We start from the raw sequence: 107,738 nt of genomic DNA on the forward strand, positions 1-107,738 counted from the left end.
CCTGCTCGACATGTTGGGGGTCGCCTACCTCGTCGTGGTCGCCCCGGCCGTCGCCCTCATGCTCTACGCCGGGTACGAGGGATTCACCGACCCGACGGCCGGCCAGAAACACCTCAAGTACGGGATGTTTCTGGCGATCCTCTCGTTCGTCGTCGGGCGGGCGACGTTCGCCGTCTCGGTGTGAACGGGCCGGTCTGCAGCCGGTCGGATTATAAAAAAGATTTTAACAACTGCCGGAACTAATCGGAGTATACTGCGCGAACCTGTGGTGGTTCGTGGTTTACCGGTGGTGACTCTCGAAGGAATGTACGACCTCGGAACAACGTTCGGGAACGCGACGCTGGCGCCCGGTTCGAACCTCCTGGTCTCGGGCCCGCCGCTCTCCGGCAAGCGTCGCATGGCGCTGGAGATCCTGGCCCACGGTTCGGAGCAGGGCGAAGGCGTCATCGTCGTCACCACCCGCGACAGCGCGAGCCGAATCCTCAACGACTACGAGGCGCTCGTCTCCGACCCCGAGTCCGTCGACATCGGCATCGTCGACTGCGTCACCAAACACCAGGGGCGAAGCGCGCGCGACACCGACATCGTGAAGTACGCGTCGTCGCCCGAGGACATGACCGGAGTCGGGATAAAGTTCTCCGAGTTCGTCGAAGAGTTCCACACCGAACGGGGCATCGAGAACGTCCGCGTGCTGGTCGACTCGCTCTCGACGCTACTGATGTACTCGGACGTCCAGACGGTGTTCCGGTTCATGCACGTGTTCACGAGCCGTATCGAGAACGCCGACGCGCTGGGCCTACACATCATCGAGTCGACGGCCCACGACGAGGAGACGCTGAACACGCTCCACCAGCTGTTCGACCACGCCGTCACCGTCGAAGAGGACGGGTCGCTGTCGACTACTATCCCGGACGCCGTGGTCGGTCGGATCGACGACTGACGCGTCGGCAGCCTTTTGATCGTCTCGTCCCAATTTTCGGCCATGCCAGTCGACTCCGACGACCGACTCCGCGAGATCCTCGACGCCGACACCATCGCCGTCGTCGGCCTGTCGAGCACGCCCGGCAAAGCCGCCCACGACATCCCGGCGTACATGCGTGAGCAGGGCTACGACGTGATCCCGGTCAATCCGTACGCCGACGAGATATTCGGTCGCGAACCGTACGACTCGCTGGCCGACGTCGAGGAGTCGGTCGACATCGTCGACGTGTTCCGCCCGAGCGACGAAGTGCCCGACATCGTCGAGGAGGCCCTCGCCAGGGAGGACGTGGAGACGGTCTGGCTCCAGCTCGGGATCACGAACGAGGAAGCGGGCGAACGAGTCGAAGACGCCGACAGGAACTTCGTCCAGGACAGGTGTCTCAAGGTCGAACACCAGCGGCTGGTCGACTGATCCGGAACGCGATCGCGTCGGTCTGTCGCGGCCGCTGTGGAGAAACGACACCGCAGATCCGTTCGCCGCTCGTCGATCCGCCGCGTCGGCGTCTCAGTTTCCGGTTCCGCTCCCCGCTTGGTCGCCACTGCTGTCGTCGGGGGTGTCAGCCGATTCGTCTCCCGCTTCCTCGCCGCCGGTAGTGGTGCCGTCGTCACCGCCGCCGTCGACCACCTCGCCCCCGTCTTCGCTTTCACCCTCGGCCTCGCCCGTTGCGTCCGCCTCGGGCTCGGGGAGTCGCTCGTCGATGAGCGCGTCGGTGTCGATGTCCTGCTGCTCGGCCAGCGCCTCGACGATGACGCGCTGTTCGGCGAGTTCGCGGTCGATCCCCTCGATCTGGTCGCTCGTGCTCTCGACGCGCTCGCGGACGTCCTGAACCTGTTCGATGACCTTGTTCAGTCGCTCGTAGAGCTTCTCAGCGATGTCAGCGACGCGGCTGATCTTCTTGGCGGTGTCGCCGAATGGCATGCACCCGGCTTCGGTGTCCCGCGTTGTCGGCTTTTCGACTCGTCGGCCGACCCGAGCGTCCGACTCCGTCGACCGGCCGACGGCGATAGCAGGGCCGAAACCACCGTCGTTAAAACCGCAGCGTCCGCAGAGACCGCCATGAAGCAGACGCGGCTCGCGCCGCTGGTCGGCGTCGTCGGATGCGTGCTCGTGCTCGTGTCGCTCGCCGTCCCGTACGGGCTGGTGCGGACCGCTCCCGCGACCGCCATCGGGACCTACTACGGCGAGGGCGCGTTGAACCCGCTCGTCGGCGGGATGTTCGCGCTCGTGACGGCCATCGTGCTGGCCGCGGGCCGCGACGAGCGGACGGACCCACCGCTGGCCGCCGGGGTCGGCATCGCTCTCGGCGGATTCACCTTCGTCGTGACGGCGCTGTGGGCCGTGACGGTCCCCCAGCAGGTGGTCTTCGACATGGACGCGCCGGCGATCATCACCTACCACCGGTGGGCGAGCGCCGCCGTCGCGCTCGTGATCCCGGTCGCGAGCCTCTGGTGGTCGCGGACGCTTGGGCTTCTCTGAACCGGGCGGACCGCGTTGCCGTCGCGGAATCGACGGACCGCGTGACGGCGCCGACCCGAAAGGCCCTTATGGGGGACGGCGGTACTTCTGAGTGGACTAGGCCGGGCAGCTAGGCCCTGCTCGTCACCCGCGGTATGGCCTTCAGCGGGGGCCGAATCCCGGGTGCGTCCGGTCCGCCGGGCGTGGGCCCCGTGAGCCAACATGGAAGCCTCGTCCTGCGGGGACGGCGGTCCGCGGCTTCGCGTCTGCAGGGACGCGCGGCCGCGGTTGATCGAGGGCACTCCGTCAGGCGCGGAAGCGAGCAGCGGACCCTCGGACACCCGTCGCTCGCAGGGTCGCGGGGTGGAGGAGGCAAACGGGATTCCCCGCGTCCGAACGACCGGGCAATCCCGGGCGTCCGACCATTCATACGGCCACCATCTTTTTCGCCCAGGGGTATCCTCGCGCTCTCCGAGCGCTGCGGGTACCCCTGCGCCAAAAACATGGGTGAAAAAGCCGGACGACTCGGTCGCTTCGCTCCCTCGCGTCCGGTGAACCGGCGCCTACGGCGCCGGATGCTGGTGGCAGACCAGCCTTTCCCCGGGTCGGCCGACGGGACGGCCTTCCGGCCACCGCGACCACGTCACAGCGACTGCGACTGCTCCACACGACGACCGCTGACGGCCTTATCCCCGCCGAGCGCGTAGTCTCTCGTATGCCCACAGTCCGGACCAACGACGTCGAGACGTACTACGAGCGCCGCGGAGAGGGGCCTCCAGTCGTGTTTATCCACGGCGCCATCGTCGACCACTCCCAGTGGGATCCGCAACTCGACGCGCTCAGCGACGAGTACGAGACCATCGCCTACGACGTCCGCGGCCACGGCCGAACCGGGGGTTCGCCCCGTGGGCGCTACTCCGTCGACCTGTTCGCCGACGACCTCGGTGCGCTGCTCGACGCGCTCGACGTCGAGCGAGCGGCCATCTGCGGGCTCTCGACCGGCGGCTGCATCGCCCAGGTGTTCGCCGCGCGCCACCCCGACCGGGTGGCCGGGCTGGTGCTGGCGGACACGTTCGGACCGGAGCTCCTCTCCCGAAGCGAGTGGCTCCAGCGGTCGGCGATGCTCCGAGCGACTGTCCTGCCCGTCCGTCTGGTCGGCTACGAGCGCGTCGAGCGGGCAATGGTCTGGCTGCAAGAACGGTTCTCCGGCGAGGGGGTCAGCGGCGACTACGAGCAGATAGAGCGTATCCGAGAGTCGGGACCGAAGATGGCGACCGACGAGTTCGCGAAGGTGATCCGCGCTGTCGCGGCGTTCCACCGGACCGAAGTCGATTTCTCGACTATCACCGCGCCGACGCTCGTCCTCTACGGCGAGAACGAGGCGCCGTTCATGCGCCGGCAGGCGACGAAGCTCGCCGTCGAAATCGACGGATCGACGGTCGAGGCGGTACCAGGTGGCGGGCACGCCTCGAACCTCGACAACCCCCATTTCTTCACCGACGCGATTCGGGAGTTGTTGGAAGAGGTCTACTCGACGGATCCGGTCGAAGCGGCGGACGGCGGCGAAGAGTAGGCAGACCCGGTTCTGGGAGCGCCGACACAACGACCGCGACGTCTGCTACCGCGGACGGACACGCTCAGAGAAAGCACTTACCGGCACGCCACCGACATATCGCCGATGAACGGTCCGAGGGGGGGACTGATCCTCTTGGTGGTCTTCGGCGTCGCGCTCGTCGGTTACGGGGTGTTCGTCGGCGACCAGGGATCGCAGTACCTCGGCGTCGAGGGCCCGAAAGACGAGTCGGGGTTAGCGACCGAGACGGCAGTGATCGAGTACGACGAACTCGACCCACGTACCCAGGACGCCTTCCGGAAGTCCTTCGAAACCGACGAGATGACGCGAATCGCAGACTCTCCGAACTTCGAGTCCGGGTCGGCGATCCGCTACGAGGGCGCGTACTACCCGACGTACGTGATAGTCAGCGACGCCGGACAGACGACGATGGTGACGTCGATCATCGCGGGCGTTCTCTGTTTCCTCGCCGCCCCCGTTGGATGGCGCATGCTTGGCCTCAAGCCGATCCGGTGACCGGTCGCTGTCTCGCCGTCCACTGGTAGCCGTGGCCGGGAGCGCGTGTCGCCGCTCCGCGGCGACCGTGCGACCCGGGGAAGGGCAGGGCTGCCAGTGTGGCGACTGAGCGTTCGGCGAGCGGAGCGAGCCGATTCACTTCTCGCGAGGGAGCGAAGCGACCGAGCGAGAAGGGAGTTTTTCCCCAAGTTTTTGCGGACGGGGGTTCCCGCAGGGAGCGCGAGGCCGAGCGGAGCGAGGCCTCGAAGCGCCCGAGGAAACCCCCGTCCGTAAAAAGTGGGTGCGGTGCTGTTTTTAGTCGTCGCCCGCCGTCGGCTCGACGACCCCGTCGACGTTCGAGAGTTCGATGCCGCCGTGCAGATCTCGCTGGGGGTACGGGATGTTGATGCCGGCGTCGTCGAACCGCTCCTTCACGGCGGTGACGTACTCGCCCTGGATGCGGACGAAGTCTGAACGACTGGGATTGTCGATCCAGAAGCGCGACTGGAGGCCGACGTAGGAGTCGGCGAGTTCGGTGAGCCGGACAGAGGGTTCGGGGTCGCTCATGATCCCCTCGTGCGCGTCGGCCTCGTCGAGGATGATCTCGGTGGCCTCGTCGATGTCGTCCTCGTAGCCGATACCGAAGACGAACTTCATCCGGAGCTGTTCGTTGGCGACGGGGTTCTTGATGACGTCGTCGGTGAGATTCGAGTTGGGGACGGTCAGCAGCTCGTTGTCGAAGGTGCGGACGCGGGTGACGCGGAGGCTGATGTCCTCGACGACGCCGGCGTGGTCGTCCCACTCGATCCAGTCGCCGATGCGGAACGGCTTGTCGGTGAAGATGAACACGCCGGAGACGAAGTTCTTGAGGACGTCCTGCATGGCGAACCCGATGGCGAGCGTGGCGGCCGCGCCGATGGTCGCCAGGGCGGTGAGGATGTTGCCGTAGCCAGCGAAGGCGAAGGCGGCGCCGATCGCGACGAAGACGATGAGGATGCCCGTGAGTTTCTGCAGGGGTCGGCGCGCGTGCGTATCGAGTTCGCGCGCGCTCAGCAGGCGGTTGACCAGCGGCATGACGAAGATCCGACCGAGCAGGTAGATGGCGACGAACGCGACGATGAAGGTAATGGCGGACCCGACGGCGCCGGCCAGCGGCGCGTCGAGGCCGACGACTTCGATGAGGAAATCCGCCACGGGGCCGGGCGGTTCGCCTTCGACGGGCTCTTGCTGGAGCGGCGCGGCCGGCCCGACGCCCAGTGCGCCCCTGGTCATCGCTCGAACACCGCGGTGTGGCCCCGACTGCGGACCACCTGAGCGTTGACCCTGTCGGCCAACTCCTCAGCGAGTTCCTCGGTGGTGGTGCCGCCCCGGGCCGCGCGGAGGAACTTCGCCTTGACGAACTCGCTGTCCTGCAGTTGGTCGTTGAGTTCGTCTTCGATGGGGTCGAGGCCGTTCTTCCCGACCCAGACCGTCACGTCGAGTTCGTGGATCCGCTGTGCGCGTGATGAGTCACTCATGTCTCTACTACTTGGAGTGAAGCCGCTCAAAGGTTACGGGTGCTGACGGCGGAAATTTGGCCGTCGACTCGGGCTCCAGCGGGCGTCAGTCGTACGGATACCGGGCTTGCGCCCCGCAGTCGCAGGTGACGACGACGTGGCCGTCCTGCAGGCGGACGCGGGCGTTCCGGCCGGGGCGGAGGTACGCGTCACAGCTGTCGCAGGTGAAGCGGGTGAACTCGCGTGGGAGGCCGAGCCGATTGCGCTCGGCGATGCGGCGCGCGCGGCGGACGTAGCGACGGGCGCGGTCCTCTCGGCCCGCGAGCGTGGCCTCCTCGGCGAGTTCGCGCAGGCGCTCGATGCGCTCGCGAGCGACGGTCTCGGTGTCCATCCGGTCGTTGGTACGTCCCGCCGACCGGCAGGTATACTTTGCGTTCGTGAGCGGAACCGGGTCCGCGAACGCGGCTGTCAGCGCGGGGCGGTCGAGATGGCAACGCATTAAGGCCCGGTTAGCATACGATGGCTCCATGGACCTGCCGAGGGTGGCTGCGTTCACGGACACCTACCTGCCGACACACAACGGCGTCACCTACACCGTCCAGACGTGGCGGGACCGCTGGCACCGCCGCGGCGGCCGGATGGACGTGGTCTACCCCGACGGCGACCACCCGGCCGGCGAGGGCGAGTACCCCGTCAGTAGCCTCCCGTTCCCGTTCTACGAGGGCTTCCGCGTCGGCGTCCCGGGCGTCCCGGAGGCGGTCGACAGCGCGGAGGTCGTCCACGCCCACTCACCGTTCAGCCTCGGCCTGGCGGGCATGCGACTCGCGCGGAAACACGACCTGCCGATGGTCGCCTCGTACCACACCCCGACGAGCGAGTACGCCGAGTACCTCGCGTTCACTCGACCGATCGAGCGGGCCGTCGAGCGCAGCGCCGAGGAGTACGAACGGCGCTTCCTCGATCGGACCGACATCGTCGTCGCGCCGAGCGAGCGCACCGCCGAGCACGTCCGCGACACCGTCGGCACCGTGACCGACGTCGAAGTCGTCTCGAACGGCGTCGACACCGATTTCTTCCGCCCGGTCGAAACCGAGCGCTTCCGCCGGCGCCACGACATTCCGGACGGACCGCTCGTCGGCTACACCGGTCGGCACGGGTACGAGAAGAACCTCGAAGCCATCGTCGAAGCGACGGAGGGGCTGGACGTGACGCTCGTATTTAGCGGCGACGGCCCGGCTCGCGCCGACCTGGAACGCGCGGCCGCCGAGGCGGACGTGGACGCGCACTTCCTGGGCTGGGTCGACCGCGAGGAGCTCCCCTCGTTCTACTCGGCGCTCGACGTCTTCGCGTTCCCGAGCCCCGTCGAGACCCAGGGGATCGCCGCGCTGGAAGCCAACGCCTGCGGGACCCCCGTCGCGGGGGTCGCCAGCGCGGCGCTCGCCGACACCATCGACCAGGGGGAGACCGGCTACAAGGCGCCGCCGAACGACGTGAGCGCCTTCCGGGACGTCATCGAGCGGACGCTCGCCGAGCGCGACCGCCTCGGCGAGGAGTGTCTCGCTCGCCGGGAGTCGATCAGCGTCGAACGCTCGGTCGACCGCCTCGCCGACGTCTACGAACAGGTGCTGTAGCGTCAGTCCTCCTTCGTCTCCGCCTGGTCCATCCCCGCGCCGATAGCGACCCCGATCGCGATACCCATCCCCATCCCGAGCGCCAAATTGTCGAAGGCGACTCCGAACGAGGCGCCGAGCGCGACCCCGATCGCTATCCCCACACCCATGTTCGAGGCGTCGTAGTTGCCGCCGTCGTCCGTCTCTGTCGCGCCGTCGACGTCGTCGTCTGCCGCTGGTCCACCGTCCATCAGGGACGTAACGACGCGGGGACCGATAACTGTCGCTGTCCGTGGACGTCGCGTCGCGGAAAATCGGCGCAGGCGTTCAGGTCGTGTCGGCTTCGGGGTTGTTCTCTCGACGGTAACTGCCGACCATCTTCCACAGCGTCTTGTCGACGTCGCCGTCCGAACACTCTGTCTCGATCTGTCGGTAGAGCTCTTCCGAGACGGTGATCTCCGGCATCACGTCTACGTTGGGGGCAGATACTGAAAAGCCTCCTGTGAGTCGGGAACGAGTAAATTTTGGAGGGCACGGGCAGCTCGCCGCGCTGTCGTCCCGCGAGTTCGCGAGCCCGTGAGTCAGCGACCGCGCGGTCAGTTCTCGGGGCGGGGGAACGCGGTGAACACCTTCGAGACGACGTCGAAGGGGTCGTATATCGACTGGTGGCACTGGCAGTAGACCGCGTTTTCGGCGCCGTCGACCGTCGCGGACTGCTTGAATCCCGAGGGGACACAGCAGAGGTGCGTGCACTTGTTGAGCCACGCGATGAACCCCCGGTCGGTGCTCGCGGCGAGCCACTCGTCGTCTTCGGCGAGCCGTTCGATCTCCGGGCTCCGGATGACCTGGACGGGGAGCGACGAGTCGGTCTCGACCGACCGCCAGGTGGCCGCGGCGGGCTTGCCCAGGCCGTCGTCGCCGACGCCGTTGCCCCACTCCTCGTAGTCCGCGAAGTCGTCGACGGTGAGCTTCGCTCCCGCTTCGAGTTCCGACTGCCACTCGTAGGCGCCGCCGTCGTCCACTCGGAAGAAGTTGTCCGCCTCGCTGTCCGGCCCGACCTTCGGGTGAGTCTGGATACCGCAGTACTGGAACCACTTGTTCGAGTACTCCACGCCGCCGAGCGTGGCTTTCGCGACCCCTTCCTCCACCGCACCGCCGTCGATTGCCGTGGGCCAGAGGCCCTTGAGGGCGCCGTCCTCGACGGTGATCGGGATCTGCGACATCCCCCGGTCCGCCGGGCCGTCCGTGTTCCTGATGACCTTCGCCCTGACGCTCCCACCGCCGACCCCGGTGCGATTCGTCGGCACGGTCGTCAGCCCGGACCCCGCGACGCCCAGCGAGCCCATCGCGGCGCTCCCGACGATCCCCTTGACGAACCGACGGCGACTCGACGGCGCGGGATACTTGTCCTCGTCCATATCGTCGCCTGCGCCACCGCGACGGATAAAGTATAATATATATTATGTGTAATCGCGGACCGCGGCTGTACCGTTCCACGGCGCGTGGATCGGTGCATCGACTGTGAACCGCGGAAATTCGAACGCCTGCCGGGGAGGGAGGCCGGCGATGGTGTCACCGTACCGAACTGATTAAGGTCGGCCCCCACGAAGTCGGGGGTTATGAACGGTGATTCCCTGGTCACCTACGTGGCGCGCTCGGAACTGCGCTCGGCGGTGCTTCGCGCCGTCGAGCGCGACGCGCGCTCCACCGCGGCCCTCCGCGACGACCTGGACGTGAGCCGCTCGGGCGTCTACAAGACGCTTGACGAACTCGCCGACAGCGGGCTCGTCCGCCAGTCCGACGGGTGGGAACTCACGGCCCGCGGACGTCTCGTCGCCGACGAGCTGGCGCGCCAGCGGACCGTCGACGACCTGCTAGACGACGAGTTCTGGGAAGCGCACGACGTCTCGGTCCTCCCCCGGCGCTTCAGACAGCGCCTCGCTGGCGCGGGCGAGTGGGAGCTCTACCGCAACCCCGCTCGCAACCCCCAGTACCTCGAACGCTGGGCAGTCGAGCTGTTCCGGGAGGCGAACTGGCTCCGCGTCGGCGCGCAGGTGTACTACCCGCGCTTCGCGCAGATGGTGGACGAACTCGCGGACCGCGGGGTCCTCGACGCCCAGGTCATCGTCGACGACCGCCTCGTCGACGAGGCCATCGAGCGCTACGCCGACGGCGACGCGCCCTCGTGCATCGACGAGCGCGTCGCCGACCTCCCCTTCTCTTTCACCGTCACCGCCGACCTCGTCGCGCTCTCGCTCCCGACCCGCGACGGCGTCTCGGACCTGGACGCCGTCCTCGTCGGCTCGGGCGACGGCGCCGTCGAACTCGGTCGGGACATCCACGACCACTACTGGGACCGCGCGGTCCCCGTCGAGGACTACCTCGCGACTGTCTGAGGCCTGCGGTCCCGTCGAGTCAGGCGGTTTCCTCGGTCGTGCTGCGTCGCTCGTATTCGATCACGTCGAGATCCTCGCCGAGTGTGAGATCGAGGGCGTCACCGCCGACTTCGATCGTCGTCTCGACGCGGAGGGGGTCCTCGGAAAGTATCTCGCCGGGCGCATCGAACAGCGCGTTACGTTCCCAGACCGGGGTGGCCCGGACGTCGATTCCGGCATCGTGGAACAGAGAGACGACTGCCGGGTGATCGATTACCGCCGCTCCGACGGCCGATTGGACGGTTCCGCCGCACTCGCGGCACGCATAGACGACGTTGAGGAACCCGTCGAAGCCGTCGACGTCCGGTCCGTCCATCTCATCGACGGACGCGTCTATCCGCCCGTGACAGTACGGGCAGAACCCGCGGTTGATCCGCTCGATCTCGCTGAGAAGGTGTTTGTTATACACCTCCGGGAGATCTTCGTCGTCGCGACGGGCGGCGAGGATGGGCGGCGCCGTCATGTCCGTGATCGTCACGTCGCAGTCGACGCACGCCACGTCCATCTGCCCGTTCGCGTACCCGGCCTCGATCGTCCCGTCGCAGATCGGGCAGTCACCGACTGGCCGCGGTTCGACCGCGGTCTCGTCGTCGGTGTAGACGCCCGAGACGACCGCGCCCACGAGTCGCGATCCGGCGTGCGTCGGCTTGTATCCTCCCTCGGTCTTCCGCACGAACCGCGGTCGTAACTCTTTGAGGTGGTAGTTGAACTGACCGGAGTCCCACACGCCTGCGGCTTCCCTGATGTCCGCAAACGACGCCGCGCCGTCGCCCTCCGAGGCCTTCGTCAAGTCCCAGACGGCCCTGAGAATCGAAAAGCGCGTCTCGTTCGCGACGGCGCTGAAAACCTCGTCCGGGTTCGCCCGTCCGTCCGATCCGTCGCTCATGGGATGGGTATCTGCGAGGTGAATCTTGAAAGTAGCGTCCGAGAGAGTCTACGCTAGCGCGCTACCGGCGCGGATGATCGCCTTCTCGCCGAACGCCGGGCCGACGAACTGGAGCCCGACGGGGAGCCCGTCGTCGGTCTCGCCGGCAGGGACGGAGATCGCCGGCACGTTCGCCAGGTTGACCGGCGTCGTGTTCGCGTCGGCGAGATACATCGTCAACGGGTCCTCCAGGCTCTCGCCCAGCTCCATCGGCGGGACCGGCATCGTCGGGGAGGCGAGGACGTCGGCGTCGCCCAGCGCGTCGTTGATGTCGCGCTTGATCCAGGCGCGGGCGTCCTGGGCCTTCTTGTAGTACTTGTCGTGGTATCCCGCGGAGAGCGCGTAGGTGCCGAGGAGGACGCGCGATTTGACCTCTTCGCCGAAGCCCTCCTCGCGGGCCTTCGCGAACGTCTCGTTCCAGTTGCCGTCGTAGCCGCCCGACTGGCCGTAGCGGACGCCGTCGAAGCGGGCGAGGTTCGAGGAGGCCTCGCTCATGGCGGTTACGTAGTAGGCCTCGACCGCGTAGCGCAGGCACTCCAGGTCCACGTCGTGGTAGGTCGCACCTCGCGATTCGAGGTCGTCGATGGCGTCCCAGAACACCTCGGTGACGCGCTCGTCGGCGCCGTCGAGCAGTTCCATCGGGATACCGATGTCCAGCCCGTCGACGTCGCCGTCGGCGGCCGCGGCGAAGTCGTAGGCGCTTTCATCGCGCTCCTCCGTCGCGTCGCGAGTCGTCGCGTCCCGCTCGTCCGGGCCGGCGATGACCTCCAGCAGTTCGGCTGCCTCCTCGACGGTGGGTGCGATGGGGCCGACCTGCTCCAGCGAGTTGGCGTAGGCGACGATCCCGTATCGAGAGACCAGGCCGTAAGTCGGCTTAATGCCGACGACGCCGCAGAACGCGGCGGGCGCCCGGACCGAGCCGCCGGTGTCGGTGCCGAGGGCCATGTCCGCGTCGCCCGCGGCGACGACCGCCGCCGAGCCGCCCGAAGACCCGCCGGGGACGTGCCCCTCGGCGACCGGGTTCTCGGTGGGCCCGAAGGCCGAGGTCTCCGTCGTCGTCCCCATCCCGAACTCGTCCATGTTGGTCTTACCGGGGATGGTCGCGCCGGCTTCCTTGATCCGCTCGACGACCGTCGCGTCGTACGGCGGGACGTAGTCGTCGAGCATCGCCGAGCCGCAGGTCGTCCGGACGCCCTCGGTGGAGATATTGTCCTTGACCGCGACGGTCGTCCCCGCGAGCGGCCCGTCGTCTGCGCCGTCGATTCGCTCCGCCGTGATGTAGCCGTTGTAGTCCGTGCTCATGCGTCTGAAGCCTCCGTCCTGAGTCGCGCGCTGTCGATAGTTCCGGAACGATCCGCCGTCACGAGACGTTCGGTCCCTTGAAGTAGCCGTCCTCGGATTCCGGCGCGTTCCGCAGCGCCTCCTCCTGGGAGAGGCACTCGCGCACCTCGTCGGGGCGCATCACGTTCGCGAGCTCCTCCTCCTCGTCGACCTCGGGCACCTCGTCGAGGGTCTCGAAGTACTCGAGGATGTCCGCGAACTTCTCGGTGAACCGGTCGACCTCTTCGTCGTCGAGGTCGATGCGCGCGAGGTCGGCGACGTGGCGCACCTCCTCCGGGTCGACGACGCTCTCCGTGTCGCTCATGGCCGAGGCGAGGCGTGGCCCGGCGGTAAGGGTTTCGATACCCCCTCCGGCCCGCTACGCCCGATCGCTCGAACCACCGAATGCGACCCCCCGATTCGGCCCGCCGAGTCGCGGTAGGACTATTTGGAGAATAACCGCGCTCAAAGACGCTCTAACCACCAACAACCGGGCTTTCACACCCTCGATATCGGGCCCGTCGCCGACACAGAACCGATACATTAACTATGGTCGAGAATAGACTTAAGAGGTTAGTCTATTTTTGGAAAAGATTTAAGTCGTTTGGACCGCAACAAATAATCCGGTGAGACGGTTTTGGCGGGGACACCCCCGCATAGTTTGCAACCAATGACCGACACCTCAATCAGACGATACACGAGCGAGCGTGAAGAGGAACGCGAGCGAGAGGACGACGAGACTGAGACGCTCGTCTGTCCGGAATGCGGGGGGAATCTCGCTTCCGACGCGGAGCACGGCGAGACGGTCTGCGAGGACTGCGGCCTCGTGGTCGAGGAGGACGAGATCGACCCCGGTCCGGAGTGGCGCGCGTTCGACGCGAGCGAGAAGGACGAGAAATCGCGCGTCGGCGCGCCGACGACGAACATGATGCACGACAAGGGCCTCTCGACGAACATCGGCTGGCAGGACAAGGACGCCTACGGTAACTCCCTGTCCTCGCGCCAGCGCGAGAAGATGCAGCGCCTGCGCACCTGGAACGAGCGGTTCCGAACACGCGACTCCAAGGAGCGAAATCTCAAGCAGGCACTCGGCGAAATCGACCGGATGGCCTCGGCCCTCGGCCTGCCCGAAAACGTCCGCGAGACCGCGTCGGTCATCTACCGCCGCGCCCTCGACGAAGACCTGCTGCCCGGCCGCTCCATCGAGGGCGTCGCCACATCTGCGCTGTACGCCGCCGCTCGGCAGGCAGGCACTCCGCGCAGCCTCGACGAGATCGCCGCGGTCTCCCGCGTCGGCAAGGACGAGATCGCCCGGACGTACCGCTACGTCGTCCGCGAGCTGAGCCTCGAGATCCAGCCCGCTGACCCCGAGAGCTACGTGCCCCGGTTCGTCTCGGACCTCGACCTCCCCGAGGAGGTCGAACGCCGCGCCCGACAGCTCCTGAGTACGGCCAAAGAGCAGGGCGTCCACTCCGGCAAGTCGCCCGTCGGCCTCGCGGCCGCCGCCGTCTACGCCGCGTCGCTGCTCGCCAACGAGAAGGTCACCCAGAGCGAGGTCAGCGAAGTCGCCAACATCTCCGAGGTCACCATCCGCAATCGCTACCACGAGCTCCTCGAAGCCGAAGAGGAGTTCACCGCCCCCTGACGCCGTTTTCCCGCGACTCGTTTTCGCAAGCCCGAAGCCACCGGTGGCCCTCGCGCCGCTATGGAGACGACTCGACACTACACCGCGACGGTCTACGTCGTCAGCGATGGCGCCGTCGCGCTCCACGTCCACGACGGCCTCGACAGGTGGCTCCCGCCCGGCGGCCACGTCGACCGCGACGAACTCCCTCACGAGGCAGGACTCCGCGAAGTCCGCGAGGAGACCGGGCTCGACCCCGAACTGGTCGCCGACGTCGACGACGTCGAGTCCGCGACAATCGACCCGCTTCCCAAGCCCCAGCACTTCCAGCTCGCCGACGTGAACGTCCACGGCGATTTCGTGGGCCACCAGCACGTCGACATGGTCTACTACGCCCGCGCCGACACCCGCGAGATCGACCCGAGCGACGGGGAACAGCCGGCGGAGGACTGGCGCTGGTTCGCCGCCGCGGACCTCGACGAGTCCGTCGACGGACTGGACCCGGACGTGGTCGACATCGGTCGGCGAGCCATCGACCTGGTGAGCGAGAACTAGCTCCCGCCTCTCCGAGGTCGGCCGACGACGTCAGTCGGTGACGGTGATCCGTTCCCTGGAGACCACCGTCTCGGACTCTGTGTGGCGGATCTCCACCTCGACGGTCTGGCCCGGTCGGAGATCGACGCGCCGCTCCTCGATCCGGACGGCGATCTCGGCGCCGGCGTCGAACTGCGCACCGCTGCCGTTCCGCGCGGCGACGACGCCGTCGATCCCGCCGCGTCCACGGGTGAAGACGTGGTTGCCGGTGTAGTCGTCCTGCGTGAGCCGCTCCGTGGGGAGCCCGTGCAAGCGGGCGCGCTTGTCGTGGTCGGGCAGCTCCACGACTAGATCCAGGTCCGAGACGGCGACGGTGTCGCCGCTCTCGTGTCGGATACGGAGCCACTGGGCGTTCTCACCGTCCGCCTGAACGGGGTCGGCGTTCGTCGAGAGGATCGGCCCCCCGTCCGACAGGAAGCCACTCGTCTGCATCAACAGGCCGCCGGTGACGGCGATCATCAAGACGGTGAGGCCGAATCCGATCGCGGCCATCCCCTCCGTGGATATCGCGCGATCGGCGGCGCGGAGCGTTGGTCCTCTCATCTCCCGAAGTGCACTCTCCCTGCCGGTAACGCACCGCCCCTCTTAGGTCCTGTTGTGAACGAGATTACAGAATCGGATGAGGGCGCGGTCGTGAGCCCACGGACGACCGCCGCTCGGCGGCCAGTTGCCGGTCAGACCAGCGACTCGACGTAGCGGTCGACGTGGTCGTCCATCCGTCGCTTGTACCCCGCCTGTCGGGCGAGCCGGTCGAGTTCGCGCGAGACGAGGCTCCCGTACTGGACCGCTTTTTTCTCGCGAAACGCGACGGGGTCGGGCACCCACTCCCGGACCGCGAGGCGGAGCGCCCACTTGCGCTCGCCGCGCTCGGTCACGAGCATCCGTCCCGGCAGGGCGAGCGCCGCCGCGACGACTCGGTCGTGGAGCAGCGGTGCGACCGGTTCGACGCCCGCGCCGCGTAGCGTCAGCACGTCGCGTTCGAGCTGGTCGGGGAGCGTCTCGACCACCTCGCGGCGAGCGCCCCGGACCGTGTCTGCCGCCACGCGCTCGTCCTCCGGCGCTCGGGCTACCTTCGCGTACCCGCCGAACAGTTCGTCGGCGCCCTGTCCCACGGCGAGCCGGTCGAACCCGTCCGCGGCCGCTCGCTCGGCGACGAGAAAGAGCGAGAGCGCGATGCTCACGTCCATCGCGTTGGTCCGGCCGGTCGCCGCGACGATCTCGGGGACGGCGCGCTCGATGTCCTCGTGCGAGAGTTCGACGATTCGCAGGTCTCGTCCGAGTTTCGACGCGGCAGTCCGGGCCGCCGCGACGTCGTGACTCTCGGGAAAGCCCGCGACGTACAGCGGCGCGTCGAGACGGGCCGCCAGCGCGGCGGAGTCGACGCCGCCGGAGAAGGCGACGGCCAGCCCCTCCGTCGCGGTGTCGTCGACCGCCGACCGGACGGCGCCGCGAACCCTACGGACGGCCGCGCGGTCGTCGGGCTCGGGATCTGGGTCGGGGAGCGACCAGACCCGCTCGTCGCCGGCGGTCGAGCGGGCGTGACCGGCCGGGACGGTCTCGGGGACCGCCAGATCGTTCGGATCGAAGCTCCACGCCGTCGGGTCCGTCGCCTCGGTGAACACCGGCTGGCGGCCGAGCGCGTCACGTACGATGCGGCCGTCCACGGCCCCCGCGAATCCGACCGTTCCGGGCAGCGGGTCGCCGTCGGCGCTCGCTCGCCGGACGATGTCGGCGGACGCGCCGCGGACGCGGTCGTTCGCGGCGTCGAACGAGCGGCCGGCCGCCGACCCCGCCGCGTCGGTCATCGGAACAGCCCGTCGAACGCGAGCCGGACCCGCCGGCGGGTGTTGCCGGCGGCCTGCCGGAGGCTCACCAGCCAGGGCGTCCGCCGCGTCTGGAGGGTCGTTCGTCCGTCACTGACGGCCCGGCAGATACCGTCTGCGGTTCGCTCGTCGGTGTCGACGAGGGTCACCGCCCGGCCGACCATGTCGCTGACGTGGGCGTCGCTGCCGGCGGTGATCGGGAGGCCGTAGCGCTCGGCGAACCGGCGGGCCTGGCGGTTGGAGTAGCCGGTCACCAGCCGGGAGTTGTACACCTCGATGGCGTCCGCCTCGCGCAGTTCGGCCTTCGAGATGTTGGCGAGGACGCCGCTGCGCATCTCCTGGAAGGGGTGCGGGACGACCGCGATCCCGCCCTGGTCCCGGATCCGGGCGATCGTCTCCGAGAAAGGCAGCCCGGGATCGACCGATTCGGTCACGTTCAGCCCGAGAACGTGGCCGGCGGCGCTCGATATCTCGATCCCGGGGATGCCGACGAGACCGTACGCCGGCGCGCGGTCGAGGAGCGCCTCGTTCGCGGACACCTCGTCGTGGTCGGTGACCGCCAGCGCGTCGAGACCGACCGCGGCCGCGCGTTCGAGCAGCATGTCCACGGAGTCGCGGCCGTCGTAGGAGGCGGCCGAGTGCGCGTGGAGTTCGACCGATAACACGACCGGGGATTGGACGGGTATCGGCAAAAGCGCCTCGGTCCGGGAGACAGCGGGCCTACGTCCGGTCCCGCCGCGAGCCATGCGGTCCACCCACGCCACCGCGATCCCGGTGACGACCCGATTCCGTATCGCGGATAGAGATTTATCCGGGCGATCCCCCGGTCAGTCGGCGGCGTTCGGAGAGCGCGCCTCGCCGCCCACGCCGCGCTCCTCGGGCGTCAGGTAACACTGCGGGTCCGGCCCGAACGGGTCGTCGCCGTTCGCCAGCGCCCGCAACCGCGAGGCGCCGCGGCAGACGTCCTGATACTGGCACTCGGCGCACCTGCCGGTCAGGTGGTCTTCGCGCTCGCGCAGCGCCCGCAGCAGCGGATTGGACTCGTCGGTCCAGATGTCGCCGAACGGTCGGTCGCGGACGTTCCCCAGAGAGTACCCCTGCCAGAACTGCGTCAGGTGGACGTTGCCCTGGTAGTCCACGTCCGCGATGCGCTCGCCCGTGGGATCGCCGCCGTTGGCCCGCAGGTACTGGTAGACGCGCTCGGCCTGTTCGGGGCCGAACTCCCGTCGCGCGTACTCGACGAGATACGCCGCGTCGGCGTAGTTGCCCACCAGCAGCGTCTCGATCTCGTGGCCGCGGTCGTGGTACTCGCGGGTCAACTCGCAGACCCGGCGGACGGCGTCTCGCCGTTCGTCTGGCGTCAGATCCACGTCCTGAATGTCGGCACCGCGGCCGCCGTAGTCGAGGTGGTAGAAACAGAAGCGGTCGACGCCGTGATCGGCCAGGAGACCGACCACGTCCTCCAGGTCGTCGGCGTTGTGTCGAGTGATCGTGTACCGGAGCCCGGTCTTGAGCCCCGCGGCCTGGGAGGCCTGGATCCCCTCCAGCGCCCGCTCGAAGGCGCCGTCCTGCCCGCGGAAGGCGTCGTTGCGCTCGGGCATCCCGTCGACGGAGACGCCGGCGTACTTCAGGCCGGCGTCGCGCAGGTTCGCCGCTCGCTCCTCGGTCAGGAGCGTCCCGTTGGTCGAGAGCACGGGCCGGAGTCCCGCGTCGGCGGCGTGGGCGACGAGTTCGGTCAGGTCGTCGCGGGCCAGGGGTTCGCCCCCGGAGAACAGCACCACGGGCGCACCGAAGTCGGCGAGTTCGTCGAGGAACTGCTTGCCTTCCGCCGTGGTCATCTCGCCTGGTGCCGGCTCGGTCTCGGCCGCGGCGTAGCAGTGGTCGCAGTAGAGGTTGCACTGCTTCGTGCAGTTCCAGACGACGACGGGCCGGCGCTGCTTGCGCTCGCGGATCTGCTCCTTCGAGGACTCGTCGGCCGCGTCGTACCGGAGCCCGTCGCCCTCGGCGTCGAGGTCACAGAGGAGCTTGCTGACCGATATCACGCCCGGTCACCCCCGCGATCCGCCGTATCGCGGTCCTCGACTCTGTCACCGAGCGCGACGCCGTCGGCGGTGAACCGCCGGGTCTCGTCTGCGGGGCAGAGCCAGAGCGCCTCCGCGGTCCAGCCGAACAGCTGTGCGGCCTGTTCGCGGGCGACGTCGGCCGAGGGCGCGCTGACGCTGCCGGCGTGACGAAGCGACTCGCCCGGCTCTTCGCAGACGAACAGCTCCCACTCGCGAGTCACGTCGCCCCGCGGGGCGTCGACGGACGCGTCGAGGGCGGACGCGCCGGAATCGGGCGCGGAGGTCGGATCGGCATCGGGGTCGGACATACGCGATGAGACGGTGTCGCCCTTCATACCCGCAACCGGGATTTTCAGTCGCTGGGAACGCGACCGACCGCTTAGGTGGTGCGGTCCGAACTCGACGACGATGAACGAATCACTCGCCGGGCGAGCGGCCGACGGAGGCGAACCGCTGGAGTGGCAGCGAGCGGCCGCGAACGGCGGCGGATCACGGAGGTGGCGCTGATGCGACCGCCCGTCGACACCGCCGAACGCCCGCTCGTCCTCATCTGGGAGGTGACCCAGGCCTGCGAGTTGACCTGCGACCACTGCCGGGCCGACGCCCAGCCCGCCCGCCACCCCGACGAACTCTCGACGGCGGAGGGCAAGCGACTGCTCGACCAGACCGCGGCGTTCGGCGACGGCCAGCTCGTCGTCCTCTCGGGCGGGGACCCGATGAAACGGCCGGATCTCGTCGAACTGGTCGATTACGGGACCGATCGCGGACTCGCCATCTCGCTGACCCCGAGCGGTACCGAGCAACTGGACGCCGCGGCCATCGAGTCGCTGGCCGACGCCGGGCTCAAGCGGATGGCCCTCAGCCTCGATGGCGCCGACGCGGAGAGTCACGACGCCTTCCGCGGCGAGTCGGGGAGTTTTGACGCGACGATACGGGCGGCGCGGCAGGCGCAGGAGGCGGGCATCCCGCTGCAGATCAACACGACGGTCTGCGCCGAAACAGTCGAGGAATTACCCGCGATCCGCGACCGCGTCGCCAACCTCGGGGCCGTGCTCTGGAGCGTCTTCTTCCTCGTCCCGATCGGTCGCGGTCGCTTGCTCGACCCGATCCCTCCCGAGCGGGCAGAGCGCGTCATGGAGTGGCTGGCCGACGTGGCAGACGAGGCGCCGTTCGGCCTGAAGACGACGGAAGCGCCTCACTACCGCCGGGTCCGCAGGCAAGCCGCCGCCGAGGCGGGCGCGGACGGCGATGGCGGCCCGAACGCCGGGGAGAACCGTCGCTCGAGCGTCGTCGCCGGCGACGGGTTCGCGTTCGTGAGCCACACCGGCGAGGTCTACCCCTCGGGGTTCCTGCCGGAGTCGGCGGGGACGGTCCCAGAGGACGACGTCGTCGAGGTGTACCGCGAGTCGGACCTGTTCCGGTCGCTCCGCGACCGTGACGCCCTCCGCGGGAAGTGCGGCGCCTGCCCGTTCCGGCAGGTCTGCGGCGGCAGTCGATCGAGAGCCTACGCCCACACCGGCGATCCGCTGGCGAGCGATCCGCTCTGCGGGTACGTCCCCCCGGGATACGACGGACCGCTCCCCTGGGACGACGCAGACGAAGCAGTCCGAGCGGACGGGCGCCCCTGACGGCAGTGGGCCTCGGCCGAACATGTCCAAAACGTGTGAATTGTCCGAGGCGTCGCGAGCGCGCCCTCTCGCCGTCTCGCGGCGGTGCGCGGCCACCGCGTGTCGGTGCGGTTATAACGATGGTCGGGTAAGTGACGGGTAGAAATGGTCCGTGATCCGTTCGCGGACGACGAGGCGCCGGACCTTCAGGACGTCCTGGACGCGCTGGACGACCCGGACTGTCGGGCGATCGTCACGGCGCTGAGCGAACCGATGACGGCCAGCGAGATCTCCGAGGAGAGCGACATCCCGCTGTCCACGACCTACCGGAAGATCGACCGCCTGGAGGAGGCCCAGCTGCTGTTCGAGGGGACCGAGATCCGCCCGGACGGGCAACACGCCAGCATCTACGAGGTCGACTTCGAGGAAGTCGTCATCTCTTTGACCGAGGATCGCGACTTCGAAACCGAAATCGCCCGGCAGCCCCGGACGCCGGACCAGCGTCTGGAGTCGCTCTGGTCGGAGGTGCGCAAAGAAACATGAGCCCACACACAACGCCAGCGACCGCGGTTCTCGTCGCACTGAAAACGATCACGCTCCTACTGGGCGGCCTGATCACGTACTTCTCGTACAAGGCCTACTCCCGGAGCGGTGCCAGGCCGCTGTGGTACCTCGCCGTCGGGTTCGGGATCGTCACAGCGGGGACGTTGATGGCGGGGTTCGTCGACCAGCTCCTGCGGTTCTCGCTGGTCGGTACCGATCTGCTCCCGTTCGCCGGCGACGACGGGAGCGCCATGGCGGTCACCGACATCGCGCTCGTCCTCGAGAGCGCGCTGACCGCCGTCGGCTTCGCTGTCATCGTCTACTCGCTGTACTCGGAGTGATTCTCGCCGTCGTTCGGGTTCGTTCCCACGGGCTGGGAACGGGTGTCGGGGTATAACCTGCGGAGGCCGGTACGGACGCGTAGAGCGTGACCACCCGTGTTCGACACCACCGTCGCCCTCGCACTGACCAAAGCGGCCACCCTGCTGTTCGGCGCGATCCTGACCGGGCTGGCCTGGCGCGCGTACCGCCGGACGAGCGACCCCGCCCTCCGCGCCCTCTCGGTCGGGATCGGCCTCGTGACCGTCGGCGCCATCCTCGGCGGAACGCTCCACAGAGTCGTCCGCATCGACCTCGTCGTCGCCGCCAGCGTCCAAAGCGCGTTCACCGCCGGCGGCTTCGCTGTGTTGACCTACTCGCTGTACGCCGGCGACGAACCCGACGTGGCCGGCGCCGGGGAGACCCGACTCGACGCTGGCGAGGAGCGCTGATGCGACGGCGGCGAGGAACCTCGATCCGACGCCGTCGTTTCTCCGAGCGCGATCTCGATGATTCGCCGAATAGCCGACCTAACCCAGCGGTTTCCGTATCGATCTCCCGGTGCCGGTTCGGGACGGCGATCGCTGGCGTATATCTCATACCGCTATATCGAACCAGTCTCTCGACGGCTTCGGATTCGATCCGCCCGCTGTGTCGCTGCGGGTACGCAACCCGGTCGGATGCCCCGCTTTCGAACCCCTTTTGGGGCGGTTCCACCAAGTAGGTCGGTAGATGGAACAGAACGGAGAGCCGTCGCTATTGTGTCTCCGCGCCCGCGGACAGCCCCGGTCGACCGGCGCTCGCCACCGGCTCGACGAGCCCAGTGCCAGGGGCCCTTAGAAGCTCGATGGCGGGGGAGCGTTCCGGATTTCTCGGCGGCGTAACCGACCGACTCCGCGGCGCGGCGGGCGGGCAATCGCTGGTCATCGGGGCCGTCATCGCCAGCACGTTCTTCATCGGGTTCGGCGGCGGCGTGATCTACCCGATCCTGCCGAACCTCGGGACGATCCTCGGCATCTCCCCGTTTCTCGTCGGTCTGATCCTCAGCGCGAACCGGTTCTCGCGGCTGTTCGCGAACGCGCCGGCCGGCAGTCTGGTCGACCGGATCGGCACGCGCACGCCGTTCGTCGTCGGCATGTTCGTCCAGGGGTTCGCGACCTTCGGGTACGTCCTCGCGATGATAGCGCCGGTCCCCGAGGCGTGGTTCATGGGCGCTCGTATCCTCTGGGGCGTCGGGAGCGCGCTCGTCTTCGCGACGGCGTACACCATCGCCGCCGACGTGAGCACCGGCGAATCGCGCGGGGCGAACATGGGGCTCATCCGCGGGGGCGTCCTCTTCGGGTTCCCGACAGGCGTGGTGATCGGCGGCGTCGTGAGCGAGATCTCCGGGACGGTCACCGCGTTCGTGGTGGCCACCGCCTTCGCCTTCTTCGCCAGCGTCGTCGCCTACATGACGGTGCCCGAGACGCACGTCGACGGCGAGGTCGACCGGTCGGTCAAACCGTGGGACATCAACACCGGCCTCCCCGCGCTCACCGTCGGGATGGTCAACTTCTCGGTCCTGTTCGTCTACATCGGCGCGCTGTTCGCGACGCTCGTCCTCTTTCTCGGACGGAACGACCTCAGCGTCCTGGGATTCGACGCCCAGGGCTCGTCGGGCATCTTCATGGGCGTCACCGTCGTCGCCGCCGGCGTGTCGATGTACCTCGGCGGGTACGTGAGCGACCGGCGGCAGTCCCGCGTCCCGACCCTGCTCGTCTTCCTCGGCGCCACGTCGCTCGGGTTCGTCCTCCTCGCTGCCGCGGACTCCGTGGCGACCCTGGTCGTCGCCTGCCTGTGCATCGGCACCGGGCAAGGCGGGACGAGCGGTCCGCTGATGGCCCTTCTGGGCGATCTCGTCCCCGACGACGAGATGGGCCGCGCCGTCGGGACGAACAACGTCTTCGGCGACATCGGCGGCGGGTTCGGGCCGATCGTCACGCTCCCGCTCGTGGAGACCCTCGGCTTCTGGCCGATCTACCTCGCCTGCGCCGCCCTGCCGGCGATCGCGGCGCTGATCCTCCTGGTCGGCGTCCGCCGAGAGACCGGCCAGTTCGTCCCGCGCGTCGGATCGTGACGGCGAGACAGGCGCGCCGAAATCGTAATCGGCGAGACGGTCGTGCCAGAAATACGCGAGAGAGAATCGACGAGATCGCGAGTCCAGATCAGTACGCGTAGACGACGGCCTCGAAGGGGCGGAACTCCGCACCGACAGGGTCGGTCGGGGCCTCGGCGTAGTTGCCGATCAGGACCTCGGCGTCGGGCCCGGCGACGGCGTCGCCCTCGAAGGCGGCGTCAGAGTCGAAGGTCGCCGGTTCGGCCGACCAGTTGCAGACGACCAGCCGGCGCTCGTGGTCGAGTTGGCGGGTGTACGCGTAGATCTGTTCGTCCTCGGGGGCGAGCAGGTCGTAGTCGCCGTACACCAGCGCGAGGTCGTCGCGGCGCAACTCGATGAGTCGGCGGTAGTGGTGCCACACCGACTCGGAGTCGGCGACGGCGTCCTCGACGTTGACGTCGGTGTAGTTGTCGTTGAGCGCGAGCCACGGGTCGCCCTCGGAGAAGTCGGCGCGGTCGGCGGCGGCCCACTGCATCGGGGTCCGGGCGTGGTCCCGGCTACGGTAGTTGACGGCAGTGCGCACCTCCTCGAAGGAGTCGACCGCGCCCGCGTCGATGAGGTCCTCGACGATGCCGACGGTCATCGCGTCGTCGATCTCCTCCAGGCTCTCGAACTCGGTGTTCGTCATGCCGATCTCCTGGCCCTGGTAGAGGTACGGCGTGCCGCGCATCGTGAGGAGGAAGGTGCCGACGAGCTTGGCCGACTCGCGGCGGTAGGCCTCGTCGCCGAACCGGGAGACGATCCGGGGGTGGTCGTGGTTCCCGAGGAACAGCGCCTCCCAGGTCTCGCGGGCGACCTCGCGCTGGTTGCGCGTCATCAGCTCCTTGAACTCGGGGAGGCTCCACTCGCCCCAGTCGTCGCCGGTCCAGTCGCCACCCTGGTCGACGCCGAGGTGGTCGAAGTGGAACACCATGTCGAGGCAGTCGCCGCGCTCGATGTACTCGCGGGCGTCCGCGGCGGAGGCGCCGCCCATCTCGCCGGCGGTCATCGCCTCGTCGGGGATGACCGCGCCGAGTTCGTCGAGGTACTCGCCGAGGCGCGGGCCGAGCGTGTAGTGTTCCGAGCCGAGCGGCCCCGGTTCGTCCGGGTCGCCGTCGGGGTACCCCTCGGGCTTCGAGAGGTGACTGATAGCGTCCATGCGGAAGCCGTCGATGCCGCGGTCGAGCCACCAGGTGACCACGTCGGTGACCGCCTCGCGCACGGCGGGGTTGCGCCAGTTGAGATCCGGCTGGTTCTCGTTGAAGACGTGGAGGTACCACGCTTCGCGCTCGTCGTCGTATGACCACGCCGGCCCGCCGAACAGCGACTCCCAGTTGTTCGGCGGTTCGTCCGGCTCGCCGTCGACCCAGTGGTAGTAGTCGGCGTACTCGCCCTCCTCGCGGCGTGAGCGCTGGAACCACTCGTGTTCGTTCGACGTGTGGTTGACGACCAGGTCCATGATGAGCTTCATGTCGCGGTCGTGGAGCTCGTCGCGCAGGCGCTCCCAGTCGCTCATGTCGCCGAACTCGTCCATGATGGCGCAGTAGTCGCGGATGTCGTAGCCGTTGTCGTGGTTGGGGGAGTCGTAGACCGGACAGAGCCAGACGACGTCGACCCCGAGGTCGTCGAGGCGGTGGACGCGCTCGGTGATGCCGGGGATGTCCCCGACGCCGTCGCCGTCGCTGTCGTTGAAGCTCCGCGGGTAGATCTGGTACACGACTGCCTCTTTCCACCAGTCGCGGTCGATTCGGCTCTCGTCGATGGGCATCGTCTGTGTCATTGGTCGGTGCTGGTCGCTGCGGGGTCGTCGGTCGCGTCGGTCGTCGCGGTCGGCGTCAGGTAGACGCGCGCTTCCCACGGGCCGAGATCGAACGAGCGGCCCGGGATCGCCGGGACATCGTCGTTTGCGAGCGCGAGTTCCAGGCCGTCAACGGCGACGCTGTCGGGGACGTCGAACGCCGTCGGCTCGTCGTCGAAGTTGAGGACGACCAGCGCGCGCTCGGTCGCGCCCTCGCCCGCGCCGTCGTCGCCCTCGCGGTCGAGCGTCCGCGTGTACGCGAACAGGGACTGGTGGTCGGGAGCGAGCAGTTCGAAGTCGCCGTGGACGAGGAGGTCGCGGTCCCGCAGGGCGATCAGCTCGCGGTAGTAGCGGAATACCGAGTGGGGGTCGGCGCGCGCTCGCTCGACGTTGACCTCGGTGTAGTTGGGGTTCACGTCGATCCAGGGATCCCCGTCGGTGAACCCGGCGTGCTCGTCGTCGGTCCACTGCATCGGGGTCCGGGCGTTGTCGCGGCCCACGGCCTCGACGGCCCCCCGGACGTCTGCGTACTCCTCGGCGGCAGTGTTGGGGTTCGCGATGGCCGCGTCGACGTAGTTCAGCGCCTCCACGTCGCGCAGGTCCTCGCGAGTCTCGAACGGCGCGTTCGTCATCCCGAGCTCTTCGCCCTGGTAGACGAACGGCGTCCCGCCGAGGGTGTGGGTGAGCGTCCCCAGCAGTTTCGCGGACTTGCGGCGGTACTCGCCGTCCGACCCGAAGCGCGAGACCATGCGCGGCTGGTCGTGATTGTTCAGGTACAGCGAGTTCCAGCCATCGCCTTCGAGGCCGTTCTGCCACTTCGCCATGATCTCTTTGAATTCGACGAGGTCCGGGTTGCGCGCGTCCCACTTGTGTTCGTCGTGGTCGAAGGTGACGTGCTCGAACTGGAACACCATCGAGAGCCCGTCGCCGTCCGCGCCGACGTACTGGCGGGCCTCGTCGACGGTGACACCCGGCGTCTCGCCCACGGCGAGGACCGACTCGTCGTCGAGCACCTCGTCGACCATCTCGGAGATGTGCTCGTGCACGCGCGGGCCGTTCATGAAGTGCTCTCCGCCACCGTCGGGGTAGCCCTCGGCCTTGGAGATCATGTTGATCACGTCCATGCGGAAGCCGTCGATGCCCTTCTCGAGCCACCAGCGCATCATGTCGTAGACGGCCTCGCGCACGGCCGGGTTCGTCCAGTTCAGGTCCGGTTGGGCCTCGTCGAAGAGGTGGAGGTACCACGCCTCGCGCTCGTCGTCGTAGCTCCAGGCCGGGCCGCCGAAGACGGACTCCCAGTCGTTCGGCGGTTCGTCGGGCGAGCCCTCGACCCAGTGGTAGTAGTCGGCGTACTCGCCCTCCTCGCGGCGTGAGCGCTGGAACCACTCGTGACGGTCGGAGGTGTGGTTGACAACGAGGTCCATGATCAGGCGAATGTCGCGGTCGTGGAGTTCGTCGCGCAGGCGCTCCCAGTCGGCCATGTCGCCGTAGGCGTCGTCGATGGATCGGTAGTCGCTGATGTCGTAGCCGTTGTCGGCCTGCGGTGACTCGTAGACGGGGTTGAGCCAGACGGCGTCGACCCCGAGGTCTTCGAGGTAGTCGACGCGGTCGATCAGGCCCCGCAGGTCGCCGACGCCGTCGCCGTCGCTGTCGGCGAAGCTCTTCGGGTACACCTGGTAGACCACGGCTTCTTTCCACCAGACCGGGTCGTCTCCGCGGCTCATCGCGAACCACCGACTGTCGGCGTCACCGAGACCGATCGTCGCCCGGCTGACGGGTTTCGATCCCACTGCAGTCTGGCGATTTCCTTCACCCCTCGAATCGCTTGCTTGCTGGTCATGGGTGGTGTCTGGAAGTCCGACGTGGACTTCGCTCGTCAGTATCGAGAGGAACGACCCACTTAATTCTGGCGAGGATTTTGAAGAACGGATTCAACCACAATTTTTATTGCATGGTCCTTCATGATCCTGAACGAGCGATGTCTGATAATCAGCAACACGATCCGGACCGGACGCCGGTGTCGCGCCGCAAGATGGTGCAGCTGCTCGGTGCGGCTGGCGTGACGGCGGGGCTGGCGGGCTGTGGTGGACAGTCGGCAGTAGAAACCGAGACGCCGGCCGACGGCGGCGACGGCGGCGACGGCGGCGGCGACGGTGGAAGCGACACGGACTCGGGGACGCCGACGCAGACGGCGACGCCGGTCCAGGTCGACAGCGAGACCCAGCGCCAGATCCAGGAGCTCGCCTCGATCACGAACCAGACGCTCCCGATGCTGCCGCTGCAGGAGAAGCTGGCCCAGTCGTACCAGACGACCGACGACTGGAACGTCCCGTCGAAGGACAGCGACAAGCTCCAGCTCTACTGGCCGACCGAGTGGCTCCCCCGCTCGGGCGACTGGACGATGAAGGAAGGGTCCGACGACGAGCGCCTGACCTTCGCGCAGTGGGCCAACCCGAACGACTCCCAGTACAACCCCTGGAACGGGAAGAACTTCCCGGAGGCCAGGCGGCTGCTGTTCGACCGGTTCATGAAGAAGAACCTGGCCACGCAGGAGACCGAAGGGTACCTGATCCAGGACTGGACGCTCGACGGCACCTCCCTGACGCTGAACGTCCGCGAGGGCCAGACCTGGCACAACGGTGACGCCGTCACCGCGACGGACGTGGCCAACCAGATCAAACTCGACATCTACAACGGCGGGAGCCTCGGGAACTTCGTCGCGCCCGAGGACATGGGCAACGTCTCCGACCGCGTGACGGTCGCCGACGAGACGACCGTCGAGATGACGCTGGCGTCGGAGACCAACGAGAGCGTCCTCCTCGCGTATCTCCAGCCGAAGTACCTCGTCGCCCACGACGGTACCTACAGCGAGTTCGTCACCGCGCTCGACGAAGCGGGCTCCGAGGACGAGCGCAGTTCCGCGCTCGGCGAACTCACGAGCGACACCACGCCGGAACCCGTCGGCAACGGTCCCTTCCAGTACGAGGACGCCGACACCCAGCGGACGCTGCTGACCAAGTACGAGGACCATCCCGACGCGGACAACGTCAGCGTCCCGGAGGTCGAGTACCTCTACAAGCCCAAGAACCAGGGCCGGTGGAACTCCCTCATCAACGGTGAGACCGACGGGTCGGCGACGCTGTTCATGCCCCAGAACAAGCTCCGACAGCTCCCCGACTCGGTGCAGGTCAGCCTGATCCCGCGACACTACGGCGCCGGGTTCGCGTTCAACTTCAAGAAGGAACCCCTCGACGACGTGCGGGTGCGCAAGGCCATCGCGCACGTGATCAACCGCGAAGCGGTCGCGAAGAACTCCGGCGCAGGCACGAACTCGAAGGTCGCCGTCACCTACCCGAGCGGCCTCACCGGGGAGTTCAGCGGCCAGGTCGAGTCCTGGCTGGAGGGCGTGACCGACCAGTTCGAGACCTACGGCCGCGGCGCCAACCAGACCGATGAGGCCGCCGCCCTGCTGGAGGACGCTGGCTACCAGAAGCAGAACGGGACCTGGCAGAAGGACGGCGAACCGCTCCAGCTCCCGGTCAAGTGCACGGCGGCGTTCTCCGACTGGGCGACGGCCATGGAGACGGCCGTCTCGCAGCTCCAGGACTTCGGCATCGAGGCCGAACCCATCGCGAAGGAGAACTCCTCGTACTGGTCGGAGTACAGCAACGGCGACTTCACCATCGCGATGCAGGGGTGGGCCTCTTACAACCAGTCGTACCCGTACTTCCACTTCCAGTGGCTGTTCGACAGCTGGGACGCGAAAAACGCCTGGAACGTCCCCAGCGATTTCGAGGCCTCCGTCCTGCACGAGGAGCTCCGTGACGGCGACACCGTCACTCCGGCCGACCTCGTCGCGGACCTGTCGACCACTACCGAATAAGTCGGTTCGGTCGATCATCATCAATCATGAGTTACTTACTGAAGCGGATCGGACAATCGGTTCTCACCGTCTTCGTCGTGGTGTCCGCCAGCTTCGGCCTCGTCCGGCTGTTGCCGGGGGGTCCGATGGACTACCTGCGGGCACAGATGATCCAGCAAGGCGGGAGCGACATGTCGATGGCCGAGATCAACCGTCGCATCGCGGCACAGACCAACATCGCGGTGGACAAGCCGATACACCAGCAGTACGTCGAGTACATGGCCGCGATCCTGCAGGGCGACTTCGGCCAGTCGGTCTGGTACGAGGAGCCGGTCGCCAGCATCATCGGTCCCGCCATCCCGTGGACGGTCTTCCTGACCGCCTCGGCGCTGTTCCTCGCCTTCACCGTCGGGGTCTCGCTCGGTGCCCTGATGGCCTACCGAGAGGGATCGAAGTTCGACGTGGGGTCGACGGGCGTCGGCCTCGTCCTCAACTCCACGCCGGGATACGTCGTCGCGCTGCTACTTGTGGCGTACCTGGGCTACCGCTACCAGGTGTTCCCGACCGGCGGCCGGTACGCCTCCGAACTCACGCCCGGGTTCAACGTTCCGTTCCTGGTGAGCGTCCTGAAACACGGGGCGATGCCCATCTTCTCGATGGCCGTCGTCGGCTTCGGCGGGTGGGCGCTGTCGATGCGGGGCAACTCCATCCGCGTCCTCGGCGAGGACTACCTGCGGGTCGCGCGCCTGCGCGGCCTGTCGACGCGACGCATCGCCCTGCGGTACGTCGCGCGCAACGCCATCCTGCCGATGTACACCGGCCTGATGATCGCCATCGGGACCGTCTTCGGCGGGGCGGTCATCATCGAGAACATCTTCGCGTACCCGGGCGTGGGGTTCTACCTCATCCAGGCCATCAACGCCCGGGACTACCCGCTGATGATGGGCGGGTTCATCCTCATCACCGTCGCCATGGTCATCGGCATCACCATCGCCGACCTGACCTACGGGATCCTCGACCCGCGCGCCAAGGGAGGTGCCTCGCGTGAGTCCTACTGATAGCGAGCCGCGAAGCGGCTCGGAAACGGGAGCGGAGAGCGAAGCGAGCCGCGAGCGAGACCCCGACGAGCCGGAAGACCCCGCCCTCGACGCCGTCGCGGGCAACGACGACGCCATCGACCCCGACGCGGTCACCGGCGTCGACGAGTCGATCACTGGCGACGGCCGCGAGCCCGGGTCGTCGGCCGTCTCGGGCCACGGTCGGAAAGGCCGGGTCGCCGCGGACGGCGGGACCCGCTCGACAGGCGACGTCTCGGAGTTCGAGCAGATGGCGGACATCTCGCTGACGCCCCAGGAGCGCCGCCGCCAGTGGATCGACGAGAAGGTGCTGGCGCCGGCCCGGATCGTCTGGAGCGACTGGCGCGCCCGCTTCGGCGTCATCGTCGTCATGTTCTACCTGTTCGTGGGTCTCGTCGGTCCGCGACTGGTCGCGGCACCTTCGCCGAACCAGGGGCCGCTGCTGGTCGGGGCGTTCCGCACGCTGGAGTACCCCCTCGGGACGACCTCATCGGGCCACGACCTCCTCTCGCAGGTCGTCTACGCGACGCCGTCGATGCTGGTCATGATCACCGCTGGTGCCGTGTTCACGGTCGTCCTCGGGACGGCCACCGGCACGCTCGCCGGCTACAAGGGCGGGCGCGTCGACACCGTCCTGATGACTATCACCGACGTGATGATGACCATCCCGGGGCTGCCGCTGACCATCGTACTGGCGGCGGTGTTTCAGATCGACGGGAATCCGGTGGTCATCGGCATCCTGATCACCGTCAACGCCTGGGCGGGACTGGCGCGGGCCATCCGCTCGCAGGTGCTGACGCTGCGGGACGCCGAGTACGTCGAGGCCTCCCGCATCATGGGCATCGGAACGCCGAAGATCATCGGAAGCGACATCATCCCGAACCTGATGCCGTACGTCACGATGAACTTCGTCCGACAGGCCCGCGCGGTCATCTTCGGGTCGGTCGGGCTGTACTTCCTCGGCGTACTCCCGTACAAAGACGTCAACTGGGGCGTCATGATGAACAGGGCCGTCAACCGCGCGGGGGCGACCTCCTCGCCGGCCGCGTTCCACTGGCTGCTCGTACCGATGCTGACGATCATCGTCCTCGCGCTCGGCCTGACCCTGCTCGCGCAGGGGGCCGACCGCGTGTTCAACCCGCGCGTGCGGGCTCGACACGCCAAGACCGTCGAGGGCGGGGACGAGGACGACGACGACAGCGGCCCGGGCGGCGCGACGTCCGCGGCCACGGGAGGTATCTGACATGGCGAGCACACGCGACGACACGGCGAGTACCGGCGACGGCAGTCGCGGCCGCGACCAGACCGCGACGGCCACCGACGACCCCATCGTCGAGGTCCGCGACGTGAGCGTCACCTACGACCTCCAGGCCCGCGAGGCGATGGTCCTGGACGAGGTGAGCCTCGACCTCCGACGCGAGGAGATCCTCGGCTGTGTCGGCGAATCGGGATCGGGCAAGTCCATGCTCGCGAACGCGATGATGGACGCCGTCGAGGAGCCCGGGATCACGACCGGGAGCGTCCGCTACTACCCCGAGCAGGGCGGCGAGCCCGTCGAGGTGCTGGACCTCGAGGGCGACGACCTCAAGCAGTTCCGGTGGGAGGAGATCTCGATGGTCTTCCAGGGAGCGCTGTCGTCGTTCAACCCCACGATGACCATCGGCGGGCACTTCGAGGAGACGCTCGACGCCCACGACTACGACGTCGACGAGGGCATGGAGCGGGCGAAACAGCTCCTCTCGGACCTGTATCTCGACCCCGAGCGGGTCCTCAACTCCTACGCCCACGAACTGTCCGGTGGGATGAGCCAGCGGGCGCTGATCGCCCTCTCGCTCATTCTCGAACCGGACGTGCTCCTGATGGACGAGCCGACGGCCGCGCTGGATCTCCTGATGCAGCGATCGATCCTCTCGCTGCTCGACGACATCAAGGAGAAGTACGAGCTGTCGATCCTGTTCATCACGCACGACCTCCCCCTGGTGGCAGGGTTGGCGGATCGGCTGGCCATCCTCTACGCGTTCGAACTGGCGGAGGTCGGGCCGAGCGAACAGATCGTTCGCGACTCCCAGCATCCCTACACGCGGGCGTTGCTGAAGGCGGTCCCCAACCTCGACGCGCCGCTGTCGACGATGACGCCGATCGAGGGGACGGCGCCGAACCCGGCCCACGTCCCGACCGGGTGTCACTACGCGCCGCGCTGTCCGCTCGCCGACGAGCGCTGCCACGAGGAGAAACCCGGCTGGTACGACGCCGGCCCGGACCAGCGCTCGGCGTGTTTCCACTACGAGCGGGCCGACGAAGCGGTCCCCTTCGACGTCGAGGAGGTGCTGGCCTCGGTCGACGACGCGGCCGACTCGACGGTCGATCCGACCGAGGACGCCGATTCCGACGGCTTCTCCGACGTGGGAGGGACCGCGGAGCGCAGCGGAACGGCTGCGACGGCGCCCGGCGACCAAGCGGTCGTCTCGCTGGACGACGTCGAGATCCACTTCGAGGAAGAACAGGGAATCGTCGAGGGGCTGTTCGACGAGCCCGACTCGGTCCGGGCGGTCGACGGCGTGTCGATCGACATTCCGGAGAACGACGTCCTCGCGCTGGTCGGCGAGTCCGGCTGCGGGAAGACGACCCTGGGCAAGGCGATCATCGGCGTCCAGCGACCGACCGGCGGATCGGTCAAATACCGCGGCCAGGACATCTGGGACGCGAAAGACGGCGTCGGAGGCCCCGCCATCGAGTACGGCGACATCCGCCGGGCGCTCCAGATCATCCACCAGGATCCCGGCGCCTCGCTCAATCCGAACCAGAAAGTCGTCACCTCGCTGGAGGCGCCGCTGAAGCGCTGGAACTCGGATCTGTCCACCGAGGACCGCCGTGCGCGCATCTACGCGCTGCTCAAGCGCGTGGGGATGCAACCGCCGGAGGACTACGCCAACCGCTTCCCGCACCAGCTGAGCGGCGGGGAGCAACAGCGCGTCGCCCTCGTGCGGGCGCTGCTGATGAACCCGGACGTGATCCTCGCGGACGAGGCCGTCTCCGCGCTCGACGTGAGCCTGCGGGTGGAGACGATGGACCTGCTACTCGAACTGCAAGCGCAGTTCAACACCTCTTTCGTCTTCATCTCGCACACGCTGTCCAACGCCAGGTACCTGGCGGAGAAGGCCGACGGCCGCATCGGGATCATGTACCTCGGCGAGCTGGTCGAGATCGGCCCGCCCGAGGAGGTCCTCAACGACCCGCAACACCCCTACACGAAGGTCCTGCGGTGGGCGACGGCGAACCTCGACCCGAGCGACGAGGAGATGCGGGACCCGCCGGTGCGGTCGATCGACATCCCCGACCCGGTGAACCCGCCCTCGGGCTGTCGCTTCCACACCCGCTGTCCGGAGGCCCGCGAGGTCTGCACCCGCGAGGCGCCGGCCCTCGGCGAGAACGAGTCGACGCCCGGTGCGCGCGCCGTGGCCTGCCACCGCTCGGACCCCGACCACGAGTACTGGAACAGCGCGACTCTCGACGGCGTCGACGCCGAGGAGACGCCGACGCTGGACGACTGATCCTCCGCTTTCCATGCATGGACCCACCTCGGCCCCACCGCGCTCGCTCGCCATGACTCAGCCCGCGCCCGGTCGGGGGACCGAGGCCGGGGCCATGAAGTACGCACCCGAGGATGACGCCACACGGAGGACGACTACGTGACCAACGTCTGGCGCATGTTCTTCACCACGAGCGCCGTGCTACTGGGATTTCTCCTGCTGTCGGTCCCGTTCGTCGAGCCCGGCTCGGCCACGTTCGTGGTCTCGGTCGCGAGCTTCGTCATGCTCGCGATCATGTTCGTCGCGTCGGGAGCGTTCATCTACGTCGACTGGGACCCCTTCGATGACCTGCTGTGACCCTCGACCGCTACGGGCGCGGAGTCGGAGAAGCCGGGGGAGTCGCGGGGACGCAGAAGAGCCGCGAGCCGAGACGGAACCGAAATCGCGACGGAAACGACCATACGTGAGACGAGATAACAGACAGATACCATGACAGAACAGCACGCCGACGACCAGGCGCTCAGGGACGAACTGAACGTGTTCGGCTTCTCGGACACGGAGATCGACACCTACCTGGCGGTCCTGGAACACGGCGAGACGACGGTCCGGACCATCTCGGACGAGGCGGACGTGACCCAGCGGGCCGTGTACAACATCGCCGAGCGACTCGAAGACCGGGACCTCGTGACAGTCAACGGGCACGCGTCCCCGACGACGATCCGCGCGCACCCGCCGAGAGAGGCGATCGACTCGCTGTCCGGCCGGCTGGAGTCGATCGCCCCGTCGCTGGAAGACCGGTTCAACGAGACCCAGCCGCAGGCCCCCGAGATACAGATCATCAAATCGCGGGAGACGGCCGTCAAGCGGCTCCGAGAGGGTATCTCCGAGGCCGAGCACGAGGTGCTGGTGGCCGTCCCCGAACACGCCTTCGAGGACATCGAGCCGGAGCTACGGGCCGCTGTCGACCGCGACGTGCTCGTCTTCCTGCTCATCGGCGGGATCGAGGACCTGCACGGCGACGACCGGAGGTTGGACGACACCGCGACCATCGTCCGGGCCTGGTCCGAGAGCCTCCCCTTCATGTACGCGGCCGACGACCGAGCGGCGATGATCGGCCACTCCGGCGTCATCTCCGGGACGCACGTCGACGAGGGCGCCGTCACTGTCAAACAGGACAATCTCGCAGGGTCCATCGTCGGCCTGTACCTCGGGGCGTACTGGCCGGCGGCGACGGAGCTGCACGTCTGCGACCCCGAGCCGCTGCCCCGGACGTTCGATTGGTTCCGCCACTCCGTCCTCCAGGCGGTGCTCCACCGGCGGGACGGGACCGAACTCGAAGCCGTCGTGACGACCGACGGCGGCGAAGAGATCGCCGGCCGGGTCAGTCAGGTCCGGCAGGCGTTCGTCGAGCCCGCGACCAACGACTACACGCTGGAGACCAGCCTCTACCTCGAAACGGAGGACGGCGAGGTGAGCATCGGCGGCCCCGGCTCGTTCATCGAGGAGTACGAGGGCGACATCGTGACGCTGCGACGGACCGACGGGTAGGACAGCCGTCGTTCCGTCGGAACCCACCGAGGCGGCCGAAGACGTTCGGCGGAAGGCTGTGGCCCGTCGCCGCGCTACGTTCTCGTATGTCCACGGGACTGAACGTCGACGCGGTCGTCGAGGAGACCGGCGCACCGGCCGACGCGCCGCGGGAGACGCTCGACGTCCGGAGCCTCGGTCCGCCCAAGCCACTCGCGAACACGCTCGAACTGCTGCCTGACCTCGACGACGAGACCGTCCTCGTCCAGTTGAACGACCGCGCCCCGCAACACCTCTACCCGAAGCTCGACGACCGCGGCTACGAGTACGCCACCGTCGAGCGCGACGACGTCACGGTCACGACCATCTGGCGGGCATGACCGGCGCGCCGACGAGCGACTCGACCCCCAGCGACGCGACGACGAGCAACCGCGCGGTCGGCGACTCGGCGGACGGCGAGCGTACGGACGCCGAGCCGGTCGACACGGACGTCGCCGCGGCTCGCATTCGCGACCGCGCCGCCGAGATCCGCGAGCGGGAGGTCGAAACGGCGCTGGCGAAACTCGACGCGCGCGGCGACCTCTCCGAGGACGACCGAGAGGCCGTCGAAGCCCTCGCCGACCGGCTCGTCGCCCGACTGATCGCGGTGCCGGCGGAGGGACTGCAGGCCGCCGCGGACGACGAAGCGGACGACGAGAGCGGTCGCGCCGCCGAGACGGCGCTAGAGCTGTTCGGATAGGCGCTCTGTTACGGCTGTACTCCGAGCGGACTCAGTATTCCGGTTACGAGGATGCTATGGGGTGATCGATCGTAGTAATCAGCAACACTTTATTAGTTGCCGACAATTCCGATACATCGATGGACCGGCGTCGCTACCTGGCTGCGTTCGCTGCCGTTGTCGGTGCAGGCTGTGCGTCCACGGATACGACGCCCGGTCACGACTCGGAGAATTCGTCCACAGAGACGACGCCTGACCGGCGCTCGGACGAGCCTCCGTCTGATTTTCCGACCGACCACGGATTATGGAGATGCCAACTCCCGGACCGGTTCGCTCTCACTGCAACCAGCGACGCGTTGTACGTCGCGAAGGATGCGGCGCTGGTTTGCCTTTCCCCAGCCGGGGAGACCAGATGGGCGACCGACTCCGACACTGACTCGTACGCCATCGCGGAACCACACGATCTCACTGTCGCCGGATCGACAGTATACTACACGGCGCGTGCGTCGACCAAGACCGGCGAAGTCGGGGCGTACGATACGGCGTCCGGGCAACAGCGGTGGGCAACGACTCTCGGTGAAGTCCCGGATTCGCTGATCGGGGTGACCGAAGACACCGTGTTCGCCAGCCAGAGCTACGACGACCCGGGCGAAGCACCGGTATTCGCCTTCGATGCCGAGACGGGCGACGAACAGTGGCGGACGAAGACGGGGATGGATATGGGGTCGGCGGTCGCAGACGGCCTTTGTCTGGTCTACTCGGTCGTGGACGGGCTGACTGCCCTCGATACTGCGACTGGCGAGGTGCAGTGGGAACAGGCCCTCGGAGGCGAGTACGGAGCCCGGTTACGCGTGATTGACGACACGCTCTGTCTGTTTCTGGCCGGGACGGTACACGGCTACGAGCTCCAAGACGGGACACACCGCTGGGAGCAGTCTCTGCCAGGTAACGAGCGGTTCGTCCAGCGACCACCGTTGAGTGCCACAGAGGCCGCGGACCTCTACATCGCCGACGATCAGGCGAGTCTGACGGCGCTTACTGCGGCGACCGGTGAAAAGCAGTGGACCGTCGCGACGAGCGAGGACGACGAAGGTTACGAGGGCTTGTGTCTCGGGACGGAAACGCTGTTCTATCACTCCGGGACTGTGCTCGCCAGCTACGATCTCGTGGACGGGACCCGACGCTGGAGGTACCCGTTCGAATCAGAATACGACATCTCTGGGCCGTTTGTCGCCGATGGCACCGTGTTTCTCATCACACTGGAGACAGAAGGGGAACCGTCGGTAAGAGCGTTCGACGCCGAGAGTGGTCGACTGCACTGGCGCAGGCGTCTCAGCACGGGAGAGTCGTTCCCACCGCGGATCAGTGGTGTATTCGACGAATATGCCGCCCTCAGAACCGATACGGGGCTGATAGGTTTCCCAGTAAGTCCATCGACTCCCTAACGAGACGACCACCGCCGTCGGCGGTGCAAAACTCTACTGCCACGAAAGTATCCTCGCGCCCGTCAGCGCTCGGCGAGGACGAGCAGGGCGACGCTGTCCTCGCGGGCCTCCGGGGAGATGTCCTGGTCGCCGGAGAAGCGGGCGACGTCGCCCGCGACTAACTCGACCGTCTCGTCGCCGAGCGTCATCGCCACTTCGCCGTCGAGGACGTGGCAGACGATTTCGCGGTCGGGGTGCCGGTGGGGCGGGACGCGGTCGCCGGCGTCCAGCGCGAGCCGGACCGTCCTGGGTTCTCCCTCGAAGAGGACGCCGCGCCCGTCGCCCTCCACGTCGGACAGGTGGACGCGTTCGGTCGCGCCCCGGGCGTCGTCGCTCATTCCTTGGGGAGGTCGGCGACGAACTCGTCGGTGTCCCGGCGCTCGACGGCGTAGTTGTCGGCGTCGAAGTCCTCGACCTCGGCCTGGAACTCGTAGAACAGGGGTTTGGGCTCGTGGTCGTTGACGATCCGGAGCGTCTCGCCGCTATCGAGGTCCTCGAAGGCCTCGTGGATCATCGGGTGGCGCTCCGGCGGCGGCACGTCGCGGATGTCGAGAGTCGTCGCTGGCATACACTCCGTCGTAGGTCGCCCGCCGGCCTGTCGGTTCTCACGAACATGTTCGGCAGTCGCGGAGTGCGAGCGGTGTCACGTCCCGTTCGGCGTCAGATTGAGGGGGCGAGGGGCCGCAGGTACGCGGGATGTCGGCGACGCTCTCGCGGTGGTCCCGCGCGCTCGTCGCGGCCAGCGTCTGCTGGCTGGTCGTCTGGCAGGCGGCGGCGCTCGCGGGGTTCCCCAGGCGGACGACGGTGACGCTCGGCCTCTACGGGTTCGTTCTCCACGTCGTCTTCGGGAAGGCCTACTCGCTGGTCCCCTCGTACTTCGACCGGGCGCTCGCCTGGCCGCACGCGCCGGCGGCCACCCTGCCGCTCGCCGTGGTCGGAACCGCGGGCCTCGCCCTGGAACCGGTCGACGGTGTCCCCGCGGTCGTCGGGACCGTCGGCGCGTGGTCGTGGGCGCTTGGCGTCGCCGTCTTCCTCGGAACGCTTGCCTGGACGCTCCGGGGCAACCTCTCGGGCGCCGAGACCGGGACGGGTGACCACAACGCCGACCGCCAGCGGGTCGACCGCGCCGCGAACCTGTTCGTCCCCGTCGTGTTCGCCTACCTCGCCGTCGGGTCGTGGGAGACGCTCGCCGCCCGCGCCGCTGTCTCACCGCTCCTCGACGGCTATCCGCCGCGGGCGACGCACCTGCTGGCCGCCGGCGGGGCCGCGCTCCTCGTGTTCGCCGTCGGGTTCCGCCTCCTCCCGCGGTTCCTCGTCGCTGGGCTCCCTGATTGGGCCCCCTGGATCGTCTTGCCCGCGGGCGCGCTCGGACCGGCACTGCTCGCCGCGGGGCTCCCGGCGGGCCCGGTGTTCCGAGCCGGCGCCGTCGTCGAGGCGGTCGCCGTGATCGGATTCGCCGTCGCCTACGCCCACCTGTACCGGTCGAGCGACCGCCGACGCGTGGGGTTCTACGGCCCGCTCGTCGGCGCGGGGTTCGGGGTGTTCGCCGTCGGCCTCGGTCTCTCGTTCGCGTTCGGTCCCGTCGATCCGGCGCTCGTCGCCGCGCACTACCGGCTGAACCTGCTCGGCTTCCTCGGCCTGACGGTCGTCGGCGTGACCTTCCAGTTCTACCCGCCGACGGTCGGGCGGTTCCCCGGCGCCGGCGACGACCTCGCGCTCGCGGCGCTGGCCGCGATGTCGGGAGGGCTCGTCGTCGAGGTCGTCGGCGCGGTCGTCTCGGCGCCGCTCGCGGTCCGAGGCGGTCGCGTGCTGGCGCTCCTGGGCGCGATCGCCTACGCCTACCTCGTTCTCGGCGTGTTCCGACAGCGGGCAAGAGACTGAGTCCGCGAGCCCCCGCGGTCGGGAATCGAGGTATCCGGCAGGAACCCGGCACATAAAGGGTCCGAACACGTTCCCGCCAAAACCCAGGGACGGGGCGGCCGAACCCCCCGTCACATGGCTGATATCGCGACGCTCACGCTGTCCGGGCTGACCGCCCTGCTCCTTCTCGGCGTGTTCACCTGGGTCCTCCGGGTGGAAGACTGGCGCTCGTACACCCCGACTGCCGGCGAGGCCGGCGCCGGCGGTGGCTACGGCACGGGCGCGGACCACGGGCACAAACCGAGCGGCATCGTCCGCTGGCTGACAACCGTCGACCACAAGGACATCGGGATCATGTACGGCGCGTTCGCCGTCCTCTCGTTCGCCTGGGGCGGCGTCGCCGTCATGCTGATGCGCCTCGAGCTGGTCACACCGACGTCGAACATCGTCGACAGCGCGCTGTACAACGGCCTGCTGACCAGCCACGGGATCACGATGCTGTTCCTGTTCGGGACGCCGATCTTGGCGGCGTTCTCGAACTACTTCGTGCCGCTGCTCATCGGTGCCGACGACATGGCGTTCCCGCGGATCAACGCCATCGCGTTCTGGCTGTTGCCGCCAGGCGCACTGCTCATCTGGGGCGGCTTCTTCCTGCCGAGCCTCGCGCCCGCCCAGACGTCGTGGACGATGTACACCCCGCTCTCGATCGAGCAGGCGAACCCCGCCATCGACCTGATGCTACTGGGGCTCCACCTCACCGGGGTCTCCGCGACGATGGGCGCGATAAACTTCGTCGCGACCATCGTCACCGAACGCGACGACGAGGTGACCTGGGCGAACCTCGACATCTTCTCGTGGACCGTCCTCACCCAGTCCGGGCAGATCATCTTCGCGTTCCCGCTTTTGGGCAGCGCCATCGTCATGCTCCTGCTCGACCGTAACCTCGGCACGACGTTCTTCCTCGCTGATGGCGGTGGTCCGATGCTCTGGCAGCACCTGTTCTGGTTCTTCGGCCACCCCGAGGTGTACATCCTCGTGCTCCCGCCGATGGGACTGGTCAGCTACATCCTCCCCAAGTTCACGGGCCGGAAGCTGTTCGGGTTCAAGTTCGTCGTCTACTCGACGCTGGCGCTGGGCGTCCTGAGCTTCGGCGTCTGGGCGCACCACATGTTCGCGACCGGGATGGACCCGCGCCTCCGTGCGGGGTTCATGGCCGTCACCATCTCTATCGCGATTCCGAGCGCGGTCAAGACGTTCAACTGGATCGCGACGATGTGGAACGGTCGGCTCCGGCTCACCACGCCCTTCCTCTTCTGCGTCGGGTTCATCGCGAACTTCATTATCGGCGGCGTGACCGGGGTGTTCGAGGCGTCGATCCCCGTCGACATGCTCCTGCACGACACTTATCACGTCGTCGCCCACTTCCACTACGTCATCATGGGCGCCATCGCCTTCGCCGTTTTCGCGGGCATCTACTACTGGTTCCCCATCTACACGGGGCGGATGTACCAGCGCACGCTGGCGAAGTGGCACTTCTGGCTGACGATGGTCGGGACGAACCTGACCTTCTTCCCGATGGTCCTGCTCGGCTACGCCGGGATGCCCCGACGCTACGCGACCTACGACCTCGCCGTCGGGCCGGAACTGCTGTTCACGCTCCTGCACCGCTCGGCGACCCTGGGCGCGCTCCTGCTCGCGGTCGGCCAGATCATCTTCGTCTGGAACCTGGTCCAGTCCTGGCTCGAGGGGCCGAAGGTCCGGGACGGCGACCCGTGGGACCTGAAGGAGACCGGCCAGCACGGTCGCGAGTGGGCCTGGTTCGAACGACAGCAGGAGAGCGCGCTCACCACCGACGGCGGTGAGAAAGGGGAGACCGACGAGGCGGCAGCAGCCGAGAGCGGCGACGACTGACCGGCGAAGCTCCGTCTCTCGCGTTCCGGACGTACTGCAGTACAGCTCGCAGAGTGACCGATCGCGGCGGCGCGCGCTACGGAGTTTCATCCGTCTCGTGAGCGAAGCGACCCGCGGGCGAGCGCGCCGAGGGGTTCCAGTGCTCACCGCCGACTCGCAGTCACGCTTCCACTCGGAGTCGGAACCTTGTTTACCGGACTCGGCGAGAGACGGATATGAACTTCTTCGACCGGTTGGCCGACCGCATCGCGACGGCCGACAGCGTGGTCTCGGTCGGACTCGACCCCGACCCGTCCAGGATCCCCGAACACCTGCAGGAGTACGACCTGCCTCGCTGGGCGTTCAACCGCCGGATCATCGACGCGACCCACGAGCACGCCGCCGCGTTCAAGCCCAACGCCGCCTTCTACGAGGACCCCGACGGCTGGAAGGCGCTCCGCGAGACCGTCGCCTACGCCCACGGGAAGGACGTGCCCGTCCTGCTGGACGCCAAGCGCGCCGACATCGGCAACACCGCTCGCCGGTACGCCGACCTGCTCGACGACGACGGCATGAACGTCGACGCGATCACCGTCAACCCCTATCTCGGCCGTGACTCGCTGGAGCCGTTCCTCTCGCGGGCTGACAAGGGCGTGTTCGTCCTCTGTCGGACCTCCAACCAGGGCGGGGCGGACCTGCAGGACCTCGAACTCGAATCAGGTGAACCGCTCTACGAACGCGTCGCCGCGCTGGCCGACCTCTGGAACGGCAACGAGAACGTCGGCCTCGTCGTCGGTGCGACGGCGCCTGAGGAACTCGAAGAGGTCCGCGAGATCGTCCCCGACATCCCGTTCCTCGTCCCCGGCGTCGGCGCGCAGGGCGGCGACGCCGAGGCCGCCGTCGAGCACGGTCTCGCCGAGGACGTCGGTCTCGTCAACTCCTCTCGGGGGATCATCTTCGCGGGGGAGAACCAGGGCGAGGCGTTCGCTGACGCCGCTGGACAGGCCGCGAAGCGACTGAAGAAGCGACTGAATCGGTACCGGTAGCGACGGTCCGGCTCGCCCCAGTCTTCCAGCGACCACCGCGTTCGATAGTCAGTACTCGTAGGTGTCGACGCCGTCGGGCAGGTCGTCGTCGGACGTGCCCGTCGGGTCGGAGGGGTCGCCGCCCCGGATCTCCGCGACGCACTCGCTACAGACGCCGAGTTCGGCGTCGAAGTGGCGGTCACAGACCAGGTTCCCGCAGCGGTCACAGGTGTGGTCTACCGCGGGCTGCTGGCAGACCTCACAGAGCCCGGAAACGCTCATGTTCGAGATTGGGTCCCGACGCGTTTAGGGGTTTGGCCGGCCGACGAGGGCGGCGGCAATCTGCCGTCTACGGGGTCGCCGTCCGAGACGTTTAGGGGGGTCCGCCCCGAAGGGCTGAGCGTGTACGGTCCTCGTCTCGTCTCCGCGCTCGCGGCCGTCTTCGCGGCCACGGCGGTCCTGTTCGCGATCTTCGGGCTCACCGCCAACGTCGGCTTCTTCGCGGTCGCGGCGCTGTTCGGCGCGGTCGCGTACTTCATGTGGTACCACGCGTCCGGGCGGTTCGCCCAGCGGCTCTACCGCAGCGTCGAACAGCGAGCCGAGCCCGGGTCTCAGCGGGGAGGCTTCGGCGCCGGCCCCCGTGAAGACTGGGAACCGCCGCGCGACGAGGGGTCGCGGCGCCGCGCCCGCGCCGCCGCGGGGGGACAGCGAGCCCGGCGGGAACAGCGAGGCGGTCGCCGAAGGCGCGGGCGCGGACCGGGCCAGCAACGTCGCCAGCGCGCCGCGGCCGCCGCACAGCGCGGCGGCCCGACCGCGGCCGAGGCCTACGACACGCTCGACCTGGAACCCGGTGCCGACGACGACGCGGTGAAGGCGGCCTACCGCGAGAAGGTCAAGGAGGTCCACCCCGACGCGGCGTCCGGCGACGAGGAGCGGTTCAAGGAAGTCAACGCCGCCTACGAGCGACTGACCGACGACTGACCGCGGACCTGCGATCGGCGGCTCTCTCAGGCCTGCCGCGACCGAATACTGTTTTGCCCTCGCCGACCGAGAACGGACCAGTGACTCCGCCACTCGCCGTCGACATCGACGGGACCCTCACCGACGAGCATCGCGCAGTCTACCCGCCCGTTCTCACCGTGTTGCGCGAGTGGGACGCGCCGGTGGTCGTCGCTACCGGGAAGGCGCTGCCGTACCCGGTCGCGCTCTGCGAGTTCGCCGGTATCGAGCGAACGGTCGTCGCCGAGAACGGCGGCGTCGCGTTCGTCCACGCGACCGACGACCTGCTCTTCGTCGGCGACCGCGAGGCCGCCCAGCGGGTCGTCGACGAGTACCTCGCCGCCGGCCACGAACTCGGCTGGGGCTCGCACGACCTGATCAACCGCTGGCGCGAGACCGAGGTGGCCGTCAGCCGCGAAGCGCCGCTGGAACCCCTCCAGCGCGTCGCCGCCGACCACGGCCTCGAAGTCGTCGACACCGGCTTCGCCTACCACGTCAAATCGCCCGACGTGAGCAAGGGTCGGGCGCTGGAGGCCGTGGCGGAGCGACTCGGCCGCGACCCCGAGGAGTTCGTCGCCGTCGGCGACTCGATCAACGACGTGTCGACCTTCGAAGTCGCAGGGAGATCGTACGCGGTCGCGAACGCCGACGAACCGGCCCGCGAGACGGCCGACGTCGTGGTCGACGGCGAGTACGGCGAGGGCTTCCTTGACGCGGTCGAACTGATACGCGGGTGAACCGGGGACGGCGAAAGGGGACCCGGGGGCGGACTGCGGCGATTCTTCGGTAGCTCCGGGTCGGAGGCGCGCTCACGAGCACTCCGGACAGATACGGAGCGCTCGGGAGCGCTACGGACGTGAATCGGCGCCGTACCCGGAGAAGGCTTTTGTACCGTCCCCCGTTACCGACCCTCATGAGCCCCGACCGGGCCGTCCTCGAACGCGCCATCGAGCGCGGTGAGCGCGAGGGCGGCAGCGTCGAGTTCAAAGAGCGGCTCACCAAAGACCTCCACCTCGCCGACGGCCGTCGCGAGAGCCTGGCGGCGCAGTTGCGCCACCGCGTCCTCTCCGGCGACGGCGAGGCGACCTACGTGGTCGGCGTGACCGACGACGGCGGCATCGCCGGCATCGCGCCCGACGAGTTCACCGAGTCGATGGACGTGCTGAGCCTGCTGGCCGAGGAAGCCGACGCCCACATCGAGAACGTCGAGACGTGGGGCGTCGACGCCGAGGGTCACGCCAAGCGGAAGGATAACGGCGCCCCGTCCGAGACTCCGGAGCGCACCGACCGCGACGCGCCCGCCGAGGGGATCGTCGGCGTCGCCATCGTCCGCGAGGGCGCCGTCCTCGAAGACGACGAGCACATCGTCGTCGGGACGGCGGGCCACGTCGACCACGGCAAGTCCACGCTCGTGGGATCGCTCGTGACCGGCCAGCCCGACGACGGGGAGGGCGGCACGCGCTCGTACCTGGACGTCCAGCCCCACGAGGTCGAGCGCGGCCTCTCCGCGGACCTCTCGTACGGCGTCTACGGCTTCGACGACGACGGCCCGGTCCGGATGGACAACCCCGACCGCAAGTCCGACCGGGCGCGGGTCGTCGAGGAGGCCGACCGGCTCGTCTCGTTCGTCGACACCGTCGGCCACGAGCCCTGGCTGCGGACGACGATCCGCGGCCTCGTCGGCCAGAAGCTCGACTACGGCCTGCTGACCGTCGCCGCCGACGACGGCCCGACGAAGACGACGCGCGAACACCTCGGCATCCTGCTCGCCACCGACCTCCCGACGATGGTCGTGATCACGAAAGCCGACATCGTCGACGACGAGCGGTTGGGCGAGGTCGAACGCGAGGTCGAGCGCCAGCTCCGCGAGGTCGGCAAGACGCCGCTGTCGGTCGACCGCCACGGCGTCGCCGCGGCCGTCGAGGAGATCGACGACACCGTCGTCCCGGTGCTCGCCACCAGCGCCGTCACGATGGACGGGATGGACGACCTCGACGAGATCCTCGAACGCCTGCCCAAGACCGCCGGTCCCGAGGACGACGAGTTCACGATGTACGTCGACCGCTCGTACAAGGTGACCGGCGTCGGCGCGGTGGCTTCCGGCACCATCCGTTCGGGACAGGTCGAGGCCGGCGACGAACTCCTCCTCGGCCCGATGCAGGACGGCAGTTTCCGCGAGGTCGAGGTCCGGTCCATCGAGATGCACTACCACCGCGTCGACCAGGCTCGCGCGGGCCGCATCGTCGGCATCGCCCTCAAGGGGGTCCGCGAGGCCGACGTCGAGCGCGGGATGGTCCTGCTCCCCCGCGAGGCCGACCCCGAACCCGTCCGCGAGTTCGAGGCAGAGGTGATGGTGCTGAACCACCCTACCCGCATCGGCGAGGGGTACGAACCGGTCGTCCACCTCGAAACCGTCAGCGAGGCCGCCGCCTTCTCCCCCGACGAGGGGCGACTCCTCCCGGGCGACTCGGGGACGACGCGCGTCCGGTTCAAGTTCCGCCCGTACATGGTGGAGGAAGGCCAGCGGTTCGTCTTCCGCGAGGGTCAGTCGAAGGGCGTCGGGAAGGTAACGGACGTCGACGTCGCGGACTGACCGCTTGCTCACGCGGACGTAGTCGAGAACATAATCGGGGCAATGGACGGCTACGGCTTCGGTATCGGAACGGTACTCCGGGAAATATCGTCCAAACGACCGGCCGAGTTCCTACTCCGACGCTACCGGTCGAACAGCCGGTCGGTAACTTTGGCGGGGACTGCCGTGACCTGCACACGCGCATGGGGCGTGATCAAGCGCGACGCGCATCCCGTGCGAACGAGTAAACCCATGAATCAGCAAAATCAGCGCGGACGACAGGGACAGTACAAGCAGCCGAACCAGCAGCCGACGCGACAGATGAGTCAACAGCAGCCCCAGCAGATGAGCCAGCAGCAGCCCCAGCAGCCGACACAGCAGATGGGCCAGCAAAGTCAGCAGCGGCCCCAACAGCAGCTGGGCCAGCAGCCCCAGACACAGCAGCTGGGTCAGCAGCCCCAGACACAGCAGCTGGGTCAGCAGCAGCCCCAGGCCCAGCAGATGAGCCGACAGCCCCAGGCCCAGCCGTCCTTCCAGCAGCCACAGTCTCAGCAGCAGACCGCCAGTCAGCCGTCGTTCCAGCAGCAGCCCCAATCCCAGCAGATGGAACAGCAGCCCCAGGCCCAGCAGATGAGTCAGCAGCCCCAGCAACAGGGGTCCATCTCGGCGCAGCAGCAGCAGCCGAGCGGCCAGCAGGCCAGGTCCCCGAGCCAGCAGGGCCGCGGCGCCGAAGAGGGCCCCCAGGACCGGCGCCACTCCCAGCAGTTCCGCCAGCGCATGCACGAACTCGCCGAACAGCGACCGCGCGACCCCCAGACCGGCCAGTTCCTGCCACAGAGTCAGCAGGGCCAGCAGAGCCAGCAGCCGTCGGGCGGCCAACAGTCCCAGCAGCCGTCGGGCGGACAGCAGAGTGATTCGGGCGGACAGATGTTCGCCCAGCGGAGTCAGCAGGACCAGCAGGGACAGCGGTCCCAGCAGCAGAACTGGCAGTAATCCCGGCGAGATGTCCGTACCCCCTTCCACGCGGTCGCGGCGCTGATCCGACCCCGTTTTCTTTCCCAACCACCGAGCGAGTGGAGAGCCGCGCCGGCGGCGGACGACACAGGGAGAACGGAGGAACCGAGCAGCACGCCGACGCGGTCGCGGCGCGTCAGGACTCCATCTTCTGGACGATCTGGGTCGCCGCGTCGCGCGCCTCGTTCTCGTCGGCGACGCTGTCGACGGGGATCAGCACGCTCTGGGCGGTCCAGTCGTCGTTGCCGTGTTCGTCGCCGGTGCGGACCTCGGCGCCGGAGACGACCGAACCGGCGACGTTCTCCGCCCAGTCGGGGGTGCGGATCTCGTCGAAGTCGTCGGGGTCGCGGTAGCGGACGTGGTAGTAGTTCTCGCTCCGTTCGACGCTCTCGATGGATGCTGATCCGGACATACGCGAGCCTTCCCGTTCCCCCGCCGAGAGTCGTGTGCCGGCACACGAAGGGATCGGGAGCGATCCGCTCACCGACGGATCAGGTCGACCGCGAGAGTCCGTGCAACAGCTTCGACTCCGCCTTCCGGAGGTGCTCGGCGGCGGTGCTGGGCGCACAGTCCAGCGCGTCGGCGACCGCCTCGTGACCCGCCTCGCGCGGGACGTCGTAGTATCCCAGGTCGAGCGCGGCGTCCACGGCCGCGCGCTGGCGGTCGGTCAGGCGTGCCTCGACCGCCGGCGCCGCGGAGCCCAGTCCGCCGACTTCCTCGACCGTGACCTCGACCGGGTCGGAGATCGCCGTGACAGCGGCCTGAAGTTCGTCGTCCGGGCCGAACAGCGAGATGGTGACCGAACCGTCCTCGTGATAGACGATCGGCGGAACGATGACGACCGTCCCGGTCGTGAGCGATCCGAACAGCTCCCGGACCGACGCCGTCGTGTCGTCCCTGATGTACACGTAGAAGGCGTCGTCGGTCGCCGGTTCGAGGTCGTAGTCGAGTACCTCCGGAACGTCCGCGATGGCCGCCTCGAAGGCATCGGCGTCGCCTCGCACGTAGTGGAGGATCCCGAGGTCCCCGCCGTTGTTGTTCCACTGGAGCGCGAGGGCGCGCTCGACGAACGGGGCGTTCGTCACGATGCCGTAGACCGGGTGGATCTCCCCCTCGCGGCCGTTTGCCGTGACGCGCACCCGGACGTGCTGCATATTCGAGCGATCCCCCGCTTCTGTCTTAAACCCCCCGAGCGGATCCGGCAGATTCGATACGGCGGCTCGACCGCTACACTCGTCCATGGGACGAACGCTCCTGACCGGCGCGACGGGGACGCTCGGTCGAGAACTTCAACCGCGGCTGGTAGAGGCCGACGAGACGGTCCGCGCGGCGAGTCGGTCGCCGCCGGACGAAGCCGCCGCGGCTTCGGAACGGCCCGACGCGATCGAGTGGGTGGAACTCGACCTCGCGGACGGGACGGGGCTCGACGACGCGCTCGGCGGCGTCGACGTGGTCGTCCACGCCGCGACGGCGCCGCAGGGCGACGCCGAGGCCGTCGACGTGCGCGGGACCGAGCGGCTCCTCGACGCGGCCGAATCGGTCGGAGTCGACCACGTCGTCTACCCCTCAATCGTCGGTATCGACGACGTCCCGTACTCGTACTACCAGCGCAAACTCGCAGCCGAGGCGGCGGTCCAGGCGAGCGACGTGCCCGCGACGATCCTCCGGGCGACGCAGTTCCACCAGTTCGTCGACGAACTGCTCGGGCTGGTCGCGCGCCTGCCGGTCTGGCCGTTGCCGACGACGTTTCGGGTTCAACCGATCGACGCGCGGGAGGTCGCCGCCGAACTCGTCGACTGCGCGACCGGCGATCCGCAGGGGCGAGCGCAGCCGGTCGGCGGCCCCGGAGTCCGGACGCTCGGGGAGTTAGCGACGAGCTATCGCGAGGCGCGCGGTCTCAGGCGACCGATCCTCCGCCTGCCGTTTCCCGGGGCTGTGGCGAGTGCGCTCCGCAACGGGGCGGCGACCTGCCCGGACCGGGCAGTCGGGGCGATGACGTGGGAGGAGTGGCTCGCAGAGCGATACGGCGCGGCCGCCGGGTCGGGCCGGGTCGACACCGCCTCGTCGTGACCGCACCGACGACCAGCTACGTCACCGGTGTCAGGCCCACGGTTCGTCGACGAGGTCGTGGAGCGAGTCGACGACGTGGTGCGGTTCCGGCTCCGGGTCGACGAGTTCGCCGTCGGCGATCCAGACCGAACGCAGTCCCGCAGCGTGGGCACCGGTCACGTCCGACGCCAGCGAGTTGCCGACGTGGACCGCCCGCTCGGTCTCGACGCCGAGTTCCTCCAGGGCGATGTGAAACGGTTCCGGGTCGGGCTTGTACGGGGCGTCGTGACCCCCGTGGACGATCACCTCGAAGCGGTCCTCGATGCCGAGACCCGAGAGCTTCTGGGACTGCATCCACGGGTCGCCGTTGGTGACCATGCCGACCCGGTAGGTCTCGGTCAGCGCCTCCAGCGCGCGCTCGGCCCCGTCGAGGAAGGCGACGTTGGTCTGGTCGCGCTCGTCGGTGTAGATGTCGGCGATCGCCTCGCCGACGGTCTCGTCGTGGCCCGATTCGGCCGCGAACGTGCCGAACGCCGCCCGCCGCGTGTCGCGGATGTCGTCGCCGGAACCGGCTTCGGAGAACTCGCCCAGGCGCTCGATGTACTCCTCGGCGTCGAAGAAGGGCTCGACTCCCACCCGTTCGAACGCGATCGCGAGGATGTCGTCGGCGCTCCGCTCGTACGCACAGAGCGTGTCGTCCAGGTCGAACAGCACCGCTTCGACGGAGTCGGTCATTGCCGGATAGTTGCCACTGCCGCGGCAAAAGCGAGTCGCTTCCTGTCGGCAGAGACAGCTGTTTCGGGCGACGGCGCCCAGACCGCGAACTCACTCGCTCTCGGACAGCCCGGCGACGAGCGCGTCGACCGCTCGCTTGACGGCCGCGCCGGACTCGACGCGGACGGCGCCGTCCTCCGAGACCGAGAGTCCCGTGTCGCGGTCCGCCGCCGGCCTTTCGTCGCGCTCGAACGTCGAGATATCGTCGCGGGCCGCCTCCGCGACCGCGTCGGCACGGCGGTCCATCGTCAGGGTCGCGGCGTCCGGATAGATACGGACGGTCCCGGCCCGCTCGTCGCGGAATTCGACCCCGTAGGCGACGGTCCCGTCGGGGGACGGCTCGGCGTCGGGGTCGGCGTCGACGACGGCCACGTCGCCGAGCGCGCCGCGGTCGCGGCCGGACAGCTCCGAGGAGAGCAGTTGCGCGATGCGTTTGCCGTCGGTGACGCGGTCCTCGACCATCACTCGCCCCCCAGTTCGGTCGCGGCGCGGTCGGCCAGGTCCCCGATCTCGACGCCCTCGCGGCGGGCGTAGACGACGGCGGCGGCCTCGACGGTGACGCCGAGGTCCGCCTGAAGGCTGTTGACGTCGGCGACGGCCGTCTGCTTGTCGACCCCGGCTTCGACGAGCGCGTCGAGCGCCCGCTCGAAGTTCGAGCGCTGGCGCAACACGTCGTCGTCGGGGACGAAGTCGTCGGGGACCGACACCTCGCGCGGGCCGAACGTCGGGACGACGTCGTCGTCCTCGCGGTCGAGTAGCCCCTCCGTGACGGCCACGTCGACGAGGCGCTTTGCCTGCTCGGGCGAGAACCAGTCGCGGTCGAGCGAGAGCGCGACGACGAACTCGCTCTCCGAGAGGCGCTCTCGGCCCTTGGCGCGGAACGGGACGGCCACGGCGCGGCGCAGACTCATCGTCACTCGATGGGTGGGCGCCGGCACGTAACGTTGCCGGTCGGCGGTCGCCCCGTCACGGACAGGGTCGCGAGGGTTCCACGCGGCGGGCCCGACCGGGAGTCGAGAGGTTCAAGTACACGCTGTGACACTGCACACGTATGAAGTTCCAGGGACGCTCCACTCGCAAGCGCACCGGCGGCCGCCGCCGGAACTTCCGCAAGAAGAAAAAGCACGAACTCGGCGACCAGCCGACCGAGACCCGCCTCGGCGAGCCGCGGATCAAGACCGTCGACGCCCGCGGCAACACCGAGAAGGTCCGCGCGATCACGGCCGACACCGCCAGCGTCGCCACCGACGACGGCACCGTCGCCGCCGCGATCGAGGACGTCGAGGAGAACCCCTCGAACCCCAACTACGTCCGCCGAAACATCGTCACGAAAGGCGCCATCATCCAGACCAGCGAGGGACGCGCCCGCGTCACCTCCCGCCCCGGCCAGGACGGCCAGATCAACGCCGTCCTCGTCGAATAACGCCGCTAAAACCTGCGGTTTCTCCCCGTTCTCCGCGTCGCCAGCGGCGCCGCCCGTTCGGACCGCGGCGAGTGGCCGCGCCGTCTATATACCGCTCGGTGGCCGTCGGGACCAGTCAGTACCGCTCTTAGCGAGCCTTTTGTCGGTGTGCGAACGAGTCGTCGGTGGCGTGCGGCGCGACCGCCACCCGACGACGAACCCCAGCGCATCACCGAGCACCCCCGCCCCGATCGATGCGCTCGTCGCACGCCGCACCTGCGAACTGCCACCTCGCTCCGGGGACTCCATCACCCCGGTTTACGTCACGGACTCGGCGCCGCCTTCTGGAGCGCGCTCTCCGCGATGTTCCCGCCGTAGTCGGCGGTCCGCGACAGCGAGTCGACGACGAGGCCGAGCGACTGCGCGAGTTCGGGCTCGTCGAGGCCGCGAATGACGTCGTCGACGTCGCGAGCCCGGTCGTCGATGTCCGGCAGGTCGGCGCGGGCCTCCGTCGCGAGTTCGACGGCCCGGTCCGGATCGTCTTCGAGCAGCGCGTCCATCGCGGTCTGGGGGACGGTGACCGCCGCGTTCTGGAGTTCGCTCAGCGTCTCGGCGACCGACTCGTTGACCGCCCCGACCTCCAGGGAGATGGTCGCGATCTTCGTCGCGTGGTCGGCGATGCGTTCGAGCTGTCGGGCGCTGGACTGGTAGTCGAAGACGGTCTCCCGGGGGAAGCCGATCTCCGTCGCCGCCGCGGGGTTGCGGAGCACCGTCCGGAACACCCGCGAGACCATGTACCACAGCCGGTCCACGTCGTCGTCGCGCTCGATCACGTCGTGGGCCAGTTCGTCGTCGTTCTCCAGCAGCGCGGTCACCGCGTCCGAGAGCATGGTCAGCGAGACCAGCCGCATCCGCGTGATCGCGTTGTGGACCGACAGCTCGGAGGAGTCGAGCAGGTCTTGGAGGACGACGCGCTCGCCCGTCTCCTCGATGACTTCGAGGCCGACGAGCCCCTGGGTCGCCTCCCGGATCGTCCGCCGCTGGCCCGCCGTCACCCGCGAGGCCTCGAAATTGATGACGTCGAACCCGCTGACGTACATCGTCATCACCGCTCTGGTGAGCCGGTCGCCCTCCAGCCCGTCGATGTCGATCGACCCCTCCTCGCGCTCGTTCTCGCTCTTCGGCGAGAGCAGGAGGACGTCCTCCTCGGAGTGAAACTCCACGACGCTGCCCGCGCTCACGTCGTTCTCCGTCGCCCAGTCCTTCGGCAGTGATACCGTGTACGTCGAACCACCCGTCACCTGGACCTTGCGGGTCTCCATAGCGGGGTGGTGTGGATACGACGCAATAAATCAACCCCTTTCTATATATTTACATCTACATACCAGTATATTGCGGCATATATCACCACCGAGGCCGGGCGCTCTTCCGCGATTCGACGGGGATCCGACTCCCGGAACCCGACTTTGCGAACCTATATATCCGTCTATGGTCGCGATTTCGACCTTGAGCGGCGGTGAGGCCGAGGTTTCCGGTGGACGGGCGGTCGGGATCTCCAGCCGAGCTGTCCCTCCCGCCGATGCCGACCGCTTACTTCCGCACTGTCGCGTCATCCGGGCGTCTCGCAACGGGAACACCGCGATCGACAGCGGGACCGGATACCGGCCGCACGCGTGAATCTGACGCGTAAGCGAGGCCTACCGATCGTCGGTCGGTCTGGTTCGGGTAGGCATGAGTATGTACGACTATATAGTCATAATAGTAGAGTATTTAGTTAATCTGGGGCCACCCTTCGAGTAATGCGGGACACACCTGTAACCCGCCGACAGATGCTGGTCGGCGCGGCGGGTATCGCCGCGTCGCTGGGTGGCTGTATCAGTACGAGTCCGCGACCCCCCGGGCAGGCCGGTGCCGGCGCCGGAGGCGGCGGCGGGGGTTCGGACCTGGAATCGATCAAGGCCGGTGGGTCGTCGACGCTGTTCCCGATGGTCCAGCGCGCCGCGTCGTACTGGGCGTCGAACTACCCGCCGACCGACCGCGAGTACTGGGGTCCCAGCCAGTACGACATCGAGACCGACGAGCGGCTGGCCGACTACTGGGCCAGCAAGTACGGGTTCGAAGCCGACGGCGACGTGTCGCCACCGTTCGAGGTGAGCGTCGGTCTCAGTCACTCCGGAACCGGGCTGGAGAAGCTCCGGGACCAGCAGATCGACATCGGAAACGCGAGCGCATCCGCCGCCGCCGAGTTCCCCGACGCCTCCGAGGAGGAGCTATCGAACTTCACGGAGCACGTCATCGCGGTCGACGCCCAGCCGATCGTCGTCAGCACGGAGATCTACAACGCTGGCGTGACGAAGCTCACGGCCGAGCAGGTCCGGGCCATCTACACCGGCGAGATCACCCAGTGGAGTGAGATCGACAGGTACGACGGTCCGGACAAGGAGATTCAGGCCGTCGGTCGGGCCGAGGGGTCGGGAACCGACACCGCCTTCCGGACGAACATGCTCGGTGGTGCAGACGCGTCGATGGACGGCGTCGACGCGCGGAAGGGGCAGAACCAGCAGGTCAAGACCACCGTCTCGAACTCCAACAACGCCATCGCGTACATGGCGCTGGCGTTCACCGACGACTCGGTGCCCGCAATCGAGCTCGAGTTCGACGGGACCACCTACACGCCGGGCGAGAACCTCTCGGACCCCTCGTACCCGCTCGCGCGCGACCTGCACTGTTACACCTGGGAGGGCACCTCGAAGAAGGAGGCCGCGTTCCTCCGGATGATCCTCAGCGACTTCGGCCAGCAGAACTTCGTCGAGCCCGAGGGCTACTCGAAGCTCACCGACGAGCGCCAGCAGAAGGAGTTAGACAAGCTGCCGGAGCCCGAAGCATGAGCGTGGCGACGCGAATCGAGCGGCTGGACGGAGAGACCCGGATCGTCGGCGGTGTGGGGGCCGTGCTCGTCGTCCTGACGGTCCTCTCCTTTCTCGCCGCGCCCGCGTTGACGGGCTACCTCGCGCTCGCGTTCGCCGCGTTCGTCGTGGTGAGCTATCTCCTCGCGGAGGAGAGCACCGCCCGGTTCCTCCTGTTCACGACGACCATCTCGACCGTCCTCATCCTCGCGTTCATCACCGTCTACCTGCTGATCAACGCGTTCCCGGTCGCCCGGGAGATGGGGTTGTACCTGCTCGCCGGCTCCGACCCGTTCTGGGACCCGCACGCGAACGTCTACTCGCTCGTCCCGATGATGTGGGGGACGCTCGTGACGACCGTCATCGCGACGATGGTCGCGGCGCCGCTCGGCGTCGCCGGCGCCGTCTTCATCAGCGAGATCGCGCCCGGCTGGGCGCGCGAGATCGTGAAACCGGCCGTGGAGATGCTGGCGGGCATCCCCTCGATCGTCTACGGGTTCATCGGCTACACGCTGATCAACCGGTTCATGCAGCAGGAACTGAGCCTGCCCGACTACGGGAGCCTGTTCGTGACCGGCCTCGTCATCGGCATCATGGCGCTGCCGACGGTCGTCTCGGTCGCCGAGGACGCCATCGCGAGCGTCCCCGAGGCGATGAAAAACGGCGCCGGCGCGCTCGGCGCCACGGACTGGCAGACGACCACGAGCGTGACGCTCCCCGCCGCCTTCTCCGGAATCTCCGCTGCCGTCCTGCTCGGCGTCGGCCGCGCCGTCGGCGAGACCATGGCCGCGACGGTGATCCTCGGGAACGTCACGAACCTGCCGGACCCCCTCATCGACGTGTTCGGCAACACCATCACGCTGACGAGCCTCATCGCCAGCCAGTACGGCGCCGCGAGCGGACTCCAGTTCTCCGCGCTGTTCGCCGCCGGCGTCGTCCTGTTCGTCACCGTCATGGGCTTCAGCATCGGCTCGCAGCTCATCGAGCGGCGGATGCGCCAGCGCCTGGGAGGTGAGCAATGAGTTTCGACACCGACACGGAACGGGCGGGCACGCTCGTCTCGGGCGAGTCCTCGACGCGCGAACTGGTCAGCGGCGGCCTGGTCGCGCTGTCGTTCGTCTCGTTCGCCGTCGGCCTGCTCGCGCTCTTCCAGTACCTGCCCGCCGACGCCGCCGTCGCGGGGACCACCGTCTCCACGCTGCTGGGCGGCGCGTTGACCCTCGTCGGCACGGGCGTCGTCGCGCTCGGCGCGGCCTCGTACGGCGGCTTGTTCGAGACGAAACCGGGACACACCGGCGGACTCGCCTCGGCCGTCTTCGTCGGGGCGCTCTGGTTCGCGGTCGGCGGCCTCGTCGGCGCGCAGACGCTCGGGCTCTCGACCGCCTGGCCGCTCGTCGCGCTGGTGGCCGGGGCCATGGGCGCCGCCGTCGCGCTCGTCGCCCGCGAGGATCTCGGCGTCACGCTCTCCGCGGGCCTGTTCGTGCTCCTCTCCGGTCTCGTGGTGGTCACTGGCCTGGTCGGGCCCGGCTGGCGCTGGAACCCCGAGAACTTCTCCGTCGTCCTGACCGGCGTGGTCGGCGTCCCGGTCGTCGCGCTGTTCGCCGGCCTCGTCGGCGGGTGGACGGCCGCCCGCGTCTACGGCGGTTTCGGGCCGCAGGGCCGACAGACCGGCGCGTACGTCCTCGTCGGGACGAACGCCGCCGGCATGCTCGCGTTGCTGGTCTCGATCGTCGCGTTCATCGCCGTCCGCGGGTTCGGGCCGATGACCGAGGGCATCAAGTACGGCCTCTTCTGGGGCCCCTGGACGTGGTTCAACCCGCCGCTGGTCGACACGTGGGTGATCGTCGAGGGTCCCATCGTCTGGTTCTACTGGCCGTTCGTCATGGAGGGCCACAGCATGACCACGCCGATAAACGGCATCCTCCCGGCTATCGCTGGCACGGTCTGGCTGGTCGTCGGGTCGGTCCTCATCGCCGTGCCGCTCGGCGTGGGCGCGGCGGTCTTCCTCACGGAGTACGCCGAACAGGGCCGGTTCACCTCGCTCGTCGAGATATCGACCAACGGCCTCTGGAGCACGCCGAGCATCGTCTACGGCCTGTTCGGGCTGGCCTTCTTCGTCCCGCGGCTCGGGAACACGAACTCGATCCTCGCCGGCCAGCTCGTGCTCGCGTTCATGCTCCTGCCGCTGGTCGTGATCACCAGCCGCGAATCGCTCAAGAGCGTCCCCGACGAGTACCGCGACGCCAGCGCCGCGCTGGGCGTCTCGCGCTGGGAGACGATCAAGAGCGTCGTTCTGCCGGCCTCGCTACCGGGCGTCATCACCGGCATCATCCTCGGCGTCGGTCGCATCGCCGGCGAGACGGCCCCGATCCTGCTCGTCATGACGAGCGACCCGTTCCCCTCGGAGGTCGCGGGCGTCATCGAGGGCGGCTTCCGATTCACGTCCTCGTTCCCCTTCGTCGCCGTCCCCACCGTGGATCTCGTGCAGTCGTCCAGTGCGCTCCCCTACCAGCTGTTCGCGGTCATCGGCGCCGGGCTCGGGGAGAACCTCGACTTCGCGTGGGGCACGGCGCTCGTCCTGCTGCTGGTCGTGATGAGCTTCTACGCAGTCGGCATCGCGTCGCGGATCTACTTCAGGAGGAAACTCGACCAATGAGCGAAACAGACGTGACTCAGACCGAGACCGACGAATCGACCGCGGGAACCACCGTAGAGACCCAGACCCAGACCACGGCGGGCGAGACCGCCGAACGGACCCGCGAGGAGTGGACGCAGTTCTCCTTCCAGGGCGAACCGAAGCTCGCCGTCGAGGACCTGGACGTCCACTACGGCGACGACCACGCGCTGAAGGGCGTCTCGATGGACATCCCCCGTGAGAGCGTCACCGCGCTCATCGGCCCGTCCGGGTGTGGCAAGTCCACGTTCCTTCGGTGTCTCAACCGCATGAACGACCGGATCAACGCCGCTCGCATCGAGGGCTCGGTCGAACTCGACGGCGAGGAGATCTACCAGGACGGCGTCGACCTGGTCGAACTGCGCAAGCGCGTCGGCATGGTGTTCCAGGCGCCCAACCCGTTCCCCAAGTCCATCCGCGACAACATCGCTTACGGCCCGCGCAAACACGGCGAGTTGAACACCGGTCTCGTCGCCCGCCTGCTCGGCCGCGACGACACCGAGGAAGAGGAAGCGCTCGTCGAACGCTGCCTCAAGCAGGCCGCGCTGTGGGACGAGGTGAACGACCGCCTCGACGACAACGCGCTCGGCCTCTCCGGCGGCCAGCAACAGCGGCTCTGTATCGCCCGCTGTCTCGCGGTCGACCCCGACGTCATCCTCATGGACGAGCCCGCGTCGGCGCTCGACCCCGTCGCGACCTCGAAGATCGAGGACCTCATCGAGGAACTCGCCGAGGATTACACGGTCGTCGTCGTCACCCACAGCATGCAGCAGGCAGCGCGCATCTCCGACCAGACCGCCGTGTTCCTCACCGGCGGCGAACTCGTCGAGTACGACGACACCGAGAAGATCTTCGAGAACCCCGAGAGCCAGCGCGTCGAGGACTACATCACCGGCAAGTTCGGGTAGCGCTGTCCGGTCGCTTCCGGAGCATCGTCACTGGGACACGTCGGCCGCCCGCTCGAAGTCGAAGTCCTGTCGGGACACCTGCTGGATAGCGACGGCCGCGACGTTCGCCCCGTACTCGGCGGTCCGTCGGAGGCTGTCGAGCAGCAGTCCGGCGGTGTGAGCCTCGCCCGGTACGTCGTGGTCGTAGAGTTCCCGGTCGAGCCGTTCGATGGCGGCGACCACCTCGTCGCGGCTGGACAGCGCCGAGTGGGCTGCCTCCACTCCGGCGTCGGTGAGGATCACGTCGCCGGCCTCGTCGACGACCCCGCAGGCGTCCTTGCCGAGCGGGACGACGCGGTCGGCGAACCCCGCCGGCAGCGCCGCGTCCGGATCGAGCGCGAAGCGGGCCACCTTCACCGCGTGGTCGGCGACCCGCTCGAACTGCCGACAGGCGTAGTAGTACTCGAACAGCTCGTCGCGCTGGTGGTCGAGCTTCTCGACCTCGTGGAGGTCGGTGAGCGCACGCCGGAAGTGCCGGGTCACCATCGCGAACAGTTTGTCGGCCTCGGCGTCGCGGTCGACCACCCGCTCGGCCAGCGCCGCGTCGCCCTCGACCACGGCCGTCACCGCGTCCCGGTGCATCGCGAGCGTCACGAGTCTGAGCCGGAGCGCGCTCTTGCGCACGTCCACGTTCTCGGCGTCGATGAGGTTCGTCAGCCGGATGCGCGTCTCCGAGACTTCCAGGAGCTCGAACCCCGACAGCTCGGCGACGGTGTCCTCGACGAGCGCGCGCCGGTCGTCGCCGTGGCCCGTCGTGTCGACGAGCGTCACCTCGTCGAACCCGACCGCGTGTAGCGCCCGGACCCGCTGTGCGACGGCGCTGTCGCTACTCGTGGACACGTCGACCGTCGCCGACCGCGTCTCCTCGGCGCGCTCGGCGGCCGGCTCCACGAGCAGCGACCCGTCGGCGTTCGGGTACAGCGACAGCACCGACCCGGCCTCGATCCCCTGTTCGTTCGCCCAGGCCTTCGGCAGGGACACCGTGTACGTCGTCCCTCCGGACAGCTGGACTTTTCTCGTCTCCATACGCTGTCGGATCCCCACCCGTCCCAACTCAACGTTTATATGAACTGAACATTCCGCTCCCACACCATATATATCCGTACGGGGTCGACAACGAAGGGATAGAGACGAGCGCGGCCGCGGCGCGGACGGACGCTATATAGCCGTCCGGACACTCCGTGGAGCACCCCTTTGTCGCGACCGCTCGCACGGAGCGCTATGGCCCGTAGAACCTGGCACCGCTCGCGCGACGCGACGCGCCAGGGCCGTGACGCAACGCTCGCTCACGTCGTCGAAGCGATCGACCGGACCGCGCCGGAGACGAAGGCTGACCTCGCGGCGACGGTCGGCATCTCCGAGCAGTACCTCTCGGAGCTGCTCCAGGAGCTCAAGCGCGACGACGTGGTGCGGAAGGCCTACGTCGTCGACGACGAGGCGGTCTACGAGGCCGCCGACAGCGTCTCCCGCCTCCTCGAACCCGCCGGCGCCTCGCAGTCCGGACGGGACGGCCCGGAGTCGAACGGTCACACTCCCGCCGGCGAGCGCCGCGGCCCGGCCGTCCTCGACCTCCTCGAACGCCTCGACGAGGTGACCGCCACCCAGTACGAGGCCGCCCGGCTCGCAGTCGTCGGGGACGAGCCGGACCAGCCCGCCGGCGCCCTGGAATCGCTGACCAACGAGCGGTACTCCGCCGTCCTCGCGGAGCTGAAGTCCTACACCCTCACGAACGACTGGCCGGCCAACCGCGTCGCTTCCGACCTGGCGACCGTCGCGACGAACCTCGAGATCGTCGGCGACCGCGCCTGCTTCATCGCCGACGTGGCCGACCGCCAGCCCGTCGCGGCGACCGGCGTCGTCGAGGAGCGCGTCCTCGACGTCTTCGCCGCCGGCGACCGCATCAACGACCACTTCCGCGACGTGCTCTTCGAGGGCGATCTGGCCGCCCACGACCGGCTCCGCGCCGAGGAGGAGAGCGTCCACCGCGACCTCGACGAGCTGTTCGAACTCGTCACCGCCTACGACCCGGAGCTGTACGGCTCTCTAGTCACCGTGACCCGGGCGCTCGAACGCGCCATCTACTACTGGGTCGACGCCGCCGAGATCGCCGTCCGCCTCCACGCGGGCGTCGAGGCCGACCACGCGATGATCTGAGGACCGGACCACTCCGGGCCGACGCCACCGGTCGCCCGGTCGTGCGGACCGGGCCGCAGGAAGATTTATATTAGCCCATCCTAATATTAGCAATCGCTAAGATGAGTAACCGATCAGAACCGGTTCCCGGCGACGGGAGCGTCGGGTCCGACGACACCTGTTGTTCTATCGGCCGCGAGTTGACCGAACCGGAACTCGCCGCGGACGTGGAGTTGCTCGCGGCGGTCGGCAACGACACCCGGTACGAGGCGCTCAGGCTGATCGCCGACGCGAACGGCGAGGTCTGCGTCTGCGAACTGGAGCCCGGCCTCGGCGTCAGCCAGGGCGCCGTCAGCCAGGCGCTCTCGCGGCTGTCCACCGCGGGGCTGGTCTCCCGGCGCAAGGAGGGACGGTGGCGCTACTACTCGGCCACGACGCGGGCGCAGGCGCTGCTGGACGTCCTCGACGAGACGCGGGAGGGCGCCGATGAGTGAGCGCTCCGGGTCGACGGACGCGGAGACCGCCGACTCGACGCCGAGCGAGCCGGACGCCGACGAGCAGCGCCGCGCCGTCCGGCAGCGCTACGCCCGCATCGCCGAGGAATCGTCGAGCTGTTGCGGGAGCGGGGACGCCGCGGACGCGATCGCGAGTCCTGACGAGGAACTGAACCGACAGCTCGGCTACTCCGCGGACGAGACCGAGTCCGTGAACGGCGACGCGAATCTCGGTCTCGGCTGCGGCAACCCCAACGCCATCGCGTCGCTGGAGGAGGGCGAAACCGTCCTCGACCTGGGGTCGGGCGCGGGCTTCGACTGCTTTCTCGCCGCCCGTGAGGTCGGCGACGACGGCCGGGTGATCGGCGTCGACATGACGCCCGAGATGGTCGAGAAGGCCAGAGACAACGCCGAGCAGAACGACGCGACGAGCGTCGAGTTCCGGCTCGGCGAGATCGAACACCTCCCGGTCGCCGACGGGACGGTCGACGCCGTCATCTCGAACTGCGTCGTCAACCTCTCGCCGGACAAACCGCAGGTGTTCCGCGAGGCGTACCGCGCGCTCCGCCCCGGCGGACGACTGGCGATCTCCGACGTGGTCCTGACTGCCGAGCTGCCCGAGGAGGTCCACGCCGACCTCGAATCCGTCGCCTCCTGCGTCGCCGGCGCGTCGCCGGTCCCCGACCTGGAGCGGGCGCTCGCTGAGGCGGGCTTCGAAGAGATCGAGATCGAATCCGACGAGGACAGCGAGGCGTTCATCAGCGAGTGGGACGACGAGCGCGACGTGAGCGAGTACGTCGTCTCGGCGACGATCGAAGCGGCAAAACCGGCCTGAAAACCGTTTCGACGGCAGGCCGTCAGTCCGCGCCCGTCTCCGCGACCGCCTCGGCCTCGGGCGCGTACTCGTCGAGGAAGGTGTCGAGGTCGCGGAACGCGTCGAGGCGCTCGGCGAGCGTCTCGTGGTCCCAGTTCCACCACTCGGTGGCCTCGATCCGGGCGGCGATCTCCTCGGGGAACCGCCGGCGGACCGGCTCGGCGGGGACGCCCGCGACGACGGTGTAGGGTTCCACGTCGTCGGCCACGACCGCACCGGCACCCACTACGGCGCCGTTGCCGATCTCGACGCCCGGGAGGACGGTCGCGCCGTGGCCGATCCACACGTCGCGGCCGACCGTCACCGGCTGGTCGGCCCGCCAATCGAAGATCGACTCGTCGTCCTCGCCGAGGTCGTACGCCGCCGCCCGGTAGGTGAAGTGGTGGGCCGTCGGGCGGTCGATCGGGTGGTTCGTCGGGCCGAGTCGCGCGTCGCTGGCGACCGACCCGAACTTCCCGACGGTCGCGTAGTCCAGCTGCACGCGCTCCATCAGGTACGTGTAGTCGCCGATCGCCGACTCGTGGAGGCGACACTCCGGGCGGACCTCGGTCCACGCGCCGAGTTCGCTCTCGGTGATGGAGACGGGGTCGTGGATCGTCGGCTCCGTGGAGAGGTCGCTGCTGCGGTCGGGACCGTAGGATTCGAAGTAGGTCACGGCTGAGAAGTGTGGGGGAGGGTGGTCAGGGTCGACCCCGTCGGCCGAGCGTCGAGGCGAGGATGTTCCGGGGGACGTTCACGAAGGCCTCGACGACGCCCGTCTTCGACCCGTCCTCCTCCTCCTCGCGGAGGTACGACCGAACACGCTGGCTCGCGAGTTCGACCGACCCCGCGAGCAGGAAGATGAGGATGATACAGGCCATCATGTCCGTGTACCTGAACAGCTGGCGCTGGGTGTACAGTTCGAGTCCGAGGCCGCCGCCCCCGATGAGGCCGAGGCCGATCGCGGCCCGGACGTTGTGTTCGAGGTCGAAGGCGATCCAGGCGATGAACTGCCGGAACACCTGGCTGAGCATGCCGAAGGGGACGATCTGCGACTTGCTCGCGCCCGTCGAGCGGATCCCCTCGATCGGCCCGTCGGAGATCTCCTCCAGTTCGTCGGTGAACAGCCGACCGAGGTAACCGGTCGTGTCGACCATGATCGCCAGCGCGGCGGTGAACGTCGTCACGCCGGCCAGCGGGATCAGGATCAGGAACCAGACCAGCCCGGGGATCGCACGGATGAGGCTCATCGTCCCGCGGAAGACGAAGTTGAACGGGTACGGGACGACGCGCTCGCTCGACAGGACGCCGAACACGAGCGCCAGCGGGAGCCCGAGCACCGACCCGGCGACGGCGACGGCGAGCGTGGCGAACATCGCACCGGGGACGATCGTGACCCCGTCGTAGAACAGCGGGGGGACGAGGCCGAGTCCCAGCAGACTCCCGCCGGATTCGATCCGCAGTATCAGGTTCTCCTCCACCATGAACGCCCAGTACTCCCCGAGGTCGACGAACGGGATCGAGACCCCGACGAACGGGATCACCAGTTCCCCGGGCGGGAAGTACGGCGACTCCCCCATGGTGAGTGCCTCGACGAACTGAGGCCACTGCGTGACCAGTTCCCCGACGGAGAAGTTGATGACCTCCAGGCTCAGCCCGAACACGACGCCGACGCCGACCAGTCCGACGAGCGTGAAGAGCCGTCGCTTCGTCTTCCGCCACTTCAGCTCCGTCAGCTTCCGCTCGACCTGCGAGTCGCCGATCTCTTCGAGCCCGACGTACTCCTCCGGCGACCGGTCGCCGGAGGTGCGCCCGCTCATTGTGACACCATCCGTTCGGCCTCCGGCTCACCGTCGAAGCTCACGGGCTCGCCGTCGTGGCCGTCGGCCAGACCGACCGTCTCGACGTCGCCGTAGAGGTCGTCGATCAGCTCGGGGGAGAGGTCGTCGCGGCGCACGTCGAACAGCAGCTCGCCGTCCCGGAGGCCGATGAACCGCTCGCCGAAGTGGGCGGCGATGTTGACCTGGTGGAGGCTGACTAGCGCCGTCACGTCGTGCTCGGTCGCGGCCTTCTTCAGGTAGCCCATGACCGTCTCGGCGCTGGCGGGGTCGAGGCTCGCGACCGGTTCGTCGGCCAGCAACAGCCGGGGGTCCTGCACCAGCGCGCGGGCGATGCCGACGCGCTGTTGCTGGCCGCCGCTCATCTGCGAGACGCGCTGGCCGGCCTCGTCGAGCAGGCCCACGGTCTCCAGCGCGTCGAGCGCGCGGAGCTTGTCCTCGCGGGACTGCCACTGCAGCAGGCTCGTCAGCACCGACACGCGGTCGAGCGACCCCGTCAGCGCGTTCAGGTACGCCGAGACACCCTCGACGAGGTTGTGCTGCTGGAAGATCATGCCCACGTCCGACCGCGAGCCGGATATCGGCTGGCCGTCGAGGCGGATCGAGCCCGCCGTCGGCTCGGTCAGCCCGTTGACGCACCGCAGCATGGTCGACTTGCCGGCGCCGGATTCGCCCAGCAGCACCGCGAACTCGTCCTCGATCTCGAAGGAGACGCCGTCGAGCGCGGTGACGTCGCCGTACTCTTTTCTCAGGTTTTCGACTTTCAGTGTGCTCATTGCTAAATAACAGTGGTGTTTCCGGTGGCGTCGGTCAGGCCGCAGGGTCGATCCCGACCGCGTTCATGCGCTTGATCACCGGCTGGTAGGTCTCCATGTCGGTGTCCTGCAGCGTCGTGAACGGCAGATCCTCCTCGTTGTAGTCGCTGGGGTAGTACTGCTCGATCAGGTCCTTGTCCGAGTTGACCAGCACCTCTCCGATCTCCGCTTTCTTCGAGGAGTCCCACGTTTTACGCGCGTAGACCGGCTGTTTCGGAATCGGGAACGAGAACCAGACCGGGCGGAGTTTTGGCTCCTCCGAGTCGATGGTGTCGAGGAAGGAGCTCTTGTTCTTGACCCGGTCCGGGAAGTCCGACTCGTACTTCTCCGGGATGTGCGGCAGGCCGTTGCCGCCCCAGGTGGTCGCGCCGATGGCCTTGTCGTTCGCGACGCGCTGGATCGCCTGGTTGTGGTCCGACCAGCTCCCCTCGAAGTCTACGGGGTCGCCGGTCGGGGCCTCGCCGATGTCGAGCCCGGCCTCCTGGAGCGCGTAGAGGGCGAAGATCGAGCCGCTCGTCGACAGGCGGTCGGCGAAGGCCCAGGACTTGCCTTCCACGTCAGCGGGCCCCTCCACGTCGGAGTCGGGCTGGGTGAGCATCACGGAGAAGTAGAACGCCGACCCGCCCGTGACCGTCGTCCCGTACACGTCCATGATGTCGGGGTTAGAGATCAGCGTCACGTCGTCCATGCCGATCTCTGCCTGCTCGCTCTGGAGCGCCGGGCGGATCGCCGAGTAGTTCAGCGGGACCCGCATCGTGACGTCGACGCCGTCGACCTCCCCCTCGATGAGGTTCTTCATCGGCATGTAGCGCCGCTTGGCGTCGCTGGGTGTACCCGGTGTCAGCACCATCGTTATCTCCTCGGCGTTCGGTCCGGGCGTGCCGACGACCGCTCCGCCCCCGGAGTCGGTGTCCGTCGAGCCGCCCGACCCGCTGCCCCCGTCCGATGAGCCGCCGTCGGTCCCGCCCGCTCCGGACGAGCTGCTACACCCCGATAGCGCCACGAGCGCCGCGACGCTCGACGCGCCGCCCGCGAGGAACGTCCGGCGGTTCACCCGACCGCTACCTGTCGAACCCGTCCCTGTCGATCCCTGGCCGCGAGTCTGATCTGACATCACCCGAACCGCATCTCGGGGACGGAATAACCGTTGGCTGCGTAGAGTCCGGAGCCGCCGTCGGACACGGCGAGAGCGCGGACCCAGCGCTGTCCAGTCCGGACCAGTCTGGACTCGTCGAAACGGGAGGTGGCGACGACCGCGGACAGACTGACGGGATAGAGAGTACCCAGCGAACACTTACCCGGCGGGTTTCGCTTGGTCGGACCGATCACATGGACGATCCACACGACCGGTCGGACCGCTTCGAACTGATCGCCGCGACCGACGGCGACCTCCTCGAACGCGTCGCGGACTCGGTGCTCGCCGAGGACCCCGACCTGCGAGTACTCCAGGAGCCGCGCCCGCAGCTCGTCATGCAGCGAGTCCGCGAGCCCGTCGAGCGCCGCCCGTTCAATCTCGGGGAGGTCGTCGCGACGCCCGCCGAGGTATCGCTCGACGGCGCGCGCGGGTTCGCGATGGTCCCGGGCAAGGCCGAGCGCGCCGCCTTCGCGGGCGCCGTCGTCGACGCCGCCGTCGCCGCCGACCACGCCGTCGCCGACGATGTGGTCGAGGCGCTGTCGGACACCGCCGAGGCCCACGAGGCCGAGCGCCGGCGCGAGTGGGCCGAGAGCCGCCACACGACCGTCGAGTTCGAGACGATGGAGGACGACCCGTGAGGGCGCTCGGGCTCGACCCCGTCCACGACACGCGACGGACCTTCCGGGCGCTGTGCGACGCGACGAGCCGCCCCGGGAACGTCGTCTCCGTCGACGCCGACCTCGCTGACCACGCCGTCCTCGCCACCCTCGTCGACCACGAGGTGACGACGTGGACGCCCGACGAGCGTCTCCGCGAGGCGCTGGCGAATCAGGGCCGACTCGACGCGGCGTCGCCGACGAGCGCCGACGTGGTCCACGCCATCGGGCGCCCCGACTGGGACGTGCGCGAGTGCGACCGCGGGACGCTCGTCGAACCCAGCGAGGGCGCGACCGTCGTCTATCGCGTCGACGACCTCGGTGACGCCGACGACCCCGGGCTCACCGGCGTCGAACTCGCCGGTCCCGGCGTCGACGGCACCCGTCGCTTCGGCGTCGGCGTCCCCGCCGGCGAACTCGAACGGCTCGCCGAGGCTCAGTCGACCTATCCCCGCGGCGTCGACGCCTACTTCGCGGCCGGCGAGCGCGTCGCGGCGATCCCGCGGTCGAGCGAGCTGGAGGTGCTGTAGATGGGGTACGTCGCAGTCACCGCCGGCGAGGAGATCATCGACCGCGCCGAGGACCTCTTCGAGAAGCAGCGGCTCGACGGCGACTCCGAGACGCTGTCGGTCGAGCAACTGGACGAACAGCTCTCCCGGCTCACCGCCCAGGCGATGAGCGAGGGTGGGCTCTACGCCCCGCGCCTCGCCGCGCTGGCGGTCAAGCAGGCCCAGGGCGACACCGTCGAGGCCGCGTTCCTCCTGCGGGCCTACCGGTCGACGCTCGAACGGTGGGAGGAGACCGAGCCGGTCGACCCCGACGAGCTGCTCGCCACCCGCCGGGTCTCCCCCGCTTACAAGGACGTGCCCGGCGGCCAGATCCTCGGCCCGACGAAGGACTACACACAGCGCCTGCTCGACTTCGACCTCGACGGCGAGGCGGACGGGGACGGCTCGGCCGACCGTGACGGGTCGGCGGAAGGACCCGAGGACCCCACGAGCGACTGGGACCTCCCCGACGGCGAGCCGACGACGGTCCAGAACGTCATGGAGATCCTCCGCGAGGACGGCCTCGTCCACGATCCCGAGGCGGACGCCGGCGGGGCGGACAGCGGGGGCGGCGACGAGTGGAGCGAACCGGCGGACACGACGCGGGAGTCGGTCACCCACCCGCCGGGCCGCGACGAGGTGCTCCAGGAACTCGCCCGCGGCGAGACGGGCGCGGTGACCGCCCTCGGCTACTCGGCGATGCGCGGGTACGGCCAGGTCCACCCGACGCTCGCCGAGGTGCGCGTCGGGAAGCTCCCCGTGCGGATCACCCACCCCTACACCGGCGAGGCGGTCCGCGTGACCGACGCCGAGGTGACCGAGTCCGAGGCGGTCGTCCCAGTTTACGAGAAGCGCGACGACCCGCAGTTCGCCTTCGGCTACGGCCTCTCGTTCGGTCGCAACGAGCGCAAGGCCATCGCCATGACGATCCTCGACGCCTCGACCCAGCTCGACGGCGCCGACGAGCCGGCCGAGAACCCCGAGTTCGTCCTCGACAACGTCGACGGGATGGACTCGTTCGGCTTCATCGAGCACCTCAAACTCCCCCACTACGTCACCTTCCAGAGCATCCTGGACCGCATCCGCGCGATCCGTGAAAGGCGGGACCCTGACTCAGACCCGGACGCCGACTCCGACCCCGACGCGGACGCCGACGGTGCCGACGGCGCTCCCGACGAGGACGACGACCCGGAGGTCGACGAACCGGTTGCGACCACGGGAGGCGACGATGACTGACCCCGGCACCGAAACGACCGACGGGTCGCCGGCGGACGAGGACGCGACCGACGGCGACTCGACAGCCGACGACGACCGCGCCGGCGAGGCCGTCGGCGCCGCCTCGGTCGCCGCGGCCGTCGAGGACCTCTCGGGCGAGGGGCTGTCGGGGTACAACTACGCGTATCTCGACGAGCACACGAAACGCGAGGTGCGCCGGGCGGTCCTGAAGGGGATCGCGATCCCCGGCCACCAGGTGCCCTTCGCCTCGCGCCCCATGCCGCTCGCCCGCGGCTGGGGCACCGGCGGCATCCAGGCCTCCCTGTCGCTGCTTGGCCCCGACGACGCGTTCAAGGTCATCGACCAGGGGAGCGACGAGAGCGTCAACGCCGCCAACATCCGTCGGCTCGCCGAGACGACGGCGAACGTCGAGACCACGACGGACACCACCGAGGCGGACGTGGTCCAGACCCGCCACCGCATCCCCGAGGAAGTGCTGACCGACGAGCAGATCGTCGTCCTCCAGGTGCCGATCACCGACGCACTCCGGAAGGTCGACTCCTCGGACACCGCCAACCGTCGCCGGCACGCCCACGCCAACTACGGGAAGATGTGGGTCCACCTCTACGAGAACGTCGTCGAGTGGGGCGAGATCCAGATCGCCAGCCGCTACCCGACGATGGTCGCCGGCCGCTACCTCATGGACCCGTCGCCCATCCCGCGGTGGGACGTGCCGAAGCTCGACGACGCCGACACCCTCTTCCTGTTCGCCGCCGGCCGCGAGGCGCGGATCTACGCCGTTCCGCCCCACACCGAGGTCGAGCCGCTCGCCTTCGAGGATAAATCCTTCCAGGTCGAGCGGTTCCCCGAGGAATCCTGCCAGTCCTGCGGCTCGACGGACACCTACCTCACCGAGATCGAAACCGACGAGGTCCGCGCGAGCGAAGCGAGCGCGGGCTCGTCGGACGAGGGGACCGAGTCCGACGGTGGCGACCGCCTGTACGTCTGCAACGACACCAGCTTCTGTCTCAAACGCCAGAACGACCCCGCGCTCGCCAAGGACCACCACCTCGACCGGTCGGGCGTGAACTGGGGGCCCGGGACGCCCGGCGGGCCGCCGCCCGGCGGGGAGCCAGGAGGCAGTGACGGCGAGGGAGGTGGGCCGGCGTGACCCACCTCGAAGCGACGGGCCTGGAAACCGTCTACGGCGACTCCTGCGGCGAGTGCGTCGAGCGCACCGGCGACGAGGCCGGCCGGAACCAGTGTCCGGTCTGCGGCGCGGTCGTCGCCTGCGCGGACGTGTCGCTCGACGTCGAGCCCGGCGAGGTGCTGGGGATCGTCGGCGAATCGGGGTCGGGCAAGTCCAGCGTCGCGGAGCTGCTCGCGCTCGAACGGAACGCCGACGCGACCACCGCCGGCGACGTGCGCCTGTGCGGCCACGATGGCAACCTGCTGGAGGCCGACTACGAGACGCGCCACCGCCTGCGGACGGACGAGATCGGGCTCGTCCACCAGCACGTCCGCGACGGCCTGAACCTGGCGTTCACCGGCGGCGGGAACGTCGCCGAGAAACTGCTCGCGGCGGGCGAGCGGTCGTTCGTCGACGTGCGCGAGCGCGTCCGCGACCTCTACGAGGCGACCGAGGTCCCCGTCGACCGGATGGACGACCCCGCCGAGACCTACAGCGGCGGGATGCAGCGCCGGGTACAGATCGCCCGCGCGCTCGCCACGGATCCCGAGGTCGTGATCCTCGACGAACCCACGACGGGCCTGGACGTGAGCGTCCAGGCGCGCGTCCTCGACATGTTTCGGCGCATCCAGCGCGAGGAGGACGTGGCCGCCGTCGTCGTGAGCCACGACCTCGGCGTCGTCCGACTGCTCGCCGACCGGACGCTGGTCATGCGCCACGGCCGCGTCGTCGAGAGCGGCCTGACGGACCGCGTCATGGAGGACCCGCACCACGAGTACACGCAGACGCTGATCAATTCGGTCATATGACAGACGTTCTCACCGTCGAGGGGCTCTCGAAGACCTTCGACATGCACGCGCTCGACGACAAGCGAGTCGTCGGGCTGGACGACGTATCGTTCGCCGTCCGCCGCGGCGAGTTCCTCGCCGTCGTCGGCGAGTCCGGCAGCGGGAAGTCCTCGCTGCTGAAGTGTCTCTACCGCACCTACGATCCGACCGCCGGGTCGGCCCGCTACCACCCCAAAGACGTGGATGTCGCGACCTGCGACGACCGGACCGTCATGGCCCTGCGCCGCGAGGCGATCGGCTATACTTCGCAGTTCCTCGACGAGATCCCCCGCGTCCCCGCGGTCGACGTGGTCTCGCGCCCGCTCCGCGAGCGGGGGACCGACCCCGAGGCGGCCCGCGAGCGCGCCCGGGAACTGCTCGACGCGCTCGCGCTCCCCGAAGCGCTGTGGGACGCGTACCCGGCGACCTTCTCCGGGGGCGAGCGCCAGCGGGTGAACCTCGCGCAGGCGCTCGCGCCCGAACCGGAACTGTTGCTGCTCGACGAGCCGACGAGCGCGCTCGACCCCGAGACACGCGCGGCAGCGGTCGACCTGCTCTCGACCGCGACATGCGAGGAGACCACCGTCATCGGCGTCTTCCACGACCGCGAGGTCGTCGAGACCGTGGCCGACCGCGTCGCCGTCCTCGACGACGGCCGGCTCCAGCGCGTGGTTCCGGTCGCGGAGTTCTCCGGGGAGGTGGTGGCGTGAGCCGAACCGAGTCCGCAGTCGCGGCCGCCGACGAGGCGACGGCGGTCGCCCTCACGGATGCCCGCGTCGTCACACCCGACGCGGTCGTCGACGGCGGCGTCCGGATCGAGGGCGACCGGATCGTCGACGTGGGCGAGGTGGACGCCGACGGGGCCATCTGTATCGACGCCGACGGCCAGTTCCTCCTCCCCGGTCTCGTGGACCTCCACGGCGACGACATCGAGTCCCATCTCCACCCGCGGTCGGGCGTGCGGATGGACACGCACATGGCGCTCGCCGCAGCGGACCGCGCGAACCTCGCCGCCGGGATCACGACGAAGCACCACGCCATCTCCTTCGAGACCGACCCCGACTCCCACCGGTCGCCGGAGCTCGGCGCCGAGATCACCGCGGCCGTGGAGTCCGCCGAGGACCTGATGGCCGACCACCGGATCCACGCCCGTTGTGAGGTCACAGAGTCCGAGTGCGTCGAGGCGGTCCTCGACGTGGTCGACGCGGGCGACGCCGACCTCGTCTCGGTGATGAGCCACATCCCAGGGAAGGGGCAGTTCCGCGACCGGGAAGCGTTCGTCCAGTACTACCGCGACTCGGACAAACACACCATCGCGGAGGCCGAGGAGATGATCGCCGAGCGCGGCGACGTCGAGATGGCGACGCTCCGCGAGCGCGTCGAGCGCGTCGTCGACCGGGCCCACGACGCCGGCGCCGTCACGGCCTCCCACGACGACGAGGACCCCGCGGAGGTCGAGCGCCTCCGCGAGACCGGCGTCGACGTGACCGAGTACCCGATCACGATGGAGACCGCCCGACGGGCCGCCGACCTCGGGATGACGGTCGCGATGGGCGCGCCCAATCTCGTCCGCGGCGAGAGCCAGTGGGGCAACCTGGAGACCGCGGCGGCCATCGACGCCGGCGTCGTCGACGCGCTCGTCGCCGACTACCACCCGCTGTCGATGCTTGCCGGCGCGTTCGTCGACACCGGCGAACCGCTCCCCGAGCGCGTCGCCCGCGTCACGGCCAACCCCGCCGCGGCCGTGGACCTGTCCGACCGAGGACGGGTCGAGCCCGGCGCCCGGGCAGACCTCGTGCTCGTCGACCCCGACCCCACGCCGACCGTCAGCCGCGCGTTCGTGGCGGGCGACCCGGTCTATCGCGCGGAGGGGTCGCGATGACGTCCGTCGGCGCCGCGATGGACGTGCGCTTCGGCGCCACGGTCGACGAGTTCGTCGCCTACCTCGACGACTTGGGCCTCTCACATCTGGAACTCAAGCGGGAGTACCTCCACGGCCACCCCGACGCCCCAGACCCCGAGACGGTCGGGTCGGTTGCCGACCGCCACGACGTGACCGTCACCTACCACGCCCCGTTCCGCGACTGGAACGCGGGCAGTTTTAACGACGCCGTCCGCGAGGCGTCGGTCGCCCAGGTCAAGCGGACCATCGACGACGCGGCCGCGGCAGACGCCGGCGCCGTCGTCGTCCACGGCGGGTCGGTCCCGACACGCTACCCCGAGTGGGTCCGCGAGAAAGCCCGCGAGCACGCCCACCGCTCGCTCGCCGAGTGCGCCCAGTACGCCCAGCTCGTCGGCGTCCCGCTCTGCCTGGAGAACCAGCCCGTCGACGACGAGAAGCGCCGCTACACGACGACTCCCGAGGACCTCGAAGCGATGCTCGACGAGGTGGCGGTGGCCCCCGAGTACCTCGGCGTCACGCTCGACGTGGGCCACGCGAAGGTCAACGGCTACCACTGGCGGGACTTCGTCGACCGCTTCGGCGACCGCATCCGGGTCTGCCACCTCTCGGACAACGACGGGGCCGGCGACGACCACGAACCGCTCCCCGACTATCGGCGCGTCGTCGACGCCGTCCCGGCCGACTACTTCGCCTTCGAGATGAAGTCCCTCGCCGACATCGCACGATGTATGGGGGTCGACCCCGAATCGGTCGATAGCCCCCCCGCGACCCCGAGTGACCCATGACAGGAACCTACGAAGCGGTCGTCTTCGACAACGACGGCGTTCTGGTCGAACTCACCGAGTCCGAACTGCTCCGCCGGATCGCCCGCCGCGCGTTCGAAGACCACGGCATCGACGACCCGCCCGAGACCCTCGTCGAGTGCGCCGCCGAGGGCGACCTCGACGGCCTCGCGGCGGTGGAGGACGAACACGACCTCGCGCTCGCCGACTACTGGGCCACCAGAGAGGAGCGCGCGGTCCGCCACCAGTGCGAGGCCATCGAGGACGGCGACAAGCCCCTCTACGACGACGTGACCGCGCTCGCCGACCTCTCTCACCGGATGGCCGTCGTCAGCAACAACCAGCACGGCACCGTCCAGTTCATCGTCGAGCACTACGGCCTGGAGGAGCACTTCGAGCACGTCGCCGGCCGCGAACACACCGTCGCGGGCGCCCGCCGGCGCAAGCCCGAGACCCACTACCTCGACCGCGCGCTCGACGAACTCGGGACCCGCGACGCCCTCTACGTCGGCGACAGCCCCAAAGACGTGGAGGTCGCCCACCGCGCCGGCGTCGACAGCGCCTTCCTCCGCCGCGACCATCGCGCCGACACGGTCCTCGACCGCGAACCCACCTACGAGGTCGAGACCCTCACCGACCTCGTCGACGCGCTCGCCGAGTGAGCCCGCTCGCGGTAGCGGAGAGCCGACCGGTCGGCCCGGCGATACGCGCCGGCGGCGCAACTTACATTGCGCTACCGCCAGTTTTTGAGGGTATGCCACGAGAAGGATATCAGGACAAGCTCGAATCTCTGCGGGAGGACGTCCTCTACATGAGCGAAGTCGTCCTCGAACGGCTCCGCATGGGCCTCGACGCCCTCGAAACCAAAGACGACGACCTCGCCTGGGAGGTCATCGAGGGCGACGACGAGGTCAACCAGCTGTACCTCGACCTCGAACAGGACTGCATCGACCTGCTCGCCCTCCAGCAGCCCGTCGCCTCCGACCTCCGCTTCATCGCCGCCTCGTTCAAGATCATCACCGACCTCGAACGCATCGCCGACCTGGCCACCAACCTCGGCGACTACACCCACGAGGCCGAGCGCGACCTGTACCCCGACGTCGACATCCAGGAGATCGGGACCCTCGTCATCGAGATGGTCGAGGCCTCCATGGACGCCTACGACACCGAGGACCCCGACGCCTGCCTCGCCATCGCCGACCAGGACGACGCCGTCGACGAGCGCTGCGAGGCCGCCTCCGAGACCATCGTCCGCGACCTCATCGAGCGCGAGGTCGACGAGGACACCGGCGAGGAGGAGGTCGAACAGCTCATGGGCGACGTCTCCCGACTCCTCCTCACCGTCCGCGACCTCGAACGCGTCGGCGACCACGCCGTCAACATCGCCGCCCGCACCCTCTACATGGTCGAGAACGACGACGCGCTGATCTACTGAGACCATCTTTTTCGCCGGGGGGTCGCCTACGGCGACCCCCCAGCCAAAAACATGGGTGAAAAAGGCCGCATCTCGGCCTTCGGCCTCGATGCGGTGAACCGCCTCGCTTCGCTCGGCGGATGCTCAGTACAGACGAACTACGTACCAGTGAATTGGAAATCGGTTCTGCCACAGTCGGGGCAAGAATCGACTCGTCGTGGAGCAGGTTTAGCAGTTCCGTCACCAAGGAGAACAAATTCGCAGTTCTGACAGACGATATAATCAGGCAATGGTATCTGTTCTCACTCGGGTTTCTGCTCTCTCGCAGGATCGTCATTGCCCGCTTCTGGCGGCTGGACAATTATGATACCGTAACTGTGGACGGTTACCGTACAGTCGTTAAAGGTGAACCTGACGTGAACGTCGTTGTTTGACGATCCATGTATCGCCGGTTGAACTACCGTCTCAAGTGTCTCGGGGTCACAGACAGAATAGAGGGGCGGTAACTCCATCGGTTCCGTCTCGGAAACGACCGCGACAGTCGAGACGACTGCCATACTTACCGAGTCATCGCTATCGAATGAGAAACGGTAGGTATCTGATTCAGGATTATATTCGATAGCGTCTCTTTTTCTCGTTGCGGTCCAGTCACCGCCCGTGGTGTTCGGGGCCGGAGGTGGCCCTTGGAGGAATGAATTGGACACCACCGGTTCTAGCTCGGTGAGACACTTACACCTTACACCTATATTTGTAAGTGTCATTTTCATACACAACCTGCTTTTATGTTCTCACTTACTGCTCGGCACCACCAGAAGACGAGTCGTACAGTGTGATTGCTGCATCGCCACAGGGACACTCCGCCAGTCCAACCAAACAGAATGATCCGTCGGAGTTTATCTTGGCCACGTAGATCGATCCGCAGGTATCGGATCTGGCCACCGTTCGGGTGATGTGACCGTCACTCTGTTCTGCCATCTGTTTTATCGCTCTAATTCACCGCTGTTGGTGTTAGAACAGGGATTGAAGCGGCTGATCCACACTACAGTTCCATCGGCGCTACGAGCGAGGGATCAGCATCAAGAATAGCAGACAGAGTCGGCTTCACCTGATCGAATTGTTCAGTCGGTTCCACGAGTTCGCGCTCTGGATCATAGTCGATGAGCCCTCTTGAAGCCAACTTCGGGAGGTGGACATGATATAACGAGAGCCGAATCTCTGTGAGTACGTCCTCCGACGCCTCTGTAACTGGCGTCTGATGATTGTACTTGAGCACGGCCTTCGTCAGGTCGTTGAGTGTCAATGACCGCTGCTCTTCTGCGAGCGTCCCAAGTACGATTCGACGGTGCTGGTGTTGACACAGGTCAAGTAGTGAATCGAAGGCGGTGGAATTCTCACTCATTATCCTAATATAGACGCCTGACGGCAATCAGGCTGACTTTTTTACACACAAACCTGTTTTAAGTGCCCACTCAGGATCGGGTTGTAAGGGCGGAGAGCGTGCTCCCGAGGACGTGCTTGATCCCTCCTCGGAGGCGGGAGCCGACGGCCTGCTGTGTGATGTCGAGTTCCTCGCCGAGGGCTTCCAAGGTGACCTCGCGGGGGGATTCGAAGTACCCGCGCTCGTAGGCGAGCACCAATGCCTCTTGCTGAGTGTCAGTGAGGACGGCTTCGGTCGCCGTCTCCATCGGCGTCAGTGCGTGCAACTCCGTCAGTGTGAGTTGGATGTCCAACTCTCGACACCGTCGTTGAAAGTCTGCGACATCGCTTCGATCATCACCGCGTATCTCGAACGTCCACTGTTGATTGGTACCAGTGGCCCCGATCAGTGGCACCTCTGTCTCCGCCAGTGTGGTGAGCACGTCGTCGTATTCCAGCGACCACTCGACGCGTAACAGATACTCATCCTCGACAGAGTCCACTAGCTGAATCTCCTCCACACCCGGATGCCCGTTGAACGCGCTCTCGATGTCGTCTACTTTGGTTCCCCGCACCCAAAAGTAGGGGATTACCACGTCCCGCGCGGGGATAATTCGCTCCAGTTCGACCGTCACGCTCGGCAGTTGGTGGAAGACTGTCCCTAAGGGGAACTGGTCTGACGGAACCGTGAACGTCGCCTCAGTAGCCATTGTTTGTACCGTTGGCTTCCAGCGGTAAAGGTCTGTAACTGCTCGGACCGTGCTCATGATGCCACTGTGCCTGCACGCATACTCTCACGGCCCAAGAATTGGCTCTTGGTGCATCTCGACCCACACGATGAGATCACCGATACGGTATCTGAAGCCGTTACCAGTACCTTCTGTACGCAACACCAAAACCGAGAAGATTGAGTGACGACACGCGGTTTGTATTCAGATGATTCCCGAAGAGCTATGCAGTTGGTAAATTCCATGACGTTCAATACGCAGACCTACTGAACGGAGACTCCACTTCACGCTAGGACACACCAAACTCGAAGACTCAAGTCAGTGATCGACACGCGAACTCCCAGACCGATCGACGCGACGGAACGAAAGTTCCTGATTATCGCGATTCGCCGCTCTCCAGTCCGTTGTCGGTGATCCTGAACTGCACCTTCTCGCCGGCGGGCTTCGCGCGGTGTTTCTCCAGGGTCGCCCGGCGGTTGCCGCCGCGGAAGCGGTCGACGCGGACGATGGTCGCCGACCAGTGGTTGAGCGTGTGCCCGCCGAGGGCGCGCGCCTGGTCGGAGTCGAGGTCGGTGAACACCTGGTTGGTGAAGGCGACGGCGATGTCGTGTTTCCGGGCCAGCGAGAGCAGATGGGCGAGCTGTCGGCCGACCGCGCGCAGCGCTTCGCCCTCCTCCTGTTCGGTGCGCTGGAGGCGGTAGAACCCGGTCGCGCTGTCGACCGCGATGAAGTCGACGGCGTCGACGAACTCCTCGACGTCGCGGACGGCCTCCTCCTGCTCCTCGAAGGTGTAGGCCTCGGTGATGATGAGCCGCGAGGCCACGTCGTCGACGTCGCGATCCGGGCCGCCGGCGAGTTGCTCCATGCGGTCGACCGAGAGGCCCTCGGTGTCGACGATCAGCGCGGAGTCGCCGGCTGCGGCCAGTTCGACGGCCGCCGAGAGGACGATGTTCGTCTTGCCGGCGGCCGGCGGGCCGTAGACCTGTGTGACCGCGCCGCGCTCGAACCCGCCGCCGAGCAGGTCGTCGATGGCCTCGCAACCGGTCGAAATGCGCTCGCTCACGTCTCCGCGTTCGGCGCCACCGGACAAAAACGCTCGCACTCCGCTCGACGCGGCACGTCGGCCTCGTCGGAACAGTCGAACACTTAGGTACCAGCGCCGTCAAGTGCGGGCGTGATAGTCGTCGCGACCGCGGACTTCGAAGTCTACCACGGCGTCGTCAACGAGCTTCGCGACCGGGGAGTGACGTTCACGACCATCGAACTCGACGACGACCTGCCCGAACGGACGACTGTCGTCGTCACCGCGCCCAACGAGTCCCGACCGGTCCCCGACGGCGTGCCGGTGGTACGCGCCGATCCCGACGACCCGCGACGGGCCGTCGACGAGGTGGTCGCGATCCTCCGCGGCGGGAGCGGCCGCACCGTCGTCGGCGTCGACCCCGGGGAACGACCGGGTATCGCCGTCTTCTCCGGCGAGATGATCGTCGCGACGTTCCACGTCCCGCTGGTCGACGCCGCCGACGTCGTCCGCGAGGAGGTCGCAGACGCCGTCGACCCGCTCGTGCGGATCGGCGACGGCGCTCGCCTCCAGGGCGCGAAGATCATCGACGACCTCGAAGACGTCCCGGTCGAACTCGTCGACGAGACGGGGACGACGCCGTATCTCGGCACCGGCGCCCGCGGGATGGGGGACGTGCTCGCCGCCGTCAACATCGCGCGACTGGAGGGCGAGCGCGTCGAGTCCCGGACGATCGAACCCACGGCGGGCGAGCTCCAGCGGATCAAGGACCGCTCACGCGAACAGAGCGACACCAACCGCGCCATCGACGAGACCCTCGCCCGCCGCGTGGCACTGGGAGAGCTGACGATGGACGAGGCGCTGGCCGAACACCGCGGGACCGACGACTGAGCGTCGACAACGACGACCGACCCGTGAGAACGACGATGGACGGGTGGCTTACTCGTCGGGCCGCTCGTCTCGCTGCGAGCGGAGCGCCGGCGCGACGGCCGACGGCTCGAACCCGACGAGGGACTCGAATCGCTCGGAGGACAGGGAGGTGTCGGGGGCGACGTCCATCTCCGGTGGAATCTCGTCGCGCTCGATGGGAGCGGGGTCGTGGCCGAGCGCGCGCATCGCCTCGCAGTGGAACTCGTAGACGCTAACGCGCGGCGCGGGCGCGTGGAGCACGCCCGTCGCCTCCTCCCCGACCAGCGTTCGGATGGTCTCGGCGAGTTCCGTCACGAGGACGGGGCTCTTGTACATGTCCGTGAAGTAGGCGATCGGTTCGCCGCGTTCCAGGTGCTCGCGCGTCCGCGCCAGGCGATGGTCGAGTCGCCCCCGCGAGAAACCGAATAGGTAGCTCGACCGGAGCGCGACGACGTCGTCGCAGTGCTCGTCGAAGGCGTCCTCGAACGTCGCGAGCCGACGGCCGTACTGGTCGCGGGGTGAGCGCGGATCCGATTCGGCGTACCGGCGGTCAGTGCCGTCGAACACCGCCGCGCTGGAGACGTAGACGACGCGTCGCCCCGCGCAGTCGGCCGCGAATCGCTCCGCCCGCTCGTCGAACGGGTCGTCCACGTCCGCCTCCCCGGTGTCGGCGTCGCCGCCGTACTCGTTGGCGGCGGCGTAGACGACGGCGTCCACGTCGTGCGCTTCGAGGATCGGGCTCACGTCGTCGGTCCAGAAGTCGAACTGGACGCTCGCCATCGGGGCCGGCGAGGAGCAGTACGTCCCGACGACGCGGTAGCCGTCTTCGTGCAGTCGTTCGGCTACCGACCGGCCGAGGTAGCCGCTCGCGCCGACGACGAGGACGGTCTCGGTCATTCGTTCGCGACCGCCTCGGCTCGACGGACGACCTCTCTGACCGGGAGTCCCGTCTCACGTGCGACCGCCGCCGCGTCGTCGTACTCCGCGCTCACGTCGAAGACGGTGCCGTCGTCGTCCATTCCCACCTTCACGGCGACTCCGTAGGTGCCCCCGTCGACGTCGATATCCACCGTCCGCATCTCCCGGTCCGCGATCCAGCGGTGGCCGGCCCCGTGCTCGCGGACCCCCAGAGTTCCCGTCTCCTCGGCGAGTCGGCGCGCCACCCGCTGGGCGTCCTCGGGCTTGACGACGACCTTCACGAGGTGGCCCGGCCGCGACTTCTTCATCGTCGCCGGGATGACCGACACGTCCCTCGCGCCGGCGTCGGCGAGTGTCTCCTGCAAGCCGCCGAGGACCTCCGGCGTCGCGTCGTCGAGGTTCGTCTCCAAGACGGTGATAGCGTCCCGCGAGAGCCCACCCGCTCCCGCGCCGACGACGGCGCGGAGGACGTTCGGGTGCCGGTCGAAGTCGTACCCGCCCGCCCCGTACCCCGAGGCGGTCACCTCCAGGTTCGGCAGTTCCGCGACGCCCTCGGCGAAGTGAGCGAGCAGCGCCGCCCCCGTCGGCGTGAGCAGTTCCGCCTCCACGGGGCCGCCCCGGATCGACCAGTCGGCCCGCTCGGCGAGTTCGACCACCGCTGGCGCGGGGACGGGGTAGGTGCCGTGACTCATCGACACCTCGCCGCCGCCGGTCGAAAGGGGTGTCGTCACCACGCGCTCGACGTCGAGGTCGTCAAGCAGTAGCGAGACGCCGACCACGTCCGCGATGGCGTCGTCCGCGCCGACCTCGTGGAAGTGCGTCTCCGTCAGATCGGTCCCGTGGACGCTCGCCTCCGCTTCGCCGAGCAACTCGAAGACCGCCAGCGCGTCCCGCTCGACGGACTCGGGCAACTCCATGGACTCGACGAGTTCGACGACCTCCGCGTAGGTGCGGTGGGGGCCAGCGCCCTCGGCGTGACCGTGCTGCTGACCGTCGTCGTGGGCGTCGTGAGTGCCGTGACGGTGGCCGTCGCCGCCGTGGTCGTGATGATCGTGGTCGCTGTGACCGTGGTCGCTGTGACCGTGGTCGTCGCAGTGACTGCCGTGGTCGTCGTGGCTGTGTCCGCTCTCGTCGTCGTCCGCTTCTCGGTGACACACGTCGACGGCCGTGGCAGCGATGCCGTTTTTCGTGACCGACCGGACGTCGTAGCGGACGGGGAGGAGCGCTTCGACGGGGTCCAGTGCAGCGGGATCGGCGCCGGCCGCGACGAGCGCGCCCAGCAACATATCGCCGCTGGCGCCCATTCGGCCGTCGAACGCGAGCGTTCGCATATCTCAACACGCGCCCGGAGGCGGGAAAAACTGTCCGGTCACGATCACCCCGGGGAGTCGACTGATTCTGCGTGAGGCGACTCCCCACGGGCAGCCGGGTCTCGAAAATCGCGTGGAGGCGTTCCGATCGACGCCCGGACCGAGTCGGGCGATCAGTCGCCAGCGATCCGACGAAACCACCGGGAGCAAAAAGCATATCCGCGGTGGTACCCGAGTGAGACACACTCCCACTCGACTATGAACGAAGTGCAACTAGAAGTGGCGAAAGCGTACCCGAACGACTCGGGGCGCGGCATCGCCCGGCTGGACCCCGACACGCTCCTACACCTCAAGCTCTCTCCCGGAGACATCATCGAGATCGAGGGCAGCGAGGTGACGGCGGCGAAGGTGTGGCGCGCGGACCGGCAGGACTGGAACACCGACACCGTCCGCATCGACGGATTCACGCGCCAGAACGCCGACGTGGGGATCGGCGAGCGCGTCGAGATCCGCAAGGCGGAGGCCGAGAAGGCCGACAAGCTCGTCCTCGCGCCTCCGGAAGAGGCATCGGTCCAGTTCGGCTCCGACGCCGCAGGTATGGTGAAACGACAGATCCTCAAGCGGCCGGTCGTCGAGCGCGACATCGTCCCGGTGATGTCCTCGACGAACCACCCCTTCATGCGCTCGCCCGGCCAGGCGATCCCACTGATCGCCGTCGAGACCGAGCCGGAGGGCGTCTGCCTCATCACGGAGGACACCGAGGTCGAACTCCGCGAGGAACCCATCAGCGGGTTCGAGAAGACCGGCGGTGGGATCACCTACGAGGACATCGGCGGCCTGCAAAACGAGATCCAGCGGGTCCGCGAGATGGTGGAACTGCCGATGAAGCACCCCCAGATCTTCAAGAAGCTCGGCATCGAGCCGCCCCAGGGGGTCCTGCTCCACGGCCCGCCCGGCACGGGGAAGACCCTGCTCGCCAAGGCCGTGGCCAACGAGACCTCTGCCAGTTTCTTCTCTATCGCTGGTCCGGAGATCATCTCGAAGTACTACGGGGAGTCCGAGCAGCAACTCAGGGAGATATTCGAGGACGCCAGCGAGGAAGCCCCCTCTATCATCTTCATCGACGAACTCGACTCCATCGCACCGAAGCGCGAGGACGTGACCGGCGAGGTCGAGCGCCGCGTCGTCGCGCAGCTGCTGACGATGATGGACGGCCTCGAATCCCGGGGCCAGGTCATCGTCATCGCCGCGACCAACCGTGTCGACAGCGTCGACCCTGCCCTGCGCCGCCCGGGCCGGTTCGACCGCGAGATCGAAATCGGCGTCCCCGACGAGGTCGGCCGCGAGGAGATCCTCCAGATACACACCCGCGGGATGCCCCTCTCGGACGACGTGACCCTCGGTCGCCTCGCCGACGAGACCCACGGCTTCGTCGGCGCCGACATCGAGAGCCTCACGAAAGAGGCCGCGATGAAGGCCCTGCGGCGGTACCTCCCCGAGATCGACTTAGACGAGGAGGACATCCCGCCGAGCCTCATCGACCGGATGATCATCAAGCGCGAGGACTTCCGCGGCGCGCTCAATGAGGTGAGTCCCAGCGCCATGCGCGAGGTCCTCGTCGAGTTACCGAAGGTCTCCTGGGACGACGTCGGCGGCCTCGAAGAGGCCAAGGGGAAGGTCCAGGAGTCCGTCGAGTGGCCGCTGAACAAGCCCGAGAAGTTCCAGCGGATGGGCATCGACCCGCCGTCTGGCGTCCTGCTCTACGGCCCGCCGGGCACCGGGAAGACGCTGATGGCCAAAGCGGTCGCCAACGAGACCGACGCCAACTTCATCTCGGTGAGGGGGCCGCAGCTCCTCTCGAAGTGGGTCGGCGAATCGGAGAAGGCCATCCGCCAGACGTTCCGCAAGGCGAAGCAGGTCGCCCCGACGGTGATCTTCTTCGACGAACTCGACTCGCTGGCGCCCGGCCGCGGCGGCGACGTCGGCAGTAACGTCTCCGAGCGCGTCGTCAACCAGCTCCTGACGGAGCTCGACGGGCTGGAGGACATGGAGGACGTGATGGTCATCGGCGCGACCAACCGTCCGGACATGATCGACCCGGCGCTCATCCGCTCGGGCCGGTTCGACAGACTGGTGATGATCGGCGAGCCAGACACCGACGGCCGCGAGCAGATCCTCCGCATCCACACGGAGGATCAGCCGCTCAGCCCCGACGTGAGCCTCCGCGAACTCGCGGAGATCACCGAGGGCTTCGTCGGCTCGGACCTGGAATCGATCGGCCGCGAGGCCGCCATCGAGGCGCTTCGCGAGGACGACGAGGCCGAGATCGTCGAGATGCGCCACTTCCGCCAGGCCATGGAGAACGTCCGGCCGACCATCACCGACGACATCCGCGACTACTACGAGCAGATGGAAGAGGAGTTCAAGAGCGGCGGCAACCGGGGGCAGCAGCGCCGCTCCGGTGGCCGCATCGGCTTCCAGTAGGGCTCGCACCTCTCACTTCGAGCGAACTCTGCTATCGCTGCGACGACTCACGGGCTTCTCGACGCAAAAACGGGTGAAAACTCCGTGAACCTGTCATCGGAGATTAGCTGAGGGTTCTTGGCTGTGCATCTCTAACCGTCTGCATGTCTCTGACTGCAATCGAATCGGGGCCCGCATCTGCACAGTGGTTGCACGGATTGTGGGAGTACTACCGTGAGTACACGCAAACCGCAATTCATGCGGCTGCAGCGGCAGCGCTCACCGCATTCGGATTGCTCGTATTCGTCGACCCGCTCTTCGTGGTGCTGGCGATCGCCTCGTACCTCGGTCCGCCGATCGTCCTCTATAGTCTCGATGCTGACGCTGGGAAGACTGCAGACTCGTCGAATCGAACCACTGCCCGGGCCGATTCGAGGGCGAACACTGAGAGCGATTTCGATACTGACTCGGATAGCGACGACGGGGACAGCGACGCGGATGGTGGGAACGGAGACGCCGATGCGGACGCTGACGGTGTGGACGCTGACGCTGATGGATAGCCGCTCTGTCCGATTTCCGACCGCGACGAATACAGGGCGCCCGTGATCCCGAACGCCGCCCAAGCGATAAGTCGTCGGGAGACACATTACTCGAACGGAATGACTGACGTCGCCCTCGTCAAACAGCCCGTGAAACCGGACAAGGTCGACCGACTGAAAGAGTGGATGGCCGAAGTCCGCGACCGAAGTGACGAGGTCGTCGAGACGCTCCGGGACGAGGGGATGAAAACAGAGTCGGCGTTCCTCGAACGCACCGACGACGGCCCGCATCTGGTGTACTACATGGAGGCCGAAGACATCGAGCGAGTCTGGGACCAGTTCGAGGACTCCGACCACGACATCGACGAGGAGCATAAAGAGGTCATGCGCGAAGTGCTCGAAGACGGGCAGGACGTGGGCGAGTACGAACTACTGTATCACGTCACGAATCCCGACCGGTGACCGGCCGGCGTTTATGTAGTTCTCGTCACAACGGGTAATAGTAAGAGGAGTTCTGCGATGTACTACGATTCGTCAGCGACGCCTGCGCCGCCCAAACCGACGGTCGAACGATCGCCGACTGATCCGCTGGGGCGCTCGCTCCTTTAAGTAGTTCTCGTCACAACGGGTTATAGTAAGAGGAGTTTTCCGGGGTCACGTTTCGAGCAGCTACCGCTGGGTTCGGGTCGCGGCCACAGACATGACCGGGCGGCTCCCGACTGTGGCCGCCAACGACAGGGGGCGCTTGCTCGCGACAGGCCTTTAAGTAGTTCTCGTCACAACGGGTTATAGTAAGAGGAGTTCTGCGGCGTAGTTCGATTCCGAGCGGCGCGTCCGTCGTGACTCGGTCGGGTCCCGTGGCCGTCCACCGCGTTGGCCCAGTCGGTTTTTAAGTAGTTCTCGTCACAACGGGTTACAGTAAGAGGAGTCGTGCGGTTCTGCGGTCAGTTTCGACGGTCAGCCGGTGCTTTCTATAGTCCAGAGGGCGAAGCCCGACGAGATGAACGGGGGACGTGACGCGGCCGACGACGGGCTCCGGGCCCGGAGCGAGCCGGTCGATCCGCGAGCGGAACGGGAGGTGAGCACCCGTCCGGGAGACGGTTCACTCGGGCGAGTCGAGGCTGTCAAAGACGAGTCGTTCCGTCGGTGGGACGTGACGACGCCGAGCGCGACGCTCATCGGCCGGCCGGAACACCCCGACGAGGACGTGAGCGAGAATCTCCGGCGACTCCACGACGAGCAACACCCGGCGATGGCGGGCCACGGCGAGCGGATGCACCGGCTGGAGAAAGCCCGCATCACCCACGCTTTCTGCAACAGGCTCGGCCTGACGCCGTGGGAGCGCGACCGCGCGCTGGGTATCGTGACGGATCTGGACCTGACGGTCTTCGGGAGCCAACGGGCCATCCCGAAGGTCGCGCTGGTCGTCATCCAGCACGTCGTCGACGACGAGCGCCAGCGCATCCTGGGCCTGCACGACCGGGAGTGGATCGCCGAGCAACCGCCGGAGTCGCTCGCCGACCTCCACGAGCGCTTCGACTCGATCAAGGACGACCCGAGCTACCGGACGCTGCTCGATCTGGTCGGGCTGGACGTGACCAGCGTCAACCGGCTCCACCGGACGCTGCAGACCCAGCTCGACGAACAGGACCTCCGCGGGGCCGTCTTCGGCCGTGAACCCCACAGGGACCCCAGTCTCCCCTCGTTCCGGGACCGGGAGCCGACGGAGGTCCCGGGACCGAGCGGGAGCGACGCAGCCGAATAGCGACCGACATCGCTCGGTCCCGCCGTTCGACATGCTTCGATCGGTCCGCCCGCCAACCTCTTCCGCCTCGGCGTGCTACTCTGACCCACGGTCCACATGCCAACAACTATCGAAATCGACGACGACCTCGCCGAACGCATCGAGGGTCACCTGGAGGAAGACGAAACGATGGCCGAGTTCGTCGAGGAACTGGTCAACGTCTACGAGACGGAGGGCGCGTTCCTTCAGGAAGGCTACTCCGAGTAACGCTGCGGCGCCGTTCCGGGCGAGGGAGCCGCCGACGTATCGAACGTCGAGAAGGGCTACGGAGCGGTTGCCCCGCCGATAGCGCGGCCGGTTCGGCCGGTTACAGTTCGCCGAGCTTGCGGAGGAGCTGCCCGCGGTACTCCTCGTCGGCCTGGACGTCTTTGAGTTCGAGGACGTTGCGTTCGAGCTTGTCGAGCGCGACGCCGAACGCGGAGTCGGCGCCGTAGCCCTCGCCGGACCCGGCGGCCTGGCCCTTGTTGGTGCGCAGGCGGATCTGACAGCGGATCAGGGGCGTGCCGCGGAGCTTCTCCTTGTGCTCGTGGAAGCGGACGTGGCAGTGCTGGACCTGCATCTTCTGATACTTGTCCGCGACCCGCTCGATGCGCTGGCGGATGTCCTCCCGGCTGATCGCGTCGAGGAGTTTGATGTTGGTGATCTGCACGTCCATGTGCTCCTCCTCGGTGAACGTCAGCGCGCGCAGCACGTCGGTCTTGGTGATGATGCCCGCGACGACGCCGTCGTCGCCCTCGGGCGTGACGACGAGGCCGGCGTAGTCGTTGTCGAGCATGCGTTCGACGGCGTTGCGGACGGACTCGTCGACGCTCGTGGTCGCGACAGGGCTGTTCATCTCGTCGTACACCGGCAGGTCGAGCACGCGCTCGATGTCGCCGGCGCGCTCGCCGCGCGTCGCCTTATCCATGTCGCGGACGACGATGTCGACGATGTCGTGGCGGGTGACCATCCCGGTGAGCTGCCCATCCTCGTCGAGCACGGGGAGCCGAGAGATGCCGTGCTCGCGGAGGAGATTGATCGCCTGTCCGACGTTCGTGTCCTCCCGGACGGTGACCACGTCGTCGGTGTAGATGTCCGCGACGTCGAGGGCGTCGAGGTTCTCGAGCACGGCGCGGAGGATCGCGTCCTCCGTGACGATCCCCCAGAGGTTCCCTGCTTCGAACACGGGGGCCACTTTGGTTCCGCCCTCGACGAGGACGCGGGCGACCTCACGCACGTCGTCGGTGCGCTCGACCTTGGGCGCCGACTGCATCATCGCGCTCGCCTTCGTCTTGTCTTCGATGTGAGACTGCACCAACTGCTTCTGCGTGATGATACCGGCGTACTCGTCGTCGTCGGTGACGATCAGGCCCTTGGGGTTGTCGCGTTCGAACAGCGAACGGACCTTGCCCAGGCGCTCGTCGACGTCGACGGCCACGTACTCGCCGGTAGCGATATCAGCAATATCCATCTGGATCTCCCATTTCAGAGGATTCCACGCCGAAGATAATCAATCTTGGCGAAGGATCTCACAGATCGAGACCGATCTGCCAGCGTTCGCCCCGCGACCGAGGCCACCGTCGGCCCCGACGGTCCGACCGAGCACGTCCCATGGAGCGCCTCGCTCCCGCACCCCCTCCACCCGAAGCCGCGAGCGTCGGCGCAGTAAGGGGGATCATACCGCCCCGTTCGCCCCCACTTCTCTCGTATCACCGCCGACGAACGCGCTACCGCCACCTCCGGCACCGACGGACTTCGACAGTAGTCGAATAATACTACGACTTTAATCGAAACCATCGATTTGCCGGAAAGTCGAAAGTCGATCGGTTAAGAAATTAACGAACGTTCAACGAAACCCCCGTTCGAGTGGTGTGACAAACACAAACATGAATAATACGGGAAAATCAGCAGAAGTTTTTTCATCCATGGGTGCGCCTGTAGGAGTACGATGACGGGGACACAGACGCCGCGGATCGAACTCTACGTCCGGTCGCTGCTCCCGGACGGCGCCCACGAGCGACAGGAAGCGGTCATCGAACGCCTGCAGGAACTCGACGCCGAGGACGAGATCGAGGACTTCTCGGTCATCGTCTGGGGCAAGCAGATCGCTCGCGAGTCCGCCGGCGCGCGGACCGAAGAGGGCGAGTACATCCTCAACCGCGTCGCCGAGTTCAAGCAGTGGGCCCTCTCGAACAACGTCTCGCTCGAGTCGTTCTACCAGCGCCAGACCGTCGAGAACGACGTCACCGACGAGCCCTACACGGCCATGGTCCTGCCCGTGATGGGGCTGGCCGAGTACGACGGCGAGGAACTGCGCCACGTCGCCCCCTGCACCGAGGGCGAGGAGGTCCACACCATCATGGACCGCCTCGACCGTCTGGAGCGCGGCCAGCCGGCCGCCATCGAGCAGTCCGACGACGTCTCGATCCTCTCCGACTGACCCCCGTCTCCATCTCCGTCTCCCGTCTCTCACCGCTCGTCGATCTCTCCGTTCGTTTCCAGCCGGGAGTGAGGGCGCCGTCTCGACCCTGCGACAGCAAGGCCGGAGTCCATTACGCGAGCGCGCCTCCACCCGGTAGCAATGGCAACCCGGAACGCCGGAACCTTCAGCAAGCTCAGTATCGTCTCGACACTCGTCGACGCCGCAGTGGCCTTCGCCCGTGGCCGCCGCAAGAGCGGTCTCCTGCTCGTCGTCGCCGCGGCGCTGTCCTCGCGAATCCCGGGACTCGGGACGCTCACGTCGGTCGCGCTCCGGATCGCCCGGCGCCTCCGGTAAGCGACGGGCCCGCGCTCAGCAGACCACGACAGAGACGTACACTCGGCCGTCGGGGCCCGCGTGGACGTCGACGCCGACGAGTCCGTTGGCAGTCTCGTAGAAGTTCTCCGCGTCGCTCTCGTACCCGTCGACCAGCGCCCCCGCGAGCGCGTCCGCGGAGTCGAGCGCCGGATCCCCCTCCCCGAACGACCGCCGAAACTGGACGAGGGAACCGACCTCGGCGCCGCAGGCGCCGTCGAGCTCCTCCCGGAGTCGCTCGTCGCTGGGGGCGGTTCCCTCGCCGGCGAGTTCGCGTACCCGGCCCTGATTCGCGAGCCGCGCGGTGTCGTCCAGACTCTCGTGGCGCTCGTACTCGGCGAGCTCCGCGTCCGTCCGCCGGTCGTTCAGTTCCGCGACGAACGCGGCCTCCGTGTCACTCAGGTCCACGCCCGCGAACGACTCGGCGTTCCCGGGCACGTCGTCGCCCATTCCTGGGAGCGTTATCACGCCGAGCAGGCCGAGGACCAGCACCATCCCGGCCACGGCGGCGACCGCCAGACCGGCGACGTAGCGGGCGCTCAACAGGTCGACGTACGACGTGCCGCCGAGCTCGTCGGCGTAGTCGCTCTCGTCGGGGATCCGCCGCTCTAGCTGGGCGTTTCCACAGCGGCTACACGGCGGCGAGTTCTTCTGGTGGACGCGTCCGCACTCCGGACAGACCCACACCGGCTCGCGCTCGTGGTCGGGGTCCTCCGGCGCCACCGGCACGACCGCCTTCTCGAACTTGTGGTGGCCGCAGTTGTCGCAGGGCGGATCGTTCCGGTCGTGGGGCTTGTCGCACCACGCGCAGCGCCACTTCGCCGACCGCGGCGACGGGCCGCCGGAACCGTCTCCGCCGCCGGCCGGGCCGTCCGCGTCCGTTCCGTCGCCGTCACTCATCGCTCACAGGCGAACGGGCACGTCGCGGTCGTCCAGATATCGCTTCACTTCGTCGATGGAGTGCTCGTCGAAGTGGAATATCGAGGCCGCGAGCGCCGCGTCGGCGCCGGCATCGGTGAACACCTCGTAGGCGTCCTCGGGGCCGCCACAGCCCGACGAGGCGATGACCGGCGTCGAGACAGCGTCACAGACCGCCTTCGTCAGCGGGATGTCGTAGCCGTCTTTCGTCCCGTCGGCGTCGATGGAGTTGACGAACAGCTCCCCCGCACCGCGTTCCTCGGCCTCTATCGACCACTCGACGACGTCGAGGTCGGTTCCCTCGCGACCGCCCTTGACGGTGCACTCGAACCAGCAGGACTCACCGTCGACGTCGACGTAGTGCTCGCCCTGTTCGTCGAAGCGGCGCTTCGCGTCGACGCTGATGACGATACATTGGTTGCCGAACGAGCGGGCGCCTTCGGTGATCAGTTCGGGGTTCGCGATGGCGCCGGAGTTTATCGATACCTTGTCCGCGCCCGCGCGGAGCGTCTCCTTGACATCCTCGCGGGTCCGGATCCCGCCGCCCACCGTCAGCGGGATGAACACCTCGTCGGCGACCTGCGAGACGGTGTCGAGCATGGTCTCGCGGCCCTCCGCGGAGGCGGTAATGTCGAGGAAGACGAACTCGTCGGCGCCGGCCTCGTTGTACTTCCTGGCCATCTCCACCGGGTCGCCCGTGTACGCCAGGTCCTCGAAGTTCACCCCGGTGTAGACCGCCGCGTTCCCCTCGTCGTCGAGGTCGACGTCGATACAGGGAATGATCCGCTTCGTCAGAGCCATCTATATCGGCTCTCGGGGGCCGAGCGGCAAAAGGTATCCGCTCTCCCCCGGCGCTCGATGGCCTGGGCCCCAACGTGAGCGTACCGCCGCTCGCACGCCGGTACCCGGAGTATACTTTTCCGCCCGCTGGCCGACCACCGGACGGATGCACCGCGCACTCGCCGCCCTCGTCGCCGGCGCCGTCGCGACGATGGTCATGTCGGCGGCGCTCGCGATCTTCGAGGTCCAGACGCGGTACGCCATCGGGATCTTTCAGGCCATCGCCCGGTTCGTCCGGATGCCGGACAGCGTCTTCCTCGGCTTCGTCGTCTACGCCCTCGTCGGGACCGTCGCCTGGCCGCTGCTGTTCGTGAGTCTGAAGCCCTACGTCCCGCTGGATCTCGACCCCGCGGTCGCCGGCATGCTGTTCGCCCTACCGCTGTGGATCGCCTTCGCCATCGTCGGTCGCGGCGACGTCACCGGCGCTATCGTCGTCCTCTTCGTCGGGTTCACGCTGCTCGCGCACCTCGCCTACGGGTTCGTCCTCGGCGCGGTGTACGCGAGCCTTGCCGACGAACACGCGTAAGGTTACGATACGGCGACCGGAGGCGGCGAGTAGGCTCGCCTGACCGTCCAGTGCCCGACGTATACTTTTCCCTCGGCTTTCGCAACACCCGATAGCCACCTATCTACCCCATGTCTGTACTCGGTAGTATCGCCATCGTCGTCGCGTGCTGTGCCCCGGCAGCGGTCGTCTGGTACCGGACGAGACCCTTCGCCGACCGTCGAGGGGGACGGGACGGTCCCGGTGACGCTTCGGCCGACAGCGCGCCGGTCACCGACGGCGGCCACGACGCGGTCCGGGCGAAACCGCTCGGCCCGCGTCGCTGGTTGACGACCGTCGACCACAGAGACGTGGGGCTGCTCTACCTGGCCTTCGGGACCGTCGCCGGTCTCTGGGGCGGGATGGACGCGATGATGATGCGGACGGAGCTGCTGACGCCCGCGGTGTCGACCTGGGACGCCGAGACGTACAACGCCCTCTTCACCACCCACGGGATCACGATGCTGTTTTTCTTCGCTGCGCCGGTGTTCGCCGGTATCGCCAACTACGTCATCCCGCTGTTGATCGGCGCGGACGACATGGCGTTCCCGCGGATCAACGCGCTCGCGTTCTGGCTGTTGCCCCCCGCCCTGTTCGTGGCCCGCGCCGGGATCATCACCGAACTCATCGCCAAGACCCTCGAAGGCGCTCTCGGGCTGGTGCCACCCGGTGTCACCGCCCGGGTCGGCGGCCTCGAAGGTATCCTCGAACCGCTCTTCCTGCTCGAACCGCCGGGGATCGGGTGGACGATGTACACGCCGCTGTCGATCCAGAGCCCCAACCAGCAGGTCAACCTGCTGCTGCTCGGGTTGCATCTCAGCGGCGTCGCGACCACCATCGGGGCGATCAACTTCATCGCGACCATCGTCAGCGAGCGCGGCGACGGGGTGAGCTGGGCCGATCTCGACCTGTTCTCGTGGAACATCCTCACCCAGTCGGGGATCGTCCTGTTCGCGTTCCCACTGCTCGGGAGCGCCATGGTCATGTTGCTCCTGGACCGGACCGTCGGGACGACCTTCTTCACCGCTGCCGGCGGCGGCCCGATCCTCTGGCAGCACCTGTTCTGGTTCTTCGGCCACCCGGAGGTGTACATCCTCGTGCTCCCCGCGTTCGGTCTCGTCAGTTACATCCTCCCGAAGTTCGCGGGCCGGGCGCTGTTCGGGTTCCGCTTCGTCGTCTACTCGACGCTGGCCATCGGCGTCCTGAGCTTCGGCGTCTGGGCCCACCACATGTTCGCGACGGGCATCGACCCGCGGGTCCGGGCCAGTTTCATGGTCGTCTCGATCGCCATCGCCGTCCCGAGCGCCGTGAAGACGTTCAACTGGATCGCGACTATCTGGAACGGACGCATCCGGCTCACGGCGCCGATGCTGTTCTGTCTCGGCGGGCTCGCCCTGTTCGTCGTCGGCGGCATCACCGGCGTCTTCCTCGCCGCCATCCCCTTCAACCTCGTCGTCCACGACACCTACTACGTCGTCGGTCACTTCCACCTCATCATCATGGGGATCATCCCGTTCAGCATGTTCGCGGCGTGCTACTACTGGTTCCCCCTGATAACGGGCCGGATGTACAACCGACCCGTCGCCGTCGCCCAGGCGGTGGTGCTGTCTGTCGGCTCCGCGCTCACGTTCCTCCCGATGCTCGTCACCGGCATGGAAGGTCTCCCCCGGCGATACGCCGCCTATCCCGAGGTGTTCACGCTCCTCAACCAGGTCTCCTCCGCCGGCGCGTACCTGATCGGCCTCGCAGCCGTCCTCTGGGTGTTCAACATGGTGCAGTCCTACCGCGTCGGGCCCGCCGTCACCGACGACGACGTGTGGAACCTCGCCGAGACCGGCCAGACGGCCCGTGAGTGGCACCACCCGTCTGGCCGCCCGACCCGGAAGGCCCCCGGTGTCGACGCCGGGGCGCCGGACGCCGACGAGAGCCAGACCGAGACCGACGGGCACCCGCCGACCGAACCCGACCGCGGTCCCGCCGTCGACCGGTCGGCGCGCGACGAGCAGATCGGCGGCACCGCCCCGCTTCGACTCGTCGCCGTGGTGACGGTCGCTATCGCCCTCCTCGTCGTCGCCGGCCGCCTGTTCCTCCCGCTTTCGGGGTTCGACTCGGCGACCGAGGCGCTGATACGGACGCTCAACCGGCGACTACTGCTGGTCGCGGTCCCGCTGGCACTGCTCGTCGAGGTCGTCCTCGTCTACGCGGTGTGGCGCTTCCACGGTACCGACCGCCCCTTGCCGACTCCCGAGAACAAGCGCCTGGAGATCGGCTGGACGCTCGCGACGGCGGCCGTCCTCCTCTTCGTCGCCGTCGTCTCCTACCAGGTGTTCGCGTCACCGTACGTCGCCGCCACGCCGGAACCCGAGGGGGAGCGCCCGGCCGACGCCGTCGAGATCGAGATCGTCGCCGAGCAGTTCGACTACGGCGTGCGATACCCCGGCGCGAACGCCTCCGTCGAGAGCACAGACGTCATCTACGCGCCGACCGACCGGCCAGTCTATTTCGAGATCACCGCCGAGGACGTCCTCCACTCCGTCCACGTCCCCGACCTGGGCCTCAAACAGGACGCGTTCCCGGCCCAGTGGAACCTGATCCACACCCGGCTGTACGAACCCGGCGACTACCGACTCTACTGCGCGGAGTTCTGCGGCGTCGGCCACTCGCAGATGCGCACGACGCTCCGGGTGGTCCCGCCCGAGGAGTACCGCGACCGGGTCGACGGCATCGCAGACGGCAACGCGACCAGCGCACGCTCAGGCCGGTCCGGGCGGCCGGCCGGATCCACAGCGCCTCCCGGGACTTCGACGACGCGGTGGGTTCCGACACGCTAAGGTGCCCCCCGGGCGAAACCGCTCGTATGGTCGACGAACACGAGGACGCTGCGCACGGACACGCGGACCGTCCGGACTACGACCCGGCGAACAAGGACCTGCCATCCGGAGAGCCGCCGTTACGCTCGACGGCGCCCCAGAGCGAGTACACGAGCCGCGACGTCGGCGTCGGCTTCGCCGTCATGCTCGTCGGCGTCGCCATCGCGTTCGCGCTGCCGATCGTGTTGGTGTAACGGTCGCCGCTCGATTCCAAGTTCTCTCTCGTTTCGACGCCCGTTAGGGCGACTATCGACGCTCTCGACCCAGGACGCCCGAGCGTGACCGGGCCGCTCCGGTAGTGTCCGAACCGCGAGACGGCGAGCGCGTCTGATCGGCTGTCCCCAAGCTTATTGCTACCCATTGACTTCTTTCGGACATGAGCGGTTCCCTCCACCGGCGGTCGCCCGACGGCGGCCCCGACCTCCACGAGTACGGCGCGATCGCTGCCCTGCTGGCGGGGTTGGTCCTCGTCAGGCTCGGGATCAACGCGAGCGCATCGGCGCTCCGCGCGAAAACGGGGCTCTTCGCGGTGCCGATCGTGGCGATCGCCGCGTACAGCCTCGTCGCGCTCGCCGGCCTCGGCGCGGTCTACGCCGTCTACGCGGCCGGCCGCGAGGAGCGACTGGACGGCTTCGAACTGGCCGAGGCGGGGCTGGCCGCGGCCGCGTTCGTGTTCGTCGCCGTGTACGTCGCGCTGGGGCCGACGGCCCCCGACATCTCCGCGGCGACGGTGCTCCTGCCGGGCGGATCCGCGATCGCGCTGGGCGTCCTCGCGGTCGGGTACGCCCGCGTCGCCGACCTCGATCTCCCCGTGAGCCCCCCGACTCGCGACGGCTGGATCGCGACCGGACTCGCCGTCGCAGTTGTCGTCGCGACCGCCGCGCTCGCGATCGCCGGCGCGAGGGCTCTCGGCTGGCCGGACAGATCCCTCGTGATGTTCGGGTACAGGCCGCTCCCCGACGCCACCTCGTTCGTACTGACGACCGTGGTCCCGGTGACGCTCTCCGCGCTCGGCACGGCACTGCTGTTCAACGGTGCCGTCCAGACGGGGATCCGTCGTCACCGCTCGTCGGCCGCCGCAGCGGGCACCGTTACCCTGCTCGCGTTCGGTGCGGACTTGGCTCTCGCCGTCGTTCCGGTCGCGCTCTCGCCGGCCCTCGGTCCAGTTCCCACCGCCGTCCGGTGGGTCGTGGTCCTCGCGGCGCTCGTCCTCGCGGTCGTCACCGTGCTGGCAGCTGCGGTCGCGTACGGGCGGCTCTGGGACGCGCAAACCCCGATCTCGGGCGACACCCGAGCGACGCTCGTCGCTGCCGGTGCCGGTGCCGCCCTCGCCGTTGCCGTCACGTTCGCTACAGCGGCCTTGGCCGGTAGCAGCGGGGGGCCGGTCATGGTCAGCTACCCCGTGGCCGTCGGCGTCGCGGCGGTCGCCACCGAACGCACCCGGTCGGTGTGGGCGCCGACCATCGTCTACGCGGCCCACGGCGTCGCGATAGAACTCGTCTCCCACTACGTCCTCTCGGGCGAAGGAGCGGTGACCGTCGTTCCGTCCCTTCTCTGAGCCGTCCGGAACGGTCGAAACGCGCGCTTCTCAGTCCAGTTCCCGCTCGATCACGTCGCGCAGGTCGGCGATCTCGGCGGCGTCGTAGGAGAGGTCGGCGTCGTCGAGCGCCACGTCGAGGGTCCCGGAGTCGTCGGCGTCGCCGAGTTCGTACACCGGTGTGACGCTGTCGAACGCCTCGCGGACGCCCCGCGGGTCGGTCGTCTCGATCACGACGCGGCCGGCCTGCTCGCCGAACAGCAGTGCCTCGGGCGAGCCCTTCGTCGGGGCGTCGAGGTCGACGCTCGCGCCGGCCTCCGCGGTCACCATCTCCGCGAGCGTCACCGCGAGGCCGCCGTGGCTGACGTCGTGGGTCGCGAGCGTCGTCTCCTCGTTGGCCACGTCGACCAGCGTGTCGACGAACGCGTCCGGGTCGGCGAGCGACTCGGGAAACCTGTCCGTGCCGCCGAACTGCGCGAGGTACTCGGAGCCGCCCAGGCGGGCCTCGGCGTCGCCCTCCAGCGAGCGCGCGCCGACGAGCAGGAGTTCGCCCTCGCCCTCTAGCGACGTCGGGGGCGCCTCGTACCCGTCTTTGACGCCGACCAGCGCGAGCGTCGGCGTCGGCGGGATCGGCCCGGAGACGGAGTCGTTGTACAGCGAGACGTTCCCGCCGACGACGGGCACGTCGAGCGTCGAGCACATCTCCGCCAGGCCGTCGACGATACCCTTGAACCCGCCGTAGACGTCGGGTTTCTCGGGGTTGCCGCCGTTGAGACAGTCGACCGCCGCGTGGGGTCGCGCGCCCTTCGCCGCGACGTTCGTCGCGTTCTCCAGCGCGACGGCCCGTGCGCCCTCGTAGGGGGCGGCGTCGGTCCAGTTGGGGTCCGCGCCGGAGGAGAAGGCGAGTCCCGTCTCGGCCTCGCGGATCGCCATCAGGGCCGCGTCGTCCCCGGGTGCCATCGCGGTCCGGACCTGCACCTCGTGGTCGTACTGGCGGTAGACCCACTCCTTCGAGGCGGTGTTCGGACTCCCGACGACCGCCTCGAACGCCTCAGCGAGGTCGACGTCCTCGGGCAGGTCGCGCTCCTGTTCGACGGGTTCCTCGGCGGGCAGGTCGTTGTACGGCGCGCCGTCGCCCAGGAACTCGGCGGGCGCGTCGACGACGACCTCGCCGTCGAAGGTACAGACGAAGTTGCCGTCGGTCACCTCACCGATGACCGACGACCCGAGGTCGTAGCGGTCGGCGATCTCGTGGACGCGCTCGACGTTCTCGGGGCGGACCTCGTAGCACATCCGCTCCTGGCTCTCGGCGAGCAGGTACTCCATGGCGTTCATGTTCGGCTCGCGTTCGTGGACGTTCGTCAGCTCGATGTTCGCGCCGAGGCCGCCCTTCTCGACCATCTCCGAGGCCGCGCCGCCCAGCCCAGCCGCGCCCAGGTCCCGCGCGGACTCGAGCAGGCGCTCGTCGATCAGCTGCTCGTTCGCCTCGATAAGCAGCTTCTCGGTGTAGGGGTCGCCGACCTGGACCGCCGGGCGGTCCTCGGTCTCGGCGTCCTCGGCCAGGTCCTCGCTCGCGAAGGAGGCCCCGCCGAGGCCGTCGCGGCCCGTGGAGTTGCCCACCAGGACGAGCTTGTTGCCGGGCTCCTGGGCCTCTGCGGTGACGAGCCGGTCCGGGTCGTCGATCAGGCCGACGCAGGCGACGTTCACGAGCGGGTTACCCTCGTAGTCGTCGTGGAAGACGGTCGAGCCCGTGACCGTCGGGACGCCGATGCAGTTCCCGTAGTGGGAGATGCCCTCGACGACGCCCTCGAAGAGGTAGCGGGAGTGCTCGCGGTCGAAGTCGCCGAAGTACAGCGAGTCGGCGAGCGCGATGGGGTAGGCGCCCATCGAGAGGGTGTCGCGGACGATACCCCCGACGCCCGTCGCCGCGCCGTCGAACGGGTCGACGTACGAGGGGTGGTTGTGGCTCTCGATCCCGAGCGTGACGTAGGTGTCGTCGTCAGCGTCGGACGGGATGGAGACGACCGCGGCGTCGTCGCCGGGACCGACGACGACCTGGTCGCCCTCGCTATCGAACGCGCCCAGCAGCGGCCACGAGGAGCGATAGGCGCAGTGCTCGCTCCAGAGGTTCTCGAAGAGCGCGGCCTCGGCCCGGGTCGGCTCCCGCCCCAGTTCTGCGACCACGAGTTCGCGGTCGGCGTCGGAGAGACTCATTACGCGTCCGTCGCTTCCCACCGGCTAAATCGCTTTCCATGCGCGATCAGGAGTCGGAATCGCGGTCGGCGCCAATCCAGTCAGGACCGCGAACGGCCCGCTCGCCCTCGCGACCGGATCCGTCGCGACCGACCGTCACTCCTCGGGAGCCCGGATCGATAACACGGGGACCGAGGCGGAGCGCATCAGGTTCTCGGTGACGCTGCCGAGGAGGCGTCGGTCGATGCCCGTCCGGCCGTGGGTGCCGACGACGACGAGGTCGACGCCGTGGTCCGCGACGTATTCGTTCAGCGTGTCGACCACGTCGCCCTCCTCGATGGCAGTCTCGACGGCGACGCCGCCGTCCTCCGCTCGCTCGCGGGCCCGCGCGAGCATCTCCTCGTCGCGGCGTTTCCGCTCCGCGGACAGCTGCTCGGAGCGCACGTCGAACCCCAGCCCCGAGGATTCGACCACCGAGACGACGTGCAGCGTCGCCCCGGTCGCCGCGCCGATACCGATCCCTTCGCCGAGGGCGACCTCGGACCCCTCGCTGCCGTCGGTCCCGACGAGCACGTCGTCCGGGGGGTACTCGTGGTCGCTCTCGGGCGGGACGACCAGCACCGGCGCGGCGCTGTTGCGGACGACGCGCTCGGTGACGCTCCCGAGGATGATCCGCTCGATGTCCCGCCCGCCCCGCGTGCCCATGACGACCAGGTCGATCCCGCGGTTGTCGACGTACGTCAGGATGGTCCGCGAGGGGCCGCCCTGGATCACGTCGTCGACCGTGTCGACGCCGGCTCGTCGCGCTCGCGAGGCCGCCTCGTCGACGATGTCGCGTCCCTCGCCTTCGAGGACGTCCTGGACCTGTCCCTCGATCCGGGCGAGGCTCGGTTGGTTGGTGTCGGCGACGTAGAGGACGTGAAGCGTGGCGTCGTGTGCGTCGGCGACGGCGATCGCGACTTCCAGCGCGGCGTCGGCCGCGTCGCTCCCGTCCGTCGGGAAGAGGATCTCGTCGTACATGTCCGACAGTCCACGCGCCAGTGTGAAAAATCTGCCCGCGTGCGGGTGCGACACCGACACACACGCGCCGACTACAGACGTCCGGCGGTCGCGACCACCCCGACGCCAGCCGATTCGAACGCATTCGGCCGCCCAACTATCTCCCCCTACCCCGATAGCGGGGGCTGTTTTCACTCCCTGGGAATCCCCTCTCTCCCCTATAAGGTGTCGTTGCCTACTCCGAAATGAGTATGACCGACAACATCGGTGCGCCCGGAACGGACATGTCGCGTCGCGAGTTCGCCAAAGCCGCCGCCGGCACGACCGGCCTGTTCGCTCTCGCCGGCTGTTCCACGCGGAGCACCCAGGACGCGGGCGGCGTCACGGTCTCGGAAGTCGAATCTACCGGCTCTCCCGCCGCCCAGACCGCGAATCCCGCCGATCTCCCCAAGACCTCGCCGCCGGAGATCGTCAACGTCGACGAGCAGGGGGGCAAGGTCACCCTCTCCAGCGTCCCCTCCTACCACGAGGTCCACCCCGGGGAGTCGATGGGCGGCCCCGTCGACCTGCCGGCGACCTGGGCGTTCCAGGCCGACGACCGCGAGCCCAGCGTCCCCGGGCCCATCCTCCGGACGACCGAGGGCGAGGACATGGAGGTCACCCTCGACAACACCGACGGCAAGCGACCGCACACCGTCCACTTCCACGGCGTCCGCAAGACCTGGGAGAACGACGGCGTCCCGACGACGACGGGCATCACCGTCCCCCCGGGCGAGAAACACACCTACGACATCCCCGCGAACGTCCCGGGCACCCACCTCTACCACTGCCACTACCAGACCCACCGTCACATCGACATGGGGATGTACGGCTTCTTCCGGGTCGACCCGAAGGGGTACGAGCCCGCCGATCAGGAGCTGTTCATGACGCTCAAGGAGTGGGACAGCGACCTCAACAAGCAGATGGCCGGGATGGACGTCGACTACAGCCCCCGCGAGCGCAACCCCAACGTCTTCACCATCAACGGCAAGTCCGCGCCCCGGACGCTCCACCCCGAGGACGGCTCGCCCGTCATCGTCGAGCAGGGTGACACCGTCCGCATCCACTTCGCCAACAACGGGTACATGATGCACCCGATGCACACCCACAACCACCGCTTCGAGGTCGTCGAGAAGGACGGCTCGGTGGTCCCCGAAGCGGCCCGGTACAAGGAGGACGTGCTGAACATCGCGCCCGCCGAGCGCAAGACCATCGAGTTCGAGGCCGACGCCGACCCCGGCATCTACCTCATGCACTGCCACAAGGTGTTCCACGCGATGAACGGTAACTCCTACCCCGGCGGCATGGTCGGCGCCATCGTCTACAAGGAGGCCATGGACACCGACATCTTCTCCCAGCTCATGGACTACGCCGGCTACGAGGGCTGAGCCGCCGGCGGGTCTGTCCCACCGCGCGATCCGTTCCCATCGATCGCGGCCCCCGATTCTCGGTCCCCGATTCCGTATCCCGGTTCAGCCGCTCATTCGACGACGTAGGACTGCATCTCGCCGCGCGAGCGCACGTCGACGAATCGGTAGCGCCGCCCGTCGGAGAGGTCGCCGGCGTAATCGGCGTCCGCGACGCCGCCGACCCCGTACACCTCGTTCGCTTCGCGCAGATCGGAGTCGTGCAGGGACGCCCGCACCCCGTCCGGCAGGGACCCCGCTTCGGGCACCTCCACGATAAATAGCCGGTCGGTGAAGCTCTTGGCCGTCCACGCGTCGCGGACGCCCTCGCGCTCGCACAGCCGGTCGGCCAGCGCGGACAGTTCTGCGGCTCTCCCGTCCATAGAAGCACCGACGGCCGCCGGACCGAAGCCGCCACCGCCGAACGCGTTCGTCCGGCGTCGGACGCGTTCTCGGCCGTGCAAACGTCCGCTATCGCCCGTCCACGGCCCCGTCGTGGTCCTCGCCGTCGCGCAGGTCCCGGCCGGTGTCGGCCGACGCACCGTCGCCGTACGACTCCTCGACGCTCCGGAACACGGAGACGGCGAGTTCCTCCCGGCTCGCGGCGTCGCGCTCGCCGTAGCGGACCTCCTCGAACAGGCGCGTGAGCTCCGTCACGTCCTCCTCGTTCAGGCCGACGGCGACGGCGGCGTCGGCGAACTCGCCGGGCGTCGCGCTGTCGGGGTTCGGGACGTCGAGCAGGCTGGTCATCTCCCACCACGCGCGGTAGACCTCGTTGTCCACGTCCGCGTTGTGCTCTTCGAGCCGATCCGCGGCGCGACCGGCGGCGATAGCGAGGTCGCGGGGGTCCACCGGATCGCCGTCGTCAGCGGCGGCGGCACCCTGGGACACGTCGGTGACCGTCTCACCGCCCGATGCCCGGAGCAGGACCGCCGCGGTCCCGACGAGGACGGCGCCGAACACGCCCAGGACCGCTTCAGGTGGTACGTTCACCGCGTGGATCAGCGGTTCCGTGAGTCCGCCGTCGCCGCCCGACCCGGGTAGTTCCGGGCCGGGACCGAGGCCGGGTCCGCCGTAGTCCGGGCAGTCCGTCGACAGGAAGTAGGTGAGAAACGCCGGCGGCGCGAGCGCGTAGAGACCGAAGAACGTCGCGCCCAGCGAGTATCGTCGCTTGATCGCGACCAGGGCGGCCGCGAAGGCGCCGAAGTAGACGACACCCCCGTACCAGGCCGACAGCGGCTGGACGCACCAGCTCGTCTCGATCGGTTCCCTCGGCGGCTGCGGTTCGCCCGGCGTCTTCGGTTCCTCGGTCGGATCACTCGGCGTGTCCGGGGCCACGCTATCACCGCCGGGATCCGGCGCTTCGTCGCCCGGCTGCGTGCTGGGCGCGCCGGGATCGACCGCCGACGTAATCGCCGCCGCTCCCACGGCCAGGGCGGCCATCGCCACCAGACCGACCACCACGACGCGCAGGGACGCTCGCGACAGATAGTCGTCCATGCGCGTGTGAATGTCTATCTATCGTATAGGTTTTTCGTCGGTTCGTTCGGCTGACAGTCCGTTCGGTGACGGGCCGTGCCCGTTCACTCCGGGGCCATCCCCTTCTCGGCGAGTTCGTCGAAAGCGGCGTCGGACTTCCCCAGGTCGTCCAGGTCCATCCCGTCCAGCACGTGCTCGGCCTTCGAGAACTGGACGTCCTCGTAGGCGACGACCTGGACTCGATTCCCCCACGGGTCGAGGAAGTCCAGCCCCCGAGTGTCGAGCACCTCCGCGTCCACATCGGCCAGGCGCCGCTCGACGAGATCCGCGTCGTCGACGACGAGACCGAAGTGCCGGTGGGCGTCCGTCGACTCGCCCGCGCCCTCGTCCTCGGAGAGCGCGAGGAACTGGTCGCCCATGTCGAGGAACACGGCGGAGTCCGTCTCGCCGCGGACTTCGAAGTCGAATATCGACGCGTAGAACGCCCGGGCCTCGTCGGCGTCGCCGACGGCGAGGGCGACGTGGTTGATCCCGACCATCCGAGCGCGGTCGCTGTCGTCACTCATGTGCGGGGATTCGGTCGGCAGACCAATCAACGGCCGGGTCCGGACGACGGTGTTCGATGTAGGTTGCGGGTGTAGCGGTTGTTTCTGCGGATGAGTTGTCAGCTGAACTCGAAGGCCCGCTTCGATTCCCGGATTGCGGTCGGGATTTTTGGCGCTGCGCGCCCAATCCCGGGCATGAGCTGTCCGTACCTCTCCTACCGGGAGTCGGCCCAGGGGAAGTCTTTCGACGAGGCGCGGGCCTACTGCGACGCGGCCGAGCGCTTCGTCCAGCCGATGCGCGCGGACGTCTGTAACGACCGGTTCGAACTCGACCACCGGACGGACTGCGAGATCTACGTCGAACACGCGACCGACGACCCCGCAGTGCCGGACCCGGACCCCGACGCGACCCTGGAGGCCGAGGAGTCGTGACCTACGACCGCTTTCTCGCCGACGAACCCGTCGTCGTCACCGCGGCGCTGACCGGCGGCATCCACGGCAAGGAGGCCAACCCGAACCTGCCGGAGACGCCCGAGGAGATCGGGAAGGCGGCCGCGGCGGCCGAGGAGGCGGGCGCAGCGATCGTCCACGTCCACGCGCGAAAGAACAACGGCGAACGGGCGTTCTCGACCGAGCGCTTCCAGGCGATCGACGACGCGATCCGCCGGCACGCCGACGACGTGGTCATCCAGCACACGACGGGCGCGACGCAGGCACCCACCGAGAAACGTCACCGCTCACTGCGGACCGACCCCCCGCCGGAGATGGCGTCGCTCGACATGGGGCCGCTGAATCGCTACGACCGACTCACCAGCGAGAACACGATCGCCACCATCGACGCGCTCTACGACGAGATGGCCGACCGCGGGATCAAACCCGAACTGGAGGTGTTCAACGACGGCCACCTCAACGAGGTCCACGGCCTGCTGGAGCGCAGAGACCTCGACGACCCCGTCTACGCGACGCTCATCTTCGGGCCGGGAACCCTTACTCGGCCCCGTCCGCGGAACTTCCTGAACGCCGTCGACAACCTGCCGGAGGACGCGCTGTTCAACACGCTCGGGTTCGGGCGCCACCAGTTGCCGTTCGTGACGATGGGGATCCTCTTCGGCGGCAACGTCCGCGTCGGCCTGGAAGACAACGTCTACTACCAGAAGGGCGAACTCGCCGAGAGCAACGCGCAGCTGGTCGAGCGCGCCGTCCGCGTCGCCGACGAACTCGGGCGCGAGGTGGCGACGCCCGACCAGGCGCGGGATGTTCTCGGGCTGTAGTGCTGCGCGGGACGGGCCCGGTCCGGTAACGCTCACGTCATCGGGTGACGCCGATGCCGGCGAGAGACTTTGTGGGTCGGCGGCGTACTGGAGCGCGTGACAGAATCTCGTTTCGCGCTTCGAGCGGCCGCACGTCGTACCGACCGACGACCGGACACCGCCGCACAGCAGAGGGTGGTCTGAATGGACGGCCCGCACCAGGGACAGCCCCTCGCGACCGCCGGGACGCCCCTCGACGAGGCCGAGGCCGCGCTGGTCCTCGTCCACGGCCGCGGCGCGACCGCCGAGAGCATCCTCCAGATGGGGCGCCAGATCCACCGCGACGGGCTGGCGCTGCTGGCGCCGCAGGCCGACCGCAACACCTGGTACCCGAACTCCTTCCTCCAGCCGGTCGAGTCGAACGAACCCGGCCGCTCCTCCGGACTCCAGGCTATCGACGACGCCGTCGAGCGGGCGAACGACCACGGCGTCCCGGCCGAGCGGGTGATGGTCCTCGGCTTCTCGCAAGGCGCCTGTCTCGGCAGCGAGTACGTCGCGCGGAACCCGCGCCGGTACGGCGGCCTCGTCGCCTTCTCCGGCGGGCTCATCGGCGAGACGATCGACCCCGACGAGTTCGAGGGCTCGCTAGATGGGACGCCGGCGTTCCTCGGCTGCAGCGACGTGGACCCCCACATCCCCGAGGAGCGCGTCCACGTCACGACCGAGGTGCTGGAGAAGCTCGACGCCGGCGTTGAGGAGCGGATCTACGAGGGCATGGGCCACGGCGTCAACGACGACGAGATCGAGTACGTCGACGGGATGGTCGCGCCCCTCCTCGAGAACTGAACTCCGCCGCACGGCGGACGCCGCGGGGACGGTGTCGTGAGTTTCAATACGGCGAGTCGCAACGTCGCTGATGGACATGTCGGACTCCGACGGGGTCGGCGGCCGCCGGCGCTGGATACTGGTCGCCGTCGCCGCGCTGGCGATGGGACTGATCGGCACCTACCAGTTCGTCTGGTCGTCGATCCGGCTCCCGCTGGGCGCGCGCCTCGGTGCGAGCGAGACGGCGCTCGGGACCGTCTTCACGGTCTTTCTCGTCTTCCAGGCCGTCTCGCAGTTCCCCGCCGGCTGGGTGCGCGACCGCTGGGGGCCGAGGGTCCCGCTGCTCGTCGGCGCGCCGCTGGTCGCGATCGGCTACGCGTGGACGGGCGTCGCGGGCTCGCTCCCCGCGGTGTACGCGGCCTACGCGATCGGCGGGATCGGCAGCGGCGTCGTCTACACCGTCGCGGTGAACACGCCGGTGAAGTGGTTCACCGAGCGCCGCGGGCTGGCGACGGGGGCGGTCACGACAGCTTACAGCGGGATATCCTTCCTCCTCATCCCCGGCGTCCGCCGCGGCGTCGACGGCGCCTTCGAGTCGACGCTCCTCGCGCTCGGCGTCGCCACGGGCGCGGTCGCGCTGCTCGGTGCGGCTGTCCTCCGGGACCCGCCGGACCTCGGCGGTTCCACTCCCGGCGCCGGCGAGGACGCGGCGGCCCCCACCGGTGACGACTCACCGGACCCGGACAGCGGCGATAGTGTGGCGGATTCGGACGGTGACGGAGTCGATTCCGCCGCAGATGCGCCCGACTACGGCTGGCGCGAGACGGTCCGAACGTGGCAGTTCTGGGTGCTCTACGCGGTGTTCGTCGTCATCAACGGCGTCGGGCTGATGCTCATCGGGAAAGTGATCTCCTACGCCGACGCGCTCGCGCTGCCGGCTGCGGCCGCGACCGCGAGCGCCTCGGTCGTCGCGGTCGCGGACGCGCTGGGGATCGCGATCATCGGCGGAATCTCCGACCGACTGGGCCGCGAGCGAACGGTCGCGGCCTCGCTCGTCCTCGGCGGCGTCGCGCTCGCCGCGACGGTCCCGGTCGGGGAGGCGAACGCGGCGACGGGGTTCGTCGCGCTCGTCGGCGTGGCGGCGCTCTTTCGCAGCCCGCCCTTCTCGATATTCCCGACCCTCGTCGGCGAGTACTACGGCCAGACGTACTCCTCGGAGAACTACGCGGTGCTCTACAGCGCGAAGATCTGGGGGAGCATTTTCGGCGGGACGGTCGCCAGCGGCCTCGTCGTCACGCTCGGGTGGACCGACTCCTTCCTGCTGGCCGCCGCCGCGCTCGCGCTCGCCGGCGTCGCGACGGCGACGCTCAGAAATCCGAACGCCTGACCCTCAGAGCGACTCGGCGGCGAAGCGCGTCATGACCTTCTCCTCGGCGCGCTGGAGGCGGTACTGCACCGTCGAGTGGGGCGTGTCGAGCTCCTCCGCGAGGTCCGCGACGGTCGCCTCGCGGGGCGTCCCGTAGTAGCCCGCCGCGACCGCGCTCGCGACGGTTTCGCGTTCCTCGGCCGACAGCAGGCCACCGGTGTCGTAGCCGCCGTTCCAGTTCTTGGGGTCCGAGACGTGACTGAGGTCGAGTCGGATCCCGTCGCGGAGCCGCTCGTCGATCCGGTCGTAGAGTTCGCCGACCGCACAGTCGTCGGGTACCAGCAACCGCCAGACGTACTCGGACCCGTCGCGCTCGGCCTCGATGAGGAGGCCGTCGCCGGCGTGGTCGACGGCCAGGTACGGGATGGAGTGGCAGTGCTGGATCTCCTGTCGCCGGGTGAAATACACCCGGTGCTCGGGACTCTTGCTCATGACCTGATACTCGCGACTAGACGAACAGCCTTCGACGTCGAGGCACTCGTTGCAGACCGACTCGTCGAGGAATCGCGTCTCGACCGCGTCGAGCGCCGACTCCGGTCCGAAGACGTGGTCGACGCGCCACATCGCCCGCTCGTTCGCGAAACACGCCGCCGTCTGCGAACGCAGGCCGGACCGCTCGACGAACTCGTCCATCAACTCGTCCGCACCCGCGTCGTAGGTGAGGACGAATTCGAACTCGCGCATATCGATCGGTGAGTTGGATATAGCTAAGATGTTTCGGTTCGACACGACTGCCACCGGACCGCTGTCGACGGCGACGACGGGCTACCGCCGACCCGTCCGCGCGACGCCGGCGTCGACTCGCCCAGTTCTTGCGAGTGATACTGGGTGAGTTCGATTTATCACAGATGATCGGGGTTTTCCGAGTATGCCGGCCGAAACTATCGAAGACACGGCGAACTACACCATCGAATGGGACGACGACATCGAGGCGGTCGTGTTCACCTGGGACGAGTACGTCTCGGGTCAGACGTTCAGGGACGCATGCGGGGCACTGCTCGACGCTATCAAACAGAATAACGCCAGCAAGTCACTGACGGACACGCGCAGCATCAACGCCCACGACGCCGAGGACCAGGAGTGGCTACAGAACGACTGGATGCCGCGCGCAACCGACGTCGGCCTCGAGTACACCGCGATCGTCCACCCGGACAGCGTGATCTCGGAGATGGACGTGGAGAACATGATGGACGGCACGGAACCCAGCGGCGTGAAGTCGCTGCTGAGTTCGGATATGGACGAAGCCCGACAGTGGCTCGCGGACAGGTAGCCCGTCCGGACCGAGACGACTGTTTTACGAGCGCTCGGTCGACCGATAGCGGTCGCCGTCGTCGTCCCGCGCCGCCAGCCCGAACACCACGCTCCACCCGAGCAGCCGCTTCGTCCGCTCGCGCCACTCCGCCTCCCAGTCGGTGTGACGGTCGCGCTCCCAGTGCGGGACGTGTTCGCGCATCGCCTCGAACGCCTCGTCGGCGGTGACCGGTCCGTCGTCCCGAAGCGCGTCGAGGAGTTCGCTCGCGCCGAAGACGCGACGCTCGAACGCGTCGGCCAGATCGGCGTCGTCGACGTCCACTCGCCGACGGCGGAACCCGCGCGGCGTCTCCTCGACGAGTTCCAGCGCCTGGAGGAACGTGAGGGACTCGCGGGCGGCGTCCCGGGAGGGCGCGGCGGTCTCGTCGACCAGTCTGATACAGCAGTCCTCGACCGCCCCGGGGACGAGCGGCACGGCGCGCTGTGCGCGTTCGAGGAACTCCCGGTCCCGGACCGGCGGGACGACCTTGTAGCGCATCTACAGGCCGAAACTCTCCGCGAGGCGCTCGTCGTTCACGTCGCCGAGGACGTGGGTATCGCCGCCGACCACGTCGACGGTCACCTGGGCGGGCGCGAAGACCGACTCTGGCACCTCGTGGAAGTCCCAGTCGGCGTCGGCGAAGATGTCGGCGAACGGCCGGTCGTACTCGTCGGTCGCGGTCGAGACCACCTCGTCGAACCGGTCGAACGGTTCGTCCACGACGATGTGGACCTGCCCGCCGTAGGCCAGCGCGTCGTTCGTCCGCGCGATGGCCGTCTCCTCGTCGCCGGCGACCGGCGCGACCGGCGCCGAACCGGACACCGACAGGACGTCGAGCGGATCGTAGCCCAGTTCCGAGAGCCGGAAGGTGGCCAGCTCCGCAGCGCGGGCGGCCGCGGTGACGCTCCCGGTGAGACTCGCCGTCGAGAACGCCTGCAGGAAGACGCCGCTCTCGGCGACGCCGGCGACCTCGGCGACGTGGTCGACCACGCGCTCGTCGGGGACGGTCTCGGTTTCGACGGCGAGGACGGCGAACTCGAAGTCGTCGCGGTAGCCGACCCGCTGGAACTCGTCTTCCTCGGCGACCAGCGCGCGGGCCGGCCCGCTGCCGAGCCCCTCGAACCCGTCGACGCTGAGCTCCCAACCCCCTTTCTGCGAGCAGAGCAGCGCCATCGCGGGGTGGTCGGTCGACAGTTCGACGTGGGTCAGCGGCGCGCCCGCGACCTCGTCCATCCGGCTCTGGACCGTCGCCAGGCCGGCGGTCTGTATCTCCGCGAGCATCAGGCCCGCCTCGACGCCGCCCGGCACGTCGACGCCGAAGTCCAGCACGAGCGCCTCGTTGTCCAGCTGGTGGACGGCGACGTTCAGCTCGTCGGCGAAGTCCAGCGCTTCGTCGACCAGGTCCGTCGCGGTCCGGTTGAGACTCTCCATACCCCGACGTGCTCGCCCGCGGGACTTGCATCTTCGGTTCGACGCCGTCCCGACGGATTCCCCGTCGACCACTGCGAACGGGCAGTCGGCATCAAAGCGAGAGGCCGAGCGCGAAGGCGACGCCGAGAACCGCCAGTATCGCACCGGAAACCCGGCCGAGCAGTCGCTGCTGGTCGGTCTGTTCGTAGTCGTCGTCCGCGAGCCCGAAGTACAGCACCCTGGTCTGGAGCCGGGACATCCGCGTCGGTGCCAGGACCCACGCGACGCCGAGCACCGCCGCGACCCCGCCGACGACGAGCCGCCACAGCGCTACCATATCACCTATCTGCGAGTGCCCGCCCCTAAGTACCCCCGGTCAGCCGGACCGTCGCGAGCCGTGAGGCGTCGATCTACTCCGACCGCTCGCGTTTCGCCTCCCGACCGAGGTGTTCCTCGACGGCGTCGACCTTCTCGCCGGCGGACTGCTCGACCGTCCGCTTGTCGTCGACTTTCAGGAACGTGCTGACCCGGTCGGCGTCGACGGCCTCGTGGGCCGCGGCGGCCGCGGCGAACAGCTCTGCGGAGTCGTCGGCCTCGATGATCGTCCCCATCGGCGTCGTCTCGTAGCCCACGTCGAACTCGTCGAGCGCGGCGACCGCCTTCGCGACCTCCTCGGACATGCTCCCCTCGATGACCGGTGCGACGCTCAGGAACCCGATGACTGTCATACTCGTCTCTACGACGGGCCGGGCCTAAGTTCCCGCGCTCGGGGGACGGCGACGAAAAGCGATCGGCAGGTCGGTCCTCCCGGGACCGGTTCAGACGAACGTCGGCCCCTCGACGTCCTCGCCTTCGGCCTCGCGCCAGGAGTGCTCGGGCTCCCAGTCGAGCACCTCGCGGGCGTTCTTGTAGTCGATCGCCGACTGGTCGCCCTCCAGGTCGACCTCGTCGGGGAGGTCGCCGTAGGTGGCTTCCACGGCGTCGGCGGTGTCGACGCCCAGCAGGTTCTCCTCGGCGACGGCCATGAACGGCTCGTGGCCGTCGAAGTCGACCTCCATCGCACGCTCGACCAGCGAGACCACGTCGCGGATGTCGACGTACGAGAAGAAGTTGCCCGCGGCGTTGTGGAAGGTGATGCCGAAGTCGTTGTCCAGGCTCGCCGACTCGAAGTCGAAGTTCTCCCGGATCGTCGTCGCGTCGTAGTTCCCGGGGTAGTTGATCCACGACGGGCGGACGGAGGCGACCGACACGTCGTACTTCCGGGTCACCATCTTCGCGATCTCCTCGCCGGCGACCTTGGAGGTCCCGTAGGGGTCCTCGGGCCGCATCGGGTGGTCGACGTCGATGGGGAAGTAGTCGGGCAGGAACGACGGCTCGGC

The 107,738-nt window shown here is 68.2% G+C and carries 119 protein-coding genes and 1 other RNA gene (2 of these 120 only partly in view); 68 read left to right on the plus strand and 52 right to left on the minus strand.

From position 1 onward, the window contains the following. The 3 genes from ACMGFH_RS02930 to ACMGFH_RS02940 form a co-directional block, all read left to right on the plus strand. A protein-coding gene (locus tag ACMGFH_RS02930; RefSeq protein WP_415381275.1) for a geranylgeranylglycerol-phosphate geranylgeranyltransferase crosses the window boundary here: on the plus strand, positions 1–184 show its 3' end. Its footprint begins 656 nt before the window's first position; only the last 184 of its 840 coding nucleotides appear in the window; its start codon lies off the left edge, out of view; its stop codon occupies positions 182–184. Between the two features lie 120 nt (positions 185–304). Beyond that, a complete protein-coding gene (locus ACMGFH_RS02935; protein ID WP_415383303.1) occupies positions 305–940 on the plus strand; it encodes an RAD55 family ATPase in 636 nt (211 codons plus the stop codon). Positions 941–982: 42 nt separating this feature from the next. Next, positions 983–1,393, plus strand: coding sequence for a CoA-binding protein (locus tag ACMGFH_RS02940; RefSeq protein WP_415381276.1), 411 nt, complete (start codon positions 983–985; stop codon positions 1,391–1,393). 93 nt (positions 1,394–1,486) lie between these two features. Here ACMGFH_RS02940 and ACMGFH_RS02945 read toward each other — a convergent pair whose 3' ends face one another. Then, positions 1,487–1,900 carry a DUF5798 family protein gene (locus ACMGFH_RS02945; protein ID WP_415381277.1) on the minus strand — a complete coding sequence of 138 codons (414 nt, stop codon included), beginning with the start codon at positions 1,898–1,900 and terminating at the stop codon, positions 1,487–1,489. A 138-nt stretch (positions 1,901–2,038) separates the two neighbouring features. Here ACMGFH_RS02945 and ACMGFH_RS02950 point away from each other — a divergent pair, with 138 nt between their 5' ends. The 4 genes from ACMGFH_RS02950 to ACMGFH_RS02965 all read left to right on the plus strand — a co-directional run bounded on the left by ACMGFH_RS02950 (position 2,039) and on the right by ACMGFH_RS02965 (position 4,526). Further along, positions 2,039–2,458 carry a hypothetical protein gene (locus tag ACMGFH_RS02950; protein ID WP_415381278.1) on the plus strand — a complete coding sequence of 140 codons (420 nt, stop codon included), beginning with the start codon at positions 2,039–2,041 and terminating at the stop codon, positions 2,456–2,458. Positions 2,459–2,547: 89 nt separating this feature from the next. After that, positions 2,548–2,861, plus strand: an RNA gene (gene ffs, locus ACMGFH_RS02955) — signal recognition particle sRNA. Between the two features lie 291 nt (positions 2,862–3,152). Continuing rightward, positions 3,153–4,010, plus strand: a complete 858-nt coding sequence (locus ACMGFH_RS02960; protein WP_415381279.1) for an alpha/beta fold hydrolase — start codon at positions 3,153–3,155, stop codon at positions 4,008–4,010. A gap of 105 nt (positions 4,011–4,115) precedes the next feature. Beyond that, a complete protein-coding gene (locus ACMGFH_RS02965) occupies positions 4,116–4,526 on the plus strand; it encodes a hypothetical protein (RefSeq protein ID WP_415381280.1) in 411 nt (136 codons plus the stop codon). Positions 4,527–4,820: 294 nt separating this feature from the next. On the opposite strand, the gene ACMGFH_RS02970 is transcribed toward ACMGFH_RS02965, so the two are convergent. From ACMGFH_RS02970 to ACMGFH_RS02980, 3 genes are all read right to left on the minus strand, one after another. Continuing rightward, positions 4,821–5,777: a mechanosensitive ion channel family protein gene (locus tag ACMGFH_RS02970; protein ID WP_415381281.1), complete on the minus strand. Its 957-nt coding sequence runs from the start codon at positions 5,775–5,777 to the stop codon at positions 4,821–4,823. Further along, positions 5,774–6,022: a YhbY family RNA-binding protein gene (locus tag ACMGFH_RS02975; protein WP_415381282.1), complete on the minus strand. Its 249-nt coding sequence runs from the start codon at positions 6,020–6,022 to the stop codon at positions 5,774–5,776. Before ACMGFH_RS02975 ends, ACMGFH_RS02970 begins: the two co-directional genes overlap by 4 nt. Positions 6,023–6,107: 85 nt before the next feature. Beyond that, on the minus strand, positions 6,108–6,392 hold the full coding sequence (locus tag ACMGFH_RS02980) for a ribonuclease P protein component 4 (protein WP_415381283.1): 285 nt from the start codon (positions 6,390–6,392) through the stop codon (positions 6,108–6,110). Positions 6,393–6,528: 136 nt separating this feature from the next. Between ACMGFH_RS02980 and ACMGFH_RS02985 the strand changes: the two genes are divergently transcribed. After that, positions 6,529–7,632 carry a glycosyltransferase gene (locus ACMGFH_RS02985; RefSeq protein ID WP_415381284.1) on the plus strand — a complete coding sequence of 368 codons (1,104 nt, stop codon included), beginning with the start codon at positions 6,529–6,531 and terminating at the stop codon, positions 7,630–7,632. Between the two features lie 2 nt (positions 7,633–7,634). On the opposite strand, the gene ACMGFH_RS02990 is transcribed toward ACMGFH_RS02985, so the two are convergent. The 3 genes from ACMGFH_RS02990 to ACMGFH_RS03000 form a co-directional block, all read right to left on the minus strand. Continuing rightward, entirely contained in the window at positions 7,635–7,862 is a 228-nt protein-coding gene (locus ACMGFH_RS02990) for a hypothetical protein (RefSeq protein WP_415381285.1), read from the minus strand. A gap of 76 nt (positions 7,863–7,938) precedes the next feature. Beyond that, on the minus strand, positions 7,939–8,076 hold the full coding sequence (locus tag ACMGFH_RS02995; protein ID WP_274324689.1) for a hypothetical protein: 138 nt from the start codon (positions 8,074–8,076) through the stop codon (positions 7,939–7,941). A 131-nt stretch (positions 8,077–8,207) separates the two neighbouring features. Beyond that, complete coding sequence (locus ACMGFH_RS03000; RefSeq protein WP_415381286.1) at positions 8,208–9,029, minus strand: ubiquinol-cytochrome c reductase iron-sulfur subunit; 822 nt, start codon at positions 9,027–9,029, stop codon at positions 8,208–8,210. A gap of 201 nt (positions 9,030–9,230) precedes the next feature. Here ACMGFH_RS03000 and ACMGFH_RS03005 point away from each other — a divergent pair, with 201 nt between their 5' ends. Continuing rightward, positions 9,231–10,007, plus strand: a complete 777-nt coding sequence (locus tag ACMGFH_RS03005; protein WP_415381287.1) for a helix-turn-helix transcriptional regulator — start codon at positions 9,231–9,233, stop codon at positions 10,005–10,007. Between the two features lie 19 nt (positions 10,008–10,026). Here ACMGFH_RS03005 and ACMGFH_RS03010 read toward each other — a convergent pair whose 3' ends face one another. From ACMGFH_RS03010 to gatC, 3 genes are read right to left on the minus strand one after another with little or no spacing between them, the layout of a single operon-like run. Next, positions 10,027–10,932: a winged helix-turn-helix domain-containing protein gene (locus ACMGFH_RS03010; RefSeq protein ID WP_415381288.1), complete on the minus strand. Its 906-nt coding sequence runs from the start codon at positions 10,930–10,932 to the stop codon at positions 10,027–10,029. A gap of 48 nt (positions 10,933–10,980) precedes the next feature. Next, a complete protein-coding gene (gatA, locus tag ACMGFH_RS03015; protein WP_415381289.1) occupies positions 10,981–12,273 on the minus strand; it encodes an Asp-tRNA(Asn)/Glu-tRNA(Gln) amidotransferase subunit GatA in 1,293 nt (430 codons plus the stop codon). A gap of 58 nt (positions 12,274–12,331) precedes the next feature. Next, positions 12,332–12,616: an Asp-tRNA(Asn)/Glu-tRNA(Gln) amidotransferase subunit GatC gene (gene gatC / locus ACMGFH_RS03020; protein ID WP_415381290.1), complete on the minus strand. Its 285-nt coding sequence runs from the start codon at positions 12,614–12,616 to the stop codon at positions 12,332–12,334. A 345-nt stretch (positions 12,617–12,961) separates the two neighbouring features. Here gatC and ACMGFH_RS03025 point away from each other — a divergent pair, with 345 nt between their 5' ends. Further along, complete coding sequence (locus ACMGFH_RS03025; protein ID WP_415381291.1) at positions 12,962–13,936, plus strand: transcription initiation factor IIB; 975 nt, start codon at positions 12,962–12,964, stop codon at positions 13,934–13,936. Positions 13,937–13,996: 60 nt separating this feature from the next. Further along, complete coding sequence (locus ACMGFH_RS03030; RefSeq protein WP_415381292.1) at positions 13,997–14,470, plus strand: NUDIX hydrolase; 474 nt, start codon at positions 13,997–13,999, stop codon at positions 14,468–14,470. 30 nt (positions 14,471–14,500) lie between these two features. Here ACMGFH_RS03030 and ACMGFH_RS03035 read toward each other — a convergent pair whose 3' ends face one another. The 5 genes from ACMGFH_RS03035 to ACMGFH_RS03055 all read right to left on the minus strand — a co-directional run bounded on the left by ACMGFH_RS03035 (position 14,501) and on the right by ACMGFH_RS03055 (position 18,703). Then, the gene (locus ACMGFH_RS03035; protein ID WP_415381293.1) at positions 14,501–15,052 is read right to left on the minus strand and encodes a hypothetical protein; all 552 of its coding nucleotides are present in this window, start codon (positions 15,050–15,052) and stop codon (positions 14,501–14,503) included. A 131-nt stretch (positions 15,053–15,183) separates the two neighbouring features. After that, entirely contained in the window at positions 15,184–16,314 is a 1,131-nt protein-coding gene (locus ACMGFH_RS03040) for an asparagine synthase C-terminal domain-containing protein (RefSeq protein WP_415381294.1), read from the minus strand. After that, entirely contained in the window at positions 16,311–16,997 is a 687-nt protein-coding gene (locus ACMGFH_RS03045) for a CehA/McbA family metallohydrolase (RefSeq protein WP_415381295.1), read from the minus strand. Before ACMGFH_RS03045 ends, ACMGFH_RS03040 begins: the two co-directional genes overlap by 4 nt. Positions 16,998–17,159: 162 nt before the next feature. Further along, a complete protein-coding gene (locus ACMGFH_RS03050; protein ID WP_415381296.1) occupies positions 17,160–18,374 on the minus strand; it encodes a TIGR04347 family pseudo-SAM/SPASM protein in 1,215 nt (404 codons plus the stop codon). Then, positions 18,371–18,703, minus strand: a complete 333-nt coding sequence (locus tag ACMGFH_RS03055) for an Htur_1727 family rSAM-partnered candidate RiPP (RefSeq protein ID WP_415381297.1) — start codon at positions 18,701–18,703, stop codon at positions 18,371–18,373. Before ACMGFH_RS03055 ends, ACMGFH_RS03050 begins: the two co-directional genes overlap by 4 nt. 198 nt (positions 18,704–18,901) lie before the next feature. Between ACMGFH_RS03055 and ACMGFH_RS03060 the strand changes: the two genes are divergently transcribed. The 5 genes from ACMGFH_RS03060 to ACMGFH_RS03080 all read left to right on the plus strand — a co-directional run bounded on the left by ACMGFH_RS03060 (position 18,902) and on the right by ACMGFH_RS03080 (position 22,979). Continuing rightward, positions 18,902–20,023 carry a TIGR04053 family radical SAM/SPASM domain-containing protein gene (locus ACMGFH_RS03060; protein WP_415381298.1) on the plus strand — a complete coding sequence of 374 codons (1,122 nt, stop codon included), beginning with the start codon at positions 18,902–18,904 and terminating at the stop codon, positions 20,021–20,023. A 144-nt stretch (positions 20,024–20,167) separates the two neighbouring features. Beyond that, positions 20,168–20,545: a helix-turn-helix domain-containing protein gene (locus ACMGFH_RS03065; protein WP_415381299.1), complete on the plus strand. Its 378-nt coding sequence runs from the start codon at positions 20,168–20,170 to the stop codon at positions 20,543–20,545. Further along, complete coding sequence (locus tag ACMGFH_RS03070; RefSeq protein WP_415381300.1) at positions 20,542–20,886, plus strand: hypothetical protein; 345 nt, start codon at positions 20,542–20,544, stop codon at positions 20,884–20,886. Before ACMGFH_RS03065 ends, ACMGFH_RS03070 begins: the two co-directional genes overlap by 4 nt. A gap of 96 nt (positions 20,887–20,982) precedes the next feature. Next, the gene (locus ACMGFH_RS03075; protein WP_415381301.1) at positions 20,983–21,315 is read left to right on the plus strand and encodes a hypothetical protein; all 333 of its coding nucleotides are present in this window, start codon (positions 20,983–20,985) and stop codon (positions 21,313–21,315) included. A 395-nt stretch (positions 21,316–21,710) separates the two neighbouring features. Further along, positions 21,711–22,979, plus strand: coding sequence for an MFS transporter (locus ACMGFH_RS03080; protein WP_415381302.1), 1,269 nt, complete (start codon positions 21,711–21,713; stop codon positions 22,977–22,979). Between the two features lie 88 nt (positions 22,980–23,067). Here the strand turns inward: ACMGFH_RS03080 and ACMGFH_RS03085 are convergent, their stop codons facing one another. Both ACMGFH_RS03085 and ACMGFH_RS03090 read right to left on the minus strand, forming a co-directional pair. Next, entirely contained in the window at positions 23,068–24,777 is a 1,710-nt protein-coding gene (locus tag ACMGFH_RS03085) for a glycoside hydrolase family 13 protein (protein ID WP_415381303.1), read from the minus strand. Next, on the minus strand, positions 24,774–26,519 hold the full coding sequence (locus tag ACMGFH_RS03090) for a glycoside hydrolase family 13 protein (RefSeq protein WP_415381304.1): 1,746 nt from the start codon (positions 26,517–26,519) through the stop codon (positions 24,774–24,776). The genes ACMGFH_RS03085 and ACMGFH_RS03090 overlap by 4 nt, the downstream gene beginning before the upstream one ends. Positions 26,520–26,773: 254 nt before the next feature. Between ACMGFH_RS03090 and ACMGFH_RS03095 the strand changes: the two genes are divergently transcribed. From ACMGFH_RS03095 to ACMGFH_RS03135, 9 genes are all read left to right on the plus strand, one after another. After that, entirely contained in the window at positions 26,774–28,678 is a 1,905-nt protein-coding gene (locus ACMGFH_RS03095; RefSeq protein WP_415381305.1) for an ABC transporter substrate-binding protein, read from the plus strand. 26 nt (positions 28,679–28,704) lie between these two features. Beyond that, entirely contained in the window at positions 28,705–29,715 is a 1,011-nt protein-coding gene (locus ACMGFH_RS03100; RefSeq protein ID WP_415381306.1) for an ABC transporter permease, read from the plus strand. Next, entirely contained in the window at positions 29,693–30,976 is a 1,284-nt protein-coding gene (locus ACMGFH_RS03105; RefSeq protein ID WP_415381307.1) for an ABC transporter permease, read from the plus strand. Before ACMGFH_RS03100 ends, ACMGFH_RS03105 begins: the two co-directional genes overlap by 23 nt. A 1-nt stretch (position 30,977) precedes the next feature. After that, entirely contained in the window at positions 30,978–33,284 is a 2,307-nt protein-coding gene (locus ACMGFH_RS03110; RefSeq protein WP_415381308.1) for an ABC transporter ATP-binding protein, read from the plus strand. A gap of 138 nt (positions 33,285–33,422) precedes the next feature. Continuing rightward, positions 33,423–33,620: a hypothetical protein gene (locus tag ACMGFH_RS03115; protein ID WP_415381309.1), complete on the plus strand. Its 198-nt coding sequence runs from the start codon at positions 33,423–33,425 to the stop codon at positions 33,618–33,620. 132 nt (positions 33,621–33,752) lie between these two features. Beyond that, the gene (locus ACMGFH_RS03120) at positions 33,753–34,811 is read left to right on the plus strand and encodes a TrmB family transcriptional regulator (protein ID WP_415381310.1); all 1,059 of its coding nucleotides are present in this window, start codon (positions 33,753–33,755) and stop codon (positions 34,809–34,811) included. 86 nt (positions 34,812–34,897) lie between these two features. Next, positions 34,898–35,170, plus strand: coding sequence for a DUF2249 domain-containing protein (locus tag ACMGFH_RS03125; protein WP_415381311.1), 273 nt, complete (start codon positions 34,898–34,900; stop codon positions 35,168–35,170). Beyond that, complete coding sequence (locus tag ACMGFH_RS03130) at positions 35,167–35,529, plus strand: glutamyl-tRNA reductase (protein ID WP_415381312.1); 363 nt, start codon at positions 35,167–35,169, stop codon at positions 35,527–35,529. The genes ACMGFH_RS03125 and ACMGFH_RS03130 overlap by 4 nt, the downstream gene beginning before the upstream one ends. A 119-nt stretch (positions 35,530–35,648) precedes the next feature. Continuing rightward, positions 35,649–36,953 (plus strand): PQQ-binding-like beta-propeller repeat protein, encoded by a 1,305-nt coding sequence (locus ACMGFH_RS03135; RefSeq protein WP_415381313.1) that lies wholly within the window; start codon positions 35,649–35,651, stop codon positions 36,951–36,953. A gap of 62 nt (positions 36,954–37,015) precedes the next feature. Here ACMGFH_RS03135 and ACMGFH_RS03140 read toward each other — a convergent pair whose 3' ends face one another. Both ACMGFH_RS03140 and ACMGFH_RS03145 read right to left on the minus strand, forming a co-directional pair. Further along, complete coding sequence (locus tag ACMGFH_RS03140) at positions 37,016–37,330, minus strand: cupin domain-containing protein (protein ID WP_415381314.1); 315 nt, start codon at positions 37,328–37,330, stop codon at positions 37,016–37,018. Further along, positions 37,327–37,560, minus strand: coding sequence for a DUF2249 domain-containing protein (locus ACMGFH_RS03145; protein WP_415381315.1), 234 nt, complete (start codon positions 37,558–37,560; stop codon positions 37,327–37,329). The genes ACMGFH_RS03140 and ACMGFH_RS03145 overlap by 4 nt, the downstream gene beginning before the upstream one ends. A 128-nt stretch (positions 37,561–37,688) precedes the next feature. On the opposite strand from ACMGFH_RS03145, the gene ACMGFH_RS03150 reads away from it, so the two are divergent. The 3 genes from ACMGFH_RS03150 to pyrF all read left to right on the plus strand — a co-directional run bounded on the left by ACMGFH_RS03150 (position 37,689) and on the right by pyrF (position 41,788). Continuing rightward, entirely contained in the window at positions 37,689–38,873 is a 1,185-nt protein-coding gene (locus tag ACMGFH_RS03150; protein WP_415381316.1) for a hypothetical protein, read from the plus strand. 114 nt (positions 38,874–38,987) lie between these two features. Next, positions 38,988–40,763 (plus strand): cbb3-type cytochrome c oxidase subunit I, encoded by a 1,776-nt coding sequence (locus tag ACMGFH_RS03155; protein ID WP_415381317.1) that lies wholly within the window; start codon positions 38,988–38,990, stop codon positions 40,761–40,763. Positions 40,764–40,978: 215 nt separating this feature from the next. Then, entirely contained in the window at positions 40,979–41,788 is an 810-nt protein-coding gene (pyrF, locus tag ACMGFH_RS03160; protein ID WP_415381318.1) for an orotidine-5'-phosphate decarboxylase, read from the plus strand. A 48-nt stretch (positions 41,789–41,836) separates the two neighbouring features. Here pyrF and ACMGFH_RS03165 read toward each other — a convergent pair whose 3' ends face one another. Continuing rightward, positions 41,837–42,049 carry a hypothetical protein gene (locus tag ACMGFH_RS03165; RefSeq protein ID WP_415381319.1) on the minus strand — a complete coding sequence of 71 codons (213 nt, stop codon included), beginning with the start codon at positions 42,047–42,049 and terminating at the stop codon, positions 41,837–41,839. A 120-nt stretch (positions 42,050–42,169) separates the two neighbouring features. Between ACMGFH_RS03165 and ACMGFH_RS03170 the strand changes: the two genes are divergently transcribed. The 3 genes from ACMGFH_RS03170 to ACMGFH_RS03180 all read left to right on the plus strand — a co-directional run bounded on the left by ACMGFH_RS03170 (position 42,170) and on the right by ACMGFH_RS03180 (position 45,359). Further along, positions 42,170–42,748 carry a J domain-containing protein gene (locus ACMGFH_RS03170; protein WP_415381320.1) on the plus strand — a complete coding sequence of 193 codons (579 nt, stop codon included), beginning with the start codon at positions 42,170–42,172 and terminating at the stop codon, positions 42,746–42,748. 80 nt (positions 42,749–42,828) lie between these two features. Continuing rightward, positions 42,829–43,503 (plus strand): phosphoglycolate phosphatase, encoded by a 675-nt coding sequence (locus tag ACMGFH_RS03175; protein ID WP_415381321.1) that lies wholly within the window; start codon positions 42,829–42,831, stop codon positions 43,501–43,503. A gap of 176 nt (positions 43,504–43,679) precedes the next feature. Then, positions 43,680–45,359: a GTPBP1 family GTP-binding protein gene (locus ACMGFH_RS03180; protein WP_415381322.1), complete on the plus strand. Its 1,680-nt coding sequence runs from the start codon at positions 43,680–43,682 to the stop codon at positions 45,357–45,359. A 111-nt stretch (positions 45,360–45,470) separates the two neighbouring features. Here ACMGFH_RS03180 and ACMGFH_RS03185 read toward each other — a convergent pair whose 3' ends face one another. From ACMGFH_RS03185 to ACMGFH_RS03195, 3 genes are all read right to left on the minus strand, one after another. Further along, complete coding sequence (locus ACMGFH_RS03185) at positions 45,471–46,361, minus strand: hypothetical protein (protein WP_415381323.1); 891 nt, start codon at positions 46,359–46,361, stop codon at positions 45,471–45,473. 127 nt (positions 46,362–46,488) lie between these two features. After that, on the minus strand, positions 46,489–46,764 hold the full coding sequence (locus ACMGFH_RS03190; protein ID WP_415381324.1) for a hypothetical protein: 276 nt from the start codon (positions 46,762–46,764) through the stop codon (positions 46,489–46,491). A gap of 79 nt (positions 46,765–46,843) precedes the next feature. After that, entirely contained in the window at positions 46,844–47,506 is a 663-nt protein-coding gene (locus tag ACMGFH_RS03195; RefSeq protein WP_415381325.1) for a helix-turn-helix domain-containing protein, read from the minus strand. A gap of 85 nt (positions 47,507–47,591) precedes the next feature. Here ACMGFH_RS03195 and ACMGFH_RS03200 point away from each other — a divergent pair, with 85 nt between their 5' ends. Beyond that, entirely contained in the window at positions 47,592–48,422 is an 831-nt protein-coding gene (locus tag ACMGFH_RS03200) for an SDR family oxidoreductase (RefSeq protein ID WP_415381326.1), read from the plus strand. Between the two features lie 30 nt (positions 48,423–48,452). Here ACMGFH_RS03200 and ACMGFH_RS03205 read toward each other — a convergent pair whose 3' ends face one another. The 3 genes from ACMGFH_RS03205 to ACMGFH_RS03215 all read right to left on the minus strand — a co-directional run bounded on the left by ACMGFH_RS03205 (position 48,453) and on the right by ACMGFH_RS03215 (position 50,086). Continuing rightward, positions 48,453–49,136 carry an HAD family hydrolase gene (locus tag ACMGFH_RS03205; protein ID WP_415381327.1) on the minus strand — a complete coding sequence of 228 codons (684 nt, stop codon included), beginning with the start codon at positions 49,134–49,136 and terminating at the stop codon, positions 48,453–48,455. A gap of 90 nt (positions 49,137–49,226) precedes the next feature. After that, entirely contained in the window at positions 49,227–49,637 is a 411-nt protein-coding gene (locus ACMGFH_RS03210; protein WP_415381328.1) for a hypothetical protein, read from the minus strand. Next, on the minus strand, positions 49,637–50,086 hold the full coding sequence (locus tag ACMGFH_RS03215; RefSeq protein ID WP_415381329.1) for a DUF2240 family protein: 450 nt from the start codon (positions 50,084–50,086) through the stop codon (positions 49,637–49,639). The genes ACMGFH_RS03210 and ACMGFH_RS03215 overlap by 1 nt, the downstream gene beginning before the upstream one ends. Positions 50,087–50,226: 140 nt before the next feature. Here ACMGFH_RS03215 and ACMGFH_RS03220 point away from each other — a divergent pair, with 140 nt between their 5' ends. Further along, entirely contained in the window at positions 50,227–50,598 is a 372-nt protein-coding gene (locus tag ACMGFH_RS03220; protein ID WP_415381330.1) for a 30S ribosomal protein S8e, read from the plus strand. Positions 50,599–50,900: 302 nt separating this feature from the next. On the opposite strand, the gene ACMGFH_RS03225 is transcribed toward ACMGFH_RS03220, so the two are convergent. After that, on the minus strand, positions 50,901–51,899 hold the full coding sequence (locus ACMGFH_RS03225; protein WP_415381331.1) for a PhoU domain-containing protein: 999 nt from the start codon (positions 51,897–51,899) through the stop codon (positions 50,901–50,903). Between the two features lie 477 nt (positions 51,900–52,376). Here ACMGFH_RS03225 and ACMGFH_RS03230 point away from each other — a divergent pair, with 477 nt between their 5' ends. From ACMGFH_RS03230 to pstB, 4 genes are read left to right on the plus strand one after another with little or no spacing between them, the layout of a single operon-like run. Continuing rightward, the gene (locus ACMGFH_RS03230; protein ID WP_415381332.1) at positions 52,377–53,465 is read left to right on the plus strand and encodes a PstS family phosphate ABC transporter substrate-binding protein; all 1,089 of its coding nucleotides are present in this window, start codon (positions 52,377–52,379) and stop codon (positions 53,463–53,465) included. Further along, positions 53,462–54,505 carry a phosphate ABC transporter permease subunit PstC gene (pstC, locus tag ACMGFH_RS03235; RefSeq protein ID WP_415381333.1) on the plus strand — a complete coding sequence of 348 codons (1,044 nt, stop codon included), beginning with the start codon at positions 53,462–53,464 and terminating at the stop codon, positions 54,503–54,505. The genes ACMGFH_RS03230 and pstC overlap by 4 nt, the downstream gene beginning before the upstream one ends. After that, positions 54,502–56,139: a phosphate ABC transporter permease PstA gene (pstA, locus tag ACMGFH_RS03240; protein ID WP_415381334.1), complete on the plus strand. Its 1,638-nt coding sequence runs from the start codon at positions 54,502–54,504 to the stop codon at positions 56,137–56,139. The genes pstC and pstA overlap by 4 nt, the downstream gene beginning before the upstream one ends. Next, positions 56,136–57,065, plus strand: coding sequence for a phosphate ABC transporter ATP-binding protein PstB (gene pstB, locus ACMGFH_RS03245; RefSeq protein ID WP_415381335.1), 930 nt, complete (start codon positions 56,136–56,138; stop codon positions 57,063–57,065). Before pstA ends, pstB begins: the two co-directional genes overlap by 4 nt. 27 nt (positions 57,066–57,092) lie before the next feature. On the opposite strand, the gene ACMGFH_RS03250 is transcribed toward pstB, so the two are convergent. Continuing rightward, positions 57,093–58,130 (minus strand): PhoU domain-containing protein, encoded by a 1,038-nt coding sequence (locus tag ACMGFH_RS03250; protein WP_415381336.1) that lies wholly within the window; start codon positions 58,128–58,130, stop codon positions 57,093–57,095. A gap of 195 nt (positions 58,131–58,325) precedes the next feature. On the opposite strand from ACMGFH_RS03250, the gene ACMGFH_RS03255 reads away from it, so the two are divergent. The 3 genes from ACMGFH_RS03255 (at position 58,326) to ACMGFH_RS03265 (ending at position 60,566) form a co-directional block, all read left to right on the plus strand. Next, positions 58,326–59,258, plus strand: coding sequence for a PhoU family transcriptional regulator (locus tag ACMGFH_RS03255; protein WP_415381337.1), 933 nt, complete (start codon positions 58,326–58,328; stop codon positions 59,256–59,258). A 101-nt stretch (positions 59,259–59,359) separates the two neighbouring features. Further along, entirely contained in the window at positions 59,360–59,731 is a 372-nt protein-coding gene (locus tag ACMGFH_RS03260; RefSeq protein ID WP_415381338.1) for an ArsR/SmtB family transcription factor, read from the plus strand. After that, positions 59,724–60,566: an arsenite methyltransferase gene (locus ACMGFH_RS03265; protein ID WP_415381339.1), complete on the plus strand. Its 843-nt coding sequence runs from the start codon at positions 59,724–59,726 to the stop codon at positions 60,564–60,566. The genes ACMGFH_RS03260 and ACMGFH_RS03265 overlap by 8 nt, the downstream gene beginning before the upstream one ends. 22 nt (positions 60,567–60,588) lie before the next feature. Here ACMGFH_RS03265 and ACMGFH_RS03270 read toward each other — a convergent pair whose 3' ends face one another. The 4 genes from ACMGFH_RS03270 to ACMGFH_RS03285 are packed head-to-tail and all read right to left on the minus strand — an operon-like array spanning position 60,589 to position 64,351. Next, positions 60,589–61,260, minus strand: a complete 672-nt coding sequence (locus ACMGFH_RS03270; protein ID WP_415381340.1) for a DapH/DapD/GlmU-related protein — start codon at positions 61,258–61,260, stop codon at positions 60,589–60,591. Positions 61,261–61,285: 25 nt separating this feature from the next. Then, entirely contained in the window at positions 61,286–62,404 is a 1,119-nt protein-coding gene (locus ACMGFH_RS03275) for a PhnE/PtxC family ABC transporter permease (RefSeq protein ID WP_415381341.1), read from the minus strand. Continuing rightward, on the minus strand, positions 62,401–63,198 hold the full coding sequence (locus ACMGFH_RS03280) for a phosphonate ABC transporter ATP-binding protein (RefSeq protein WP_415381342.1): 798 nt from the start codon (positions 63,196–63,198) through the stop codon (positions 62,401–62,403). The genes ACMGFH_RS03275 and ACMGFH_RS03280 overlap by 4 nt, the downstream gene beginning before the upstream one ends. Before the next feature lie 34 nt (positions 63,199–63,232). Then, on the minus strand, positions 63,233–64,351 hold the full coding sequence (locus tag ACMGFH_RS03285; RefSeq protein ID WP_415381343.1) for a PhnD/SsuA/transferrin family substrate-binding protein: 1,119 nt from the start codon (positions 64,349–64,351) through the stop codon (positions 63,233–63,235). Between the two features lie 215 nt (positions 64,352–64,566). On the opposite strand from ACMGFH_RS03285, the gene phnG reads away from it, so the two are divergent. The 10 genes from phnG to phoU all read left to right on the plus strand — a co-directional run bounded on the left by phnG (position 64,567) and on the right by phoU (position 72,927). Next, positions 64,567–65,010, plus strand: coding sequence for a phosphonate C-P lyase system protein PhnG (phnG, locus tag ACMGFH_RS03290; protein WP_415381344.1), 444 nt, complete (start codon positions 64,567–64,569; stop codon positions 65,008–65,010). After that, positions 65,007–65,558 carry a phosphonate C-P lyase system protein PhnH gene (gene phnH / locus ACMGFH_RS03295; RefSeq protein WP_415381345.1) on the plus strand — a complete coding sequence of 184 codons (552 nt, stop codon included), beginning with the start codon at positions 65,007–65,009 and terminating at the stop codon, positions 65,556–65,558. The genes phnG and phnH overlap by 4 nt, the downstream gene beginning before the upstream one ends. Beyond that, positions 65,559–66,812 (plus strand): carbon-phosphorus lyase complex subunit PhnI, encoded by a 1,254-nt coding sequence (locus ACMGFH_RS03300; protein WP_415381346.1) that lies wholly within the window; start codon positions 65,559–65,561, stop codon positions 66,810–66,812. Next, a complete protein-coding gene (locus tag ACMGFH_RS03305; protein ID WP_415381347.1) occupies positions 66,805–67,962 on the plus strand; it encodes an alpha-D-ribose 1-methylphosphonate 5-phosphate C-P-lyase PhnJ in 1,158 nt (385 codons plus the stop codon). The genes ACMGFH_RS03300 and ACMGFH_RS03305 overlap by 8 nt, the downstream gene beginning before the upstream one ends. Next, the gene (locus tag ACMGFH_RS03310) at positions 67,959–68,789 is read left to right on the plus strand and encodes an ATP-binding cassette domain-containing protein (protein WP_415381348.1); all 831 of its coding nucleotides are present in this window, start codon (positions 67,959–67,961) and stop codon (positions 68,787–68,789) included. Before ACMGFH_RS03305 ends, ACMGFH_RS03310 begins: the two co-directional genes overlap by 4 nt. Continuing rightward, positions 68,786–69,517 carry a phosphonate C-P lyase system protein PhnL gene (locus ACMGFH_RS03315; RefSeq protein ID WP_415381349.1) on the plus strand — a complete coding sequence of 244 codons (732 nt, stop codon included), beginning with the start codon at positions 68,786–68,788 and terminating at the stop codon, positions 69,515–69,517. The genes ACMGFH_RS03310 and ACMGFH_RS03315 overlap by 4 nt, the downstream gene beginning before the upstream one ends. Continuing rightward, positions 69,514–70,689: an alpha-D-ribose 1-methylphosphonate 5-triphosphate diphosphatase gene (locus tag ACMGFH_RS03320; protein ID WP_415381350.1), complete on the plus strand. Its 1,176-nt coding sequence runs from the start codon at positions 69,514–69,516 to the stop codon at positions 70,687–70,689. The genes ACMGFH_RS03315 and ACMGFH_RS03320 overlap by 4 nt, the downstream gene beginning before the upstream one ends. Beyond that, positions 70,686–71,495: a sugar phosphate isomerase/epimerase family protein gene (locus ACMGFH_RS03325; protein ID WP_415381351.1), complete on the plus strand. Its 810-nt coding sequence runs from the start codon at positions 70,686–70,688 to the stop codon at positions 71,493–71,495. The genes ACMGFH_RS03320 and ACMGFH_RS03325 overlap by 4 nt, the downstream gene beginning before the upstream one ends. Further along, positions 71,492–72,154 (plus strand): HAD family hydrolase, encoded by a 663-nt coding sequence (locus ACMGFH_RS03330; RefSeq protein ID WP_415381352.1) that lies wholly within the window; start codon positions 71,492–71,494, stop codon positions 72,152–72,154. Before ACMGFH_RS03325 ends, ACMGFH_RS03330 begins: the two co-directional genes overlap by 4 nt. 92 nt (positions 72,155–72,246) lie before the next feature. Then, positions 72,247–72,927: a phosphate signaling complex protein PhoU gene (phoU, locus tag ACMGFH_RS03335; protein ID WP_415381353.1), complete on the plus strand. Its 681-nt coding sequence runs from the start codon at positions 72,247–72,249 to the stop codon at positions 72,925–72,927. 281 nt (positions 72,928–73,208) lie between these two features. On the opposite strand, the gene ACMGFH_RS03340 is transcribed toward phoU, so the two are convergent. The 4 genes from ACMGFH_RS03340 to radB all read right to left on the minus strand — a co-directional run bounded on the left by ACMGFH_RS03340 (position 73,209) and on the right by radB (position 76,140). Then, positions 73,209–73,610, minus strand: coding sequence for a HalOD1 output domain-containing protein (locus tag ACMGFH_RS03340; protein ID WP_415381354.1), 402 nt, complete (start codon positions 73,608–73,610; stop codon positions 73,209–73,211). Positions 73,611–73,945: 335 nt separating this feature from the next. Next, the gene (locus ACMGFH_RS03345; protein ID WP_415381355.1) at positions 73,946–74,305 is read right to left on the minus strand and encodes a hypothetical protein; all 360 of its coding nucleotides are present in this window, start codon (positions 74,303–74,305) and stop codon (positions 73,946–73,948) included. 70 nt (positions 74,306–74,375) lie between these two features. Continuing rightward, the gene (locus ACMGFH_RS03350) at positions 74,376–75,032 is read right to left on the minus strand and encodes a bacterio-opsin activator domain-containing protein (protein ID WP_415381356.1); all 657 of its coding nucleotides are present in this window, start codon (positions 75,030–75,032) and stop codon (positions 74,376–74,378) included. Between the two features lie 394 nt (positions 75,033–75,426). Then, positions 75,427–76,140: a DNA repair and recombination protein RadB gene (gene radB / locus ACMGFH_RS03355; RefSeq protein WP_415381357.1), complete on the minus strand. Its 714-nt coding sequence runs from the start codon at positions 76,138–76,140 to the stop codon at positions 75,427–75,429. Between the two features lie 84 nt (positions 76,141–76,224). Between radB and ACMGFH_RS03360 the strand changes: the two genes are divergently transcribed. Then, complete coding sequence (locus tag ACMGFH_RS03360; protein WP_415381358.1) at positions 76,225–76,962, plus strand: hypothetical protein; 738 nt, start codon at positions 76,225–76,227, stop codon at positions 76,960–76,962. A 48-nt stretch (positions 76,963–77,010) separates the two neighbouring features. On the opposite strand, the gene ACMGFH_RS03365 is transcribed toward ACMGFH_RS03360, so the two are convergent. Continuing rightward, positions 77,011–77,877 (minus strand): SDR family oxidoreductase, encoded by an 867-nt coding sequence (locus ACMGFH_RS03365; RefSeq protein WP_415381359.1) that lies wholly within the window; start codon positions 77,875–77,877, stop codon positions 77,011–77,013. Further along, positions 77,874–79,229, minus strand: coding sequence for a nickel pincer cofactor biosynthesis protein LarC (gene larC / locus ACMGFH_RS03370; protein WP_415381360.1), 1,356 nt, complete (start codon positions 79,227–79,229; stop codon positions 77,874–77,876). The genes ACMGFH_RS03365 and larC overlap by 4 nt, the downstream gene beginning before the upstream one ends. A 237-nt stretch (positions 79,230–79,466) precedes the next feature. Here larC and ACMGFH_RS03375 point away from each other — a divergent pair, with 237 nt between their 5' ends. From ACMGFH_RS03375 to ACMGFH_RS03395, 5 genes are all read left to right on the plus strand, one after another. Then, positions 79,467–81,692, plus strand: a complete 2,226-nt coding sequence (locus tag ACMGFH_RS03375) for a CDC48 family AAA ATPase (RefSeq protein ID WP_415381361.1) — start codon at positions 79,467–79,469, stop codon at positions 81,690–81,692. Between the two features lie 143 nt (positions 81,693–81,835). Then, positions 81,836–82,231 (plus strand): hypothetical protein, encoded by a 396-nt coding sequence (locus ACMGFH_RS03380; RefSeq protein WP_415381362.1) that lies wholly within the window; start codon positions 81,836–81,838, stop codon positions 82,229–82,231. Positions 82,232–82,330: 99 nt separating this feature from the next. After that, entirely contained in the window at positions 82,331–82,672 is a 342-nt protein-coding gene (locus ACMGFH_RS03385) for a DUF6176 family protein (protein WP_415381363.1), read from the plus strand. A 538-nt stretch (positions 82,673–83,210) separates the two neighbouring features. Further along, a complete protein-coding gene (locus ACMGFH_RS03390) occupies positions 83,211–83,975 on the plus strand; it encodes a DNA-directed RNA polymerase subunit epsilon (RefSeq protein ID WP_415381364.1) in 765 nt (254 codons plus the stop codon). 96 nt (positions 83,976–84,071) lie between these two features. Beyond that, positions 84,072–84,221, plus strand: a complete 150-nt coding sequence (locus ACMGFH_RS03395; RefSeq protein WP_415381365.1) for a hypothetical protein — start codon at positions 84,072–84,074, stop codon at positions 84,219–84,221. 100 nt (positions 84,222–84,321) lie between these two features. Here the strand turns inward: ACMGFH_RS03395 and ACMGFH_RS03400 are convergent, their stop codons facing one another. Then, positions 84,322–85,464 carry a CBS domain-containing protein gene (locus ACMGFH_RS03400; protein WP_415381366.1) on the minus strand — a complete coding sequence of 381 codons (1,143 nt, stop codon included), beginning with the start codon at positions 85,462–85,464 and terminating at the stop codon, positions 84,322–84,324. A 477-nt stretch (positions 85,465–85,941) separates the two neighbouring features. On the opposite strand from ACMGFH_RS03400, the gene ACMGFH_RS03405 reads away from it, so the two are divergent. Together ACMGFH_RS03405 and ACMGFH_RS03410 are read left to right on the plus strand one after the other, a co-directional pair. Further along, positions 85,942–86,433, plus strand: coding sequence for an HTH domain-containing protein (locus ACMGFH_RS03405; RefSeq protein WP_415381367.1), 492 nt, complete (start codon positions 85,942–85,944; stop codon positions 86,431–86,433). Between the two features lie 141 nt (positions 86,434–86,574). Then, positions 86,575–86,769, plus strand: coding sequence for a hypothetical protein (locus tag ACMGFH_RS03410; RefSeq protein WP_274324744.1), 195 nt, complete (start codon positions 86,575–86,577; stop codon positions 86,767–86,769). A gap of 15 nt (positions 86,770–86,784) precedes the next feature. Here ACMGFH_RS03410 and ACMGFH_RS03415 read toward each other — a convergent pair whose 3' ends face one another. Together ACMGFH_RS03415 and hisF are read right to left on the minus strand one after the other, a co-directional pair. Then, positions 86,785–87,687 (minus strand): hypothetical protein, encoded by a 903-nt coding sequence (locus ACMGFH_RS03415; protein WP_415381368.1) that lies wholly within the window; start codon positions 87,685–87,687, stop codon positions 86,785–86,787. A 3-nt stretch (positions 87,688–87,690) separates the two neighbouring features. After that, positions 87,691–88,506, minus strand: a complete 816-nt coding sequence (hisF, locus tag ACMGFH_RS03420) for an imidazole glycerol phosphate synthase subunit HisF (RefSeq protein ID WP_415381369.1) — start codon at positions 88,504–88,506, stop codon at positions 87,691–87,693. A gap of 145 nt (positions 88,507–88,651) precedes the next feature. Here hisF and ACMGFH_RS03425 point away from each other — a divergent pair, with 145 nt between their 5' ends. The 4 genes from ACMGFH_RS03425 (at position 88,652) to ACMGFH_RS03440 (ending at position 93,517) form a co-directional block, all read left to right on the plus strand. Continuing rightward, entirely contained in the window at positions 88,652–89,071 is a 420-nt protein-coding gene (locus tag ACMGFH_RS03425) for a DUF6789 family protein (protein ID WP_415381370.1), read from the plus strand. Positions 89,072–89,181: 110 nt separating this feature from the next. Then, a complete protein-coding gene (coxB, locus tag ACMGFH_RS03430) occupies positions 89,182–91,920 on the plus strand; it encodes a cytochrome c oxidase subunit II (protein ID WP_415381371.1) in 2,739 nt (912 codons plus the stop codon). Between the two features lie 26 nt (positions 91,921–91,946). Beyond that, positions 91,947–92,153: a hypothetical protein gene (locus ACMGFH_RS03435; RefSeq protein ID WP_415381372.1), complete on the plus strand. Its 207-nt coding sequence runs from the start codon at positions 91,947–91,949 to the stop codon at positions 92,151–92,153. A gap of 182 nt (positions 92,154–92,335) precedes the next feature. Continuing rightward, positions 92,336–93,517, plus strand: coding sequence for a hypothetical protein (locus tag ACMGFH_RS03440; RefSeq protein WP_415381373.1), 1,182 nt, complete (start codon positions 92,336–92,338; stop codon positions 93,515–93,517). Between the two features lie 30 nt (positions 93,518–93,547). Here ACMGFH_RS03440 and purL read toward each other — a convergent pair whose 3' ends face one another. Both purL and ACMGFH_RS03450 read right to left on the minus strand, forming a co-directional pair. Then, complete coding sequence (purL, locus tag ACMGFH_RS03445; RefSeq protein WP_415381374.1) at positions 93,548–95,710, minus strand: phosphoribosylformylglycinamidine synthase subunit PurL; 2,163 nt, start codon at positions 95,708–95,710, stop codon at positions 93,548–93,550. 135 nt (positions 95,711–95,845) lie between these two features. Then, positions 95,846–96,709 (minus strand): universal stress protein, encoded by an 864-nt coding sequence (locus ACMGFH_RS03450; protein ID WP_415381375.1) that lies wholly within the window; start codon positions 96,707–96,709, stop codon positions 95,846–95,848. Between the two features lie 230 nt (positions 96,710–96,939). On the opposite strand from ACMGFH_RS03450, the gene ACMGFH_RS03455 reads away from it, so the two are divergent. Continuing rightward, positions 96,940–98,115: a multicopper oxidase domain-containing protein gene (locus tag ACMGFH_RS03455; RefSeq protein WP_415381376.1), complete on the plus strand. Its 1,176-nt coding sequence runs from the start codon at positions 96,940–96,942 to the stop codon at positions 98,113–98,115. A 92-nt stretch (positions 98,116–98,207) separates the two neighbouring features. On the opposite strand, the gene ACMGFH_RS03460 is transcribed toward ACMGFH_RS03455, so the two are convergent. The 3 genes from ACMGFH_RS03460 to ACMGFH_RS03470 form a co-directional block, all read right to left on the minus strand. Further along, entirely contained in the window at positions 98,208–98,516 is a 309-nt protein-coding gene (locus ACMGFH_RS03460; protein WP_415381377.1) for a hypothetical protein, read from the minus strand. 88 nt (positions 98,517–98,604) lie between these two features. Then, on the minus strand, positions 98,605–99,633 hold the full coding sequence (locus ACMGFH_RS03465) for a DUF4129 domain-containing protein (RefSeq protein WP_415381378.1): 1,029 nt from the start codon (positions 99,631–99,633) through the stop codon (positions 98,605–98,607). An 83-nt stretch (positions 99,634–99,716) separates the two neighbouring features. Then, on the minus strand, positions 99,717–100,178 hold the full coding sequence (locus ACMGFH_RS03470; RefSeq protein ID WP_415381379.1) for a VOC family protein: 462 nt from the start codon (positions 100,176–100,178) through the stop codon (positions 99,717–99,719). A 174-nt stretch (positions 100,179–100,352) separates the two neighbouring features. Between ACMGFH_RS03470 and ACMGFH_RS03475 the strand changes: the two genes are divergently transcribed. From ACMGFH_RS03475 to ACMGFH_RS03490, 4 genes are all read left to right on the plus strand, one after another. Then, positions 100,353–100,589, plus strand: a complete 237-nt coding sequence (locus ACMGFH_RS03475; RefSeq protein ID WP_415381380.1) for a hypothetical protein — start codon at positions 100,353–100,355, stop codon at positions 100,587–100,589. Continuing rightward, positions 100,586–101,428, plus strand: a complete 843-nt coding sequence (locus tag ACMGFH_RS03480) for a 3-keto-5-aminohexanoate cleavage protein (protein WP_415381381.1) — start codon at positions 100,586–100,588, stop codon at positions 101,426–101,428. Before ACMGFH_RS03475 ends, ACMGFH_RS03480 begins: the two co-directional genes overlap by 4 nt. 183 nt (positions 101,429–101,611) lie before the next feature. Beyond that, entirely contained in the window at positions 101,612–102,253 is a 642-nt protein-coding gene (locus ACMGFH_RS03485) for an alpha/beta hydrolase (RefSeq protein ID WP_415381382.1), read from the plus strand. 70 nt (positions 102,254–102,323) lie between these two features. Continuing rightward, positions 102,324–103,619 (plus strand): MFS transporter, encoded by a 1,296-nt coding sequence (locus ACMGFH_RS03490; protein WP_415381383.1) that lies wholly within the window; start codon positions 102,324–102,326, stop codon positions 103,617–103,619. A gap of 3 nt (positions 103,620–103,622) precedes the next feature. On the opposite strand, the gene ACMGFH_RS03495 is transcribed toward ACMGFH_RS03490, so the two are convergent. Then, positions 103,623–104,342 carry a helix-turn-helix domain-containing protein gene (locus ACMGFH_RS03495; protein WP_415381384.1) on the minus strand — a complete coding sequence of 240 codons (720 nt, stop codon included), beginning with the start codon at positions 104,340–104,342 and terminating at the stop codon, positions 103,623–103,625. Positions 104,343–104,526: 184 nt separating this feature from the next. Between ACMGFH_RS03495 and ACMGFH_RS03500 the strand changes: the two genes are divergently transcribed. Next, complete coding sequence (locus tag ACMGFH_RS03500) at positions 104,527–104,928, plus strand: hypothetical protein (RefSeq protein ID WP_415381385.1); 402 nt, start codon at positions 104,527–104,529, stop codon at positions 104,926–104,928. A 24-nt stretch (positions 104,929–104,952) separates the two neighbouring features. On the opposite strand, the gene ACMGFH_RS03505 is transcribed toward ACMGFH_RS03500, so the two are convergent. From ACMGFH_RS03505 to ACMGFH_RS03525, 5 genes are all read right to left on the minus strand, one after another. Next, positions 104,953–105,447, minus strand: coding sequence for a hypothetical protein (locus ACMGFH_RS03505; RefSeq protein WP_415381386.1), 495 nt, complete (start codon positions 105,445–105,447; stop codon positions 104,953–104,955). Further along, positions 105,448–106,380: a methenyltetrahydromethanopterin cyclohydrolase gene (gene mch, locus ACMGFH_RS03510; RefSeq protein WP_415381387.1), complete on the minus strand. Its 933-nt coding sequence runs from the start codon at positions 106,378–106,380 to the stop codon at positions 105,448–105,450. Between the two features lie 91 nt (positions 106,381–106,471). Beyond that, positions 106,472–106,696, minus strand: coding sequence for a hypothetical protein (locus ACMGFH_RS03515; protein WP_415381388.1), 225 nt, complete (start codon positions 106,694–106,696; stop codon positions 106,472–106,474). A 73-nt stretch (positions 106,697–106,769) separates the two neighbouring features. Continuing rightward, a complete protein-coding gene (locus ACMGFH_RS03520) occupies positions 106,770–107,087 on the minus strand; it encodes an MTH1187 family thiamine-binding protein (RefSeq protein ID WP_415381389.1) in 318 nt (105 codons plus the stop codon). 90 nt (positions 107,088–107,177) lie between these two features. After that, positions 107,178–107,738, minus strand: the 3' portion of a protein-coding gene (locus tag ACMGFH_RS03525) for an NAD-dependent epimerase/dehydratase family protein (protein ID WP_415381390.1). 369 nt of this gene lie beyond the right edge of the window; only the last 561 of its 930 coding nucleotides appear in the window; its start codon lies off the right edge, out of view — the gene reads right to left on this strand; its stop codon occupies positions 107,178–107,180.

The sequence above is a fragment of the Halosimplex rarum genome (assembly GCF_047715405.1).
GTDB classification, from domain to species: Archaea; Halobacteriota; Halobacteria; order Halobacteriales; family Haloarculaceae; genus Halosimplex; species Halosimplex rarum.

What these genes read in the sequence shown, in the direction of transcription:
- ACMGFH_RS02935 (WP_415383303.1), top strand. Translation starts at nt 305, where the DNA reads ATGTACGACCTCGGAACAACGTTCGGGAACGCGACGCTGGCGCCCGGT.
- ACMGFH_RS02940 (WP_415381276.1), top strand. Translation starts at nt 983, where the DNA reads ATGCCAGTCGACTCCGACGACCGACTCCGCGAGATCCTCGACGCCGAC.
- ACMGFH_RS02945 (WP_415381277.1), bottom strand. Translation starts at nt 1,900, where the DNA reads ATGCCATTCGGCGACACCGCCAAGAAGATCAGCCGCGTCGCTGACATC.
- ACMGFH_RS02950 (WP_415381278.1), top strand. Translation starts at nt 2,039, where the DNA reads ATGAAGCAGACGCGGCTCGCGCCGCTGGTCGGCGTCGTCGGATGCGTG.
- ACMGFH_RS02960 (WP_415381279.1), top strand. Translation starts at nt 3,153, where the DNA reads ATGCCCACAGTCCGGACCAACGACGTCGAGACGTACTACGAGCGCCGC.
- ACMGFH_RS02965 (WP_415381280.1), top strand. Translation starts at nt 4,116, where the DNA reads ATGAACGGTCCGAGGGGGGGACTGATCCTCTTGGTGGTCTTCGGCGTC.
- ACMGFH_RS02970 (WP_415381281.1), bottom strand. Translation starts at nt 5,777, where the DNA reads ATGACCAGGGGCGCACTGGGCGTCGGGCCGGCCGCGCCGCTCCAGCAA.
- ACMGFH_RS02975 (WP_415381282.1), bottom strand. Translation starts at nt 6,022, where the DNA reads ATGAGTGACTCATCACGCGCACAGCGGATCCACGAACTCGACGTGACG.
- ACMGFH_RS02980 (WP_415381283.1), bottom strand. Translation starts at nt 6,392, where the DNA reads ATGGACACCGAGACCGTCGCTCGCGAGCGCATCGAGCGCCTGCGCGAA.
- ACMGFH_RS02985 (WP_415381284.1), top strand. Translation starts at nt 6,529, where the DNA reads ATGGACCTGCCGAGGGTGGCTGCGTTCACGGACACCTACCTGCCGACA.
- ACMGFH_RS02990 (WP_415381285.1), bottom strand. Translation starts at nt 7,862, where the DNA reads ATGGACGGTGGACCAGCGGCAGACGACGACGTCGACGGCGCGACAGAG.
- ACMGFH_RS02995 (WP_274324689.1), bottom strand. Translation starts at nt 8,076, where the DNA reads ATGCCGGAGATCACCGTCTCGGAAGAGCTCTACCGACAGATCGAGACA.
- ACMGFH_RS03000 (WP_415381286.1), bottom strand. Translation starts at nt 9,029, where the DNA reads ATGGACGAGGACAAGTATCCCGCGCCGTCGAGTCGCCGTCGGTTCGTC.
- ACMGFH_RS03005 (WP_415381287.1), top strand. Translation starts at nt 9,231, where the DNA reads ATGAACGGTGATTCCCTGGTCACCTACGTGGCGCGCTCGGAACTGCGC.
- ACMGFH_RS03010 (WP_415381288.1), bottom strand. Translation starts at nt 10,932, where the DNA reads ATGAGCGACGGATCGGACGGACGGGCGAACCCGGACGAGGTTTTCAGC.
- gatA (WP_415381289.1), bottom strand. Translation starts at nt 12,273, where the DNA reads ATGAGCACGGACTACAACGGCTACATCACGGCGGAGCGAATCGACGGC.
- gatC (WP_415381290.1), bottom strand. Translation starts at nt 12,616, where the DNA reads ATGAGCGACACGGAGAGCGTCGTCGACCCGGAGGAGGTGCGCCACGTC.
- ACMGFH_RS03025 (WP_415381291.1), top strand. Translation starts at nt 12,962, where the DNA reads ATGACCGACACCTCAATCAGACGATACACGAGCGAGCGTGAAGAGGAA.
- ACMGFH_RS03030 (WP_415381292.1), top strand. Translation starts at nt 13,997, where the DNA reads ATGGAGACGACTCGACACTACACCGCGACGGTCTACGTCGTCAGCGAT.
- ACMGFH_RS03035 (WP_415381293.1), bottom strand. Translation starts at nt 15,052, where the DNA reads ATGAGAGGACCAACGCTCCGCGCCGCCGATCGCGCGATATCCACGGAG.
- ACMGFH_RS03040 (WP_415381294.1), bottom strand. Translation starts at nt 16,314, where the DNA reads ATGACCGACGCGGCGGGGTCGGCGGCCGGCCGCTCGTTCGACGCCGCG.
- ACMGFH_RS03055 (WP_415381297.1), bottom strand. Translation starts at nt 18,703, where the DNA reads ATGTCCGACCCCGATGCCGATCCGACCTCCGCGCCCGATTCCGGCGCG.
- ACMGFH_RS03060 (WP_415381298.1), top strand. Translation starts at nt 18,902, where the DNA reads ATGCGACCGCCCGTCGACACCGCCGAACGCCCGCTCGTCCTCATCTGG.
- ACMGFH_RS03065 (WP_415381299.1), top strand. Translation starts at nt 20,168, where the DNA reads ATGGTCCGTGATCCGTTCGCGGACGACGAGGCGCCGGACCTTCAGGAC.
- ACMGFH_RS03070 (WP_415381300.1), top strand. Translation starts at nt 20,542, where the DNA reads ATGAGCCCACACACAACGCCAGCGACCGCGGTTCTCGTCGCACTGAAA.
- ACMGFH_RS03080 (WP_415381302.1), top strand. Translation starts at nt 21,711, where the DNA reads ATGGCGGGGGAGCGTTCCGGATTTCTCGGCGGCGTAACCGACCGACTC.
- ACMGFH_RS03085 (WP_415381303.1), bottom strand. Translation starts at nt 24,777, where the DNA reads ATGACACAGACGATGCCCATCGACGAGAGCCGAATCGACCGCGACTGG.
- ACMGFH_RS03090 (WP_415381304.1), bottom strand. Translation starts at nt 26,519, where the DNA reads ATGAGCCGCGGAGACGACCCGGTCTGGTGGAAAGAAGCCGTGGTCTAC.
- ACMGFH_RS03095 (WP_415381305.1), top strand. Translation starts at nt 26,774, where the DNA reads ATGTCTGATAATCAGCAACACGATCCGGACCGGACGCCGGTGTCGCGC.
- ACMGFH_RS03100 (WP_415381306.1), top strand. Translation starts at nt 28,705, where the DNA reads ATGAGTTACTTACTGAAGCGGATCGGACAATCGGTTCTCACCGTCTTC.
- ACMGFH_RS03110 (WP_415381308.1), top strand. Translation starts at nt 30,978, where the DNA reads ATGGCGAGCACACGCGACGACACGGCGAGTACCGGCGACGGCAGTCGC.
- ACMGFH_RS03120 (WP_415381310.1), top strand. Translation starts at nt 33,753, where the DNA reads ATGACAGAACAGCACGCCGACGACCAGGCGCTCAGGGACGAACTGAAC.
- ACMGFH_RS03125 (WP_415381311.1), top strand. Translation starts at nt 34,898, where the DNA reads ATGTCCACGGGACTGAACGTCGACGCGGTCGTCGAGGAGACCGGCGCA.
- ACMGFH_RS03130 (WP_415381312.1), top strand. Translation starts at nt 35,167, where the DNA reads ATGACCGGCGCGCCGACGAGCGACTCGACCCCCAGCGACGCGACGACG.
- ACMGFH_RS03135 (WP_415381313.1), top strand. Translation starts at nt 35,649, where the DNA reads ATGGACCGGCGTCGCTACCTGGCTGCGTTCGCTGCCGTTGTCGGTGCA.
- ACMGFH_RS03140 (WP_415381314.1), bottom strand. Translation starts at nt 37,330, where the DNA reads ATGAGCGACGACGCCCGGGGCGCGACCGAACGCGTCCACCTGTCCGAC.
- ACMGFH_RS03145 (WP_415381315.1), bottom strand. Translation starts at nt 37,560, where the DNA reads ATGCCAGCGACGACTCTCGACATCCGCGACGTGCCGCCGCCGGAGCGC.
- ACMGFH_RS03150 (WP_415381316.1), top strand. Translation starts at nt 37,689, where the DNA reads ATGTCGGCGACGCTCTCGCGGTGGTCCCGCGCGCTCGTCGCGGCCAGC.
- ACMGFH_RS03155 (WP_415381317.1), top strand. Translation starts at nt 38,988, where the DNA reads ATGGCTGATATCGCGACGCTCACGCTGTCCGGGCTGACCGCCCTGCTC.
- pyrF (WP_415381318.1), top strand. Translation starts at nt 40,979, where the DNA reads ATGAACTTCTTCGACCGGTTGGCCGACCGCATCGCGACGGCCGACAGC.
- ACMGFH_RS03165 (WP_415381319.1), bottom strand. Translation starts at nt 42,049, where the DNA reads ATGAGCGTTTCCGGGCTCTGTGAGGTCTGCCAGCAGCCCGCGGTAGAC.
- ACMGFH_RS03180 (WP_415381322.1), top strand. Translation starts at nt 43,680, where the DNA reads ATGAGCCCCGACCGGGCCGTCCTCGAACGCGCCATCGAGCGCGGTGAG.
- ACMGFH_RS03190 (WP_415381324.1), bottom strand. Translation starts at nt 46,764, where the DNA reads ATGTCCGGATCAGCATCCATCGAGAGCGTCGAACGGAGCGAGAACTAC.
- ACMGFH_RS03195 (WP_415381325.1), bottom strand. Translation starts at nt 47,506, where the DNA reads ATGCAGCACGTCCGGGTGCGCGTCACGGCAAACGGCCGCGAGGGGGAG.
- ACMGFH_RS03200 (WP_415381326.1), top strand. Translation starts at nt 47,592, where the DNA reads ATGGGACGAACGCTCCTGACCGGCGCGACGGGGACGCTCGGTCGAGAA.
- ACMGFH_RS03205 (WP_415381327.1), bottom strand. Translation starts at nt 49,136, where the DNA reads ATGACCGACTCCGTCGAAGCGGTGCTGTTCGACCTGGACGACACGCTC.
- ACMGFH_RS03210 (WP_415381328.1), bottom strand. Translation starts at nt 49,637, where the DNA reads ATGGTCGAGGACCGCGTCACCGACGGCAAACGCATCGCGCAACTGCTC.
- ACMGFH_RS03215 (WP_415381329.1), bottom strand. Translation starts at nt 50,086, where the DNA reads ATGAGTCTGCGCCGCGCCGTGGCCGTCCCGTTCCGCGCCAAGGGCCGA.
- ACMGFH_RS03220 (WP_415381330.1), top strand. Translation starts at nt 50,227, where the DNA reads ATGAAGTTCCAGGGACGCTCCACTCGCAAGCGCACCGGCGGCCGCCGC.
- ACMGFH_RS03225 (WP_415381331.1), bottom strand. Translation starts at nt 51,899, where the DNA reads ATGGAGACCCGCAAGGTCCAGGTGACGGGTGGTTCGACGTACACGGTA.
- ACMGFH_RS03230 (WP_415381332.1), top strand. Translation starts at nt 52,377, where the DNA reads ATGCGGGACACACCTGTAACCCGCCGACAGATGCTGGTCGGCGCGGCG.
- pstC (WP_415381333.1), top strand. Translation starts at nt 53,462, where the DNA reads ATGAGCGTGGCGACGCGAATCGAGCGGCTGGACGGAGAGACCCGGATC.
- pstA (WP_415381334.1), top strand. Translation starts at nt 54,502, where the DNA reads ATGAGTTTCGACACCGACACGGAACGGGCGGGCACGCTCGTCTCGGGC.
- pstB (WP_415381335.1), top strand. Translation starts at nt 56,136, where the DNA reads ATGAGCGAAACAGACGTGACTCAGACCGAGACCGACGAATCGACCGCG.
- ACMGFH_RS03250 (WP_415381336.1), bottom strand. Translation starts at nt 58,130, where the DNA reads ATGGAGACGAGAAAAGTCCAGCTGTCCGGAGGGACGACGTACACGGTG.
- ACMGFH_RS03255 (WP_415381337.1), top strand. Translation starts at nt 58,326, where the DNA reads ATGGCCCGTAGAACCTGGCACCGCTCGCGCGACGCGACGCGCCAGGGC.
- ACMGFH_RS03260 (WP_415381338.1), top strand. Translation starts at nt 59,360, where the DNA reads ATGAGTAACCGATCAGAACCGGTTCCCGGCGACGGGAGCGTCGGGTCC.
- ACMGFH_RS03265 (WP_415381339.1), top strand. Translation starts at nt 59,724, where the DNA reads ATGAGTGAGCGCTCCGGGTCGACGGACGCGGAGACCGCCGACTCGACG.
- ACMGFH_RS03275 (WP_415381341.1), bottom strand. Translation starts at nt 62,404, where the DNA reads ATGAGCGGGCGCACCTCCGGCGACCGGTCGCCGGAGGAGTACGTCGGG.
- ACMGFH_RS03280 (WP_415381342.1), bottom strand. Translation starts at nt 63,198, where the DNA reads ATGAGCACACTGAAAGTCGAAAACCTGAGAAAAGAGTACGGCGACGTC.
- ACMGFH_RS03285 (WP_415381343.1), bottom strand. Translation starts at nt 64,351, where the DNA reads ATGTCAGATCAGACTCGCGGCCAGGGATCGACAGGGACGGGTTCGACA.
- phnG (WP_415381344.1), top strand. Translation starts at nt 64,567, where the DNA reads ATGGACGATCCACACGACCGGTCGGACCGCTTCGAACTGATCGCCGCG.
- ACMGFH_RS03300 (WP_415381346.1), top strand. Translation starts at nt 65,559, where the DNA reads ATGGGGTACGTCGCAGTCACCGCCGGCGAGGAGATCATCGACCGCGCC.
- ACMGFH_RS03305 (WP_415381347.1), top strand. Translation starts at nt 66,805, where the DNA reads ATGACTGACCCCGGCACCGAAACGACCGACGGGTCGCCGGCGGACGAG.
- ACMGFH_RS03315 (WP_415381349.1), top strand. Translation starts at nt 68,786, where the DNA reads ATGACAGACGTTCTCACCGTCGAGGGGCTCTCGAAGACCTTCGACATG.
- ACMGFH_RS03325 (WP_415381351.1), top strand. Translation starts at nt 70,686, where the DNA reads ATGACGTCCGTCGGCGCCGCGATGGACGTGCGCTTCGGCGCCACGGTC.
- ACMGFH_RS03330 (WP_415381352.1), top strand. Translation starts at nt 71,492, where the DNA reads ATGACAGGAACCTACGAAGCGGTCGTCTTCGACAACGACGGCGTTCTG.
- phoU (WP_415381353.1), top strand. Translation starts at nt 72,247, where the DNA reads ATGCCACGAGAAGGATATCAGGACAAGCTCGAATCTCTGCGGGAGGAC.
- ACMGFH_RS03345 (WP_415381355.1), bottom strand. Translation starts at nt 74,305, where the DNA reads ATGAGTGAGAATTCCACCGCCTTCGATTCACTACTTGACCTGTGTCAA.
- ACMGFH_RS03350 (WP_415381356.1), bottom strand. Translation starts at nt 75,032, where the DNA reads ATGGCTACTGAGGCGACGTTCACGGTTCCGTCAGACCAGTTCCCCTTA.
- ACMGFH_RS03365 (WP_415381359.1), bottom strand. Translation starts at nt 77,877, where the DNA reads ATGACCGAGACCGTCCTCGTCGTCGGCGCGAGCGGCTACCTCGGCCGG.
- larC (WP_415381360.1), bottom strand. Translation starts at nt 79,229, where the DNA reads ATGCGAACGCTCGCGTTCGACGGCCGAATGGGCGCCAGCGGCGATATG.
- ACMGFH_RS03375 (WP_415381361.1), top strand. Translation starts at nt 79,467, where the DNA reads ATGAACGAAGTGCAACTAGAAGTGGCGAAAGCGTACCCGAACGACTCG.
- ACMGFH_RS03380 (WP_415381362.1), top strand. Translation starts at nt 81,836, where the DNA reads ATGTCTCTGACTGCAATCGAATCGGGGCCCGCATCTGCACAGTGGTTG.
- ACMGFH_RS03385 (WP_415381363.1), top strand. Translation starts at nt 82,331, where the DNA reads ATGACTGACGTCGCCCTCGTCAAACAGCCCGTGAAACCGGACAAGGTC.
- ACMGFH_RS03390 (WP_415381364.1), top strand. Translation starts at nt 83,211, where the DNA reads ATGAACGGGGGACGTGACGCGGCCGACGACGGGCTCCGGGCCCGGAGC.
- ACMGFH_RS03395 (WP_415381365.1), top strand. Translation starts at nt 84,072, where the DNA reads ATGCCAACAACTATCGAAATCGACGACGACCTCGCCGAACGCATCGAG.
- ACMGFH_RS03400 (WP_415381366.1), bottom strand. Translation starts at nt 85,464, where the DNA reads ATGGATATTGCTGATATCGCTACCGGCGAGTACGTGGCCGTCGACGTC.
- ACMGFH_RS03405 (WP_415381367.1), top strand. Translation starts at nt 85,942, where the DNA reads ATGACGGGGACACAGACGCCGCGGATCGAACTCTACGTCCGGTCGCTG.
- ACMGFH_RS03410 (WP_274324744.1), top strand. Translation starts at nt 86,575, where the DNA reads ATGGCAACCCGGAACGCCGGAACCTTCAGCAAGCTCAGTATCGTCTCG.
- ACMGFH_RS03415 (WP_415381368.1), bottom strand. Translation starts at nt 87,687, where the DNA reads ATGAGTGACGGCGACGGAACGGACGCGGACGGCCCGGCCGGCGGCGGA.
- hisF (WP_415381369.1), bottom strand. Translation starts at nt 88,506, where the DNA reads ATGGCTCTGACGAAGCGGATCATTCCCTGTATCGACGTCGACCTCGAC.
- ACMGFH_RS03425 (WP_415381370.1), top strand. Translation starts at nt 88,652, where the DNA reads ATGCACCGCGCACTCGCCGCCCTCGTCGCCGGCGCCGTCGCGACGATG.
- coxB (WP_415381371.1), top strand. Translation starts at nt 89,182, where the DNA reads ATGTCTGTACTCGGTAGTATCGCCATCGTCGTCGCGTGCTGTGCCCCG.
- ACMGFH_RS03435 (WP_415381372.1), top strand. Translation starts at nt 91,947, where the DNA reads ATGGTCGACGAACACGAGGACGCTGCGCACGGACACGCGGACCGTCCG.
- ACMGFH_RS03440 (WP_415381373.1), top strand. Translation starts at nt 92,336, where the DNA reads ATGAGCGGTTCCCTCCACCGGCGGTCGCCCGACGGCGGCCCCGACCTC.
- purL (WP_415381374.1), bottom strand. Translation starts at nt 95,710, where the DNA reads ATGAGTCTCTCCGACGCCGACCGCGAACTCGTGGTCGCAGAACTGGGG.
- ACMGFH_RS03450 (WP_415381375.1), bottom strand. Translation starts at nt 96,709, where the DNA reads ATGTACGACGAGATCCTCTTCCCGACGGACGGGAGCGACGCGGCCGAC.
- ACMGFH_RS03455 (WP_415381376.1), top strand. Translation starts at nt 96,940, where the DNA reads ATGACCGACAACATCGGTGCGCCCGGAACGGACATGTCGCGTCGCGAG.
- ACMGFH_RS03460 (WP_415381377.1), bottom strand. Translation starts at nt 98,516, where the DNA reads ATGGACGGGAGAGCCGCAGAACTGTCCGCGCTGGCCGACCGGCTGTGC.
- ACMGFH_RS03465 (WP_415381378.1), bottom strand. Translation starts at nt 99,633, where the DNA reads ATGGACGACTATCTGTCGCGAGCGTCCCTGCGCGTCGTGGTGGTCGGT.
- ACMGFH_RS03470 (WP_415381379.1), bottom strand. Translation starts at nt 100,178, where the DNA reads ATGAGTGACGACAGCGACCGCGCTCGGATGGTCGGGATCAACCACGTC.
- ACMGFH_RS03475 (WP_415381380.1), top strand. Translation starts at nt 100,353, where the DNA reads ATGAGCTGTCCGTACCTCTCCTACCGGGAGTCGGCCCAGGGGAAGTCT.
- ACMGFH_RS03485 (WP_415381382.1), top strand. Translation starts at nt 101,612, where the DNA reads ATGGACGGCCCGCACCAGGGACAGCCCCTCGCGACCGCCGGGACGCCC.
- ACMGFH_RS03490 (WP_415381383.1), top strand. Translation starts at nt 102,324, where the DNA reads ATGGACATGTCGGACTCCGACGGGGTCGGCGGCCGCCGGCGCTGGATA.
- ACMGFH_RS03495 (WP_415381384.1), bottom strand. Translation starts at nt 104,342, where the DNA reads ATGCGCGAGTTCGAATTCGTCCTCACCTACGACGCGGGTGCGGACGAG.
- ACMGFH_RS03500 (WP_415381385.1), top strand. Translation starts at nt 104,527, where the DNA reads ATGCCGGCCGAAACTATCGAAGACACGGCGAACTACACCATCGAATGG.
- ACMGFH_RS03505 (WP_415381386.1), bottom strand. Translation starts at nt 105,447, where the DNA reads ATGCGCTACAAGGTCGTCCCGCCGGTCCGGGACCGGGAGTTCCTCGAA.
- mch (WP_415381387.1), bottom strand. Translation starts at nt 106,380, where the DNA reads ATGGAGAGTCTCAACCGGACCGCGACGGACCTGGTCGACGAAGCGCTG.
- ACMGFH_RS03515 (WP_415381388.1), bottom strand. Translation starts at nt 106,696, where the DNA reads ATGGTAGCGCTGTGGCGGCTCGTCGTCGGCGGGGTCGCGGCGGTGCTC.
- ACMGFH_RS03520 (WP_415381389.1), bottom strand. Translation starts at nt 107,087, where the DNA reads ATGACAGTCATCGGGTTCCTGAGCGTCGCACCGGTCATCGAGGGGAGC.